Genomic DNA, 115,343 nt, shown 5'->3' with positions numbered 1-115,343 from the left:
GAGAGCAGCGTGTCGGCGCGTTGGTTCTCTACGCACTTGCCGTGTTGCATTACCGCCACCGAATCCGCCAGTTTTTTTACAATGCTGAGGTTATGGGTGATAAACAGCAATCCCATATTGAGCTCGCGCTGGAGTTCCCGCAGTAGAGATAAAATCTGCGCCTGTACGGAGACGTCGAGGGCGGTGGTCGGCTCATCGGCGATCAGTAATTCCGGCCGTGTTAACAGCGCCATGGCTATCATGACGCGCTGGCGTTCGCCGCCGGAAAGCTGATGCGGATAATCGCGCAGACGCTGGCTCGCCTGGCGGATACCGACCCGATCCAGACAACCGATCATCTCCGCCCTTGCCGCCTCCCGACGCATTCCCCGATGGAGCGACAGCACTTCATAGAGCTGTTTTTCCAGCGTATGCAGCGGGTTAAGTGAAACCATCGGTTCCTGAAAAATCATGGCGATTTTATTGCCGCGCACGCCGCGTAGCGTCTGCTCGCTGGCATGAAGCAATGATTCGCCGTGAAAGCGAATATCGCCGGAGAGGTAGACGGCGGGAGGGGTAGGCAAAAGACGCAGAATGGAAAGCGCCGTCACGCTTTTTCCTGACCCGGACTCGCCGACCAGCGCCAGCGTTTCCCCGGCGTTCACCTGTAACGAAATGGCGTTAACGACAGGACGTACGTGCTGTTGCTGACGGAAACCTACCGATAAATTTTCAATCGCAAGCAATGGAGATGTCATCTTATACCGCCTTAGCAGGATCAAAGGCGTCGCGTACCGCTTCGCCGATAAAAATCAGCAGCGATAGCAGAATGGCGACAGACAGAAAGGCGGTGATCCCCAGCCAGGGAGCCTGTAAGTTGTTTTTCCCCTGTAAAAGAAGTTCGCCGAGAGAAGGGGAGCCAAGCGGCAGACCAAATCCCAGAAAATCCAGCGACGTCAGGGTGGTGATGGAGCTACATAAAATAAACGGTAAAAATGTCAGGGTAGCGACCATCGCATTAGGCAACATATGGCGCAGGATAATGTCACGATCACTGACGCCAAGCGCCTGCGCGGCGCGGATATAGTCAAAATTGCGGGTCCGTAAAAACTCGGCGCGCACCACGCCCACCAGACTCATCCAGCCAAACAGTACGGTTATGGCCAGCAACCACCAGAAGTTAGGCTGCACTACGCTGGAAAGTAAAATAATCAGAAACAGGGTCGGCATTCCCGACCAGACTTCAATGAGGCGTTGCCCCCATAAATCGACTTTGCCGCCATAATAGCCCTGTAGCGCGCCCGCCAGTACGCCCATGACGCTGGAGCAAATCGTTAACATCAGACCGAATAAAATAGAAATGCGGGTGCCGTACAGGATGCGGGCGAAAACGTCGCCGCCATTCGCATCGGTGCCCAGCCAGTTTTTCGCCGAAGGCGGGGAGGGGAAAGGCTGCGTGGTGGCAAAATTAATGGTATTGGCGCCAAAGCGTACGGGGGCCCACAACACCCAGCCCCGATTCTCAAGCTGCCGTTGTAGCCAGGGGTCCTGATAATCTGCCGTTGTCGCCAGCGGGCCGCCGAAATCGCGCTCGCTGTAATTTTTTACCAGCGGAAAATACCACTGGCCTTCATAGCGCACCAGCAATGGCTTATCGTTAGCAATCAGTTCCGCGCATAAGCTCAGGCTGAACACGATCAGGAAAATCCATAGTGACCAGTAGCCCCGGCGATTATGGCGGAAACGCGCCCAGCGGGCCTGATTGACCGGGCTTAATCGCGGCATTATCGTCCCTCAAAATCAATGCGTGGATCGACCAGCGTATAGCTGATATCGCTCAGGATATTCAGTAATAAGCCAATCAGGGTAAAGATATAAAGCGTGCCGAACATCACCGGATAGTCGCGCGAAACGGTTGCTTCATAACCCAGCAGCCCCAGGCCGTTGAGCGAGAACATGACTTCAATTAGCAGCGAGCCGGTGAAAAACATACTGATAAAAGTGGCGGGAAACCCGGCGATCACCAGCAGCATGGCGTTACGAAAAACATGTTTCCAGAGAATGTTTTTTTCACTCACGCCTTTAGCGCGAGCGGTAACGACATACTGTTTACGCACCTCGTCGAGAAACGAATTTTTCGTCAGCATCGTCAGGGCGGCAAAACCGCCGATGACGGTCGCCAACACCGGCAGCGTAATATGCCACAAATAATCGGTGATTTTTTGGTACCACGGTAATGTGTCAAAGTTGGGGGAGACCAGGCCACGTAGCGGAAAGATATCGTAGTAGCTGCCGCCGGCAAAAAAGACGATTAATAAAATAGCGAACAGAAAGGCGGGGATCGCATAACCAATAATGATAAACGCGCTGCTCCACACATCAAAGCGACTGCCGTTATGGACGGCTTTGCGAATCCCCAGCGGGATAGACACCAGATAAATAATCAGCGTGCTCCATAATCCCAGGGTAATGGAGACGGGAAGACTATCTTTGATCAGCGTCAGTACGGATGCGCTGCGAAACAGACTGTCACCGAAGTCAAAAGAGAGATAGTCCCGTAGCATCTTGAAATAACGCTCATGCAGCGGTTTGTCGAAGCCATAGCGATGGGTGATCTCCGCGATCACCTCCGGATCGAGTCCGCGGCCGCCGCGATAATGGCTGTCGCTGATATTGCCGACGCCGGTTTGCGCATGACTGGCGCGAACGCCTTCGCCGCTGGCACCGGGCAACGCGCCGCCCTGACCAAATTCAATCGCGGCAATCGCTTGATCGACAGGGCCGCCGGGAGCGATCTGCACGATAAAAAAGTTAATGGTAATAATGGCCCATAGCGTGGGGATCACCAGTAACAGACGGCGGATAAGATAGGCGCCCATTGATTCTTACTACCTCCTGGCTGCCGGTAGTTTGGCGGCTTTGTTGACATCATACCACCAGGTATCTAACCCGATGGTATATACCGGGCGAATCGCCGGATGGGAGAATTTATCCCACCAGGCGAGCCTGTCTTGCGCCATATACCACATCGGCAGCATGTAATAGTTCCAGGTCAGCACGCGATCCAGCGCCCGTCCCAGCGGCACCAGTTTCGCTTTATCACCCTGCGCTGCGATAATTTGCGCGATCAGTTTATCCACCACCGGGCTTTGTACGCCGGGAGCGTTATAACTGGAGTTAATGTATTCCGACGCCCATGAGATTTGTAGATCGGAGCTGGGCCAGGGCATCGCCCGCCATAGCCTCGGCATCATGTCATAGTCGCGGCTACGCATCCGGTTGGTGAGTTGAGAATTATCAACCTGGCGGATAGTCATCGTAATGCCCAGACGCTGAAGATTATGCTGGAAGGGCAGAACCCACTGGCTATTACTGCTGGCAGGAAGGAGAAGTTCAAACGTCAGAGGCTTACCGGTGACGCTATTGACCCGTTGCTGTCCGTTGATCACCCATCCGGCCTGCGTCAACAAGGCGTCAGCTTTAAGAAGATTTTCGCGATCGTAGCCGTCGCCGTTAGAGACCGGCGGCTGATAGATCTGAGTGAAGACTTCAGGAGGAAGATCTTTTTTCATCGGCGCGAGTAATACCAGCTCATCGGCGTCAGGATAATTTCTGGCGGCGTACTCGGTATTCTGGAAGTAACTGTTGGTTCGGCTCCAGGCATTATAGAACAGCGCTTTATTCATCCACTCAAAATCGAAGGCCAGGGTGACGGCTTCACGTACCCGTCGGTCTTTAAATACCGGGCGCTGAATATTAAAGGCCAGCCAGCGTGTGTCCTGCGCCGACTCGTTTTTCTGTTCTTCTTTAATGATGTGATGATTATCGAAATTTTTACCGATGTAGCGCGTTGCCCAGTTTTTAGCGTCGTTTTCCAGCCGTAGATCAAATGCGCCCGCTTTAAACGCCTCGAAAGCGACATTGTCATCAAGGTAGTAATCGTAGCGGATAGTGTCGAGGTTAAAACGTCCACGATTGACCGGCAGATTAGCCGCCCAGTAGTTTTTGACGCGTGAATAGACAATGTACTGGCCCATTTTCCACTGAGTAATCCGGTATGGCCCGCTGGCTAAGGGCGGCGTTGAAAGCGGATCGCTGAGTTTGTGATTTTTCCAGAATTTTTCGGGCATGATCGGTAATGAAAACAGACTAAGCATGTCTTCTTTACCAGGCTTCGCCAGCTCAATTCGCACGGTTAAAGGCGCAATCGCCTTCACGGTAGTACCTTTATAGACCAGACGGAACTGCGGTACGCCTTCGGTCATAAACTTATGAAAGGTAAAGGCCACATCGCGGGCGGTAATGGGCGTGCCATCGTGAAAACGAGCGCGGGGATTAATCGAGATTTCCACCCAGGAATAGTCGGCGGCATAGCGGGCATGGTCGGCAATCAGCGGATAATAGCTTCCGGGTTCATCATCCGAGGTGGTAAAAAGCGTATCGTAAAGGGCTTCGGTACGTACGCCGGGATTGCCGCGCAGCGAATAGCGATTGAAATTATCGAACGTACCAATGGCGGAAAGCGACATCTGACCGCCTTTCGGCGCAGCAGGATTCACATAATCAAAGTGATCAAAGTTAAAAGCATACTTAGGTTCGCCGAGTACGGCGAAAGCGTAGCTTTCTTTGATTTCCTGGGCCTGGGCGCCAGCGCTAACCAGTGCGACAAGCAGAAGCATTACGCGCGCAATCATCTGAAGGCGGTTTCCTTATCGTATTGCCCGCTGCAAACCGGCAGGCGTTTCGCTGAATAATAAGTGACGTTGCGTCTGATGTGAATCTGTTAAAACCGTAAGGGGACTACCATTCAGGCACGGAAGGCGCCGACATCCACAGCACGAAATCTTTAAGGGGTAAAGGACGGCTAATCCAGTACCCCTGCAAGTAATTAACACCGTGATCGCGTAGCCAACGGGCCTGCTCCGGCGTTTCAACGCCCTCGGCCACCGTCAGCATATTCAAGCGTCTGGAGAGCGTCAGCACGGTATCCAGAACCGGCGACGTGACGGTTTCCGTGCCGATCGCCTGGATAAAGCCGCGATCGATTTTCAGATAATCTAAAGTAAATCGCTCCAGATAAATCAGGGCGCTATGGCCTGTACCGAAATCATCTATAGCGATTTCAAACCCGGCGGAATGCAGCCATTCGAACAGTTTGGCCGCTTCATACTGCTGAAGCATATCGCGTTCAGTGATTTCCAGCACGATATGAAAATGGTGCGCGGGCAGGGCGTCCCTGAGCCGGTGCATATCCTCTTTAAAACTGTCGCTGTGCAGATGTTCCGGCGCGATGTTAATGCCAAATTTGGCACCGACGGGCATCACCTTCTGTAGCGTGGGCGCGTCGCGGGCGATCAGCTCGAACAGATGCTGCGTTAACGGTACGATAAGTTGCTGCGCTTCGGCATAGTGGATAAAGGCATCCGGCGGAATCTCGCCTGCCGTAGGGTGACGCCAGCGCAGTAAGACTTCAAGCCCGGTGACGCTCAGCGTACGAGTATCGACGACGGGCTGATAAACCACATAAAACTGCTCGTGTTTGATCGCCGTTAAAATCTCTTTGCCCGGTCGCGTCCTGAGGGCATAGATAAAGTAACAGATAAACCCCGCTACGATGCCGCTAATGCAGCCCAGCATCAACGCATACCATAAATCATTGTAGGTCCAGCTATCGGCATAAAGCTGTATTTTAAGCGGCAGGCCGTTGATAGTTGTCTGTCGTGATGGCGTACCCGGCAGCTCCGCGACGGTCAGCAGACGCGAAGAAAAAGTCGACAGCGCGGTATTGCCGACAATCAGCGCGATGCCGTTAAAATCGTCCTGGCGCGTGGTATAGAGTAAGTAGGGCGTCAGGTTAATATTCAGCGATGTGAATACGCCGCTGTCATTTAATAATGGGTTCCGATACCAAATCACCATTGTCGGTTTGTTGGGCATCATTGGCGTGCCGGGCAGAATCGCCATAGCAACGTCTTTGCGGATATCTATATCCGGTACCAGTTGCTGAAGCGGCATATTCATGGCGCCAGTGGCGGAAGAGCAGAACACTTTTTTATCTTTAATCAATAAGAAGGCGCGGACATTAAGGCTAAAAGCGGCTCTTGAGGTAAGTTCTGCGCCAACCTGCTGACAGGTGTTGATCGTCAACGGCTGAAGAATATCGGTGGTGGCTTTCAAGTCGGCGAAATAGCTGGCCAGGTAATGTTGTACATCAGAAAGGAGCGTATTGTATTTAACATCCCGTTTATGCCACGACAGGAAAAATTGCAGGCTACCAATAAGTAATGCTGCTGCCATCCCCGTAATGATACAGGTAAGCAGGATTTTCCGACCGGAAGAGGAGTCGCGTGTAAGCATAATTCCTGGTGTGACCTGAAAAGGCGGATGCCGGTTAATCTGGTTGATTTATAAGACTATAGCCTGGATTACCCCGGATAGTCATGCTTTTCTGTGATGCGCAGGAAAGCGTATTGTCGCAGTAGCCGTTGGGGGAAACGACCTGAATGCCTGATGGCACTATGTTTATCAGGCCTACGTTCGTGTGTGGTAGGCTGGATAAGAGGCGACACGTCGCCATTCGGCAAAATGGGTTCAGAAGGGATAATAAGCAAAAGCACTGCCGAAGCAGTGCTTTTTATGTCGTCTCATCAGGTAAGCCAAGGGAGGTGCTGCCTGATGAAGATTAACTGCGGCTCAGAACTCGACGCGCTTCATTGTAGCGTTTTTTCCAGTACGGTTCGTTCATACTGGAGATAATGACGCCGCTACTGGTAGACGCATGGACAAACTGGTTATTGCCGATATAAATACCGACATGACGACCAGTGGAACCGGCGCGGAACAGAACCAGATCGCCCGTACGCAGGTTATTGCGTGAAACTGCTTTGCCCATTTCCTGCTGTTCATAGGTTGAACGCGGAAGCTCTAAACCAAACTGTTCACGGAAGGTGCGCTGTACAAAGCTGGAACAGTCGACGCCTTTCTTAGTGCTGCCGCCCAGGCGGTAACGCACGCCTTTCCAGTCAGCATACTGATCCATAATCCGCGACTTAACGTCGAGGTTACGCACCATATTTTCAAATTCATCCTGAGAGGCTTGCAGTGAAGAGCTATCGCTATTGCCCACAGCATGCGTCTCAGAATGCATATTCTTTGCGGTATTGGTGGTTGTGCTACAAGCAGAAAGCAGAACCGCAACTGCAATCGCAGGAATCCCGCGCAAAATATATCTCAAAATCGGTTGAGATTTGACCATGTTGTTTGTTTTCCCTTGAAGTCCTTAACGATAAATATCGTTATAAAAATGCCAAACGTGATGAGACTAATTACCTGCACAGCTTGAGACAATTCTTTGTGCACAAATCTGTGGCGGAACGCACAAATTTATTCGCAATGAGAATAATTATCTGGCGAGGCAAAACGAGTTTGAGATTACCCGATTGTTGCTGTCATTGCGAGCGATTTCGCGTGATTTTTTATAAGAATTTATGATACGAAAAGTGAACTATCAGCACGGGTCAAATTAAGCGCAGATCGTTTAAAAATCGTGCAACCTGTTCATTTTGCAGAGGAATAATATGACAGAAAAATGATGGGCTGGGGGAATATCATCATAAATTACCTTCAACGATGTAAAACTATCGCTGAAGGTAATGTTAATTACATGGGTTATTTGTTTAAAATTTGTTTATTTCCGCCCGGGAGATAATTCTCAAAAAGCGCTATCGCCCGGTCGCTGAGCGGGGTCATCAGCCACCAGGGGAGGCCAATCAAAATAACCGTGAGCGACCCGACCACAATATCGGTGAACCAGTGAGCGCCAATCATAACGCGCGGAAACGCGAAAACCACAAATATAATAAGGGCGATAATCCCCGCCGTTTTGCCGAAATAACGCAGCATAAAGGCGGAAAATATCAGCAGCATCATACCGTGATCGCCTGGGAAACTGTCTTTTGACGCGTCTTTTGTCGGGATGTGCAGCAACTCGCTGACGCGATAAATATGCTCAAAAGAGAGCGTTGGGCTGGCGCGCTTGACGGGGATCAGCGCCTGACCGAGTTGGTTAAGCACCACCGCTGTTAGCAGCATGACCAATCCGATTATCACAATGCGCCGCCGACCCGACGCGTCTTCTTTTAGCCAGAAACTGAGCATCAGTCCGCCCATCGCCAGCAGCGAACATCCATCAAACGCCCGATTATTGGTAATAGCGACCCACCAGAGGAACGCGTGGCTTTCCACCAGTTTCTGGTTAAAGAAGTGGAATATGCCGGAATCAATGGTGAACCAGAAACCGTGATTGACGGGGAGATACCATGACAAAAACAGCGCCAGACCGGCGGCATTAAGCAGAATTATCAAGGAATAGCGGGTTTTCATCGTCATTTCGCCATAGTTTTTAAACGGTGGCAACCTTACGCGTGCGTCGCTAAACGAAGCTTCAACAAGGCCGTCTGTAACGTATTCCAGTCGGTTTCTGTGCTTGAGATAAGTTCAACCCGGCTATCCGGCGGCGCGACACTCTGTGTTTCGATGTGCAGGTCATCGCCCTGGCGATTGATGCGTACCAGCCCCTCTTGTATGCGCATAACGCCTTTCACCCGGCCCACCGGCGCCAGACGAGCCCATTCGAGGAGGCCAATGGTGTCAAACACGGTATCGGCATCGAAAATCCAGCCGCAGGCCTGATGACCTTGTCCGCTATTGAGGCTGCGTCGCCAGCGCTGCTGGGCGGGCAGATTTAGCGCGGCGAGTCCTTTTTTACCGGCATGAGTGTGAGAGTGCGCGGCGCTGGCTGGCAGTTCCGCCAGATTTTGTCGCGGTAAATCCAGAAGCTTACCGTCTATCTGTCCATGTTCGGCATGAATCAGTTGGCGATCGCCGCCGTACTGTCGCCACCACTGTTGCAGGGCGGCATCGCTCTGCGCCGTGGCGCGATCGGTTTTATTGGCGATGATAATATCGGCTGAGGCGAGCTGATCGCGGAAATTTTCATTGGCGACGCTCTGTTGGTCCAGTAGCAGGCGAGGGTCAAGGATGCAGAGCGTAGCGCGTAAATCAATCCACGGCTCATAAACCGGCGCAGTTAATAAATCCAGAATCTGTTTTGGGTGCCCCAGTCCGGTTGGTTCAATCAGCAACCGGTCAGGTTTGCCCTGGCGTAGCAGCGTGTTGAGCCCCACCTGCATAGGCAATCCATTGACGCAGCACATGCAGCCGCCGGGGATCTCTTTTAGCAGTGCGCCGCTGTCGGCAAGCAGCGCGCCGTCAATACCCACTTCGCCAAATTCATTGACCAAGACGGCCCACTTTTCAGCCGGATCTTTATGGGCTAATAAATGAAGGATAGAGGTGGTTTTTCCGCTACCGAGAAATCCAGTAATAAGATTGGTTTTGGTCACGTCAGCTCCAGAATATTGATACAACATAACAACTTTAATAATCCTGGCGAATAAACGTGAAAAAGAGAAGCGCTGAGTTGACGAAGTCGTGCTTCTGCCATCTTAAGAGCAGAAAATGTTAAATTTTTAACGTTTCTCTTTCCTGGCGCAGAACAGTCAATAAAGAAAAGGGTCAGGCTGCGCCCCAGGGCGCAGCCGAAAAATGCGAAACTTAATCCGCGCGCCCCATATAACGGCGCTCTTCGATATGAATGCGGATTTTCTCACCTGCGCTCAGGTATTCGGGAACCTGAATCACCAGACCGGTGCTTAATGTCGCGGGTTTGTTACGTGCGCTGGCGGACGCTCCTTTAATACCCGGCGCGGTTTCGACGATTTCCAGATCCACGGTCTGCGGAAGCTCTAGCGCCAGCAGTTGGCCGTCCCAGGTCAGAACCTGCATATCCGGCATTCCGCCTTCAGGCATAAACAGCAACTCTTCTTCAATCTGATCTTTGGTGAAGGTATACGGCGTATAGTCTTCTTTATCCATGAACACATATTCGTTGCCATCGACATAAGAAAAGTCAACGCCGCGACGGCTCAGGGTGACGGTATCAACGATATCGTCGCCTTTGAAACGTTCTTCCACTTTCAGACCGGTGCGGACATCAGAAAAACGCATTTTATACAGTGTGGCGGCGCCACGGGCGGTAGGCGACTGAATGTCGATATCTTTCACAATCAGCAATTTGCCGTTGTAGTTCAGTACCATACCTTTTTTGATTTCGTTCGCTCTTGGCATCGAGGAGATCCTGTTGTAGAGATTATCTAAAATATCGCGTAAAACTACTCGCGCCGGGCCGTCCAGGCAAGTGGAATTGTCACTTTTGCTGGTGCAAAAAAGGTGATACTGTTCGCCCGCTTTCCGCCCCGCGTTCAACGAGAATAGGCGATGGCATGTCGCCTGGAGGGGGAAGTGTGCTGTGTTGTCCCTTCTGTTTCCAGCCTTGTCTTCGGAATGTCTGAGGGCAGGCCTGATCATGATGACGTCCACATTTTAAATCTGGATTTTTCTTTGGACAAATTCTGTTATCTTTCATTTGGTTATAAATAGAGGGGCTGAGCATGGACTGTCGTAGCGGTTGTGGCGCTTGCTGTATTGCGCCTTCAATTTCGTCGCCGATACCCGGAATGCCGAATGGCAAGCCGATGAATACCAGATGCGCGCAGCTTTCGGAAGATAACTTGTGCCTTATCTTTGGCTCGCCTTTACGCCCAAAAGTGTGCTCTGGTTTGCAACCGACAGGGGACATGTGTTTAACGACCCGGGAAGAGGCCATTATTTATTTGCTGGAACTCGAACAGAAAACTTTACCATGAGCTAAGCCGCTTTTGATAAATGCGTAGGGGCTTATGTTATATCCCGAAATAGTCTGAAAAAGCTGCGCATCAAATTACCTCCTTTTACCATTAAATAGCGTAATACATGCTTCCCTTATTTCGTGGCTTCTGAAGCGGTAGATGTCGCCGCTCAACCCCGTTGGTGACTGAGCGTGTACCGAATAAACCGTCACACAAAACAAAAACGATCAATTTTATTTATATGATAGTTTCTCTCTATTAAAAAGAGGGGTTTTGATCGATTTTAATTATTTATAACGATCGATATCGTGAATTTGATAGTTTATATCTATCATTGATGTATTTACCGATCGATATAACCAGTGTGAATGTGTTGTTATTTTCCTTTAAAATACTCGAATTCTTATGTGTGGGTTTTATCTTATGAAGAAATATACGTTCGCAGCCAGGGCGTTTATTTTTACGCTGGTGTTGCTTTTTGTTATTTCAATATTCGGGTTGACTATTAGCGTTTTAAAAGGGATGTGAAATGCGGGGAGAAAATAGTGAAATTGATTTAGTCGACGTTTCCTTATTCCTTATAAGAAAATGGCTAAGTATCATGATCGCTACCTTTATTTTTGTTGCCATTGGCTATGTTTTTGTGAGCGTGCAGCATGATACAAAGGTTGTGAGTATGACAATCAAACCTAATCTGGATACGCCTGCTACCTATGCGTTATGTGGCTATACTAATGATATTCAATGTAAAACAACGGTTATCCTTAACCAGTTTAGCCGTTTCTTGCCTGCGGAATATAAAAATAAAATAAGTTTTGACGCGAAAAATCAGCTTGTCTTTTTTAAGGCGCAGGGGAGGGAAGAAAGCGTCAATAATATTATTTCCACCCTGAAAAATAGTGTCGATAAAATGGCAGCATGGTATATCGATGATGGTGACATTAAACGTTATGGCGTGCATAAAAATATGTTAAAAACGGAAACATATGCAAAGCTATCATTGTTGTCGGAGGCGGTTAAAAATAATGCTAACATTGAAGTGATAGATGTTGCTGTTACACCAAAATATAAGATGCGGCTGGTGTTAGTCCTTTGCGGACTGATGGGCGTAATTTTCTCAATAACCGGTCTTTTATGTAGGAGGGCGCTTACAGAATATCGTATTGAGAAAAAGACAATGAATGACCGCGCATGAACATTGCGCAGAGATAAACTCTGCGCTGAAATGTGTCGAAGAGTAAAAGTATCAGGCTTGCAAGTTAAACATCTTTAATACGCGCCAGGCAGAACATGGTGGCGACAATCATGACTAACGCAAACCAGAAGACCGCATGATAATTCCAGATTTCTGCGGCGATTCCCGCCAACGAACCGGCAATGATCCAGCCGACGCGAATGGTATTGGTATACAGCGTGGTGGCTGAACCCGCCTGGCCTGGCATCAGATCCTGAAAATAGAGCATGCCAATCCCGCCAAGAATGCCGATGTAAATCGCGTTCAGCAACTGCAAGCCGAGCAACGTCGCCGGTGCGTGCGCCAGCAACATACCCGCATAAAAGCACAGTCCGGCGACAACGGCGATGCACATTAACAGGCGTTTTCCCAACCGTTTGGCGAAGTAACCTGCAATCAGCATTGTGGGAATCTCCAGCCCGGCGGCGGTGCCCATCATCACGCCTGCAAGTTTTTCCGGAAGATGCAGCTCATTGATGATAAACAGCGGCATATTAATGATATACAGGCTGTTAGTTCCCCACATTAACGTACAGATGACAAACAACAACAGCGTATCGCGGCGATTACGACGCGGTGCTTCCAGCGTACCGGTTGCCAGCGGCGCATCTTTGCGCATTGACGGTAAAAAGAACCACACCATGACGCCGCAGACGATAAAAGCTACCGCCGCGCTCAAATACATCACCGTAAAGCTAAAACCCATCGCCAGAGCATAGGCCAGCGGCGGCCCAATGACCCAGGCCAATGAGACCTGGGCGCGGAGGATTGAGCTGAACATCACCGCTTCACGACCTGTACGATCGGCATGTTCACGGGCCAGCGCAAACATCTGCGGGTTGGCGGTAGAGCCGAAGCTACTGAGAAAGACGCCGATGAACAGCAAAATAAAGTAGTTGCGGTTCCAGGCAAACAACACGCAGGCCAACATGCCCAGCACACAACAGAAAACGATCAGTTTTTTGCGATCGCCTTTTTTATCTGAGCGACCGGCCAGAAACTGGCTCACGATAATGCCGATAACCGCGCTGCCGGTAAAAAAGAATCCCACCATGCCGGGACGGGCGTGAACCTCATCCGTCAGAAAAATACTGAGCGTCGGCGTCTGTAACGCACCGGCAATACCGGTGAGAAAAGCGACGATCAAAAAGGCGGTAGACGTCAGGTCAAATGATTTAGGCGCAGCGGCGGCGGGACTGTTGTGCATGTTTCTATATCAGTGGTGTGAAGAGAGGCGGAGTTTACGCTGCCCGTCAGAAAATAAACAGGCGTCTGAATCAAAATCGACACGAAAAATCAAAATAGCATTCCAATTTGTTACCAGGGTGTGCTGACGCAAGCTGAAAGAAAAAAGCTGAAGCCTTTTATGCGTCAGCTATTGAGGGGCTGTTGGAGAAAAAATGTGCTTCACCTCAAAAAATTGCTACAAAACCGGTAACTTTTCTTGCGTGCTGAAGCAGAAAGATCCAGACTTCTTGAAACGTTTCAGCGCGATCTGGTTTTTTTTGATAACTCAGATTGGCGCTTTTTTTCTCATAGTGGCTGAATCGTTTCAATTCAGCAGGAGAGGAGACACATGTTCCAGTTATCGGTTCAGGACATTCATCCGGGCGAGCAGGCCGGAAATAAAGAAGAGGCCATTCGGCAAATCGCCGCCGCGTTAGCGCAGGCGGGGAATGTGGCGGGCGGCTATGTTGACGGTATGCTGGCGCGCGAACAGCAAACCTCGACCTTTCTTGGCAATGGTATTGCGATTCCCCATGGCACAACAGACACGCGCGATCAGGTGCTGAAAACCGGCGTCCAGGTCTTTCAATTCCCGCAGGGCGTTACCTGGGGAGAAGGCCAGGTCGCCTATGTGGCGATTGGTATTGCCGCCAGTTCGGACGAACACCTCGGCCTGCTGCGTCAGCTGACGCATGTGCTGAGCGATGACTCCGTGGCTGAACAGCTGAAATCCGCGACAACGGCAGAAGAGCTGCGCGCATTGCTGATGGGCGAGAAGCAAAGTGAACAATTAAAACTTGATAACGAGACGATGACGCTGGATGTCATCGCCAGCTCGCTGATCACATTGCAGGCGCTAAATGCGGCGCGTCTGAAAGAGGCGGGAGCGGTTGATGCGGCGTTCGTCGCAAAAACGATTAACGACAGTCCGATGAATTTGGGACAAGGTATCTGGCTGAACGACAGCGCGGAAGGCAATTTGCGCAGCGCTGTTGCGGTAAGCCGTGCGACCCAGGCGTTTGACGTAGAGGGTGAAAAAGCAGCCTTATTAGTCACTGTCGCGATGAACGATGAGCAGCCGATTGCCGTGCTAAAACGCCTCGGCGACCTGTTGCTGAACAATAAAGCCGATCGTCTGCTGAGCGCTGACGCCGCGACGCTGCTGGCGTTGCTGACCAGTGATGATGCGCTGACGGATGACGTACTGAGCGCGGAATTTGTAGTGCGTAATGAGCATGGTCTCCATGCCCGTCCGGGCACCATGCTGGTGAATACGATTAAACAATTTAACAGTGAAATTACCGTGACAAACCTTGATGGAACCGGCAAACCGGCAAACGGACGTAGTCTGATGAAAGTGGTGGCATTAGGCGTGAAGAAAGGCCATCGTCTGCGCTTTACCGCGCAGGGTGAAGATGCTGAACAGGCGCTGAAAGCGATTGGCGATGCGATCGCCGCCGGTCTCGGGGAGGGCGCATAATGAGCAGGCGTGTTGCCACCATTACCCTTAATCCGGCTTACGATCTGGTTGGGTTTTGCCCTGAAATCGAACGCGGCGAAGTGAACCTGGTGAAAACCACGGGTCTGCACGCGGCGGGCAAAGGCATTAACGTTGCCAAGGTGCTGAAAGACTTAGGCATCGACGTCACCGTCGGCGGTTTTCTCGGTAAAGATAACCAGGACGGTTTTCAGCAATTGTTCAGCGAACTGGGCATCGCTAACCGCTTTCAGGTGGTTCAGGGCCGGACCCGCATCAACGTGAAGCTGACGGAAAAAGATGGCGAAGTGACCGACTTCAACTTTTCCGGCTTTGACGTGACCCCCGCAGACTGGGAACGCTTTGTTAACGACTCCCTGAGCTGGCTGGGTCAGTTCGATATGGTCTGCGTCAGCGGTAGCTTACCGGCTGGCGTGAGCCCGGAAGCGTTCACCGACTGGATGACGCGTCTGCGCAGCCAGTGTCCATGCATTATCTTTGATAGTAGCCGTGAAGCGTTAGTCGCCGGTCTTAAAGCTGCGCCGTGGCTGGTGAAACCGAATCGCCGCGAACTGGAAATTTGGGCGGGTCGTAAGCTCCCGGAAATGAAAGATGTGATTGATGCGGCGCACGCGTTACGCGAACAGGGTATCGCCCATGTGGTGATTTCGCTGGGGGCGGAAGGCGCGCTGTGGGTTAACGCCTCAGGAGAATGGATCGCTAAACCACCGGCAGTTGACGTGGTAAGTACCGTCGGCGCAGGCGATTCCATGGTTGGCGGATTGATTTACGGCCTGCTGATGCGCGAGTCCAGCGAACATACGCTGCGTCTGGCGACGGCGGTTGCCGCGCTGGCGGTCAGCCAGAGCAATGTGGGTATTACCGATCGTCCTCAGTTGGCCGCAATGATGGCGCGTGTCGACTTACAACCGTTTAACTGACAGCAGGAGAGGCATAATGAAAACGCTGCTGATAATTGACGCTAATCTCGGCCAGGCTCGCGCTTACATGGCGAAAACCCTGCTTGGAGCGGCGGCGCATAAAGCAAATCTGGAAATTATCGACAATCCGAATGATGCTGAGCTGGCGATCGTGCTGGGCGAATCTCTGCCGAACGACAATGCTCTGAACGGCAAAAAGGTTTGGCTGGGGGATATTGGTCGCGCCGTCGCGCATCCGGAACTGTTTCTGAGTGAAGCCAAAAGCCATGCGACCCCTTACAGCGCTCCTGCTGCGGTTGCTCCTGCGGCGAGCGGCGGTCCGAAACGCGTGGTCGCGGTAACGGCCTGCCCGACCGGCGTCGCTCATACTTTTATGGCGGCTGAAGCCATTGAAACCGAAGCGAAAAAACGCGGCTGGTGGGTAAAAGTCGAAACGCGCGGCTCCGTGGGGGCCGGCAATGCCATCACCCCGGAAGAGGTGGCGGAAGCGGATTTAGTGATTGTGGCGGCGGATATCGAAGTGGATCTGGCGAAGTTTGCCGGTCTCCCGATGTACCGCACGTCGACCGGCCTGGCGCTGAAAAAGACGGCGCAGGAGCTGGATAAAGCCGTAGCGGAAGCAACGCCGTATCAACCGGCGGGTAAGGCATCGCAAGCGGCGACCGAAGGGAAGAAAGAGAGCGCTGGCGCATACCGGCATCTGTTGACGGGCGTTTCTTACATGCTGCCTATGGTGGTTGCCGGGGGACTGTGTATTGCGCTTTCCTTCGCTTTTGGTATTGAAGCCTTTAAGGTGCCGGACACGCTGGCGGCGGCGCTGATGCAGATTGGCGGCGGTTCGGCGTTTGCGCTGATGGTGCCGGTACTGGCGGGTTATATCGCTTTCTCCATCGCGGATCGCCCAGGCCTTACGCCAGGTCTGATTGGCGGTATGCTGGCGGTTAGCACCGGTTCCGGTTTTATCGGCGGGATCATTGCCGGCTTCCTTGCCGGGTATATGGCGAAGCTTATCAGTACCAAACTGAAACTTCCGCAAAGTATGGAAGCGCTGAAGCCAATCCTGATCATCCCGTTAATTTCCAGTCTGGTGGTGGGGCTGGCGATGATTTACCTGATCGGTAAACCGGTTGCCGGGATTCTGGAAGGGCTCACCCACTGGCTGCAAACCATGGGGACGGCAAACGCGGTGCTGTTGGGCGCGATTCTCGGCGGGATGATGTGTACCGACATGGGCGGCCCGGTGAACAAAGCGGCGTATGCGTTTGGCGTTGGTCTGCTGAGTACGCAAACTTACGCGCCGATGGCGGCGATCATGGCCGCAGGTATGGTACCGCCGTTAGCGCTGGGTCTGGCGACGATGGTGGCGCGTCGTAAGTTCGACAAAGCGCAGCAGGAAGGCGGTAAAGCGGCGTTGGTGCTGGGGCTGTGCTTTATCACTGAAGGTGCTATTCCGTTTGCGGCGCGCGACCCGATGCGTGTACTGCCGTGCTGTATCGTTGGCGGCGCGTTGACCGGGGCTATTTCTATGGCGGTAGGCGCAAAATTGATGGCGCCGCATGGCGGTCTGTTTGTTCTGCTTATCCCAGGCGCAATTACGCCGGTATTGGGATACCTGCTGGCAATTGTGGCCGGTACGCTGGTGGCAGGGCTGGCTTATGCCGTCCTGAAACGTCCGGAGACGGAAGTCGCGGCAAAAGCGGCGTAAGAGAAACACGCTAAAAAAGGCAGAGCGCGCTCTGCCTTTTTTATTGCCTGAAGAACATTGAGCGTCAGGCCACCGCTTCGGCAATTTGCTGGGCTTTTAACCACGCAATCTCTTCCGCCCAGATATCAGGATTGATGGTCTCCAGTATCAGCGGAATACCGTCAAAACGCGCATCCTGCATAATCCAACGAAACGCATCGTGGCCGATATTGCCTTCACCCAGACTGTGATGGCGGTCAACGCGGCTACCGAAGGCGCTTTTGGCGTCGTTCAGGTGCATTCCGCGCAAATACTGAAATCCGACAATTTTCCCGAATTCGGCGAACGTTTTTTCGCACGCCTCTGGCGTACGCAGATCGTATCCGGCGGCAAAGGCATGGCAGGTATCGATACAGACGCCAACGCGCGACTTATCTTCCACGCCGTCGATGATGGCGGCTAACTGTTCAAACTCAAACCCCAGATTACTGCCCTGACCGGCTGTATTTTCGATAACCGCCGTAACGCCCTCGGTCTGCGCGAGGGCAATATTGATGGATTCCGCGATCCGCGCCAGGCAATCCTCCTGTGCAATCTGCATCAGATGGCTACCGGGATGAAAATTAAGCAAGGTTAAGCCGAGTTGTTCACAGCGTTGCATTTCATCGAGAAAGGCATCACGTGATTTTTCCAGTGCTTCACTGACCGGATGGCCCAGATTAATCAGGTAACTATCGTGGGGAAGAATTTGCGCCGCCGAGAAATGATACTTTTCACAGGCGATTTTAAAGTCATCAATGACCTGGGGAGTAAGGGGGGCGGCACGCCACTGACGCTGGTTTTTTGTGAAAAGCGCAAAGGCCGTTGCGCCAATTTCAGCCGCGCGGGCAGGGGCGTTAGCCAGACCGCCAGCAGCGCTGACGTGCGCTCCGATGTATTTCATAAAAGACTCCTGTTAAACCCGCTAACGGTTCATTACGAACGCTATGATAACGGGTTAACAGGCGTGAAACGTAATAATTTATGCGATAAGGCTATGGATTAGGACGTTAATGGCGCCACCGCCAATAATCAGCCAGGCGAATAATGCCAGCGCCATCAGCAGCGGTTTCGCCCCCGCTTTTTTCAATGCGCTAACGTGAGTGGTCAGACCCAACGCCGCCATCGCCATCGCCAGCAGTACCGTGTCCAGCGTCACCAGCATATCCACCACGGCTTTCGGCAGCAGGTGGAAAGAGTTGAAGATCGCCACTACGATGAAGAAAATAGCAAACCACGGAATGGTAATTTTGCTTTTTTCCGCGCCGGTCGCCGGGGAAAGCTGTTTAACGCGTGCTGCCAGAATGATCAGGAACGGCGCCAGCATCATGACACGCAGCATCTTAGCGATAACTGCCGCATTTTCCGCATCCGGGCTAACGGCGTGACCCGCTGCGACCACTTGCGCGACTTCATGCATGGTTGAGCCGATATAGATGCCGTAAGTTTCCGGGCTGAACCAGTGCGCCAGCAGCGGATACATTGCCGGGTAAAGGAAAATAGCGATGGTGCCGAAAATAACGACAGTCGCGACGGCTACAGTAACCTTACTGGCTTCCGCTTTTACCACCGGTTCTGTCGCCAGTACCGCCGCCGCGCCGCAGATACTGCTACCGGCGCCAATCAGCCAACTGGTGTGCCTGTCCAGACCAAAGACTTTTTGGCCTAAGAAGCAGGCCAGCATGAACGTGCTGGAAAGCGTTAATACGTCAATCACAATACCGCTAATGCCCACATCGGCGATTTGTGAAAAGGTAAGGCGGAAGCCGTAAAGGATAATCCCTAAACGCAGCAGATGTTGTTTTGCAAACAGCACGCCGCCGTCGCATTGTTTCCATATTTGTGGATAGACGGTATTCCCGATAACCATACCCAGCAGGATAGCCAGGGTCAGGGCGCTGAACCCCGCGCCTGCAACGGCAGGGATAGCGCCGCCCCACAGGGCGACTCCTGTAATGACGGCGCTCAGAGCGAGCCCCGGTATAAAATGCCACATTGTACGACGATGATTCTGCAAGGTGAGTTCTGTCATAACCTTCTCCTGTATATGGACAATAAGGTTACGGTGATCTGGTTTAAAAATAAAATTGATTATATATTTATAATTAATCTTTATAAGTGGTAAGTGAAACGCTATCGGTGGGATACGACTATGCATATTACGCTACGACAACTTGAAGTGTTTGCTGAAGTACTGAAAAGCGGTTCAACAACCCAGGCGTCGGTCATGCTGTCATTATCGCAGTCCGCCGTTAGCGCCGCGCTCACCGATCTGGAAGGTCAGCTCGGCGTACAGTTGTTTGATCGGGTGGGGAAACGGCTGGTGGTCAACGAACATGGGCGCTTGTTATATCCGCGCGCGCTGGCATTGCTGGAGCAAGCGGTAGAAATTGAGCAGCTATTTCGTGAAGATAACGGCGCGATACGGGTTTATGCCAGTAGCACCATCGGCAATTACATTTTACCCGCCATGATTGCCCGCTATCGCCAGCATTATCCGGCCTTGCCGCTGGAACTCAGCGTGGGAAACAGCCAGGACGTGATTAACGCGGTGCTGGATTTTCGGGTTGATATCGGCCTGATTGAAGGACCATGTCACAGTACAGAGATTATCTCTGAGCCGTGGCTGGAAGATGAGCTGGTGGTCTTTGCCGCGCCGTCCTCGCCGCTGACGCAGGGGCCGGTGACGCTGGAACAGCTTGCGGCATCCCCATGGATTTTACGCGAGCGCGGTTCCGGTACGCGGGAAATTGTCGATTATTTGCTGTTGTCGCACTTGCCGCGCTTTCATATGGCGATGGAGTTGGGGAATTCAGAAGCGATCAAACATGCGGTGCGTCACGGACTGGGGATAAGCTGTTTATCGCGCCGGGTGATTGCTGAACAACTCCAGGCGGGAACCCTGGGCGAAGTCGCGGTGCCGTTACCGCGCCTGGTGCGCACGTTGTGGCGTGTTCATCATCGGCAGAAACATCTTTCTAACGCGTTGCAGCGTTTTTTGAGTTACTGTGAATAAAGGTGAAGAGGAGGGCTGCCCGGGCGGCATCGCCATTTTTAGTATCCGCTTACGTATACGTTATTCTCTGCTTTACTTATAATCCGTGGCCGGTCATGAAGGTCTCTTATAACCGCGCATTTGTGTCGGAAGGATAGTATTTCGTCTGTTACAATCGCGCCTCATTTTTTGGATGGATAGCATTTTCACATGGGTTCCAAAACTAAAACCACAGAAGCGCCTGCGCTACGTCGCGAATTAAAGGCGCGTCACCTGACGATGATTGCCATTGGCGGCTCCATCGGGACAGGTCTTTTCGTTGCATCTGGTGCGACAATTTCTCAGGCGGGGCCAGGCGGCGCGCTGTTTTCTTATATTCTGATTGGTTTGATGGTCTACTTCCTGATGACCAGTCTTGGCGAGCTGGCGGCCTATATGCCGGTATCTGGCTCGTTTGCGACATATGGTCAGAACTATGTGGAAGAAGGCTTTGGTTTCGCGCTGGGCTGGAACTACTGGTACAACTGGGCGGTGACTATCGCTGTTGACCTGGTTGCCGCACAATTGGTGATGGGCTGGTGGTTCCCGGATACGCCGGGCTGGATCTGGAGCGCGCTATTCCTCTGCGTCATTTTCTTGCTGAACTACATTTCCGTACGCGGTTTTGGCGAGGCGGAGTACTGGTTCTCGTTAATTAAAGTCGCGACCGTTATTATCTTCATCATCGTTGGCGTAGCGATGATTATCGGCATCTTTAAAGGTGTCGAGCCGGTCGGCTGGAGCAACTGGACGACGGGCGATGCGCCTTTTGCTGGCGGTTTTGCGGCAATGATTGGCGTCGCGATGATCGTGGGCTTCTCTTTCCAGGGAACTGAGCTGATTGGTATTGCCGCCGGGGAATCTGAAAACCCGGAGAAGAATATTCCGCGCGCGGTGCGTCAGGTGTTCTGGCGTATTCTGCTGTTTTATGTTTTCGCGATTTTGATTATCAGCCTGATCATTCCTTATACCGATCCAAACCTGCTGCGTAACGACGTCAAAGACATTAGCGTCAGTCCGTTTACCTTAGTGTTCCAGCATGCGGGCTTGTTGTCTGCGGCGGCGATAATGAATGCGGTTATCCTGACGGCGGTACTGTCTGCGGGCAACTCCGGAATGTATGCCTCGACCCGTATGCTCTACACCCTGGCCTGTGACGGTAAGGCCCCGCGTATTTTTGCGAAATTGTCCCGCGGCGGCGTACCGCGCAATGCGCTTTATGCCACCACCGTGATTGCCGGTCTTTGCTTTTTGACCTCAATGTTCGGCAACCAGACGGTCTATCTGTGGCTGTTGAACACCTCCGGTATGACGGGCTTCATCGCCTGGCTGGGGATTGCCATTAGCCATTATCGCTTCCGTCGCGGTTACGTGATACAAGGGTATGATGTGAATGATTTGCCGTACCGTTCCGGGTTCTTCCCGCTGGGGCCGATTTTCGCCTTTGTACTGTGCCTGATTATTACGTTGGGGCAGAACTATGAAGCGTTCCTGAAAGATACCATCGACTGGGGCGGCGTCGCGGCGACCTATATCGGTATTCCGCTGTTCCTGCTTATCTGGTTCGGCTACAAGCTGATAAAAGGCACGCATTTCGTGCGCTATAGCGAAATGCACTTCCCGGAACGCGTTAAAAAGTAACGCGGTATTCTCGTCATGGCCGGATAAGGCTTTATACCGCTATCCGGCACTGACTGCCTGAACCTGACCCTTCTAACCCTCTCATTCGAGAGGGTTTTTTGTTTTTTCTTCATGATTGGTTCAAATGACATAATTATTAACAATTAAATTGATAATTATTATCGTTTGCTTTATCGTTACGCTCGAAATCAGAAAGGATGAAGATTCGGGCGCGACCGTCACTCATGAGCCCGACTCGCCTGCATAAAAAGAGTTCGCCGTGATAACTGTTATCGCAGGCGAAACGTAATGCGTTGTGAGCGATAACCGATTTTTTTGTCGTATTTACCTCATGGAGAAATGGAATGTTTAGGTTTAACCCTTTCGTTCGGGTAGGGCTTTGTATGTCCGCAGTTACGTTGGCCTGGCCGGTTGCCGCGGCAACGGATGATGGTGAAACCATGGTCGTTACCGCGTCCGCTATTGAACAAAATCTGAAAGATGCGCCAGCAAGTATCAGCGTCATTACCCAGCAAGATTTACAGCGCAGGCCCGTGCAAAACCTGAAAGATGTCCTGAAAGAGGTGCCGGGCGTACAGCTCACTAACGAAGGGGATAACCGTAAAGGCGTGAGTATTCGTGGTCTGGACAGCAGTTATACACTGATCCTGATCGACGGTAAGCGCGTTAACTCCCGTAACGCGGTCTTCCGCCATAATGATTTTGATCTGAACTGGATACCGGTTGACGCTATCGAACGCATTGAAGTGGTGCGTGGCCCCATGTCCTCGCTGTATGGCTCCGATGCGCTGGGCGGCGTGGTCAACATTATCACCAAAAAAATTGGTCAGAAATGGCACGGCAGCGTCACGGTTGATTCCACTATTCAGGAACATCGCGACCGTGGCGATACCTATAACGGCCAGTTCTTTACCAGCGGTCCGCTGATCGACGGCGTGCTGGGAATGAAAGCCTACGGTAGCCTGGCGAAACGCGAAAAAGACGAGCAGCAGAGTTCCGCCACCACCGCTACGGGTGAAACTCCGCGCATTGAAGGATTTACCAGCCGGGATGGAAACGTCGAGTTTGCCTGGACACCAAACGAAAATCATGACGTTACCGCAGGCTACGGTTTTGATCGCCAGGACCGGGACTCCGACTCGCTGGATAAAAACCGTCTGGAACGGCAAAACTACGCGTTGAGCCATAACGGACGTTGGGATCTCGGTAACAGCGAGCTCAAGTTCTACGGCGAAAAAGTGGAAAACAAAAACCCCGGCAACAGTAGCCCTATCACGTCAGAAAGCAATTCGATTGACGGGAAATACGTTCTGCCGTTAGCGTCTGTCAACCAGTTCCTCACCTTCGGCGGCGAATGGCGTCACGATAAACTGAGCGATGCGGTCAACCTGACCGGCGGTTCCAGTACTAAAACCTCCGCCAGCCAGTATGCTCTGTTCCTTGAAGATGAGTGGCGCATCTTCGAACCGCTGGCGCTGACCACCGGTATTCGTATGGATGACCATGAAACCTATGGCGATCACTGGAGCCCGCGTGCTTATCTGGTCTATAACGCAACGGATACCCTGACGGTGAAAGGTGGGTGGGCCACGGCCTTTAAAGCGCCGTCGCTATTGCAATTAAGTCCGGACTGGGCGACCAACTCCTGCCGTGGAGGATGCCGCATTATCGGTAGCCCGGATCTGAAACCTGAAACCAGTGAAAGCTGGGAGCTCGGCCTTTATTACCGTGGCGAAGAAGGCATACTGGAGGGCGTGGAAGCGAGCGTTACCACGTTCCGTAACGATGTGGACAATCGCATCAGCATTAGCCGTACCGCTGACGTTAACGCCGCGCCCGGCTATTCCAACTTTGTCGGTTTCGAAACCAACAGTCGGGGACAGCGCGTTCCGGTCTTCCGTTATTACAACGTGAATAAAGCGCGTATTCAGGGTGTGGAAACCGAGTTGAAAGTTCCGTTTAACGAGGCGTGGAAACTGTCGTTGAATTACACCTATAACGACGGACGCGACGTCAGTAATGGCGGGAACAAGCCGCTTTCCGATCTGCCGTTCCACACCGCGAACGGTACGCTGGACTGGAAACCGGTGCAGCTCGAAGACTGGTCATTCTACGTATCAGGGAATTATACCGGGCGTAAGCGGGCCGACAGCGCAACGGCGAAAACGCCGGGCGGATACGTGGTCTGGGATACCGGCGCGGCATGGCAGGCGACGAAAAACGTTAAACTGCGTGCGGGCGTTCTGAACGTGGGCGATAAAGATCTCAAACGCGACGACTACGGTTATACCGAAGACGGACGTCGTTACTTTATGGCGGTGGATTACCGTTTCTGACAGAGACTGGCGACAGCCGCGTTTTGCCGCTGTCGCCAGAATTTATAACCGATGCAGCCTGGAGAGCAACGCCAGCGACAGAGTCGTTAACAGAATGGCGATTAACGCATAGATATAAACGCCCGACCACGCCCAGCTATTTTTCACCATAATTACCGGCACACCGGCCATTGCCGCGCCGACATAGCTGAACAATCCCCGAAAGCCGGTAATCGATCCCGCCGCATCCTTATGGGTCACATCCAGACAGCCGACGGCAAAAAGCATATGCGGTCCGTATAAGGCGAAGCCCATGATGGTGAACAGAATCGCGGTGAGGGTGTAAGAGGTATCCTGAACCAGCGGCACCAGCACGATGCATATGCACAGCGCTAACGCGAAGATTAATCCGGTCATCCAGCGGTTACTTTTGAACATAAAGTCAGACAAGTAGCCTGCCAGCAACCCACCTGCCAGTCCGCCCGCCTCAAACCAGGAAATAATCGAGTTCGCTTTTATCAGACTCCAGCCGTGAACCTGCGAATAGTAAATCTGCGGCCAGTCGTTAAGAATAGTGCGCGCAATATAAACTGACATATCACCGATAATAATGATCCATACCAGTGGATTGGTCAGGATATATTTCACAAAAATCTGCCAGAAGCTCAGGTTGACCGGGCTGGCCTTGACCTGGGCCAGTTCCGTCGGGTCGTTACGCCACTGCCCTACGTTGGGCAAACCTAACGTACCGGGACGATCTTTAATGGTAAATAGCGCCACTATCCCCATCAGCAGCGAAATGGCGCCGGGAACATAAAACCCCATTTTCCAGCTACCGCTAAAGGCGATAGCAAAACTGGTCAGCAGCGGCGCGAGGCTGCCGCCGATATTGTGCGCCGCTTCAACGATAGCCCACCAGCGTCCCCGTTCGTTTTTCGAAAACCACGAGGCCATAATTTTCGCCATCGGCGGAAAGCTGGTGCCCTGTAATATCGCGTTGAGGCTGTACAGTACGTAGAATGCCGCCACGCTATCGGAAAAGCCGAACAGAATATTTACAATCCCCACGCCAATCAGCACCGGGCCGGTCATGGCTTTCGGGTTAATTTTATCGACCAGCATCCCGCCGACAAACTTCATCGCGCCATAAAGAATGTAAAAAATAGAAGACATAATGGCGAAGTCTTCTGCGGTCAGCGACGTTTGCGTCAGCATGGCCGGCATCGCGGCGGAGAAGTTTTTACGGGTAAGATAAAAGACGGCATAAGAGATAAAGACCGAGGCGATAATCTCAAAACGAAATTTTTTATAGGTCTGGTCTATCTTTTTTTTCTCTTTTACAATCGGCTTATCGGGCTGGCTGAAAATAAATGTTTTTATACTCATTTTAAAATTCCCTTCCGGCGAGGTGAGTCGCGTTATAATTCATCTTCAATAAGAAAAAGAAGCAATTCGAAACCGTGATAATTAATCTGATGGTGGATTTTTTCCCGTACAACCGGCTTCGCTCTCCAGGCAATACCGGTGCCAGCATGTTTTAACATCGGCAGATCGTTGGCGCCATCGCCGCAGGCAATAATGTTCTCTGTGGCAATATTTAACCGGGCAGCCAGGTCAACCAGAGTCTGTTTTTTGTTTGCGGCATTCATAATCGGTAAGGTAATGTTATCCGTCAGAACGTTATCGCGTATTTCAACCGTATTCGAAAAGGCATAATCCAGTTGATACCGTTCTTTTAGACGCTGGGTGAATATATCCAGTCCCCCGGAGATAATCGCGGTTTTAAATCCTTTGGCCTTGATGACTGGCAGAATAGTTAACAGGCCTGGCGAAAGGGTCATGCGATCGCATACGGCGTTCAGCACTGCTTTCGGTGTGCCTTTCAACATTCCGATACGTCGGGTAAAACTGGCGTTAAAATCAAGCTTGCCCTCCATCGCCTGTTGGGTAATGGCGGTGATTTGCGTCGACATGCCAAGCGCGCGGGCAATTTCATCCACGCCTTCTTCCGCAATAAATGTCGAGTCCATATCAAACGCGATAATACCGTTAGCAGGCAGTGGCTGCGGCTTAATAAAAAAATCAAACTGCCATTGTAATGAGAGTTCGCGTAAATAGCGATAAAATTCAGGCGTCAGACATTCCGTTGGCAGCGTAAGCTTTAAATAAGCGGTATTGATAAGCGCGGCATAACGTTTATCAAATAATAGCGGAAATGGCATGGTGACGGCATCAAATAACGTTTCCTGTAATTTTTTCTGAAACGTATCGATATCCTGTGTAGTAATAAAATAAATAATGCTCATATGATAACTCCCTTAATTTACGGGTATTATAATGACTCTTTTGCGGCGTGGAATCTTGTGCTATCACAGATATCACAGCCAGAAAAGGGCTAAAAAAGCGTTGTTTTTGATACCAGGTAAAGTTCAGACACAAAAGGTATCACTTTTGATATGTCAACTGTGCGAGGATGTTATTTATTACTGAACGCGAATGACACTGAAAGGATTGATATAACGATGGAGAGTTGCCTTGATATATTCAAAATAGTAATAGGTCCATCCAGCTCACGTACCGTAGGGCCGATGCGCGCCGCCTGTCACTTTATTTCATTGCTCAGAGAACAAGAGACGTTGCCGCTAATTCGGGAAATAGAAATCGAGCTGTATGGCGCGTTATCGTTAAGCCGCAAGTGCCACAATGTGGATACCGCCCTTTATCTTGGGCTGCTGGGCTACCAGCCGGAGAATGTCGATCTCCGCTCGCATATGGCGGTGATTAAGCGTGCGGAAAATGAAAACAAAATCGAGCTCCCGCTCTCCGACGCGGGCGGAATCACGATAAAAGTCAAGATTATCGCCAATCACCAGGCGCATCCAGGTCATCCTTATGCCATGACGTTTCGCGCCAGAGATGATTATTTCACTGTGTATGAAGAGACCTGGTTTTCGACCGGCGCCGGACAGGTTCGCAAACATGGCGAGCCGCTGACGTCATCGCTTCCTTTGCGTACAATGTCGCCCTTTGAATTTAGTCATGCCGCGCAGTTGCTGGCGCTGTGTCGGCGTAACGGCCTGTCTGTGGCGGCGCTGATGATGAAAAATGAGCTGTGCCGCCACTCGCCACAGACGTTGCAGAATTATCTGGCGCAAATATGGGACGTGATGCAGCAGGCGGTTTATCGCGGCCTGCATACTGAGGGGGTATTACCCGGTCCCTATCAGGTACCGCGGCGCGCCTGTGCGTTACATAAGACGTTACAGGCTAACCGTTCCGCCAGCGATTTTTTAACCGCGCTGAACTGGGTCAATGCCTTCGCGATTGCGGTAAGCGAAGAAAATGCCAGCGGCGGACAGATTGTTACCGCGCCAACTAATGGCGCGTGCGGCATCATTCCGGCAGCGCTCTGCTGGTATGATAAATTTGTCACGCCGCTGGAGCCCGGTGCTCTGACCCGTTTCTTCCTGACCGCCGCCGCTATCGCGATGTTGTTTAAACAAAACGCCTCTATTCTGGGATCTGAAGTTGGCTGTCAGGGGGAAATCGGCGTGGCATGCTCAATGGCGGCGGCGGGCCTGGCTGAACTGATGGGCGCATCCGTGGAGCAAACGCTGAGCGCCGCTGAAATTGCCATGGAACATCATCTGGGATTGACCTGCGATCCGCTGGGCGGACAGGTACAAATTCCCTGCATAGAGAGAAATGCCATCTCTGCCGTGAAAGCGATAAACGCGGCGACGATGGCGATGAGTCGCGTAAGCGAACCCTGTATTTCGCTCGATGAGATCATTGCTGCGATGTACGAGACCGGTAAAGATATGAGCGCTAAATACCGTGAAACGTATCATGGTTCGCTGGGGAAAATTCAGCCGCGCAAGAGAGGGTAACAGCGTGAAATACAATACGATGAATAACGACGAGATTATCCTGTCGTTGTGCGCTCGCTTAAAGGAGACGCGTCTGTCTCTTTCGATGACCCAGCAGCAGCTTGCCGATCGCGCGCACGTTGGCATCGCCACCATCAAGCGTATCGAGAAGGGGGGAGGGCTCAATCTTGATACGTTAATTTCTCTCCTGCGGGCGCTGGATAAGTTGCATAATCTTGATGCGGTGCTGTTTGAATCCGAGCTGCGTAATTTTCACGAAAGTTATGAAGGCGGAGAGGGGAGCGGCCGCCTTCAGGTACGCCAGCAGGCCGCGGATTTAAATAATAAATCTTCCGCGCCGCAGTCGGAGGAGGTGAATTACAGCGCGGCGCTGGAAAATTCATTATGTTGGTGACGTCTCACGCTCGCCCCGTAAATACCGGGCATGAAAGCGCAGATGGTCCTCGATGAAGGACGCAATAAAATAATAGCTATGATCGTAACCGGGCTGGATTCGTAGCGTCATCGGCCAGGCGGTTTGCCGCGCGGCTTCCGCCAGTACGGCTGGCTGAAGTTGATCGGCGAGGAATTGATCGCTGTCGCCCTGATCGATGAGCACAGGAATGGCGTCCTGCGGCTGGCTGGCCAGCATTAATTCGCAGCTATCCCACTCACTCCAGGCTGATTCATCTTCGCCGAGATAAGCGGTAAGCGCTTTGATTCCCCACGGCACGCGGCTGGGGTTGACGATAGGCGCAAAAGCAGAGACGCTGGTGTATTTACCCGGATTTTTCAGCGCCATGATTAACGCGCCGTGGCCGCCCATCGAGTGCCCGCTGATGGCGCAACGGTCGCTGACGTTAAACTGTGTCTGGATGAGCGCCGGAAGCTCATCGCGCAGGTAATCGTACATGCGATAATGGCTGGCCCAGGGCGGCTGTGTGGCATTGAGATAAAACCCGGCGCCGTGGCCTAAATCGTATCCGCTATCGTTGGCGACCTGTTCACCGCGTGGACTGGTATCCGGCATCACCAATACAATGCCCAGTTCTGCTGCGATACGCTGCGCGCCTGCTTTGGTGGTAAAGTTCTCATCATTGCAGGTCAACCCGGACAACCAGTACAGTACCGGAGGCGGTTCATTATCCTGAGTCGGCGGAAGAAAAATGCTGAATGTCATGGCGCAGTTTAGCGTGGCGGCATGATGACGCCAGCGCTGCTGCCAGCCGCCAAAACATCGGTGCTCTTCGAGCATTTCCATGCGGGGGCTCCTTTTATAGTGAACCTGATAAGGTATGCAGATTCTTCATAATACAGATTATTCACCGCGTTGTGAGTAACTTTCACTTCCGTAATACATAAACATGCTTCATCATTTAAATAACGTTGCGTTAATAAATATGACCTTTGTCCTGCCAGCATTCTCGCACCGGAAAAGATGTCATGAAAGGCAGCGACAATTTCAACAATTATGGGCGTGAATACTGGATTATGTGCGCTACCTCACGCACAATAATCACACTGTCACAATATTGACAAACTTTGCCCCATGCAGGGCAGAGGCGCCACACCTGCAGGAGAACACGATTAATGCCATCACTCAGTAAAGAAGCGGCCCTGGTTCATGACGCGCTGGTTGCCCGGGGGCTGGAAACGCCGCTGCGCCCGCCTATGGATGAACTGGATAATGAAACGCGAAAAAGCCTTATCGCAGGGCATATGACTGAGATTATGCAGTTGCTGAATCTAGATTTGAGCGATGACAGTCTGATGGAAACGCCGCATCGTATCGCTAAGATGTACGTTGACGAGATTTTCGCCGGCCTCGACTACGCCAATTTCCCGAAAATTACCCTCATTGAAAATAAAATGAAGGTGGATGAAATGGTCACCGTCCGCGATATCACGCTGACCAGCACCTGTGAACATCACTTCGTGACCATTGATGGCAAAGCGACCGTCGCGTATATCCCCAAAGATTCCGTGATCGGCCTGTCGAAAATTAACCGTATCGTGCAATTCTTCGCCCAGCGTCCGCAGGTTCAGGAACGTTTGACCCAACAAATTCTGACGGCGCTGCAAACCTTGCTCGGCACCAATAATGTAGCGGTATCGATTGATGCGGTGCATTACTGCGTGAAAGCGCGCGGTATTCGTGACGCAACCAGCGCCACGACGACGACATCGCTGGGCGGATTGTTTAAGTCCAGCCAGAATACGCGCCAGGAGTTTCTGCGTGCCGTTCGCCATCATCCATGATTAAGGCGGAGACGATGGAGCGTAATGTCACGCTGGATTTTGTACGTGGCGTCGCCATCCTCGGTATCCTGCTTCTTAACATTAGCGCCTTTGGATTGCCGAAGGCGGCTTATCTCAATCCCGCCTGGTACGGCGCGATCGTTCCCGAAGACGCCTGGTCCTGGGCGATTCTCGATATTGTGGCGCAGGCTAAATTTCTTACGCTGTTTGCGTTGTTGTTTGGCGCGGGGCTACAAATGCTGCTTCCGCGTGGTAAACAGTGGATTCAGTCGCGCTTAACGCTATTGGTACTGTTAGGTTTTATCCATGCGTTATTCTTTTGGGACGGCGACATTCTGCTGGCCTACGGTCTGGTCGGGTTAATTTGCTGGCGACTGGTACGCGACGCGCCTTCGGTAAAAAGCCTGTTTAATACCGGCATACTCCTTTATCTGGTCGGGATTGGCGTGCTACTGCTGCTGGGTGTGGTATCGAGTAGCGAAACCAGCCGCGCCTGGACGCCGGATGCGTCGGCAATATTGTATGAAAAATACTGGAAGCTGAACGGCGGCATGGAGGCTATCAGCAACCGGGCAGAGATGCTGTCGAATAGTTTACTGGCGCTCGGCGCGCAGTATGGCTGGCAACTGGCGGGTATGATGCTGCTGGGCGCCGCGCTAATGCGTAGCGGCTGGCTGAAAGGTCAGTACAGTCTGCGGCACTATCGCCGTACCGGGATTCTGCTGGTGGCGTTAGGGCTAATGATCAACCTGCCTGCGGTCATCTTACAATGGCGGCTGGACTGGGCGTACCGCTGGTGCGCCTTCTTATTGCAGGCGCCGCGCGAACTGAGCGCGCCGTTGCAAACGCTGGGCTATGCCGCGCTGATGTTTGGCTTCTGGCCGCAGCTTAGCCGATGCAGACTGACGCTTGCCATTGCCTGCGTAGGGCGAATGGCGCTGACCAATTATCTGCTGCAGACGATCATCTGTACCACGCTGTTTTATCAGTTTGGCTTATTTATGGAATTCAATCGACTGGAACTCTTGTTCTTTGTCGTTCCGGTATGGGCAATAAACCTTCTCTTTTCCGTCATCTGGCTACGTTTCTGGCGACAGGGACCGGTCGAGTGGTTATGGCGTCAACTCACGTTGCGCGCGTCAGGATCGTTCAGATAACGATCTGGATCACATTCATTAACAAAATGGCTGTAACCGTTTCCATCCCTGTGATGTTTCTCACGCAGCCCTGGGCAGGGTGCTGACAAAATAGCCGCCTGCTAACGGGGCATTTGTGAGCATTTTTGAACTCAAACAGGGCAGTGAATATGATCACCATTCGTGATGTAGCGCGCCAGGCTGGCGTGTCTGTAGCGACCGTTTCCCGCGTACTGAATAACAGCGCGTTGGTCAGTCCCGACACCCGTGACGCCGTTATGCAGGCCGTCACTCTGCTGGGATATCGGCCAAATGCGAATGCGCAAGCGCTGGCCACCCAGGTGAGCGATACTATCGGCGTCGTGGTCATGGATGTTTCCGATGCCTTTTTCGGCGCTCTGGTGAAAGCCGTAGATCTGGTCGCGCAGCAGCACCAGAAATATGTTCTCATTGGCAACAGTTATCATGAGGCGGAAAAAGAACGTCATGCGATTGAAGTCTTGATCCGTCAGCGTTGTAACTCATTGATTGTTCACTCAAAAGCCTTAACCGATCGCGAGCTGAGCGACTTTATGGATCAGATCCCTGGTATGGTGCTGATTAACCGTATCGTGCCGGGTTATGCGCACCGTTGTGTCTGTCTCGACAATGTGAGCGGCGCCAGAATGGCGACCCGAATGTTGCTGAATAATGGACATCAACGCATCGGCTACCTGGCCTCCAGCCACCGTATTGAAGATGACGCGATGCGCAGAGAAGGGTGGTTACACGCGCTGCAAGAGCAGGGGGTTGCTGCGTCGGAGAGCTGGATTGGCACCGGCACGCCGGATATGCAGGGCGGCGAGTCGGCAATGGTTGAGTTGCTGGGACGCAATCTGCAACTGACGGCGGTATTTGCCTATAACGATAATATGGCGGCGGGCGCGCTGACGGCGTTAAAAGATAACGGCATCGCCATTCCCTTGCATCTGTCTGTCATCGGTTTCGATGATATCCCTATTGCTCGTTATACCGATCCTCAGTTGACTACCGTGCGCTATCCTATTGCTTCTATGGCGAAAATCGCGACCGAGCTGGCGTTACAGGGGGCCGCAGGCACCCTGGATATCACGGCGACGCACTGCTTCATGCCGACGTTGGTACGGCGCCATTCGGTGGCGTGGCGACAGAATGCGGTACTGATCACTAACTGATTACGCACCGCATGTAACCGTTTTCAATCTGTGAGTAAATTCACAGTTTATTAACATTGTGATAGCTATGATGACAACGTTTGTCGCACTGTAACTAATGTGTAACAGTTAGTTGTCAGTTTTGCTGGGGTATTTCGCTTATAAAAACCGTTATCACAATATCCCGCGACTACCGGACAAAAATAAAGAGTTGAATAAGAGCCTATCCCATTAGGGCTATTTTACTTGCCATTTTGGACCTGGGCAGTGCTCGCCAAAACGCGTTAGCGTTTTGAACGCCGCTAGCGGCGGCCCGAAGGGCGAGCGTAGCGAGTCAAACCTCACGTACTACGTGTACGCTCCGGTTTTTGCGCGCTGTCCGTGTCCAAACTGGCTGCGCCAATAACGCCTGGTGGGATAGGCTCTAAATACGCTTCGGCGTTCAGTAACACGCGTTAACGTGCTGAACAGCCGGGCATTTTTTTACGCTATACCCTACATAATAAAACCGGAGCTACCATGAATAAGAAGGTACTGACCCTTTCTGCCGTGATGGCAAGTCTGTTATTCGGCGCGCACGCGCACGCGGCTGATACTCGTATTGGCGTGACGATTTATAAATATGACGATAACTTTATGTCCGTGGTGCGTAAGGCTATTGAAAAAGATGGCAAATCCGCGCCGGATGTTCAGCTACTGATGAATGACTCGCAAAACGATCAGTCCAAACAGAATGATCAAATTGACGTTTTATTGGCGAAAGGGGTTAAAGCTCTGGCGATTAACCTGGTCGACCCGGCAGCCGCCGGTACGGTGATTGAGAAAGCGCGCGGGCAAAATGTGCCGGTGGTGTTCTTTAACAAAGAGCCTTCCCGCAAAGCGCTGGACAGCTATGACAAGGCGTATTATGTCGGGACTGACTCTAAAGAATCCGGTGTGATTCAGGGCGACTTGATTGCCAAACACTGGCAGGCGAATCAGGGTTGGGATCTGAATAAAGACGGTAAAATTCAGTATGTTCTGCTGAAAGGCGAGCCGGGGCACCCGGATGCGGAAGCCCGTACGACGTATGTGGTGAAAGAGTTAAATGCTAAAGGTATTCAGACCGAGCAACTGGCGTTAGACACCGCCATGTGGGATACCGCGCAGGCAAAAGATAAGATGGATGCCTGGCTGTCTGGCCCGAACGCTAACAAGATTGAAGTGGTTATCGCGAATAACGATGCGATGGCGATGGGCGCGGTAGAGGCGCTGAAAGCGCATAATAAATCGTCGATTCCGGTCTTTGGCGTCGATGCGTTACCGGAAGCTCTGGCGCTGGTGAAATCGGGCGCGATGGCCGGTACGGTACTGAATGACGCCAACAATCAGGCGAAAGCGACATTCGATCTGGCGAAAAACCTCGCCGAAGGCAAGGGCGCGGCTGACGGCACCAGCTGGAAGATTGAGAACAAAATCGTGCGCGTGCCTTATGTCGGCGTGGACAAAGACAATCTGAGCGAATTTACCCAAAAATAACTTTTCCGTCTGTGGGCGCAATTTTGTTGCGCCCTGAAACCGTGGAAGGGTGACGTGCCGCAGACCGGATAACGTATTTCTTTTGCCATCCGGCGCGGATAGTCATAATTAAAAAGGCCGACAGGGTATCATTATGGGCAGCACGATCTCTCCGTCGTCGGGTGAATATTTGTTGGAAATGCGTGGCATTAACAAATCATTTCCCGGCGTGAAAGCGCTTGATAATGTCAACTTAAACGTTCGTCCGTACTCTATTCATGCATTAATGGGCGAAAACGGCGCAGGCAAATCAACATTATTAAAATGTCTTTTCGGTATTTACCAAAAAGATTCCGGCAGCATTGTATTTCAGGGAAAAGAAGTGGACTTCCATTCGGCGAAAGAAGCGCTGGAGAATGGGATTTCGATGGTACATCAGGAGTTAAATCTGGTATTGCAACGTTCGGTCATGGATAACATGTGGTTGGGACGTTATCCCACCAAAGGTATGTTTGTCGACCAGGATAAAATGTACCAGGATACCAAAGCGATATTTGATGAACTGGATATCGATATTGACCCACGCGCGCGCGTAGGAACGTTATCCGTTTCGCAAATGCAGATGATCGAAATTGCGAAGGCGTTTTCCTATAACGCTAAGATCGTTATTATGGATGAACCGACCTCATCGTTAACTGAGAAAGAGGTTAATCATCTGTTCACCATTATTCGCAAGCTGAAAGAACGCGGCTGCGGAATTGTTTATATCTCGCATAAAATGGAAGAAATTTTTCAATTGTGCGATGAAATTACTATTTTGCGCGACGGTCAGTGGATTGCCACCCAGCCGCTGGAAGGGCTGGATATGGATAAGATCATTGCGATGATGGTCGGGCGTTCCTTGAACCAGCGCTTTCCGGATAAAGAAAATAAGCCGGGCGACGTGATTCTGGAGGTACGTAACCTGACCTCGCTGCGCCAGCCTTCCATTCGCGATGTCTCCTTTGATTTGCACAAGGGCGAAATTCTGGGCATTGCCGGTCTGGTTGGGGCAAAGCGTACCGATATCGTCGAAACGCTGTTTGGCATTCGTGAGAAGTCGTCCGGGACAATCACTTTACATGGCAAGAAAATTAATAATCACACTGCGAACGAAGCGATTAACCACGGTTTTGCGCTGGTGACGGAAGAGCGTCGTTCCACCGGAATTTATGCCTATCTGGATATCGGATTTAACTCATTAATTTCGAATATCCGTAATTATAAAAATAAAGTGGGGTTATTGGATAATTCCCGGATGAAAAGCGACACCCAATGGGTCATTGACTCCATGCGGGTAAAAACGCCGGGGCATCGCACGCAAATTGGTTCGCTTTCCGGCGGCAATCAGCAAAAGGTGATCATTGGTCGTTGGCTATTAACGCAGCCGGAAATATTAATGCTGGATGAACCGACCCGTGGCATTGATGTCGGCGCAAAGTTTGAAATTTATCAGCTTATTGCGGAACTGGCGAAAAAAGGCAAGGGGATCATCATTATCTCTTCTGAAATGCCGGAGCTGTTAGGGATTACCGATCGTATCCTGGTGATGAGTAACGGTCTCGTTTCCGGCATTGTCGATACTAAAACAACAACGCAAAATGAAATTTTGCGTCTTGCTTCTTTGCACCTTTAAGATCAGGGGCTCCTTATGAGTGCGTTAAACAAGAAAAGCTTTTTGACCTGGCTGAAAGAAGGCGGAATTTACGTCGTTCTTTTAGTGTTGCTGGCGATTATTATTTTCCAGGACCCGACTTTTTTAAGTTTGCTGAATTTAAGTAATATTCTGACGCAATCTTCGGTACGTATTATTATCGCGCTGGGCGTGGCGGGACTCATCGTCACCCAGGGGACAGACCTGTCGGCGGGGCGTCAGGTAGGGCTGGCGGCGGTCGTGGCGGCAACATTACTGCAATCAATGGAAAACGCCAATAAAGTGTTTCCGGAAATGGCGACCATGCCGATTGCGCTGGTCATCCTGATTGTCTGCGCGATTGGCGCGGTGATTGGCCTGGTGAACGGCATCATTATTGCTTACCTGAATGTGACGCCGTTTATTACCACGCTTGGCACGATGATTATCGTTTATGGGATCAACTCCCTTTACTATGACTTTGTTGGCGCTTCGCCCATTTCCGGCTTTGACAGCGGCTTTTCCACCTTTGCGCAGGGCTTTGTGGCGATGGGCAGTTTCCGGCTCTCCTACATCACTTTTTACGCCCTGATTGCGGTAGCGTTTGTCTGGGTGCTGTGGAATAAGACCCGTTTTGGTAAAAACATTTTTGCTATTGGCGGCAACCCGGAAGCGGCAAAAGTTTCTGGAGTAAACGTGGCGCTGAACCTGCTGATGATTTATGCGCTCTCCGGCGTGTTTTATGCCTTCGGCGGCTTACTGGAAGCAGGGCGTATTGGTTCTGCCACCAACAACCTCGGCTTTATGTATGAACTGGATGCGATTGCCGCGTGCGTTGTCGGGGGCGTATCGTTTAGCGGCGGAGTGGGTACGGTCTTCGGCGTGGTGACCGGCGTCATTATCTTTACCGTCATCAACTACGGTCTGACCTATATCGGGGTAAACCCGTACTGGCAGTACATTATCAAAGGCGGCATTATCATTTTCGCCGTGGCGCTGGACTCGCTGAAATACGCGCGTAAGAAGTAGTTATCCAGACCTATTGCCTTGCTTATCAGATAACCCGGCGCAGCGAAACTGCGCGCCGGGCTTCATACCGCGAGCTACAGCGTTAACGCGTGCTCTTTTTCGCCTTTTTTAAATTTGACCTCGCCTAAATCAATACAGGCGACCGGGCAGACATGACCGCACAGCAGACAACCGACGCATTTTTCCGTATTGCAATGCGGCGTGCGGCTGTGTTCATCCCACTCCATCGCCTGATGACCGCCGTCATAGCAGGAGATATAGCAACGTCCGCAGCCGACGCATTTCTCCTGATTAATCCGCGGATAGACGATATAGCTGCGATCCAGGTCTTCCGCCGGGATAATATTGCCATTCGCCAGCCCGATCATCTCCTGTAATGAGGCAAATCCCTGATCGGCCAGATAGTGGCTGAGGCCGCTCGCCATATCTTCTACAATGCGGTAACCGTATTGCATAATGCCTGTCGTCACCTGTAGGGTCGCCGCGCCCAGCAGCAGAAATTCGGCAGCGTCTTCCCAGGTTTCAATGCCGCCGATACCGCTAATCGGGAAATCGCGCAGTTCAGGGTGCATTCGCAACTGCTGGATAAAACGCAGCGCAATGGGTTTCACCGCTTTTCCTGAATAACCGGAGATACTGGATTTACCGTTAACCACCGGCATCCCGATTTTGCGGTTCAGGTCGATGTTAGTAATGGATTTCACGGTGTTGATGGTGGCGATACCGTCGGCTCCGCCGCGTTTGGCGGCCAGCGCGACTTCGCACATATCGCCAATATTCGGCGTCATTTTCGCCAGCATTGGCAAAGATGAACCGCGTTTTACGGCGCGGCAGTATTTTTCAACCAGCTCCGGGCTTTGCCCTACATCGCTTCCCATGGCGTGCGAGGTCATCTGCGGGCAAGAGAAGTTACACTCAATCATATCCGCGCCGGCTTCTTCAACCAGACGCGCCAGTTCCTGCCACTGCTGCTCATTTTCCCCCATGATGGAAGCAATCAGCACCTTATCCGGATAATCCTGTTTTAGCCGTCGAATGGCGGCCAGATTCTCTTCCAGCGGATGTTCAGCAATTTGCTCCATGTTTTTGAAACCAATAAAACCGGTATCTTCTTTCGTCAGGTGATCAAAACGTGGAGAGACTTCGTTGGCAATAAAAAAACCAATGGTTTTAAAAACGATCCCGCCCCAGCCGGTATCATAGGCTTTGGCGCACATTTCATAACAGTTGCCTACCGGAGAAGAAGAAAGGCAAAACGGATTGGGAAACTTAACGCCGCAAAAGGTAACAGACAAATCTTTTGTTAACATGAGCAGGCCTCCTCTAAATAATGATGAATAGCCTGAGCGGCTTCTTTTCCGGTTTTTACCGCATAAACGACGGTCTTATCGCCTTTAACAATATCGCCAGCGGCAAAGATCGCCGGGTCGTCGGTTTGATAATTGTGCGTGTCGATAATATTATGCTGCGCTTTTATCTCCGCAAAGGCATCCAGTCGCGCGTGCTGCCCCACGGCCAAAATAATATTTTCCGCTTCCAGCGTCAGTTCTCCTGAATGGCGTACATGGTGGAAGGTCACTTTATTTCCGCTGACGGCGACAGGCGTAAAACCATCAATAATCGATACGCCTAATGCCTGCGTGCTGGTAAATTCTTTTTCGCTGGCGGGGAATTCGGCTAATTCTTCCCGCGCCACGCAGGTGACGGAAGGGCAGCCGAGAATTTTTAACGTACTGGCGACATCCATCGCTACGTCGCCGCCGCCAATAATTAATGCGCTACGCGGAACGCTAATATCGCCGTCGGCCTGACGGGCGCGCTGTAAAAAATCAACGGCAATCTCTACGTGACTGGCTTGCTCAAATAACGGTAAATCAGAACCACAGGACATCCCGACGGTCATCAGCACGGCGCGATATTCGGCTTTGAGTTGCGCAAGCGATAGCGACCCGCCCACCTCACAATTACATTTAATATTGACGCCCATTTCTACAATGCGGGCAATTTCCTGATCGAGTACGCTTTGCGGCAGACGAAATGCCGGGATGCCGTGACGCAGCCATCCGCCGGGCTGCGGCTGTTTTTCGTAAATGGTGACGTCATAGCCTAAATGCGTTAGCGTCACGCTTGCCTGCAAACCTGCCGGACCCGCGCCAATAATCGCGACTTTCCCGCGTGTTTTACTCCCGGGCTGATAAATCTGCATGGCAGTCTGCTGTTCAAAATCGGTAATAAAACGTTGCAGGCGTGCAATATCAATAGGTTTATCTATTCCGGAACGTGTACATCCGCGCTGGCACAATTTTTCCGTCGGACAGACTCTGGCGCAGACGGCGCCAAGCGCGTTATTTTCCCGGATAGTTTCCGCTGCGCCTTTAAAATTGCGAAAGTAAATAGAACGAATAAATTTCCCCGGATCGGTTTGCGCCGGGCAAGCCTGACTACAGGGCGCATCGTGACATAATAAACAACGGGAAGCCTCTTTTATTGCCAGTAATGGCGTAAAACCAGGCGTGAGTTCATCCAGATAATTTTGTTGCGGCATATAATCTTCCTTAATGCTTGAATAAATTAAGGCGAAACGCAAATAACGCGTTTTAATGATCCAAAATCTACCGCCAGCCTAAGCATTGAAAGAAGGGTATTCTGTGAAAGAATTCACAAAAAAATGAAACCAGAATGCAAAACAGCATTTGTTCCTTATATCATAATAATAACTATTCTCAATTTTAAAGGAGTAATAAATAGATTAACGATAAAAAAGAAGATAAATAATCATTCCAGTAAATAAAAAACCGCAACCGGTATAAAGAAAAAGATAAGACCAATATTGTACGGGATCGGCATGGCGATAAACATAAACCGGTTTTCGCGCATTTTTGACAACTTTATCTACCGCGCCGGTTCGCCAGCCTTTCCAGGCCTCACGGAAGCAAAAAAGCGGGAGTAGCAGAAAGGCTAATATGACAAATATCGTCTGTACATCCATGATCATTTCCCTTTTTTCTTTTCCAGTTCAAGCAATTGTTCCGGCGTAACGGCCGGATACCCCTGGGCGTCATTCGGCACCTGATGCTGCGTGGGAATAGGTACCAGCGGGCCTAAAAAACGCGGTTCGCGTTTAAAAATATAGAGATCCGCCAGCGCGCTAAAGCGGGCGCCAAATTCGCGCAGGCGCACTGTCAGCATATTTTTGGGCGAAGGTACCGCGTAACACTGCGCCTGAATGCCCATATGCAACGCAATAAACAAGGCGCGTTCGCAGTGGAAGCGCTGAGTGATGATAATAAAGTCGTTGGTATCAAACACTTTGCGGGTACGCACAATGGAGTCAAGCGTACGGAAGCCAGCGTAATCAAGCACAATGTCCGCAGGATCGACGCCCGCCGCGATAAGGTCTTTGCGCATGGTCATCGGTTCGTTATAGCTTTGCAGGGCATTGTCGCCGCTGAGCAGCAGGTAATTGACTTTACCGCTATTGTAAGCGTTTAACGCGCCCTGGATACGATAACGATAGTACTGATTAATGACACCCTTGCGATAGTATTTGGCTGTCCCTAACACGACGCCAACCTGGCGGTAGGGGAGATCCTGTAGCTCGTCATAGATATAGGGCGCTGTTTTCCAGCTCATCCACCGATCGAGGCCAAGCACCGTCAACAGCAGCAAGCCTACCAGGACCAACAGGCTGTAAAACACGCGCTTTAACATGCAGGAAACTCGATACCAGGATGAAAGTACGATCAGGCTACTGTACCCGAAGACGTAGCGCAAGAAACCGCCGTCTGATTGCGGAGATTTTCAGCATGATTTCCCTTGTATCGGGTCGCGGGAGAGGAGAGTCAGGCCGGATAAGACGCCAGGGCGTCGCTATCCGGCACATTTGCTTAGCCGAGAAGCACGCGGTCAATATTATGGCAACCTAACGCTTTCAGCGTTGCGGCGGTGGCATCCCATTGAATTAATGCCGCATCGCCTTTTTCCGCCAGAATCGCGCGCTGAATATCCGCATAGTCATAGCCATTGAGACTCAGCAGGTTTAGCGCGCCTTGCAGTGGGGGAAGCGTAGGGTTAAAGGCGGCGTTTTCCGCATAGCTGCCGGTGAAAATACGGCCATCTTTACATTCCAGCGCCACGCCGCTCGGTGAGTGGCTATAAGGCATATGGCTCTTATTGGCTGCCGTAATCGCCGCTTGCGTTAGCGTATCGCCCGTTAACGTAAAGCCATGATCCTGCTCGTCCATCAGCAGCGTTTTGATCTCCAGATCTTTTGGCCCGAAAGCGTCAGGCAGATAATCGCGTAACGTATGCGGCGCGCGGCCCGGCAGATGAATGCGCAGATCCAGACCGCTGTTCAGCTCGTTCATAAACTGGCGACAGTGGCCGCAAGGCGTGTAGTTAACGGTGACGGCGGCGAGCCCTTTTTCGCCGCGTAGCCAGGCATGGCTAATCGCGCTTTGTTCAGCATGCACAGTTTGTTGCATGGTGGCGCCCAGGAACTCCATATTCGCGCCGAAATACCAGTTGCCGCTAACGCCGCGCGCAATCGCGCCGACGTTAAAATGGGACAAATCGGTACGGGCGCAGGCCGCCGCCAGAGGTAACAGTGCGAAAGCCAGCGCGTCTTCGTCCAGTCCCGCCGTATTTTTAAGCGTCGAGACCTGCTCTGCGGTTAGCATGGCGGGAAAATGGTGGTCCGCCAGGATAGGGGCCAGCGCTGATTGCAAATTATCCGCAAGCTGGGCAAAAGCAGTTTGAAAACGTGGATGCATGGCGTTGCCTCATAACAATGTAATGGAACCGTAGTTTACGGGCCTGCTATGTCTTAATATGTGATCTAAATCTCATTGCTTATGCAACTTGTGAAACTTAAATGAAAAATGCGCGACGTATCGCAAATTTTAACCCGGTCTTTTGTCCCGTCGTTAGCGCATTACCGCCAGAATGAGCGGAAACAAAAAGGGCGCTACCAGCGAGGTAATAATGCCGCAGATCACCAGCGCCAGGGAGCTAAACGCGCCTTCCTGGTAATCCAGCTCGGCGCAGCGCGCAGTACCGAGCGCATGTGAGGCGGTCCCCATTGCCAGCCCGCGTGCGGCCTTAGTACGGATGTGCATCGCGTTTAACAGCGTGTGGCCAAACACCGCGCCCAGAATACCGACAAAAATTACGCATACCGCGCTGATCGCGGGGATGCCGCCGATGCTGCCGCCCACCGCCATCGCGATAGGCGTAGTCACGGATTTAGGCAGTACCGATGCCGCGATTTCAGGCGTTGCGCCCATCAGCAAGGCAACGGATGTTCCGGTAATCATCGCTACCAGACTGCCGACAAAACAGATGCTAATAATGGATTTCCAACGCGCGCGAATCTGGTGCAACTGTTCATAAAGGGGATAGGCCAGCGCCACCACCGCCGGTTGCAGCAGATCGTTAAGCACTTCGCTGCCTTTGAAGTAATGCTCGTAGGGAATACCGGTCAGCAACAGAAAAGGAATAATGACTACCATTGCCACCAGCAGCGGATTCAACAACGGCATTTTAAAATGCGCCGCCAGTCTGCGGGCGGCGAAAAATACCGCCAGCGTCAGCGGTAACGACCACCAGATATATGTCATCATTTTTTCGTTCCCTTCTGCCCAACCACTTTACGTTCACCGTGTATCAGATGTGAACTCCAGCTTACGACCACAAAAACGACCAGCGTACTGATAGCGCAAGAGACCACCACCGGGCCGAATTGCGCGCGCAGTAAATCAAAATATTGCATGACCCCAACGCCAATCGGCACAAACAGCAACGCCATATAACGAATCAGCACATAACAGCCGGGGTTAACCCACTTTGCCGGCAGAATTTGCAGCGCCAGCAACACAAACAGAATTAACATCCCGATAATGCTGCCGGGAATAGTGATAGGAAGCAGTGATGCAAGAAAAATGCCTGCGTACAAACAGGCATAAATCAATACAAAAGCGCGTATATATTGCCAGATAATATTCAGTGACTTACTCATGTTTAAAGCCCTTGATGAGATGGATTCATCATACAATTAAACGTTAAAACGTGCTACCGATCACATCATGAATTCTTAGCATAGTGGGTATAGACAGCAGGAACATCGGGCAATGCCCCTGGTCGGCGGCGCTAAACCTGGGCTAAAAAATACAAAAAGCGACTCAGGGCCAAAGACGGCGTCTCATTCTTACGCCAGAACATCCCTACGCTGCCTTTTTGCTCAATTTTTGGCAAGTTTAAAATCGCCAGTTGCCCCTGGCTGGCATAGCGTTGCGCCAGCCGTAAAGAAAGAATAGAGATCATATCGCTGCTTTGCAGCAAATTGGTGCTGACGTTCATTGACGCTGACTCAATGGTGTTTTCCGGGAGCATGACGCCGTTATCGACGAGGGCGTTATCAATACTGATGCGAATAGGGGTGCCGGTTGGCCAGACTATCCACCGCCAGTGCGCCAGATCGCTCCAGGAGATCTGCGCTCGCGCGGCCAGCGGATGGTGCGGACGCGCCACAAAGCAGACCGGTTCGGTATAAAGTACCTGATAATTAAGCGGCAGTTGCAGGGCGCGGCCGCCGACACGCCCTACCACCACATCCACCTGACCGGCAAGCAAATCGTGCAGCAGCGGCGTCATTACCTTCTCTTCAATATTCAGATGCAGCGTCGGCATTTCGTTAAGCAGGCTCAGAATCGCCTGTGATACGCAGTCAGTCGCCACGGGCGAACAGCCGATCTTCAGGCTGCCAACCAGGCCGCCCTGCTTGAAACGGGCGATTTCATACTGTGAACGCTCCAGATCGTTAATTAGGCGCTGGGCGTGCTGGAGCAGTAATTTACCGCCTTCTGAGGGGCGTAGCCCTTTACTGTGGCGCTCAAAAAGCGTGATGCCTATCTCATCTTCGAGTTGAGATAACCACTTCGATAGCGCCGGCTGGGAGATATTCATCATCCGGGCGACGTGCGTCAGGTTGCCCTGTTCGCCCAGCGCAACCAGCGTTTGCAGGTGATGTAATTTCAATTTCTGCGCCCAGTTCGCCATTCGCTATAACCTCCAGGTTATGTCTCTGCCTGAAAAGCCATTGTACATTTTATCGCTCACTCTACAAACTCGTAACATAGCAAACATAAAAACAACATCTATCTCCCTGCACTGAGGCATTAGCTATGACTCAACGACGTGATCTACAAGCCCTTATTGATGCCGCGCCCGTCGGCAAAATGCAGTGGCGCGTTATCATCTGCTGTTTTCTGGTGGTTATGCTCGACGGTTTCGACACCGCCGCGATTGGCTTCATCGCCCCGGATATTCGTACTCACTGGCAGCTAAGCGCCAGCGAACTTGCACCGCTGTTTGGCGCAGGGCTGCTGGGGCTTACGGCCGGCGCGCTGCTATGCGGGCCGCTGGCGGATCGCTTTGGCCGCAAGCGGGTCATTGAGCTTTGCGTGGCGCTATTCGGCGCATTGAGCCTGCTTTCCGCTTTCTCGCCGGATATAGAAACCCTGGTGTTGCTGCGCTTCTTAACCGGTCTGGGACTGGGTGGAGCGATGCCGAATACCATCACCATGACGTCGGAATACCTTCCCGCTCGTCGACGCGGAGCGCTGGTCACGCTGATGTTCTGCGGTTTTACCCTGGGGTCGGCGATGGGTGGGATTGTGAGCGCGCAACTGGTGCCGCTGATTGGCTGGCACGGAATTCTGGCGCTAGGCGGCATCTTGCCTTTGATGCTGTTTTTCGGCCTGCTGTTCGCGCTGCCGGAATCTCCCCGCTGGCAGGTACGTCGCCAACTACCGCAAGCCGTTGTCGCCCGGACGGTCAGCGCCATTACAGGCGAGCGCTATCACGATACGCACTTCTTTCTGCATGAGACGGCAGCCGTCGCCAAAGGCAGTATTCGCCAGCTTTTTGCCGGGCGACAGCTTGTCATTACCCTGATGTTATGGGTGGTGTTCTTTATGAGCCTGCTCATTATCTATCTGCTTTCCAGCTGGATGCCGACGTTACTTAACCATCGCGGTATTGATCTGCAACAGGCGTCGTGGGTGACTGCCGCATTCCAGGTTGGCGGCACGCTTGGCGCGCTGTTACTCGGCGTGTTGATGGACCGGCTTAACCCGTTCCGGGTACTGGCGGTGAGCTATGCGCTGGGCGCGGTTTGCATTGTCATGATAGGCCTGAGCGAAAACGGCCTTTGGCTGATGGCGCTGGCGATTTTTGGTACTGGCATCGGTATTAGCGGTTCCCAGGTAGGGCTGAATGCTCTGACGGCGACGCTGTACCCCACCCAAAGCCGGGCGACGGGCGTGAGCTGGTCGAACGCCATTGGACGCTGCGGGGCGATTGTCGGTTCGCTCTCCGGCGGCATGATGATGGCCCTCAATTTCTCTTTCGATACGTTGTTTTTTGTCATTGCTATTCCGGCGGCTATCAGCGCGGTAATGCTTACCCTGCTGACGGTGGTTGTCCGCCTTTCGATTTCTGTACCTGACGACCTGCCGCGTGCCAGCGTCGTAAACGAATAAGGAGAATCTCCATGTCTGAAATAAATCAGAACGTAAAAGATAGCCGTCAGCAGTATTACCAGCATATTTCCGGGCAGAATCTGACGCCGCTGTGGGAATCGTTACATCACCTGGTACCGCAGACGCCAAACGCCAACTGCGCGCCGGCCTACTGGAATTATCAGGAAATTCGTCCGCTACTGATGGAAAGCGGCAATGTCATTGGCGCGAAAGAGGCGATCCGCCGGGTGCTGGTGCTGGAAAATCCGGCATTGCGCGGTCAGTCGTCGATCACGGCGACCTTATATGCTGGTTTACAGCTGATCCTGCCCGGCGAAGTCGCGCCGAGTCATCGCCATAACCAGTCGGCGCTGCGTTTTATCGTCGAAGGTAAAGGCGCATTTACCGCGGTGGACGGCGAGCGCACGCCAATGCATACCGGCGATTTTATCCTGACGCCGCAGTGGCGCTGGCACGATCATGGTAATCCGGGGTCAGAGCCGGTGGTATGGCTGGATGGTCTGGATCTGCCGTTAGTCAACCTCCTGGGCTGTGGGTTTGCGGAAGACTATCCCGAAGATCAGCAGCCGGTAACGCGAAAAGAGGGCGATTATCTGCCGCGCTATGCAGCGAATATGCTGCCGCTGCGCCACCAGCGCGGGAATTCGTCGCCGATTTTCAACTACCGTTACGACCGCAGTCGCGAGGCGCTGCACGATCTGACCCGTATGGGCGATCCGGATGAGTGGGAAGGTTACAAGCTGCGTTACGTTAATCCCGTCACCGGCGGTTATCCGATGCCGTCGATGGGCGCGTTCCTGCAACTGCTGCCAAAAGGCTTTGCCTCGCGTGTGGCGCGGAGCACCGACAGCACTATCTACCACGTCGTTGAAGGGGCAGGGCAGGTCACTATCGGCAACGAAACTTTTCATTTTTCCGCAAAAGACATTTTTGTGGCGCCGACCTGGCATGAGGTGTCGTTTCGCAGCAGCGAAGACACGGTGTTATTCAGCTTTTCGGACAAGCCGGTTCAGGAAGCCCTGGGGCTGTTCCGCGAAGCACGTTATTAATTAGGGAGAGAGAACATGACCAAATATGTATTCCAGCCGCAGGCCCCGGTGACAGTACCAGTGGCGGGCAGTGATGAGCAGTTTCCGGTACGTCGCGTTTACTGCGTGGGTCGCAACTATGCCGCCCATGCCCGTGAAATGGGCTTTGATCCCGATCGCGAACCGCCGTTCTTCTTTTGTAAACCAGCGGACGCTGTCGTCCCGGTAGTGGCGGGGGATACCCTGGAACTGCCGTATCCGGCGCAGACCGATAACTACCATTATGAAATTGAGCTGGTGGTGGCGATTGGTAAAAAGGGGAGCGATATCCCGCTGGAAAAAGCCCATGAATATGTCTGGGGATACGCCACCGGTCTGGACATGACGCGTCGCGATCGTCAGATGGAAATGCGTCAGATGGGACGCCCGTGGGAAATTGGCAAAGCGTTCGATCTCTCCGCGCCCATTGCGCCATTACACAAAGCCGCTGAAACGCATAATGTGGATAACGCCCCTATTTGGCTACAGGTTAACGGCGAAGACCATCAGCGCAGCGATATTCGTCATCTGATTTGGTCGGTGAATGAAACCATCAGCTATTTGTCCGGCTTCTTTGAATTGCAGCCAGGCGATTTGATTTTCACCGGTACGCCAGAGGGGGTGGGCGCAGTGGTGAAAGGGGATGTCATCACCGGGAACGTAGAAGGTCTGACGCCGATTGCTGTGAAAATTGTCTGAGGTGAACGATGAAGCTGTACAGTTTCTTTAATAGTTCGGCGTCTTATCGTGTACGTATTGCGCTGGCGTTAAAGGGGATTGATTATCAGACGGTGGGCGTCAATATTCGTATCGGCCAGCAGAATGCGCTGGCCTACCGACGGATGAATCCGGTAGGCCTGGTGCCGACGCTGGTCACTGATGACGGCGAATCGTTGGGGCAATCACTGGCCATCGTCGACTGGCTGGACCGACATTTTCCGCAAACGCCGCTGCTGCCGACGAGCGACCCGGCGCGCAGCCAGGCGCTGGAAATTGTCTACGCTATCGCCTGCGATATACACCCAATCAATAACATGCGCGTGTTGCGCTACCTGACCGATGAGCTGAAGGTTAGCGAAGAGGATAAAAAACGCTGGTACGCCCACTGGATACAGCAAGGGTTAAGCGCGGTAGAGCAGCTATTGCGTAAAAGTCAGTCCGGACGATTCTGCGTGGGCGACGCGCCAGGCCTTGCGGACTGCTGCCTGATTCCGCAGTGGGCGAATGCGCTCAGGATGGGCTGCGATTTATCAGGCTATCCGCGCTGTAAAGCCGTTTATGACGCCTGCGTACAGCTACCGGCGTTTATTGCCGCCGCGCCGGAAAATCAACAAGATAAAATCCCGGCCTGAAAAGGAGAATGACCATGACTCACGTGACAAGCGCAATTATTGTAGGTGGCGGAATCGGCGGCGCGGCGACCGCGCTGTCGCTGGCGCGCCAGGGAATAAAAGTCATGCTGTTGGAAAAAGCGCACGAAATTGGCGAGATTGGCGCGGGTATTCAGCTTGGGCCGAACGCTTTTTCGGCGCTGGATAGTCTCGGTGTGGGCGATGTTGCCCGCCAGCGTGCGGTGTTTACCGATCACATTACCATGATGGATGCCGTGAATGCCGAAGAAGTGGTATGCATTGAAACCGGACAGGCGTTCCGCGACCATTTTGGCGGGCCGTATGCGGTAATTCACCGGGTAGATATTCATGCAACGGTATGGGAAGCGGTGCTGACGCACCCTGGCGTGGAGTATCGTACCTCGACCCATATTGTCGATATCCGCCAGACGCCGGATGACGTTACGGTGTTTGATGAGCAGGGAAATAGCTGGACGGCGGATATTCTCGTGGGCTGCGACGGCGTTAAATCGGTCGTGCGGCAAAGTTTACTCGGCGATGCGCCGCGCGTAACGGGGCATGTAGTTTATCGGGCGGTGATTGATTGCGACGATATGCCGGACGATTTACGTATTAACGCACCGGTGCTGTGGGCAGGCCCGCATTGTCACCTGGTCCATTATCCGCTGCGCGGAGGCCAACAGTACAATCTGGTGGTGACATTCCACAGCCGCCAGCAAGAAGAGTGGGGCGTGAAAGACGGCAGTAAAGAAGAGGTGCTCTCTTATTTTGCCGGTATTCATCCCCGCCCGCGCCAGATGCTGGATAAGCCGACCTCCTGGCGCCGCTGGTCGACCGCCGATCGCGAGCCGGTCGCGAAATGGGGAACCGAGCGTATCACTCTGGTGGGCGACGCCGCGCATCCGGTGGCGCAATATATGGCCCAGGGGGCCTGTATGGCGCTGGAAGACGCCGTCACGCTGGGCAAAGCGCTGGAACGCTGCGACGGCGACGCGCAGCAGGCATTTGCGCTGTATGAGTCGGTGCGTATTCCCCGCACGGCGCGTATCGTCTGGTCTACCCGCGAGATGGGGCGTCTCTATCACGCCGCCGGGGTGGAGCGTCAGGTACGTAATCTGTTGTGGAAAGGAAAATCGCAGGAGGCGTTTTATCGCGGTATCGAATGGCTGTACGGCTGGAAAGAAGATAACTGTCTTGAGCCGCGTTGAGCGCTTTACGTGACGTAGCGTGGCGTTTGCGCCGCCACCCGGCAAAAAGTTTTGCTCATCGCAGAGAGGCGTTATGATAGCGCCTCTTTTTTTGCTGTGGATACCGATATGCGTGTTTTACTGGCGCCGATGGAAGGCGTGCTCGACGCGTTAGTGCGCGAGCTGCTGACCGAAGTGAATGATTACGATCTCTGCATCACCGAATTTGTGCGCGTGGTGGATCAGCTGCTGCCGGTAAAAGTGTTTCATCGCATCTGCCCGGAGTTGCATCATGCCAGCCGCACGCCGTCCGGCACGCCGGTGCGTATTCAGCTTCTGGGCCAGCATCCGCAGTGGCTGGCGGAAAACGCCGCGCGGGCGACGGCGTTGGGATCGTATGGCGTGGACCTGAACTGCGGCTGTCCGTCAAAAGTGGTGAACGGCAGCGGCGGCGGCGCGACATTGCTCAAAGATCCCGAACTCATCTATCAGGGCGCGAAAGCGATGCGGGCCGCGGTACCGTCGCATCTTCCGGTGACGGTAAAAGTGCGTCTCGGCTGGGATAGCGGCGATAGAAAATTTGAAATCGCCGATGCGGTGCAGCAGGCCGGCGCCAGTGAACTGGTGGTGCATGGCCGTACCAAAGCGCAGGGCTACCGCGCCGAGCATATCGACTGGCAGGCGATCGGTGAAATACGCCAGCGTCTGACTATTCCGGTTATCGCGAATGGCGAAATCTGGGACTGGCAGAGCGCGCAGGCATGTATGGCGGCCAGCGGCTGCGATGCGGTGATGATTGGCCGTGGGGCGTTAAATATTCCTAACCTGAGCCGGGTGGTGAAGTATAACGAGCCGCGTATGCCGTGGCCGGAAGTGGTTGCATTATTACAAAAATATACCCGACTGGAAAAGCAGGGCGATACCGGTTTATACCATGTCGCGCGTATTAAACAGTGGTTGGGATATTTACGTAAGGAATATATTGAGGCGACGGAACTCTTTCAGTCGATTCGGGCGTTAAACCGTTCGTCCGAGATTGCGCGGGCGATTCAGGCTATTAAAATCTAATCTCTACAGCGTCCAGAACGTGTGCCGGACAGATACTATCGCTGCCCGGCGCAGGAATCAGAAAATCATCTTAAACACGCCCGTTACCACCAACAGCCCAATCAGAAAAATAATTAAGATTGCCCATAGAAGAATTTTCATTGTTTGTCCCTTTATTGGTAAATACAAACAAAGTATAGGAAAGTATTAAGCCATCTGCTGCTTTGTTGGGCACGGCGACGTTTAACTCATGAAGGCTGCTGGCGCGTATTGCAGCAAAATCGTTCATTTATTAACGGGTTAATGGGACTTTACATTGAATCATTACATCAAAAAATGTATCAGATGAAATTATTTGCTAATCATATAAATTTCAAAATATGTCTTTTGTTGTCTGATGATGTATTGCCACGCGTAACTAAAAAATAGATCGTCGTAAGACGTACTCTCTGCGCACCTTTTTTTATCAGAACACCTCCATGAATCGTAATTCTTTCCTTGCCGCGACAGCGAGCTTACCGCTTTTTATTTTGCTGGCGGGCTGCGCCCCTATGCACGATACCCGCCAGTCGCTGACCCAGCAGACGCCCTCTTCTCATGTTGATTCCAGCCTGCCGGCGGCATTGAAAAACGGTTGGCCGGATAGCCAGTGGTGGAAGGCGTATCACGATGCGCAGCTTGACGCGCTGATTGATAATGCCATACAGCATTCGCCGGATATGCAGGTGGCTGAACAGCGTATTCAACTGGCGGAAGCGCAGGCGAAAGCGGTTGAGGCGCAGGACGGCCCGCAGCTCGACTTTTCTGCCGACATTGAGCGCCAGCGAATGTCCGCGGAAGGGCTGATGGGGCCATTCGCGATTACCGACCCCGCGGCGGGAACGACCGGGCCGTGGTATACCAACGGTACATTCGGCCTGACGGCGGGCTGGGATCTGGATTTATGGGGGAAAAACCGCGCTGAAGTTACCGCGCGGATCGGGGCGGTCAAAGCGCGCGAAGCGGAGCAGGAGCAGACCCGACAATTGCTGGCAAGCGGCGTGGCGCGACTCTACTGGGAGTGGCAGACGCAGGCGGCGCTGAAAAATGTGCTGATGCAAATCGAGCATGAGCAGCAAAACGTGGTGACGGTAAACCGGGAGCTGTATCAACACGGCATTACTTCTTCTGTTGAAGGGGTCGAGACCGATATCGACGCCAGCAAAACCCAGCAGCAGCTGAATGACGTTAACGGTAAAATGAAGGTTATTGAAGCGCGGCTCAGCGCGTTAACCAATACGCAATCGGCGGCGCTCAAGCTGCGTCAGGTGAGTCTCCCCGCCGTTGAAAGCCAGTTACCGTCGCAACTGGGGTATTCGTTGCTGGCGCGCCGGGCGGATCTACAGGCCGCGCACTGGTACATTGAATCCTCGTTGAGCAGCATTGACGCCGCGAAGGCCGCGTTTTATCCCGATATCAATCTGATGGCTTTTTTACAGCAGGATGCGTTACATCTTAGCGATCTGTTCCGCCATTCCGCACAGCAATATGGCATTACCGGCGGGCTGACGCTGCCGATTTTCGACAGCGGCAGGCTGAATGCCAACCTCGATATCGCCAAAGCGCAAAGCAACCTTTCTATCGCCAATTACAACAAAGCGGTGGTAGATGCGGTTAATGATGTGGCGCGCGCCGCCAGTCAGGTAGAGACGCTGGCGCAGAAAAATCAGCATCAGCAGCAGATTGAGCATGACGCGCAGCGTGTGGTCGGTCTGGCGCAAGCGCGCTTTAATGCCGGCATTATTGCGGGTTCCCGCGTGAGCGAGGCCAAAATCCCGGCACTGCGCGAGCAGTGTAACGGCTTGCTGTTGCAGGGCCAGTGGCTGGATGCCTCCATTCAGCTTACCAGCGCGCTGGGCGGCGGTTATCATTCCTGATTTTTCCGGATGATTCAGACAGGGTTCCTATACTTAGGCTGTGTATGAATCATCCGGAGAGGAATATGACCAAAGTTGCAATTGTAACGGCATCAGATTCGGGAATTGGCAAAGCGTGTGCGTTGTTATTAGCACAAAACGGTTTTGATATTGGTATCACCTGGCATTCCGATGAACGCGGCGCGCAGGAGACGGCGAAAAAAGCGGCGCAGTTTGGTGTGCGGGCAGAGACCATTCATCTTGACCTGAGCCAGTTACCCGAGGGCGCGCAGGCCATTGAACATCTTATTCAGCGCCTGGGGCGCGTTGACGTGCTGGTCAATAATGCCGGGGCGATGACCAAATCCGCGTTTATTGATATGCCGTTTACGCAGTGGCGGCAAATTTTTACTGTGGATGTCGACGGCGCGTTTCTCTGCGCGCAGATCGCCGCCCGGCATATGATTAAACAAGGAGAGGGAGGGCGCATTATCAACATCACCTCCGTCCATGAGCATACGCCGCTTCCGCAAGCCAGCGCCTATACCGCGGCGAAACATGCGCTGGGCGGATTGACTAAATCCATGGCGCTGGAACTGATTGAGCATCATATTTTGGTCAACGCCGTCGCGCCAGGCGCTATCGCCACGCCGATGAATGATATGGATGACAGCGATATTGAGCCGGGATCGGAACCCTCGATCCCTATCGCCCGACCGGGTTCTACGCATGAAATAGCCAGCCTCGTCGCCTGGCTGTGTTCGGAAGGAGCAAGCTATACCACCGGTCAGTCGCTGATTGTCGACGGCGGGTTTATGCTGGCGAATCCGCAATTCAACGCAAAATAAACGCCGGGGCCGGATGGCGGCGTTATGCCATCCGGATACCATCGGGTTTAACGGGCCTCCGCTTTGCCGCGTCTTTTCAGCCACCAGCGCACGCCCACCACCAGGACGATGGCCAGAATCAGCCAGACCCCGTGCCTGAGATGCTGATCGAGGTCGTGCAGCCATGGCGCGATCACCTCGCCGCCAAGATATCCCAGCGTGGTAAACAGCAGCGCCCAGATCAGCGCGCCTACAATATTCAGCGGCAGAAAAATTTTAGGCGGCAGGCGGCTGGCACCAATCAGCAGCGGGCCAACCACCCGGAAGCCGTACATAAAACGCGTGCCGATCACAAACAGATACGGATGGCGTTGGATCATTTTCTGCGCGCGACGAATCTTCGTATGATAACGCGGGAAACGACGCAGGATCTTCCCGCCATAGCATCGTCCTAACAGGTAAAGTAGCTGATCGCCCATCATCCCTCCCAGCGCGACGGCCGCCGCCACCAGCGGAAACTTGAGCAATCCCTGATGCGCCGCGACGCCCCCCAACAGGGTAACGGTTTCACCTTCGGCCATACTGCCGATAACCAGCGCCGCATAGCCATAATGCGTAATAAGCGTGTTGATATCCATGCGTAAACCACCTCCGGCATTAAGCATACACCCTGGCAAGAGGCGTGCGTGGCAAAGCCGACGTTTTGCCGGAGACTATTTTGCTATTGCTCATAAAATAACCACAAACTGAATTATACTTGAACATACTGGCATCTAAGGCAGCAGAAGGGGGCAGTATGAACCATGTATGGGGGCTTTTTTCCCATCCCGATCGGGAAATGCAGGTGATCAAAAGCGAAAACGAAACCGTTTCGCATCACTATACGCACCATGTTTTGCTGATGGCGGCGATTCCCGTCGTCTGCGCCTTTATCGGCACGACGCAAATCGGCTGGAATTTTGGCGACGGCAACGTGTTACAACTCTCGCTGTTTACCGCTTTTGCGCTGGCGGTCTTGTTCTACGGCGTGATGCTGGCGGGCGTCGCGGTGATGGGACGCGTCATCTGGTGGATGGCGCGAAACTATCCGCAACGGCCATCGCTTGCGCGCTGTATGGTTTTTGCCGGCTATGTCGCGACGCCGCTGTTTTTAAGTGGTCTGGTGGCGCTCTATCCCCTGGTATGGCTATGCGCTTTGGTCGGCGCTGTCGCGCTCTTTTACACCGGCTATTTGCTGTATTTGGGTATTCCGACTTTCCTTAACATTAATAGAGAGGAAGGATTAAGCTTCTCCAGTTCGACGCTCGCTATCGGCGTGCTGGTCCTGGAGGTGCTACTGGCGATCACCGTGATCCTGTGGGGATACGGCTACCGCCTGTTCTGATGCGAAAAAGGGCTGGCGCAAAAGCCAGCAATGCAGCATTTGCTGACGATTCTTCTGTAGCGGCAACGCTGGCGTGCCGCTATGATGCCACTGCTAGCTTGAGTATAATCTTAGCTCAGGCGGTGTGCGTTACGACGCGCGTGAATCATTATCAGAAATCTCATCATGCTGAAATTCCGAGCTTCATTCCTGAGCCTTGCTCTGATGTTGGCCGTACCTTTTGCCCCGCAGGCCGTGGCGAAAACGGCAGCGACAACCGCGGCGTCTCAACCTGAGATTGCCTCCGGTAGCGCAATGATTGTTGATCTCAACACCAATAAAGTGATCTATTCGAACCACCCGGATCTGGTGCGTCCGATTGCCTCGATAACCAAATTAATGACGGCGATGGTCGTGCTCGACGCGCGATTGCCGCTGGATGAAATACTGAAGGTCGATATCAGCCAGACGCCGGAAATGAAAGGGGTTTACTCCCGCGTGCGCCTGAACAGCGAAATTAGCCGCAAAAATATGTTGCTGCTGGCGTTGATGTCATCCGAAAACCGTGCGGCGGCAAGCCTGGCGCACTATTATCCCGGCGGTTATAACGCGTTTATTAAAGCGATGAATGCGAAGGCGAAAGCGCTGGGCATGACGCATACCCGCTTCGTTGAGCCGACGGGGCTGTCGATTCATAACGTCTCGACCGCGCGGGATTTAACAAAACTGCTGATTGCCACGAAGCAATACCCGCTGATTGGCCAGCTAAGCACCACGCGCGAAGATATGGCGACATTCTCGCATCCGGCGTATACGCTGCCGTTTCGCAATACCAACCATTTGGTCTACCGTGATAACTGGAATATCCAGTTAACGAAAACCGGTTTTACCAATGCGGCGGGGCATTGTCTGGTGATGCGTACCGTGATCAATAACAAACCGGTCGCGCTGGTGGTCATGGACGCGTTCGGCAAATATACCCACTTTGCGGACGCCAGTCGCCTGCGTACATGGATTGAAACCGGTAAAGTCATGCCCGTTCCGGCTGCCGCGCTGAGCTATAAAAAGCAAAAAGCCGCGCAAATGGCGGCAGCCAGCGCCAGCGCCGGGGCGCAAACCGCACAGAACGATTAAATCGCCGTAGGCCCGGCAGGCATCGCGCCGCCGGGCATTCACGGTAAACCGCACCGTGTTAATGCGTTTCGTCGGGCGTATTTTCCTGCCAGAATTTCCGCTTACTCGTTTTGCCGATACCGGGGTTCATACTGTTGGTCGGGTCATTTTGCCGATAAAAACGCGTCAGCGTTTCCGGCGCTTTATACAGATGTCCAACGTTGTGCTCCGCCGGGTATTGCGCCCCGCGCGCCTGCAACAGCTCCAGCATTTGCGCTTTCAGCGCATGGACGTCGACGCCTTTCTTCACGATATAGTCCTGATGAAAAACGTGGCACATAAAGTGACCGTAATAGAGTTTATGTACCAGTTGGCTGTCGATTTCCGGCGGCAGATGCTCGAACCAGTCGGTATCGTTGCGGCGCAGAGCGATATCCAGCGCCAGGATATCTTCCACTTCATCAGCGTGTACGGCCTGATAACGAATCGCCGCGCCAGCAGCGGCGAAGCGGTGCAGGAAGGCTTTGCTGCCTTCTTCCGGCGTACAGGTGAAGAAACCGCCCTCAGCGGATTTAAAAAATTCATTCAGCCAGCGTTGCGCTTCTGCGACGCCGTCTCCCGCCATTTTTAACAGCAGATGATGCTCATATTTATCGCGCCAGTTTTTCATTCGCGGCGGCAGATGGCTGGGAAACAGGTGGCCGAATTTCTGCATCGCGCGGTCGGTGAAATGCGGTCGGAAAAATTTTACTTTTTCCAGCATCGCATCGGTTCGGCCTTTTAGCGTGAAAAAGAATGGCATCTTGTCGGTGCCGAGTTTATCGATCATCAGAAAGGTATCTTTACCGTACTGCTCCGCAATATCGTAGATATCGCGATGCATATATTCTCCCGCCACTGGCAGATTGTCGAAGTTCGCCAGAATATGCCGACGGATTTCAGTCAGTACCGCGGGCTGATTGGTGCCGATATAAAAAACCTGCTGATTTTTTTCCGCTGCAAAGGTATCAAGGCGAACGGCAAAAACCGCCAGTTTTCCGGCGCAGCCGGAAGATTCAAACAAACGGTCCGGGTCGGCGTTATAGCGGGCGGGCGTATCGGCGTTGATATCTCGTACCCGCGTCACGTAGTCGTGATCGTGCGCATGACGACCATCGTGACGCACATCCTCATCTTTAATCCGTTCGTCATCCAGCTTGCTCAGGATCTGCTCCGGCGTATGCCCAAGATCGATACCCAGATGATTGACCAGTTGCAGTTTGCCTTGCTCGTCAATACGGGCAAAGAGCGACATCTCGGTATAGGCCGGGCCGCGCTGCACCAGCGAGCCGCCGGAGTTATTACAGATGCCGCCGATGACCGACGCGCCGATACACGACGAACCAATCACCGAGTGCGGTTCACGGCCCAGCGGTTTAAGCGCTTTTTCCAGCGCATAGAGCGTCGTACCGGGCCAAGCCAGAACCTGTTGGCCGTTATCCAGTAAGTGCAGCTTATCCAGCCGCTGGGTGCTGATAATCACAATATCGCGATCGTAGTCGTTGCCGTTCGGCGTGGAGCCTTCCGTCAGACCGGTGTTGGCGGCCTGCATCAGAATAATTTTGTCAGCGTTAACGCAGGCGTTGAGCACACGCCACAGTTCCAGTAATGAACCCGGGAAAACAACGGCCAGCGCGTCGCCCTGACCGGAACGGAAACCCTTGCGATAGCGGGCGGTTTTGGCGGGGTCTGTCAGCAGGTGAGAATGGCCTACCAGGCGGGCCAGCTCATTCAGGAACGTTTTATTATCAGTCATTGTTATGGAAGACATTCTCCACTCCTTGTGGTGGGACAAAATATCAGCGTTAAGCATAGCGCTTTGTATGACAATACGCTTTCTCATTCAAATTGTCTCTGTGTTGGTAGTATTCATTTGCCGCCTTGATACCATTTGCTGGCGGTTGCGTATTCGACTGTGCGGAAAATTAGGAGAATAACCTTCGCTTTCTTCTCCTCTCGCGTTTAGGCTTATGGCAAACTGCGGTTTTTATTCTGTTTTTACCGCCTCGTCGGGATAAAGATAAAGAGAGACTCAACATGAAATGGTTATGTTCAGTAGGTGTTGCTGTGAGTCTGGCGATGCAGCCAGCATTGGCGGAAAACCTGTTTGGCAATCACCCGCTGACGCCCGAAGCGCGCGACGCGTTCGTCACGGATTTACTCAAGAAAATGACTGTCGATGAAAAAATTGGTCAGTTACGTCTGATTAGCGTCGGCCCTGATAACCCGAAAGAAGCGATCCGCGAGATGATCAAAGACGGGCAGGTAGGGGCGATTTTCAATACCGTCACCCGCCAGGATATCCGTCAAATGCAGGATCAGGTGATGGCATTGAGCCGCCTGAAAATTCCTCTCTTTTTTGCCTATGACGTGGTACACGGCCAGCGAACCGTCTTCCCAATAAGCCTCGGTCTGGCTTCTTCTTTTAATCTGGATGCGGTAAGAACCGTAGGACGCGTATCGGCGTATGAAGCGGCGGACGACGGTCTGAATATGACCTGGGCACCGATGGTGGATGTCTCCCGCGATCCGCGTTGGGGACGCGCCTCCGAAGGCTTTGGCGAAGATACATATTTAACCTCCATCATGGGCGAAACCATGGTGAAAGCGATGCAGGGCAAAAGTCCGGCGGATCGCTATTCGGTGATGACCAGCGTGAAACATTTTGCCGCCTATGGCGCCGTTGAAGGCGGTAAAGAATACAACACCGTGGATATGAGTTCCCAGCGTCTGTTTAATGACTACATGCCGCCGTACAAAGCGGGGCTGGATGCGGGGAGCGGTGCGGTGATGGTGGCGCTGAACTCGCTGAACGGTACGCCTGCGACGTCAGATTCCTGGCTATTGAAAGATGTCCTGCGCGATGAGTGGGGCTTTAAGGGAATTACCGTTTCCGACCACGGCGCTATTAAAGAACTGATTAAACACGGTACCGCGGCCGACCCGGAAGATGCGGTGCGCGTGGCGCTAAAGGCAGGGGTGGATATGAGCATGGCGGATGAGTATTACAGCAAATATCTGCCGGGCCTGATTAAGTCGGGCAAAGTGACGATGGCGGAACTGGACGACGCGACGCGCCATGTGCTCAACGTAAAATATGACATGGGATTGTTTAACGACCCCTATAGCCATCTGGGGCCGAAAGAGAGCGACCCGGTGGACACCAATGCCGAAAGCCGCCTGCATCGTAAAGAGGCGCGGGAAGTGGCGCGGGAAAGTGTGGTACTGCTGAAAAACCGGCTGGAAACGCTGCCGTTGAAAAAATCGGGCACCATTGCTGTTGTTGGGCCGCTGGCCGACAGTCAACGTGATGTAATGGGGAGTTGGTCTGCTGCTGGGGTCGCGAATCAGTCGGTGACGGTGCTGGCGGGTATTCAAAATGCCGTCGGCGACGGGGCGAAGATCCTCTATGCCAAAGGGGCGAATATCACTAACGATAAAGACATCGTCGATTTCTTAAACCTGTATGAAGAGGCGGTGAAAATCGATCCGCGTTCACCGCAGGCGATGATTGATGAGGCGGTGCAGGCGGCGAAACAGGCCGATGTGGTGGTCGCGGTGGTAGGCGAGTCGCAGGGGATGGCGCATGAAGCCTCCAGCCGTACCAATATCACCATTCCGCAGAGTCAGCGCGACTTAATCACCGCTCTGAAAGCCACCGGTAAGCCGCTCGTACTGGTATTAATGAACGGCAGACCGCTGGCGCTGGTAAAAGAAGATCAACAGGCCGATGCGATTCTGGAGACCTGGTTTGCCGGGACGGAAGGCGGTAACGCCATTGCCGATGTGCTGTTTGGCGATTACAACCCGTCAGGGAAACTGCCGATATCTTTCCCGCGTTCGGTGGGACAAATTCCGGTCTATTACAGCCATCTCAATACGGGACGCCCGTATAATCCTGAAAAGCCAAACAAATATACCTCACGCTATTTTGACGAAGCGAATGGCCCGCTCTATCCGTTTGGTTACGGTCTGAGCTACACCACATTTACGGTGTCTGACGTCACGCTCTCCTCACCGACAATGCAACGCGACGGCAAAGTCACGGCCAGCGTAGAGGTCACGAACACAGGTAAACGCGAAGGGGCAACGGTCATCCAGATGTACTTACAGGATGTCACGGCGTCAATGAGCCGCCCGGTGAAGCAATTAAAAGGCTTTGAAAAAATCACCCTCAAACCCGGCGAACGTAAAACCGTGAGTTTCCCGATTGATATCGAGGCGTTGAAGTTCTGGAATCAGCAGATGAAATATGACGCGGAACCCGGCAAGTTCAACGTCTTTATCGGCGTGGATTCCGCTCGCGTTAAACAAGGATCGTTCGAACTACTGTAAGCCTGCCGTCAACAGGGCGCGATAGCTGCGCCCTGTCTGGCAATGACTTTTCCTGTCCCCCCTTTTATTACCAGTCACGTCACTTACACTGGCGGAAAATCCCAGGTTAAACGCAGACTTTTCAACTATGCTTTTTTCTCAAGTCTCTGAAAAAGGCCGTAAAAGGATGAGGAAAGCATCATGACGATCTCAAAGCTATGGGTAAGTTCGCTGGCGTTGCTGGCGACGGTGAGTTTACCTCTACAGGCGGCATCGCCCGTGACGGTCGGGTCAAAGATTGATACCGAAGGCGCGCTGCTCGGCAACATGATTTTGCAGGTACTGGAAAGCCACGGCGTTAAAACGGTCAATAAAATTCAGCTCGGGACCACGCCAGTCGTTCGTGGCGCGATTACCGCCGGAGAGCTGGATATCTATCCGGAATACACCGGTAACGGGGCGTTCTTTTTTAAAGATGAAAACGATCCGGCATGGAAGAATGCAAAGCAAGGCTTTGAGAAAGTCAAAAAACTGGATGCGGAGCAGAATAAGCTGGTCTGGTTGACGCCTGCGCCGGCAAATAACACCTGGACCATCGCGGTACGCCAGGACATCGCGGAAAAAAATAAACTCTCCTCGCTTGCCGATCTCAGCCGTTATCTGAAAGAGGGCGGCACTTTTAAACTGGCGGCGTCTGCGGAATTTATCGAACGGGCGGATGCGCTGCCGGCATTTGAAAAAGCCTATGATTTTACCTTGAATCAGAACCAGCTCTTGTCGCTGGCGGGCGGCGATACGGCGGTCACGATCAAAGCCGCCGCGCAACAAACATCCGGCGTTAACGCCGCGATGGCGTATGGCACCGACGGCCCGGTCGCCGCGCTGGGTCTGCAAACCCTGAGCGACCCGAAAGGCGTCCAGCCTATCTATGCCCCCGCGCCGGTAGTACGTGAATCGGTGTTACAGGCCTATCCGCAGATAGCTGACTGGCTACAGCCCGTTTTCGCCAGCCTTGATGAGAAAACGCTGCAACAGTTGAACGCCAGAATCGCCGTAGAAGGGCTGGATGCGAAAAAAGTCGCCGCAGATTACCTCCGACAAAAAGGGTGGGTGAAGTAATCTGTGAGTGACGCTGCCAAAAAAATCACGGTTAATCGTGTGCTGTTGCTGTTGGTTGTTCTGACTCTGCTTGCTGTCGCGCTGCCTTTCATTAATTACGCCCCGAATCGTCTGGTGAGCGGCGAGGGGCGACAGTTATGGGAGATCTGGCCGGCGACCATCTGGATGCTGACTGGCGCGGGATGCGCGCTGTTTACGCTGTGCTTTATACCCGGTAAACGCGGTAGCGTACTGACGCTGATGATGGCGCAGACGCTTTTTATTGTCATGCTGTGGGGAGTCGGCAGGGCGGCGACCCAGTTGGCGCAGGAGGGCAGTCCGCTGGCGCGTACCAGTCTGGGAAGTGGATTGTGGCTGGGCCTCGGTCTGATGCTGCTGGCCTGTAGCGATGCGATCCGCCGTATTACCACTGGGCCGCTGTGGCGCTGGTTGCTGCACGCGCAAATTGTCATTGTCCCGCTGGCGCTGCTGTTTTCAGGCACGTTCGACAACCTCTCGCTTCTAAAAGAGTATACCAATCGGCAGGAAGTTTTCGATGCCGCGCTGGTGCAACATTTGATGTTACTGGCGGGCACGGTGCTGCCGGCGCTGGCGATCGGACTACCGTTGGGCGTCTGGTGTTATTTTTCCGCCTCACGCCAGGGGCCGGTGTTTACCGTACTGAATGTGATCCAGACTATCCCTTCCGTCGCGCTGTTTGGCCTGCTGATTGCGCCGTTGGCCGGGCTGGTGAAACAGTTTCCGTGGCTTGCCGCATTCGGCGTCGCGGGAACCGGCATGACGCCTGCGCTGATAGCGCTGGTGCTCTATGCGTTATTGCCGCTGGTGCGCGGCGTGGTCGCCGGGCTCAATCAGGTGCCGCGCGATGTGCTGGAGAGCGCAAGAGCAATGGGAATGAGTAGCGGCCAGCGCTTCAGGCATGTGCAACTGCCGCTGGCGCTGCCGGTCTTTTTACGTAGCCTGCGGGTAGTAATGGTCCAGACAGTGGGAATGGCCGTTGTCGCCGCGCTGATTGGCGCGGGAGGTTTCGGCGCGCTGGTGTTTCAGGGGCTATTGAGCAGCGCCATTGATTTAGTCCTGTTGGGCGTCATTCCGGTGATTGCGCTGGCGGTAGTGATCGACGCGCTGTTTGATTTATGGATCGCGTTTTTGAAGGGAGCAAACGATGATTGAATTTAACCATGTCAGTAAAACCTTCGGCGATCAACAGGCTGTTAGCGACCTCAATTTGCACTTTAGCGAAGGCAGCTTTTCGGTGTTAATTGGCACCTCCGGTTCGGGAAAATCGACCACGCTGAAGATGATTAACCGGCTGGTAGAGCATGATAGCGGAACGATCCGTTTTGCCGGGGAAGAGATCCGCAGCCTGCCGGTGCTTGAACTGCGCCGTCGCATGGGCTATGCCATTCAGTCTATCGGTCTTTTTCCCCACTGGACGGTGGCGCAAAATATCGCCACCGTACCGCAACTACAAAAGTGGTCGCGTGCGCGGATTAACGATCGTATTGACGAACTGATGGCATTATTGGGTCTGGAAAGCGCGCTGCGCGATCGCTATCCGCATCAGCTTTCCGGCGGGCAACAGCAGCGGGTCGGCGTTGCGCGGGCGCTGGCTGCCGATCCGCAGGTATTGCTGATGGACGAGCCTTTCGGCGCGCTTGATCCGGTAACGCGCGGCGCATTGCAGCAGGAGATGACCCGCATTCATCAGCTACTGGGACGCACCATCGTACTGGTGACGCACGACATCGACGAGGCGCTACGCCTCGCCGACCATCTGGTGCTGATGGACGGGGGCCACGTTATCCAACAGGGATCGCCGCTTTCTATGCTGACCTCGCCGGAAAATGATTTCGTGCAGGCGTTTTTTGGCCGCAGCGAGCTGGGCGTAAGGCTGCTTTCGTTACGTAGCGTAGGCGATTATGTACGCCGGCATGAACAGCTCAGCGGCGACGCGCTGGTGGAAGAGATGACGTTACGCGATGCGCTATCGATGTTTGTCGCCCGCCGGTGCGACGTCCTGCCGGTGGCGAATCAGCAGGGCGAGCCCTGCGGTACGCTCCATTTCCGCGATCTGCTTTCGGAGACGTCCCCCCGTGAAACGACTGTGTGATCCGCTTCTCTGGCTTATTGTTCTGTTCTTGCTTCTGCTGTTTGGATTGCCTTATAGCCAGCCGTTCTTCGCCGCGCTGTTTCCCGATTTACCGCGCCCGGTCTACCAACAGGAGAGTTTTGCCGCCCTCGCGCTCGCCCATTTCTGGTTGGTGGGCATCTCAAGTTTGTTTGCCGTCGTGGTGGGCGTCGGCGCAGGGATTGCGGTCACGCGAGAAAGTGGGAAGGAGTTTCGTCCCCTGGTGGAGACTATCGCTGCCGTCGGGCAGACCTTTCCGCCGGTCGCGGTACTGGCGATCGCGGTACCCGTCATGGGTTTTGGTCAGCAACCGGCCATTATCGCCTTGATCCTGTATGGGGTGTTGCCCATCCTGCAGGCGACCCTGGCCGGGCTGGGAGCGGTGCCTGCCAGCGTGATGAGCGTTGCCAGCGGTATGGGAATGAGCCGTCGCCAACAGTTGTATCAGGTTGAGCTGCCGCTGGCCGCGCCGGTGATTCTGGCGGGCATCCGAACCTCGGTGATTATCAATATTGGTACGGCGACCATCGCTTCAACGGTGGGGGCCAGTACGTTAGGCACGCCGATCATTATCGGGCTTAGCGGCTTTAATACGGCCTATGTTATCCAGGGGGCGCTGCTGGTGGCGCTGGCGGCGATCATTATCGATCGCCTGTTTGAAAGGCTGACGCGCGCGCTTACCCGGCACGCAAAATAAAACTGTAACCTGCCAGCATCACGCCGCCGATACCGCCAATAGCCATCAGCAGGAAAAGGGCGATCACCCCGATTTTCGCTACGCGCATTATGTACTCCTTATGTTAATAAAAGGAGTATACATTAAAGCGAATTTGTTAGCTGCTGTTTAAACGCCAAGGGGATGAATGTCGCATCCCTGGGCGCGCCAGGCCAAAAGTTGCTGCTGCTGCGCCAGCGTCTGGTTTTCTCCGCACCATACCAGTAACGTCTTGCCGTCAAACAGTTCCGGGCGGAACTGGCTAAGCGAGTGCGCCAGCACGTCGATTCGCCATCCCTGTTGGCTGGCGACCCAACCTTCCAGCCACAGGCGGGTGGTATCATGGATATTCCAGCCGATCACCAACGCATCTTTTCCCTGTTTCTTACGCGCAGACGCCAGGCAGAGCGCAATATAGTTGATCAGGATACCGTCAAGAATGCCGAGCAGCGCCTGAAGGGCGGGTTGTTGGCACTGTAATCGTCGCCGCAGCGGGACGAACAGGTTCGTGGTCAATGTCTGGGCTGGATAATCCTGACCGCGTTCTTTGACCCATAACCGTAAACTGTGCAGATTACTGCTTTGCAGGTAGTGCAGCAGGATCTCCTGCTGTTCGCGCCAGCCGTTAGGTTGTTCGCTACTGTCGCTACTGAGCAGCACTTTGACTTTGCTGACCTGGACGCCGTTATCTATCCAGCGCTTGATTTCGCGGATTCTGTCGATATCGGCATCGTTAAACAGACGATGACCGCCATCCGTTCGCTGTGGTTTTAAAAGTCCATAACGTCTCTGCCACGCGCGCAACGTGACAGGATTGATATCACAAAGCAAAGCCACTTCACCAATTGTGTAAAGCGCCATCGTTTCACCCTTGCTCGCGAGGTCCCGGTTTAACTTTAGACGCTCTTTTAGGAACCAGGAAGTTTTGCCTGTTTTTTATGCATTAAAACGCGAAGTAGCGGGTTGCGGCGCGGCGTTTAAGTGATCGTATTCACGAATTCATATTTTTATGCAACAGTTCAAAGAAAGTTAATCGTACTCAATGTATGTTACGCGCTTTTAATTGAAGTGTGGTTTGCGGGTATGTACGAGTTTAATCTGGTGTTGCTGCTGCTTCAGCAGATGTGCGTGTTTCTGGTCATTGCGTGGCTAATGAGTAAAACGCGCCTGTTCATCCCGCTTATGCAGGTCACGGTTCGTCTGCCGCACAAGCTTCTGTGTTACGTCACGTTTTCTATCTTCTGCATTATGGGCACTTATTTTGGGCTGCATATCGAAGATTCGATTGCCAATACCCGCGCGATTGGCGCGGTGATGGGTGGCCTACTCGGCGGGCCGGTCGTCGGCGGGCTGGTCGGTCTGACCGGTGGGTTACATCGGTATTCTATGGGCGGCATGACGGCGCTGAGCTGTATGATTTCCACCATCGTCGAAGGGCTGCTGGGCGGGTTGGTACACAGCGTTCTCATACGTCGCGGACGCCCGGACAAAGTGTTTAGCCCGCTGACGGCGGGAGCAATTACGTGTGTTGCTGAACTGGTGCAGATGCTGATTATTTTATTGATAGCCAGGCCGTTTGACGATGCCCTGCATCTGGTCAGTAATATTGCCGCGCCGATGATGGTGACGAATACCGTTGGCGCCGCGCTGTTTATGCGTATTTTGCTCGATAAGCGCGCCATGTTTGAAAAATATACCTCGGCATTTTCTGCTACCGCGCTGAAGGTCGCCGCGTCAACGGAGGGGATTCTGCGTCAGGGATTTAACGAAGTGAACAGTATGAAGGTGGCGCAGGTGTTATATCAGGAGCTGGATATCGGCGCCGTCGCCATCACCGATCGCGAAAAACTGCTGGCTTTTACTGGTATTGGCGACGATCACCATCTACCGGGCAAACCCATTTCATCAGGTTATACGCTGAAAGCAATTGAAACCGGAGAGGTGGTTTATGCCGATGGCAACGAAGTGCCGTATCGCTGTTCGCTACACCCGCAGTGTAAACTCGGCTCGACGCTGGTGATCCCGCTGCGTGGCGAAAATCAGCGAGTCATGGGCACCATTAAATTGTACGAAGCGAAAAACCGGCTGTTCAGCTCAATTAACCGTACCCTGGGAGAGGGTATTGCGCAGCTTTTATCCGCGCAGATCCTGGCCGGGCAGTATGAACGGCAGAAGGCGTTGCTGACGCAGTCAGAGATCAAGCTGTTGCACGCGCAGGTGAATCCGCATTTTCTGTTTAACGCGCTCAATACCATTAAAGCGGTGATTCGCCACGACAGCGAACAGGCCAGCCAACTGGTGCAGTACTTGTCGACCTTTTTTCGCAAAAATTTAAAACGCCCGTCGGAAATCGTCACGCTGGCGGATGAAATTGAACACGTGAACGCTTATCTGCAAATTGAAAAAGCGCGCTTTCAGTCGCGTCTGCAGGTACAGCTTGATGTTCCATCGACGCTTTCACGTCAGAAATTGCCTGCGTTTACGTTACAGCCGATTGTTGAGAACGCCATTAAACATGGCACGTCGCAACTGCTTGATACCGGCAACGTCGCTATTCGCGCCCGGCGCGAAGGGCAGCATTTGATGTTAGATATTGAAGATAATGCGGGACTGTATCAGCCTTCCGCCGGCAGTAGCGGGTTGGGGATGAGTCTGGTGGATAAACGTCTGCGCGAACACTTTGGCGATGATTATGGTATTAGCGTGGCCTGCGAGCCGGACTGTTTTACCCGAATTACATTACGACTTCCACTGGAGGAGGACGCATGATTAAAGTGCTGATTGTGGATGATGAGCCGTTAGCGCGGGAAAATCTGCGGATTTTGCTCCAGGGGCAGGATGACATTGAGATTGTGGGAGAGTGCGCGAACGCGGTAGAAGCGATTGGCGCGGTACATAAGCTGCGACCTGATGTGCTGTTTCTGGATATTCAGATGCCGCGTATCAGTGGACTGGAGATGGTAGGAATGCTTGACCCGGAACACCGCCCGTATATCGTTTTTTTAACCGCGTTTGACGAATACGCCATCAAAGCCTTTGAAGAACACGCTTTTGATTATCTGCTCAAGCCGATAGAGGAGAAACGGCTGGAAAAAACGTTACATCGTCTGCGTCAGGAGCGCAGTAAACAGGATGTTTCGTTGCTGCCGGAAAACCAGCAGGCGCTTAAATTCATTCCCTGTACCGGACACAGCCGGATCTATTTGTTGCAAATGGATGATGTCGCCTTTGTCAGTAGCCGTATGAGCGGCGTTTATGTGACCAGCAGTGAAGGTAAAGAGGGGTTTACCGAGCTGACGCTGCGCACGCTGGAAAGCCGGACGCCGCTACTGCGTTGTCATCGTCAGTTTCTGGTGAATATGGCCCATTTGCAGGAAATTCGGCTGGAGGATAATGGGCAGGCAGAGCTGATTTTACGCAACGGCCTGACGGTGCCGGTAAGCCGTCGCTATCTGAAAAGTTTAAAAGAGGCGATTGGCCTGTAAAAGACTGTTAGAATATCGTTTTGCCATAGAAACGACCGAAGGCCTCATGCTGAGTAACGATATTCTGCGTAGCGTGCGCTACATTTTAAAAGCTAATAATACCGATCTGGCGCGTATCCTGGCGCTGGGTAACGTTGATGCTACGCCGGAGCAGATAGCAATCTGGTTGCGCAAAGAAGAGGAAGAGGGGTTTCAGCGTTGCCCGGATATCGTGTTGTCCTCATTTCTCAATGGCCTCATTTATGAAAAACGCGGCAAAGATGAGGCGGCGCCTGCATTGACGGCGGAACGTCGTATCAACAACAATATTGTGCTGAAAAAGCTGCGTATTGCCTTTTCGCTAAAAACAGATGATATCCTGGCGATACTTACCGATCAGTTGTTTCGTGTCTCGATGCCAGAGATCACCGCGATGATGCGCGCGCCGGATCATAAGAACTTCCGCGAATGCGGCGATCAGTTTATGCGTTATTTTCTGCGCGGTCTGGCGGCTCGTGAACACGCGGCGAAGTAATTTTGCGGTATTGTTCCCGGCAGCGTCCTGTCTGACCGGGAAAACGCATTATTATACTAATTGATTCTATGATACCCGCTCTCTTCCAACAGCTTCTGCGAGCGAATCATTGACAGATAGTGCGCGGAACAGTTGTCAATTGATGATCCTGGCAATTTACAGAGGTCGCTCATTTTTGCCTGGGTAAAATCAATATTCACATATTCCGTAGCATAGCTATCATAATAGTCGATTCGCTCAGTCAAACCCGGTATACCCTGATAAGAGTCGCTGACTTGACTTAGCATTTTTTGTGCTTCTTCTTTATTATTGGCTTTCAGGATCTTATAAAGTATTTTATTTTCAGATGCTTGACGTAAAACGATATCCCCTTTGTAGTAATAGGTTAACTTGATTTCAATACCGTTGAGATTACCTACATAGCGTTGTGTTTCCTCTGACTCTTTGTTAGCGGCTATCTTTTTGATAAACGCTGTCATGTTATTTTGCTTTCCCTGGAGAGTATCGTTTTTCTGATCGCAGCCAGTTATGCTAACCGATAGAGAGAGCGCGAATAGTGGCAGCGCCATAAGGCGTAGAATCCGCATAACAATTCCTTGTCGTTAAGTATTGGTGTAGCCAGGAATTCAGGGATTATAGGCTTTGGCGAGGGGACTTACAGCGAGGCTGTCTTTTTTCGGAATTCATAAAGAAAAGACGCTGCCGAAGCAGCGCCCTGAGCGACTTTATCAGTCGATGCAATACATTATGCCTGCCAGTTATTTCGCTTCTTTAAAACCAGCGGCTTCCAGCAGCGTCTGGGTTTGTTTCATGCTGATACCTTTGCTGGTATCGCCGGACACCATTGTCCCAGAGATTCCCTGTAACGCTTTAAAGTCCACTTTTTCCATATCCACAGAGACGTTTTCCTGGGCATAGGTATCTTCATAGGTTAATTTTTCTTCCACTCCGGCGATATTTTTATATTTCGCGCTCAGCGGATCGAGAATTTTGGCGGCATCTTCTTTCGTTTTAGCGCCTACAGTGGCATAGCTGATTTTACTTTCAGACGTCTGCTTAATGATTTTGTCACCTTTATAGGTGTAGGTAATTGAAATTTCTGTCCCCGCCAGGTTTGCGTTAAAGGTCTTTGATTCTTCTTTATCGCCACAGCCAGCAAGAGAGAACACCAGTACGGAAGCCAAAGCCGCGGACAATAACTTGCCAGAAATTTTCATCTAAAACTCCATTTTATATAATGATTGGGTTTTTAAAATAATTTCAATGAATTAATTTAACCCAGTAATAGCAATGTATCAGGGAGGGATAGAATATGACTTTTAGCCGTTATTTAGCAGTCCGGATATGGAGTCTTAGCGCTATTGCTTATTAAGGAAAAAGTTAAAACGCGCGGAGGGGGCGATATGCCAGTCAGGATTAAGCGGTTAAAAAAGCCGGAGCATGCTCCGGCTTGTTGCTTATTTCACCTGCTGGCCAGGCTTCGCGCCCTCATCAGGGCTTAACAGGAAGATATCTTTCCCGCCAGGGCCTGCGGCCATCACCATTCCCTCGGAAACGCCAAAGCGCATTTTGCGCGGCGCGAGGTTGGCGACCATTACCGTCTGGCGGCCAATCAGCGCCTGCGGGTCCGGGTAGGCGGAACGAATGCCGGAGAAGACGTTACGCTTCTCGCCGCCCAGATCCAGCGTCAGACGCAGCAATTTGTCAGAGCCTTCCACAAACTCGGCGTTTTCAATCAATGCTACGCGCAGGTCAATTTTGGCGAAATCGTCAAAGGTGATGGTTTCCTGAATCGGGAAGTCGGCTAACGGGCCGGTAACCGGCGCAGCTGCGGCTTTCACCTCTTCTTTAGACGCTTCAACCAGCGCTTCAACTTGCTTCATGTCGATGCGATTGTAGAGCGCCTTAAAGGTGTTGACCTTGTGACCGAGCAGCGGCTGTTCGATGGCATCCCAGTTCAGTTCGCTGTTCAGGAAGGCTTCAACGCGTTCAGAAAGCGTCGGCAGTACCGGTTTCAGATACGTCATCAGCACGCGGAACAGGTTGATGCCCATCGAGCAAATGGCCTGCAGGTCAGCGTCGCGGCCTTCCTGTTTAGCCACCACCCACGGCGCTTGCTCGTCAACATAACGGTTAGCGACGTCGGCCAGCGCCATAATCTCACGGATAGCTTTGCCGAATTCACGGCTTTCCCATGCTTCGCCAATCACCGCAGCGGCGTCAGTAAAGGTTTTATACAATTGCGGATCGGCCAGTTCAGCCGCCAGCACGCCGTCGAAACGCTTATTGATAAAACCGGCGTTACGCGAGGCCAGATTGACTACTTTATTGACGATATCGGCATTGACGCGCTGGACAAAGTCTTCCAGGTTCAGGTCGATGTCATCAATGCGTGAAGAAAGCTTCGCGGTGTAGTAGTAGCGCAGGCTGTCGGCGTCAAAGTGTTTCAGCCAGGTGCTGGCCTTAATAAAGGTGCCGCGCGACTTAGACATCTTCGCGCCGTTCACCGTCACGTAACCGTGAACGAACAGGTTGGTCGGCTTACGGAAGTGGCTGCCTTCCAGCATGGCAGGCCAGAACAGGCTGTGGAAATAGACGATGTCTTTGCCGATGAAGTGGTACAGCTCGGCGTCGGAGTCTTTTTTCCAGTACTCATCAAAACTGGTCGTGTCACCGCGCTTATCACACAGATTTTTGAAGGAGCCCATATAGCCAATCGGCGCGTCCAGCCAGACGTAGAAATATTTGCCCGGTGCGTTCGGGATTTCGAAACCAAAATACGGCGCGTCGCGGGAAATGTCCCACTGCTGCAGGCCGGATTCAAACCACTCCTGCATTTTATTCGCCACCTGCTCCTGCAGCGCGCCGCTGCGGGTCCACGCCTGCAGCATTTCGCTGAATGACGGTAGGTCAAAGAAAAAGTGCTCGGAGTCACGCATTACCGGCGTCGCGCCGGACACCACGGATTTCGGCTCTATAAGTTCGGTCGGGCTGTAAGTTGCGCCGCAGACTTCACAGTTATCGCCGTACTGGTCCGCGGATTTACATTTCGGGCAGGTGCCTTTCACAAATCGGTCCGGCAGGAACATGCCTTTTTCCGGATCGTAGAGTTGAGAAATAGTGCGGTTCTTAATAAAACCGTTCTCTTTCAGGCGCGTATAAATCAACTCGGACAGCTCGCGATTCTCGTCGCTGTGCGTTGAGTGGTAGTTGTCGTATCTAATATTAAAACCGGCGAAATCGGTCTGGTGCTCCTGGCTCATTTCACCGATCATTTGCTCCGGCGTAATACCAAGCTGCTGCGCTTTCAGCATGATCGGCGTGCCATGAGCGTCATCGGCACAGATGAAGTTAACCTCATGGCCGCGCATTCGCTGGTAACGGACCCAGACATCAGCCTGGATGTGCTCCAGCATATGGCCGAGGTGGATAGAGCCGTTGGCGTACGGCAGCGCGCACGTTACCAGAATTTTCTTCGCGACTTGAGTCATAGTGGGTATTACTTCTTCTGTTGTAAAAAAGGGCTTTGATAGTACCAAAATGGTAATTACTGCGCCAAGCGATAAGGGCATTTATCCGTAAATGAATAATTGTTACCGCTGGAGTAAACTACAAAGTTACAATCGTACTTTTCAGAACTACAAAAGGAGTCGGGATGAACGAACAATCCCAGGCCAAATCACCAGATACCCTGCGAGCGATGGTCGCCGGGACGCTGGCGAATTTTCAGCACCCAACCCTGAAGCATAACCTCACCACGCTTAAGGCGTTGCACCACGTCGCCTGGATGGATGATACGCTGCACGTTGAGGTGGTCATGCCGTTCGTCTGGAACAGCGCGTTTGAGGTCTTAAAAGAGCAATGCAGCGCCGATCTGTTACGTATTACAGGCGCAAAAGCGATCGACTGGAAACTGTCGTACAACATTGCGACGCTGAAACGCGTCAAAAATCAGCCTGGCATTAATGGCGTGAAAAACATCATTGCCGTGAGCTCCGGTAAAGGCGGGGTGGGTAAATCGTCCACGGCGGTAAACCTGGCGCTGGCGTTAGCGGCTGAAGGCGCAAAGGTCGGGGTTCTCGATGCCGATATTTACGGCCCGTCGATCCCAACCATGCTTGGCGCAGAAGATCAGCGCCCGACATCGCCAGACGGTACGCATATGGCGCCGATTATGTCTCACGGCCTGGCGACCAACTCGATCGGTTATCTGGTGACTGACGATAACGCGATGGTATGGCGCGGCCCAATGGCCAGTAAGGCGCTGATGCAGATGTTGCAGGAGACGCTGTGGCCGGATCTGGATTATCTGGTACTGGATATGCCGCCGGGAACCGGGGATATTCAGCTAACGCTGGCGCAGAACATTCCTGTAACCGGCGCGGTGGTGGTGACTACGCCGCAGGATATCGCGCTAATCGACGCCAAAAAAGGTATCGTGATGTTCGAGAAGGTGGAAGTGCCGGTGCTCGGCATTGTGGAAAATATGAGTATGCATATTTGTAGCAATTGCGGCCATCACGAACCGATCTTCGGCACGGGCGGCGCGCAGAAGCTGGCGGAAAAATACCATACTCAGCTTCTGGGTCAGATGCCGCTGCATATTAGTCTGCGCGAAGATCTCGATCGCGGTACGCCGACGGTGGTTAGCCGTCCGGAGAGCGAATTTACCGCGATCTATCGCGAACTGGCCGATCGCGTTGCGGCACAGCTTTACTGGCAGGGTGAAGTGATTCCGGGAGAAATCGCCTTCCGCGCGGTGTAATTTCTGGCGTTAAATATTATTCACCGTATCAATGACATATTGATGCGGTGAATATATTGAATGGAAAAGCTGCGTAATATTGTTTATCCTGCCTGTATAATCCATGTCTTTTTCTGAATAATTCGCCTCAATGCATCATTTGAATTGATCAAACCTATCTCATTAATCTACCATTCCAATTGGTTTTAGCAGGGACGTTAATACATAATTCAACGGAAAAATGGCTTGTACGCTGTTTTCCACTTAAAACAGGAATAATGAACGCAATGAAGAAAAGTTTATTCTTGGGATTTATAACTCTGGCTTATGGAATGAGTTTACAGGCTTTGGCTTCTGATACGGCAACCTTAACCATTACCGGGAGGGTTGTTGAACCAACATGCAGTACTGATGTTGTGAATAATACGGTGCAGCAGCGATGTGGTCAGACTCTTCATCATACAGATATTAACAATGTTACCCCCACTCCTGCACAAGGCATTGTTACTGAAATTGTCGCTGTTCCTGGGGATTCCACACGACAGATAGTGTTAAATCGCTACGACTAAGAAAATATATTGTTTATTAAGCCTCTATCATTTTAATGAATGATAGAGGCTTTTTTATTTGCGATACAAATAATTGTTGTCAATTAATTACGCTAATTTATTAAATTTTAAAATAGTACTCACCTTCACTTATTTGCTACAACTATATTGATATTTGTAACTTGTTTTAAATCAATAAAACAACACGTTTACATTGCAGTAACGTTTTTGGTGTGCGAATTTAAATCCAAGAGTTAACCCTCTTAACAAATAGAAATTATTTTATTAAGGAAGATACTATGAAACGTTCAATTATTTCTGCTGCTGTACTGTCTGCTGTATTTATGAGTGCTGGGGCGTTTGCTGAAGATACCGGAACTTTAAACATTATTGGCACAGTAGTTGGAACATCATGCCAGTTTGTGTCAGGAAATAATTCAGAGGATGTGGTGTTAAGTCAGGTTGAAACTAATGTATTTGATACGATGAGTCCCGGTTCGGTTTATACACCAATCACGGAACAGACCACACATCTCAAAATTTACTGCCCAGGTATTGAAGAAGGAAAAAGTCTGAATATTACTGTCAAGGCACCAACTTTAGATGCTGAAGGTGTAATTGGAAATACGTTACCTGATGGTGCTAAAGGTGTCGGTTTTGCTTTGAAATATAAAAACAAAGCTGTTGATCATAGCTCAAATAATATCATCGTGGGAGCCACAGATTTTGACTCAGATAAGATCTATACGATTCCACTGGATGTTTATTATGCTAAGCAAGGTACTGACGCAGTAACGTCAGGGGATGTGAACGCTACCGTAACACTGCAAGCTGCATATAATTGATTTGTAGGCCGGCATAACCTGCCGGCCTTTTATAAGGTAGTTACCCATGAAAAAACTTCTTTTTTTTTCGCTGTTCTTCGTTTCAACGGCAAATGCCGGTGTGGTTATTTACGGTACTCGCATTATCTATCCAGCAGAGAAAAATGAAGTACTGGTGCAGTTAATGAATCAGGGTGGGCGTTCTTCATTGGTTCAGTCGTGGATTGATGATGGAGATACATCGTTACCACCGGAAAAGATTAAGGTTCCATTTTTGCTAACACCTCCTGTTGCGAAGGTGGCTGGGGATTCAGGTCAGCAGATTAAAATTAAAAAAATGCCAAATATGCTACCAAATAATAAAGAAAGTTTGTTTTATCTCAACGTGCTGGATATTCCACCAAACAATCCAAATAGTACCGGTAAAAATGTATTGAAATTTGCAATGCAGAATCGCATCAAATTATTCTATCGGCCTAAAGGAATTGCCCCAGTTAATAGAGGTACTTTTCAGAAACTGTCCATGAAACGTACTGCTAATAGTTATTCTATTCAGAATGATACAGCTAATTGGGTCACGATAATAGAAGTTAAAGTTAATGGTGTTAAAATAAATAACGAAAGTATTATGCTTGCACCGCTCTCCAGTGCAGAGGTGGCATTAAAAAGTGCTAATGCCAATCAGTATAAAATGACCATTATTGACGATCACGGTAATTATATTAGCGATAACGTCAGCTTAAAATAACAGGAGCTGGTTATGTTAAGGATGACTCCGATTGCTTCGGCGGTATTACTGTTGCTACTCGGCATTGACGCCCATGCCGCAGAAGAAACGTTTGATACAAATTTTATGATGGGTGGAATGAAAGGTGAGAGGGTTTCTGATTTTCGCCTCGATGATAACCAACCCCTGCCAGGCCAATATGATATTGACATCTACGTCAATAAGCAGTGGCGTGGTAAGTATGATATTACTGTTAAGGATAATCCGGATGACACCTGTTTATCCCGCGATGCATTAACGCGTCTGGGGATAAATATACAAGCGTTGGACAAGCAGAATGAATGCCCAACCTTGAAGCAGGCGGTACAAGGGGGCAGTTATGCCTGGAATATTGGCACGTTTCGTCTGGATCTTAGCGTTCCGCAGGCGTTTGTCGATGAACTTGAGCAAGGGTATGTTCCTCCGGAAAACTGGGATCGTGGCATTAATGCCTTCTATACCTCGTACTATGCCAGCCAGTATTACAGCGACTATAAGGATTCTGGCAACAGTAAAAGTACCTACGCGCGTTTCACCAGCGGGTTAAACCTGCTGGGCTGGCAGCTGCATTCCGATGCCAGCTATAACAAAACCGATGACAGCAGCGGGGAGTGGAAAAGCAACACCCTGTATCTGGAGCGCGGCATCCCACAAATTCTGGGCACTCTGCGTGCCGGGGATATGTATACCTCATCAGATATTTTTGATGCGGTGCGTTTTCGTGGCGTACGGCTGTATCGCGATATGCAGATGCTGCCGAACTCAAAACAGAATTTTACGCCGCTGGTGCAGGGGATTGCGCAAAGTAACGCGCTGGTCACCATCGAACAGAACGGTTTTGTGGTTTACCAGAAAGAGGTTCCGCCAGGCCCGTTCTCTATTGCGGATTTACAGTTGGCAGGCGGCGGTGCGGATCTTGATGTTAGCATCAAAGAGGCTGACGGATCGGTAACAACCTATCTGGTGCCCTATGCTGCGGTGCCCAATATGTTGCAGCCGGGTGTTTCAAAATATGATTTTGCGGCAGGGCGTAGCCATATCGAAGGCGCCAGCAACCAGACCGATTTTGCGCAGATGAGCTACCAATACGGGCTGAATAATCTCTTAACGCTGTACGGCGGCACCATGCTGGCGGATAACTACAATGCATTTACGTTGGGTACTGGCTGGAATACGCGTATCGGCGCGATTTCCGTCGATATGACACAATCGCATAGCAAGCAAGACAATGGTGATGTGTTTGACGGGCAAAGTTACCAGATTGCCTATAACAAGTATTTGACGCAAACCGCCACCCGTTTTGGGCTTGCTGCCTATCGTTACTCGTCACGAGATTACCGAACGTTTAACGATCACGTTTGGGCCAATAACAAAGACAGCTATGATCGTGATGAAAATGATGTGTACGACATTGCGGATTATTATCAGAACGATTTTGGTCGTAAGAACAGTTTTTCGGCGAACGTCAGCCAATCTTTGCCGCAGGGCTGGGGCTCTGTATCTTTGAGCACGCTGTGGCGTGATTATTGGGGGCGTAGCGGTAACAGTAAAGATTATCAGCTGAGCTATTCCAATAGCTGGCAACGGATTAGCTATACCTTTTCCGCCAGCCAGACTTACGATGAAGATCATCACGAAGATAAGCGTTTTAACGTCTTTATCTCTATTCCGTTCGATTGGGGAGATGATATTAGCGCTCCGCGCAGGCATTTGTATGTGTCTAACTCAACGACCTTTGATGATGACGGTTTTGCGTCAAATAATACCGGGCTTTCCGGCACCGCAGGCAGTCGCGATCAGTTTAACTATGGGGTGAATCTCAGCCATCAACGGCAGGACAGCGAGACAACGGCTGGCGGAAATCTGACGTGGAATGCGCCAGTTGCGACGCTTAACGGCAGCTATAGTCAGTCGTCTAAATATACACAAACTGGCGGCAGTATTTCCGGGGGGCTGGTGGCCTGGTCTGGGGGCGTGAATTTAGCCAACCGACTGTCGGAAACGTTTGCCGTGATGCATGCGCCGGGTCTGGAAGGGGCGTATGTGAACGGGCAGAAATACCGTACCACCAACCGTAATGGCGTGGTGGTCTACGATGGTTTAACGCCGTATCGTGAAAACCACTTGATGCTGGATGTTTCCAACACTAATAGTGAAACCGATCTGCAAGGGAATCGGCGTAATACAGCCCCATATCGGGGGGCAGTCGTTCTGGCGACGTTTGATACCGACCAACGTAAACCTTGGTATATCCGGGCGCAGCGTCCCGATGGTTCACCGCTGACCTTTGGTTACGAAGTAGATGATATTCATGGACATAATATTGGCGTGGTAGGCCAGGGAAGCCAGCTCTTTATTCGCACCAATGAAGTACCGCCGGAAATAAATGTGGCGATTGATAAACAACAGGGACTTTCATGCTCAATCACTTTCGGCAAAACGATTGATGAAAGTAAAGTTTATATTTGTCGGTGAGGAATGTCATGAGATATTTATTGATGTTGTTTATGATTTTTATATCTTCAAATTTGCAAGCGTATTGTTATATTATAAATCCGGAATCTGCTAGCAATACAAAAATAGAGGATGTAATTGAAATTAAATTAGATAGCAAGAATGTTTTTGAAAAAGAAGTATCAATGGTATTTCCAGATTCTTTCTCTGGATTCCATTGTATGGGAGGGACTGCTGTAGAAAACCGCTTTAAGACAACGTATTCAAGTGGTAATGGGGAGACTGTAAGATATAAAATAAATGATGGTAGCGGACATAGGTTGTATGTTGATGTGACATTGTTTGTTGACGGTAGCCAAACAGGAAAACAAAAAGCCAATGAGACTTCTCAAGCCAGTAAACTAAACAATAACTTAAAATACAAGGTGTTGGCTAAGGTGGTAAAAGTGGAGGCAGATGATAATAGTATTGAAGCCAAATCTGCAGGTGAAGCTTTTTTGTTAGGAAATTATATCAAAGTTAAACCATTGGATTGTCATGGTGCAGTTATTTGTGCTCATGATAACACCAATCATGAATATAGTTTTAAAGTGCCGATAAAAATATTTTTTACTAAGACAACATGTTCTTTGTCTAATAATGAGATTACATTGCCTCCTATTTCATTAAGTGATCTGTTGGCTGGTAATGCTCAGGTCGAATACTTTCCTGATGCACTGAAATTTACATGTGATGGAGGGCTGGGAATGACGACAAGTATTGTAAATTATCATTTTTCTGCCGTTTCAGCAACCAATGGAGATTATTTGGCAAATGAATTAACAAGCGCCGATAGTGCAAAAAATGTTGGGTTTAAAATTTTCCTTAATGATAACCTTATTCATGTAAACTCTGATGAGAAAAGGCAACTGTTAGGGTATAATAAAGAAATGACTGAAGCTTCAGAACTGAAGCTGGGTGTACAATACTATAAATATGGTAACGTCCAACCGGGCAATGTAAAAAGTAGTGTTTATATTATTACAAGTTATCAGTAATCAATGCTAAGCACACTCTCCTTAACGGAGAGTGTGCTTTTTTATCGATGATAAAAAATCTCGCCATCATAGGCTTTGATGATTTTTCCATCGGTATCGTTAATCAGTACATACGCGCCGCCCATATAGGTCCAGTGAGTACCGGCATCTGGCGCGGGCAGATTACGTAATTTCCACTGTTTAATATTATACTCATCGGTGCGGTACATCTGCGGAACGGTATCGCCGGGCTTGAAGTGGGTGAAGTCGGCGATAAAACTTTTTAACTCATATTGATCAATGCCCGTTGTCGCGGGGGCGGCCCATGCAAAACTGGTTGCAAGCAACAGCGCGCAAGGCAGCAACTTACTTTTCATACTTTTACCCTCCACATATGCGGGTCAGTTAACATCGTGTGTATCATTTCTGCTGGTGGCGTATCTGACAAGCGCTATTTTGTTATCTCACGCCCCTTTTCGTAAAAAGTGTAAACGAAAGCGTCGTGCAGCAACATATCCGCCAGCAAGTTTGCCAGAACCGAATAGGTTTTGAGAACTATCTGATAACGCTGAAATTATCGTCCGCCGTTGGCTGTAAATTTACATTGTCTGGCGCAGACAGTATGCTTAATAGCGAAACCCCGCTTAACACGGTGGGGCTTGACGACTCGGGGTGCCCTTCTTTGTGAAGGCTGAGAAATACCCGTACCACCTGATCTGGATAATGCCAGCGTAGGGAAGTCTGACACTGCTCGTGTCCCTTCTTCACGCGGGCAGGAGCTGAACCATGCAGCCTGACCTGCACTGCCGCACGCTTGCGGCGCATACGTTAAAACACTTTCGCGCGCTCTCCCCGCTTACGCACTGTATGACGAATGACGTCGTACAAACGTTTACCGCCAATACGTTGCTGGCGCTGGGCGCTTCACCCGCCATGGTGATTGATCCTGTCGAGGCCAGACCGTTTGCCGCCATCGCCAACGCCTTGCTGGTTAATGTCGGAACATTAACCGCCTCACGCGCTGAAGCGATGCGTGCGGCGGTAGAAAGCGCTTATGATGCCAAAACGCCGTGGACGCTTGATCCTGTCGCAGTAGGCGCGCTGGAATTTCGTCGGCGATTTTGCCTGGATCTCTTGTCCCTGCGCCCGGCGGCAATACGCGGCAACGCCTCGGAAATCCTGGCGTTAGCCGGCATGGCGCTGGGCGGACGCGGCGTAGATACCACCGAAGCGGCGTTGGCCGCACTGCCTGCGGCGCAGGCGCTGGCGCGTCAGATAGACTGCATCGTGGTGGTCACCGGCGAGGTAGATTACGTCACTAATGGTCAGCGCACGCTGAGCATTCCCGGCGGCGATCCGTTAATGACTCGCATTGTAGGCACCGGCTGCGCGTTGTCGGCGGTCGTCGCCGCCAGTTGCGCGTTACCGGGCACCGCGCTGGACAATGTCGCGTCGGCCTGCTGCTGGATGAAACTGGCTGGACAGACCGCGGCAGAGCGTAGCGAAGGACCGGGTAGCTTCATCCCGGCTTTTCTTGATGCGCTCTATCATCTGGATGTGGAGGCGGCCAATGCAACGAATTAACGCGCTGACGATTGCTGGCACCGATCCCAGCGGCGGGGCCGGTATCCAGGCGGATCTTAAGACTTTTTCCGCGCTGGGCGCATATGGCTGTTCGGTCATCACCGCGCTGGTGGCGCAAAATACCTGTGGCGTACAGTCGGTGTACCGGATAGAGCCGGACTTTGTCGCCGCTCAACTTGATTCCGTGCTCAGCGATGTGCGCATTGATACCACGAAAATCGGGATGCTGGCGGAAACCGATATTGTCGAGGCCGTGGCGGAACGACTACAGCGCCATCATGTACGTAATGTGGTGCTGGATACGGTGATGCTGGCGAAAAGCAGCGATCCGTTGCTCTCGCCCTCTGCGATAGAAACATTACGCGTCCGGCTGTTGCCGCAGGTATCGCTGATTACGCCTAATTTGCCGGAAGCCGCAGCGTTGCTGGATGCGCCCCATGCGCGTACGGAACAGGAGATGCTGGCGCAGGGGCGGGCGTTACTGGCGATGGGGTGTGAAGCGGTATTAATGAAAGGCGGGCATTTAGAGGATGCGCAAAGCCCGGACTGGCTCTTTACCCGTGAGGGCGAGCAACGTTTTAGCGCGCCGCGTGTGAACACCAAAAATACGCATGGGACGGGCTGTACGCTGTCGGCGGCGCTGGCGGCGTTACGGCCCCGGCATCGCAGTTGGGGAGAGACGGTAAACGAGGCGAAGGCATGGCTTTCGGCGGCGTTGGCGCAGGCGGACACGCTGGAAGTGGGGAAGGGCATTGGTCCGGTACATCATTTCCACGCGTGGTGGTAGTATACTGCCTACAGACCCGTCGTCAGGAAAGATAAATGGAACAAGCGCATACCCGGCTCATCGCGCAACTGAATGAACGAATTTCAGCGGCGGATAATACGCCGCTATACATGAAATTCGCCCAGACGGTAAAGGATGCCGTGCGCAGCGGTATTCTTGAGCACGGTAATATTTTGCCTGGCGAACGCGATCTCAGCCAGCTTACCGGCGTCTCGCGCATCACGGTACGGAAAGCGATGCAGGCGCTGGAAGAAGAGGGTGTCGTCACGCGCGCCCGTGGCTACGGTACGCAAATCAATAATATCTTTGAATATTCTCTGAAAGAGGCGCGGGGATTTTCTCAGCAGGTTGTCTTGCGCGGCAAAAAACCGGATACGCTATGGGTTAACAAACGCGTGGTAAGTTGTCCGGATGAGATCGCGCAGCACCTGGCGATCCCCGCAGGCAGCGACGTCTTTTTACTCAAACGCATTCGTTATGTTGATGAGGACGCGGTATCGATTGAAGAGTCCTGGGTGCCCGCGCATCTGATTCATGATGTCGACGCGATTGGCATTTCGCTGTATGACTATTTTCGTCGCCAGCACATTTACCCTCAGCGTACCCGATCTCGCGTCAGCGCCCGGATGCCGGATGATGAGTTTCAGTCGCATATTCAAATGGATGGTAAAGTGCCGGTGCTGGTGATTAAGCAGGTGGCGCTCGATCAGCAGCAGCGGCCTATTGAATACAGCATCAGTTATTGTCGTAGCGACCTATACGTTTTTGTGTGCGAGGAGTAGCGCCTCGCGTGTGGGCGCGCAGTCGCCGCCGCGATGCCCGACCACCCAGCTCGCCACCGCATTTCCCAGCAGTACGGCATCCGCGAGCGGCCAGCCTGACGCTAGTCCTGCCAGCACGCCGCCGGCATGGCTGTCGCCCGCGCCGATGGTATCCACCACGGTTGTCGGAAACGCTGGCACAACGCCGGAAGATTGCGCGCTAAAATACCACGCTCCGTCTTTATCGTGGCGCACCACCAGCGGCGCGGAAAAGCGGTTTACCCATGCTTCGCCGAAAGTGCGCGTATCGGTCGCAAGCCCGGCGCGTTCCGCGGCGATGATGCCTTCCTGGCGATTGAGGGAGACGATGGGTCGGCAGGCCATAATGCGCGCCATTGTATCGTCTGTAATATCACCGATTCGTGGGCCAAAATCGATAAAAGGCGTTACATCGTCGACGGTTTCCAGCCACTGGATCAGTGGTTCGCCACAGGACGAGGCCAGTTGATAGCCGGACAGGTAGACAAGACTGCCCCGCGGTGTCCTGAGCTGCGACAGCCAGTCCGCATTCCACTGGTTTTCCACGCCGCTAAAAGACATAAACGTGCGTTCGCCATCCGGTTCGACTAACGCCAGACACCAGCCGTTATCTCCTTCAACCGCGTCAATCACGCTGGATAATCCCTCTTTTGCCAGACGGCGGCGAATCCTCTCCGCCCACACGCCCTGGCCCAGCGGCAGCGCATTGCTGGCGTCAATCCCCAGTCGTTTCAGCGCCACGGCAATATTCAGCGCACAGCCGCCGACATTGACGCTCTGTTGTTGCAGTTCAATATCGCCTCCGCGACGCGGCAACGTCCAGGCGTCGGCAATGATATCGATCACTGCCGCGCCGATAACGGTGAGCGGACGCCGGGTATGCAGGGTCGGTAATAATGTCTGCAACCGTGCGCCGTTCATAGTGCCTCCCGCCGTTGACGATAACTCGCCAGCGCAACGGCATAGCGCGCAAAATCCAGCTGATTAACCTCGTCCAGCGTTTGCTTTAACTGGGGGTTAATGGCGCTTACCCCGTGCAACGCGCCGCAAATGGCGGTAGCCATCGCGCCGATAGTGTCGGTATCGCCGCCGAGGTTAGCGCACAGCACGGCACAGCGGTTAGGATCGGTATTCGCCAGTTCCACCATGGCGATAGCGCAGGGAACCGATTCAATGGTGCTGGTTCCCGCGCCGATGATCTGATAGAGCTGTTCGCTGGCAGATTCGACGCCGTCGGCGTGGCGGACAATGTTTAGCGCCAGTTCCAGACGTGCCGATAGCGAGGCGCTAAACGTGGTAATACGCGCTGTCTGCGCCTGATGGGCGACGGCGGGGAGCGAGTCGGCAATACTTTGCCACGTGTCGCCGTTAACCGCTCGCGAGACGGCCCAGGCGACAACCACGGCGCCAGCCACCGCCAGATCGGATTTATGCGTCGGGCTGGAGGCTAACGCTACTTCTGCTATAAAGGCTGTCAGGTTAGTTGGTGGCAACAGGCAGCCCAACGGCGAAACGCGCATGGCCGCGCCGTTAGTCACGCCGTTGTTTTCCAGCGCCGCGATGGGTTTGCCGTCGCGAATCGCATTCAGCGCAATTTTTGACGTCGGGCCGAGTACATTTTTATTGAACGCATCAAAGCGTTCCGCCCAGGCGAGGATGTTACGTCCAATAATCTCGGGATCAATGTTGCCTTCGCATTCGAGTAGCGCGTCGGCCAGGCAGAGCGCCATTGCGGTATCATCCGTAAACTCCGCGCGGTTAAAATAGCAGGCGGCATTATTCTCTTTTGGCCCGGGCAGAAAGCGGTCAATCCAGCCGAAATGCGCTTTGACGCGCGTTCTCGGCCACAGCTCAGAGGGCATTCCCATCGCATCCCCTAACGCTTGCCCGTAAAGAGCACCGAGAATACGTTCTGCTTTCATTTTACTTCCCCTTGTGTCAACGCAATATCGCGATCGTCAATAGCAGTGATCTCTTTGTTCGATTCGCGAAAGAAAATCATAAACAGTAGCGCGATGACGGCAATCATCACTGCGCCAAACGTCCACATGCCCGCCCAGTTGAATGTCAGACCGTTAACCGGTTGCGGATAAGCAAACATTTTTTCCATCATCACGCCGCCGAGGCGATAGCCCAGCAGGCTGCCGAATCCCTGACAGCAGAGGGTGATAAGCCCTTGCGCAGCGGTACGCATATGAACCGGCGCTTTTTTATCGACATAAATGTAGGCGGTGACGTAGTAGAAATCGTAACTTACGCCGTGCAGCAAAATACCGAGGAACAGCAGGGCGTAAGTGAAGTACGTCTCCGCGCCGCCATAGACAAAAAAGCCGTAGCGGATCGCGGCGGTAATAAGACCAAGCAATAATACCTTTTTAATACCAAAGCGCTTAGTGAAAAAGGGCAGAGCCAGCATAAAGAAGATTTCAGAGAACTGGCCGAGCGTCATCCAGCCGGTGGCGTTTTTCATTCCCACTTCTGTCAGATAGCCGTTAGCGAAGATGTAGTAGAAGGCCAGCGGCATCGCAAACAGGAAGGAACAGAAGAAGAAAACGAGAAAGTTTTTATCGCGCAGCAGGACCAGCGCATCCAGCCCCAGCATCACTTTAATATCCATCTTGCCGGTGCTTTTTGGCGGCGTGTCTGGCAGACAGAACGCAAATACGCCCAGCAACGCTGAACTTGCGGCGGTTATGAGCAGTGGAATGTTGGTGGGGGAAATATCGTTATAGCCTAACATTTGCGGCAGGAATCCACAGGCGAGGCCGGAGGCAATCCACCCAATGGTTCCCATAACGCGAATGCGTGGAAAATCGCGTTCAACATCCGGTACGTTAGCGAAGGCAATGCTGTTTGTCAGCGCGATGGTCGGCATATAGGTCAATGAATAGGCCAGAAGCAGCGGAAAGAATCCGACAAAGGTGGTTTGCTGCGCCGCGAAATACATCAGCACGGCGCCTGCAAACATCAGTACCGCCAGAACTTTTTGCGCTGAGAAAAAACGGTCGGTAACGGAGCCGACCAGAATCGGCGACAGGATCGCCGCAATGGCGGTACAGGCATAAGACCAGCCTATTTCACCGGCGGAAAACCCGCTTTTATTTAGCCATAGCCACAGGGGGACGAACCAGGCGCCCCAGATAAACCACTCCACGAACATCATGAACGACAGTTTAAAGGTCGTTTTCATTTTTGAATCCTTCATGACAGGTAAGGTACGCCATGACAATACCATTTAATAATACCTTTTAAATACCAATGAGCATTAATTTTGACCGATCTAACACTTTTTCGGACGTGAATCGAGTCAGCAGATAGCGCCGAAAAAATGCGCTAAAGTTGGCAAAAATGGTCGGTCAGTACCAGGCTTATTGCGACCCGCAATCTGCGGGACAGGACTATTCACCTTCCGATACCCTATCGGAACTTACGGGAGCATAGCTATGACTGATATTGCGCAGTTGCTTGGCAAAGACGCCGACAGCCTTTTACAGCATCGTTGTATGACCATTCCGTCCGATCAGCTTTATCTACCCGGCAAGGATTACGTTGACCGGGTGATGATTGACAATAATCGTCCACCAGCCGTTCTGCGTAATATGCAGACGCTCTATAATACTGGTCGCCTGGCGGGAACAGGATACCTTTCGATACTGCCCGTCGATCAGGGGGTGGAGCACTCCGCCGGCGCTTCTTTTGCGGCCAACCCGCGCTACTTTGACCCAAAAAACATTGTTGAATTGGCGATTGAGGCCGGCTGTAACTGCGTGGCCTCTACCTACGGCGTACTGGCCTCGGTTTCACGGCGTTATGCGCACCGTATTCCGTTTTTGGTCAAACTGAATCACAACGAAACATTGAGCTATCCGACAGAGTACGATCAGACCCTGTACGCCAGCGTTGAGCAGGCGTTCAATATGGGCGCCGTGGCGGTAGGCGCGACGATCTATTTCGGTTCGGAACAGTCTCGTCGCCAGATTGAAGAGATCTCCGCCGCTTTTGAGCGTGCGCATGAGCTGGGTATGGTGACCGTATTGTGGGCTTACCTGCGTAATTCTTCCTTTAAAAAAGACGGCGTCGATTACCATGTATCCGCTGACCTGACGGGGCAAGCCAACCATCTGGCCGCTACGATTGGCGCGGATATTGTGAAACAGAAAATGGCCGAGAATAATGGCGGTTATAAAGCGGTCAACTTCGGCTATACCGACGATCGCGTGTACAGCAAACTGACCAGCGATAACCCGATTGATTTGGTACGTTACCAGTTGGCGAACTGCTATATGGGACGCGCCGGGCTTATCAACTCCGGCGGCGCGGACGGCGGCGACACTGATCTCGGCGACGCGGTTCGTACCGCGGTGATCAACAAACGAGCTGGTGGAATGGGGCTAATTCTGGGACGTAAAGCCTTTAAGAAATCGATGGCTGATGGCGTGAAGTTGATTAACGCCGTACAGGATGTCTATCTGGATAGCAAAGTCACCATCGCCTGAGTTTAACGAAGAAAAGCCGGATGTGAGCGCATCCGGCCAGCGACAGGTGTTATTAACGTAGCAACGGGCAGTCTGGCGGCAGCCGACAGCGTAATGCGCCAGGTAGCACCTCAATATGAAATTCTTGTCCGCTGAGTGGTTCGCCATCCAGATTAAACGTGATTTCATGCGGCGCATGAATATCAAACCACGCCGAGGCGCCGTCAATAATATTCGGATTGTCATCTGACTGCGTGAGCGTGGAAAACAGCGCCGGCAGCAGCTCTTCGCCAGTAAAAATCCGTAGCTGTAACAGTCCGTCGTTAATCAGCGCGGTGGGACATAATTGCTGCCCGCCGCCGGCCTGACGACCGTTGCCGATGCCGATCACCAGCGCATCTCCCTGCCAGTGAAAGTTTTCGCCACGTATTTCGCAGCGGTCAGGGGTCAGCGTATCCATTCTCATCAGACCGTGAATAAGATAGGAGACGCCGCCCAACGCGGCTTTAAGTTTTTCCGGCGTTTCGGTGGTAATGCGGGTGCCAAAACCGCCCGTCGCCATATTGATAAAACAGGTTTTATCATTGACCCTGGCCATATCAATTTCCATCGCGTTTCCGGCAATCGCCAGTTTCAGCGCTTTGTCCAGCGCTTCAGGAATACCGGCGCTGGTGGCAAAATCGTTGGCAGTGCCGAGCGGCAAAAGGCCCAGTGCAGGGGCTACGCCGTCGCGGATCTGGATGAGCGCGGTCGACACTTCATTAATGGTACCGTCTCCGCCGCCGGCAATCACCGTTTCAACGCCCAGTCTACGGGCTTCATCAACGTAACGCTGCACGTCGCCTTTTTCCCAGGTTACCCGAACGTGAATCTGTATACCTTCGTCGCGAAGTAGAGTAATGGCCTCACGTAGCGGCTGGTTATCAGCGCTTTTGCCATTGAGGATCAGTAAGCTGGCGGGAAAGTTAGCCATCCGTTATGCCTTAATAAGTTGAACAACAATCTCCAGAAAGTGTATAGCAGAAATGAAAAAGCGAGGTCAGAACAGGATGAAAATTGAAATGTTGCGCACTTATTGCTTTACCGTTTTTCTTCCTGCTGTACGCAGCGGTAAGCGAAGCATGGTTTAAGACAAATGGCGACAAGAGAGATGCCGGTATGCGCATTGAGTAGCGCTTGTGAGAGTGCAGGGAAACCACAAGGGGGAGTCAGACGCTTTCCGATATAGCGCCTTTAATAACGAAACGGAGGATTAACAAGACGAACATACGTCAGTTATCAGTATTAATTTCAAACACCATAATATCAGATAAAAACCTGATATTTATTACCAAACATACTTTTTAATAGCATAAAATCGAAATGTTCTTTAGACTGCTTTGGCAGGAACAAGACGCACTATTAGCAGTACACTATTCTTGTTATCAAATAAAACCTATTTAGATGATGACTTAGCGCGGTGTCTTATAGTCGTGCCTGAGGTACCGCTTTTCTCATAAACATAAACAGGCATGTGCATGAAGAGGTTTATATGAATGTCACTTCAGGCGTGAATGCGCAAACGCCATTGCTCCCTCCTTCTGAACGGGGTAATGACGAAAAACCAGTAGCTGAAATCGTTGAGTTTAACGCTTACGGCAATAAACCCAGATGTTTAATGTGTCTGGGAACCTCGGCATTGTTTACAAGTGTTTTCAGTGGGGTATGCTCAGGGGCTGTCGCCAGTGTCAGTAGTGGTGCTGCATATACTACCGCTCTGACGGTTTTAGGCGCATCGCTTGGCATGGGGGGAATTGGTATGATGGGAATATGCGCCGGACTATACCTTAGCGCAAATGGCATCAGAACCCGGCCAGCCTGGCCATAAATGAGCAAACACAGCAAGTCATAGGGAAAAGATGAATTCCGACGATGACACGGGGTGTTAAGCGTCCAGACAAGAGGCTTATGACTTATATAGAAACTCTTTAAATAGAGTATGGGGTGTTATGTATTCAAGAGCCGATCGCTTATTAAGACAGTTTTCACTAAAATTAAATTCCGATTCAATTGCCTTTGACGAAAACAGATTATGCTCATTTATTATAGATAACCGTTACCGTATCTTACTAACAAGCACTAATAGCGAGTATATAATGATATACGGTTTTTGCGGAAGACCTCCGGATAATAATAATCTTGCTTTTGAATTTCTCAATGCTAATTTATGGTTTGCAGAGAATAATGGACCACATTTGTGTTATGATAATAACTCACAATCATTATTACTGGCTCTCAATTTCTCACTCAATGAAAGTTCTGTAGAGAAACTTGAATGTGAAATTGAGGTAGTTATTAGATCAATGGAGAATCTGTATCACATTTTACAGGATAAAGGAATAACTCTGGATACCGATTATACGTGACGGTGGGAAGGGTGTTTGGTGATCTGGTGGTAATAGAGGATAATCAATCCCAGCAAAACTTACATGGCCTGATGAAGGTGGACTGAGCGTAGGTGCGATGGTTTGAGTATTACTTTGACATGAAATCAAACCTCTAATCCGGGAAAACATTATTTTAATCCTTGTAAAACCGGCATTAAAACGTGCCATAACTTTACACGCTTAAATTATCGGTTTTTAACCTTAATTTAATAACCTGGAAACTTTTTGTGTAAGTTCTCACAAAGCAGTTCTTGATTTAATTCACTGATGTTAAACGTAAATGTCAGAATGCTAAGTCCTGAGTCTGACCGGATGCGGGAGGATTGTGACTTGCTGGCTGGCAATGGATAGGGGAGGTCTCTAAACCAAAGCGCCCATTTGCGCTTTGGTTAGTGTGGTCAATTTTTGGATATGGCGGGAAGTACCACTTTTTTATTGATTATATGCAAAAAATAAGCCTGCGTAAGGGAGATTACGCAGGCCAAGGAGGTGGTTCCTGGTACAGCTAGCATTTATGGGTTATGTTTTTCAGCGCGTTGAATAATACCCGCATTGAGCGAAGCGGTATGTGATCAATTTCTAAGAATCTTCCCGCCATGAAAAAATAACCGCAATTAACTACTTAGCATGGGGGTTACGCGTTGATTCGCCTGAGAAATTACGCATCAATAGTGCGTAATCCAGCGTAACGTCCTGCGGGACGGGCATCCAGACGGTATAGCCATCGCCAGGTGCCACCGGCATAGCGTCTCCTTTGGCGTTCTCCATCTGTTCCAGGGTGAAATTGATATTTCCCTGCGGTGTCATCAGCTCCAGACTATCGCCAACGGAGAATTTATTCTTCACCGCCACGGCCGCCAGTTGGCCTTTACGCTCGCCGGTGAACTCGCCGACAAATTGCTGGCGTTCGGAAACGGAGTAACCGTACTCGTAATTCTGGTAATCGTCGTGCGTATGGCGACGCAGGAAACCTTCGGTATAGCCGCGATGAGCCAGACCTTCCAGCGTTTCCAGCAGCGTAGGGTCGAAGGGTTTACCCGCGGCGGCGTCGTCGATGGCCTTACGGTAGACCTGCGCGGTACGGGCGCAGTAATAAAAGGATTTGGTGCGGCCTTCGATTTTCAGCGAGTGGACGCCCATTTTCGTCAGGCGCTCCACGTGGGCGATAGCGCGCAAATCTTTTGAGTTCATGATATAGGTGCCATGCTCGTCTTCGAACGCGGTCATGTATTCGCCCGGTCTTTGGGCCTCTTCTATCATAAACACTTTATCCGTCGGCGCACCGATACCGAGCGTCGGCTCAACGTTCTGTACCGGAATCGGTTCGTGCTTATGCACGATGTTGCCGACAACGTCTTCTTTTCCTTCCTGCACGTTATATTCCCAACGGCAGGCATTGGTGCAGGTGCCCTGGTTCGGATCGCGTTTATTGATGTAGCCGGAAAGCAGGCAGCGGCCGGAATAGGCCATGCATAGCGCGCCGTGGACGAAAATTTCTATTTCCATATCCGGCACCTGCTGGCGAATTTCCTCAATCTCTTCCAGCGACAGCTCGCGGGAGAGAATCACACGGGTCAGCCCCATCTGCTGCCAGAATTTTACCGTCGCCCAGTTTACGGCATTAGCCTGTACCGACAGGTGAATCGGCATTGCCGGGAAGTGCTCGCGTACCAGCATAATCAACCCTGGATCGGACATGATCAGCGCATCCGGGCCCATCTCGACGACGGGTTTCAGGTCACGGATAAAGGTTTTGAGCTTGGCGTTATGCGGGGCGATGTTCACCACCACGTAGAATTTTTTTCCGAGCGCGTGGGCTTCGTTGATGCCAAGCTGCAAATTTTCGTGATTGAATTCGTTATTACGCACGCGTAAAGAGTAGCGCGGTTGGCCCGCATAGACGGCATCGGCACCGTAAGCGAAAGCGTAACGCATATTTTTCAGCGTTCCCGCCGGCGAAAGGAGTTCTGGTTTAAACATCATTTTCTCGTTCTGATGACAGGTCAGATCCGCCTCACCTGATGAGGCGGCTGGAGGAGAGTCCTCACTTTAAGGGCGGGCATTGTAGCGCCGTGGGAGAGGGGAGTAAACCACCTTACACCATTGAGTTGACCTGTCCCGGCAGCTCTGAATTCGGGATGCGGACGGTATACCAGGCGAAACGAAAGCGTTTCCAGAAAGAATCGAAATGCAGGTGGTCCAGGCAGTCCATAACGATTTCATTATCCGGATAAAGCGTGAAGGCAAAATGCGCCCAGCGTGCGCTTAGCTTCATATTAAACAGCGTTCGATCGTGTTTATTACCGTGCAGGCGCGATAGGGTCACCATAGCGTGTAGCGTGCCTTTGTTGGCCTCTTGTTGCACCAGTTCCAGATGCTTATGCGCCAGCGTAATATCCTTCACTTCAAAAATATTCAGCAGGAACAAGCCCCAGGCCTCTTTATGTCCGAACTGATGCGCCAGCCAGAGATTATCGAGTAGTTCTTTTTCATAAGCGGAACGTTTTTCGGTATCAAATTCTTGTTTACTCAGACGCTGGTTGCAGATGCCGATGCTGAAATGAATATTTTGCAGGTCATTTTCATAATCGGTATAGCCTCCGTTATCTATTAATTTGTACGGGGTGCTCTCGCGCAGCGCTAACTGCCGGTGCAAAATCTCCGCCGCGCGCTGAAAATACCCTAACGCGATGGCAGGATCGTAAGGTAGTAGGCCGTTGTTCTCTTTATTATTGTGTTCAAGGCCCAGCAGGTTTAGCGCGGCGGGGATATTTCTTTGCGCGCCCAGCTCTGCCAGCGACACGAAATGTTCCGGGAGCCCGAACCAGTTGAAATTTTTAATCGCCGCCCGCCAGTGATGGTTATATTTAATGTCGGCGACGCTATCGAGCCAGGCGAGGCCTTGCGCCTCATCCTTTTCGAAACCCAATAGCCCGGCGTACTGAACGTAGCCACGACGGATTTTCGGCACTGCGAATTCCGTTTGCTGCGCATTCTGACAGAGAAAATTATACATCCACCAGGTGTCAGGAAAATCGCGCAGGGCGAACTTTATCGTGTCATCAGAGAAATAATTGTTGAGCTTAACTTTTTCTACGATCGAACGCTGAAGGGTTCGCCAGAGCGCGTCATTATCGTCCAGATCGCTATAGCAGACCCGAAGCCACTCCAGCGCGTTGTGGCGAGATTCCTGAATATGCGCTCGCAGGCTAATCTCTTCGGCTTTGGCGATAATACGTTCCTGTTCTGCCGGGGAGTCAACCTCTTTGATGCGCAGATCGCGGTGATCGTCCCACCAGATTAATAGCTCCAGATGTTCACGTTCTGCGGCAGAAAGGTGATCGCATACGCTTGATTCCAGAAATTCGCGGATTTCCTCGTGAGACCCTCTCCAGCGTGGCATACGAAACGGGATATATTCATCCAGCACGTAAAATGCCGTCGGGAAAATAGCCAGGCAGACGGCGAGCCAGTATTTTTGCCCGGCATCGTCATTGCACTCCGGCAGCACGGACGGGCGTGGCAGATTTGGGCAAACCGCGTCGGCAAACGACAGCCCGGAATGGGCCATCAGCGCGTCCACCTCCTGCGGTGAATGGCGATGATATTCAGCCAGATCTTCCATTAATGGCTGCCCGGCAACATCCGCGCCCACGAGGAACTCAACCAGCCAGTCGGGCTGGCCGAAGACTTTTGAGTTGGTGCTGGTCAGGGCCGCCGCCATCCACTGGCGCGGTTCACAGTCGATAGCATTGAGCGCGGCGATGACCATCCGTTCGTTGCAGGCGGCGGCGCAGATCCACATCGCTCGGGTGGTTTCTCTCGCCCAGCCATAGCTGCGGTAAAGCCACGCACGGTGATTCCAGTATTGCGCCTCGGCAAGCCAGGCGTGAGTGGAGCGGGGACGAGCGCGCTGCCACTTTTTGATCAGCGCTAATCCTTGCGGCCCAGCCTCAACCAGCGTGTCCATATCGTAAAAAGGGTTGTCCATTTGATTCCAGGCGAAGAAATAGCGCTTTTCCGCTTCGCGGCTGGTAAAGCTCTCCGTCAGCGCCTGGTTGTAGAGTTCGTCCAGTTCGTCATAGCGTTCTTCGCGCAGCAGGCCGGGAATATCGGCGATATGCCACTCGCGTTGCCCGTCATTGAGGGGATTTTTGTGGTTGCACATCTCAAACATAGCGTTGAGCAGACGATCATCCTGTTCCATAAAGCGTCCTTTAAATCGGCTCGAAAATTTTGAATTCATTCCACGGCAGTTGTCGCCAGCGGCTGACAGGGTCTTGCAGATAATGGGTGGCTTCCTGTAAATCCCGTCCGGCAAGCGCTGTTGGCGTGTCACGTAGCGTGAGCCATACCCGGCGGGCGCGAACGTAGGCGGTGGCGTAATCCTCCCAGGAATCAAAACAGTCCTGAGCGCGCTGGGCGTTAAGTAATAACACCAGCCAGGCCTGATGTACGTCGCACCAGCCGAGCCCGGCGATACAGCGGGTCAGAAAGGCGGTGCGCATACAGTCGAAGGCCAGCGCGTCGCGGACCTGGCCCTGGGCCGCCAGATGATGATAAAACGTGCGCGGCGAGCTGCCGATGCCCGCAGGCCAGCGGCGTAAGATATCCTCAACCTTGTGGCGTAACGCCGCGCCGTCGAGGTTTTCGCTCAAGCCCAGCTCTTTTTTTACCTGCTGCGCCAGATAGCGGCGTTTGTCATCGTCAAGTTTGAAGACCAGCTCAACGCCTTTGGTCGGTAGCCCGTTGCGCCGGGCAAGGATATCAGCCAGCGCCAGCGCCCATTGACGCCGCCGGGTATCGCGACGCAGATCCTTCAGGCGATCTTTTTCTTTCTCCTCGGCGATACGGGACGCAATCAGCGGTTTGTTTTTTTTGTAGTTGCGCCAGCTAAAAAATAGGGCGGCAATAATAAGAACAATCCAGAACATTATTGCACCTCCTTGATGACAGGTAGGTAACGCGTGGTTTGTAGCGTCAGGCTTTCAATTTCGAAAGGTTCGCTACTGGTGTTTTTTCCGGCAAGCGTAGGGTGCCATTCATGCCGTGGAAACAGCATTTCCGCAGCCGTCGCCACGTTAGGATCAACAACCTGAAGGTAGCGCAGCGCCTCTGGGGCGCTGTGCAACAGCAGCCACTGTAAAGCTACCGGGGGAGTGGGGAAGTGCTCCATTAAATGAAAATTGTCATGCAGCACATTGAGCAGAAAATTGAGGTCATGAATATGAGTAATAAATTTCCAACCTGAATATTCCGGCGTTGCTTCATAAACTATTCCCATCTCTTCGCAATCGGCGTGGCGCTCAGGAAGTGGTTGCAGATGGCGTAACAGAGATAAAACATCGTTAGCATATTTCTTAATAGGATGGCGATTTTGCTTACCTTTAATCTGATCAATGCTCAGGCCGTTATTACCAACCACCAGGCTTATTGTGACGTGGGGAATATTATTGCCGTCGCGCAGGCTGAACAGGCGAAGTTTTTGTTGTTCAATTTGTCGGGCGTAGTAATCGCCGTAGCCGCCGGAAAGCGCGCCTTTATTTTCAAAATCTCCGACGCAGTGTTGCATATGCCAGGATTCATACGCCATCTCACTGCGCAGGCCGGGGTTTGTTGCATCAAACTCAACCAGCACGCCGTTATTCACCGTCATCACCGGTTTTAGCGCCTCGCTGTTGGAGGGATACCAACCTTGTTCACGCAGGCGCTGCATTTTTTGATGCTCCGCTTCGCGCATTGCCAGCACGGTAAAGCAGTTGATGCGCTGTAGTTTAGTTTCCAGCCGCGTTCCTTCCTGACGCGAAAGAAATTCCACTAAATCTCTTTCCATTGCCACAAGTTGCGGGTGCTGAACGTTAAGGTAGTAAAAGCGCTCATAGCCACCCAGCTTTGGCGCCAGCCAGGCGGGGATTTCTGTATCAGCGCTAAAATAAACGGCATAATCGGCGACGGAGCGCACAGGATAAACATGAGGAAAGTCACCAATGATCCAACGATAAAAATGGTTGCTTAACCAGCGCTGGATAATTTCGCTGTCGCCGCGTTGTTGGCTCCGGGAAAAAATAGATGATTTTACATTTGGCGCATTTATTATATTGCGTGGTTTATAGCGGTGAGATGACGTTTCTGTCATAAAAATCCATGTATAATTAAGCTGGTATTATGTTTATGTATTTTTAGATTCACTTAATGAATTAATGCGCAATAAGTTTAAAAAACTACTCACAGTATATCGGTAAACTAAAAAGAGCGGCCAAATAATTTATTGTCTCCGATCGCGTTCGTTGTGGTTTTCGGGATACCGCTCGGCCAAAGGAAAGAGGGCAGTGTGTTAATTCCGCCAGAATAGCGTTGGCGGAAAATATCGTCTTACGACCTTGTTATTGTTATGCCAATAATCATTATACCAGGCGACACGCATCCGCTTCCCAGCGATATCCCACCCCGTAGACTGCGCGTATAAATGACTGTTCGGCATCCAGCGATTCCAGTTTACGGCGCAGGTTTTTAATGTGGCTGTCGATAGTACGATCGGTCACCACACGGTAGTCGTCGTAGAGGTGGTTTAACAACTGCTCGCGGGAAAAAACTTTACCCGGTTCAAGCGATAAGGTTTTTAGCAGGCGGAATTCAGCGGGGGTTAAATCCAGCGCTTTACCACACCAGGAGGCCTGAAAGCGGCTTTCATCAATCATTAACGGGCTTTCGGCATCCTGCTGCTGGAGTTCGCGCTGCGGTTTACAGCGGCGCAAAATGGTTTTCACGCGGGCCACGACTTCGCGCGGGCTGTAAGGCTTACAGATATAATCATCGGCACCGATTTCCAGCCCAAGCAGCCGATCGATCTCTTCGATTTTGGCCGTGACCATCACAATGGGGATGTCGGAAAAACGGCGAATCTCCCGGCATAGCGTCAGACCATCGGTACCCGGCAGCATCAGATCCAGCAGGATCAGATCCGGCGGCGTTTGACGCACATACGGCAGTACCTTGTCGCCATGATTGATGAGCGTGGGGGCGTAACTCGCCGCGCGTAAGTAGTCAATAAGCAGCTGTCCCAGCTTGGGTTCATCTTCAACAATCAAAATGCGCGGCGTGTTTTCATCAATGGGTAATTCAGTCATACTTCTCTCTGTAAATCGCGATCCAGCGGTAACTCTACTGTAATGCTAACCCCGCCAAAAGGCGAATGAGCGGCGTGAAGATGACCGTTATGCGCGTGTACAATATTGACGCATATCGCCAGCCCCAGTCCAGAACCGCCGCTGGCGCGGTTACGGGACACTTCCGTGCGGTAAAAACGGTCAAAAAGCTTTTGTAACTGCTCATCGCTGACGCCCGGTGCAGAATCGGCAAAGGTCAGGAATAATGATTTGTCGCGTTGTTCGGCGGAAATATGCAGGCCGCCTCCGCTGTCGGTGTAGCGCAAACTGTTTTCCAGCAGATTATTAAACAGTTGCATCAGGCGATCCGGGTCGCCGAAGACGGTCATGCTATCCGGCAACGCGTAATGTAACGTTAGCCCCCGGCTGGTAAAGCGCTCTCTGAACGCGCCGCCAGCGACTTCCAACAGGGGAACAAGATCGACGGTCGTTTTTTGGTAAGCCAGCGCGCCCTCGTCAGACAACGACAGCTGATGCAGGTCGTCAACCAGTTTGGTAAGCGTACCGACTTCCGCCTGTAGCGAGGTAACCGATTCTGGCGTGAACTGGCGAACGCCATCCTGAATGGCTTCCAGTTCGCCGCGCAATACCGCCAGCGGCGTGCGCAGTTCGTGGGAAATATCCGCCATAAAGTCGCGGCGCATCTGCTGGTTTTTTTCCAGCGTGCTGGCAAGCTGGTTAAAGTCCTGCGCCAGTTTTCCCAGCTCATCGGCGCTGGTTGGGGTCACGCGCGTGGTAAAATCCCCCGCCGCCAGCCTGTGCGTACCCTCGACCAACCGTTTGACCGGGGCGAGCAGGCCACGCGCCAGCAAAAACGTCGCCAGCGCGGCCAGCAACGTTGATAACGCCACGATCATCCAGCTGGCGCGCCGCTGCTGCATATCAAAATTAATATCCGTATTGCGCGTCAGCCGCTCGACAGGCGAGGCGATAATCGCGCCGACTTCGACGCCATTGACCAGAATGGGGCGGCGAGTACCGTCATGCGGCACCGGACCGCGTGGGCCGACCAGCACCCGGCCATTTTGATCGACGACCCAGAATTGGGTGCGCCAACCGTGCGGCGGCATACCGGGGCCGGGTTTATCGCGGTCGTTGTCATGCTCAAATGAACGCAGAATCTGGAAAACGAAGCGATCGTTGTTGCGTAAAAAACGCCAGTTGCCGTGTTGCTGGTACTGGTCGCCCAGCGCATCGCCCAGCATTTGTAGCCGCTGCTCGTTGCCGTGTTTGATATAGTCAATAAATCCGCGTTCAAAACTGACGCGCACGGCCCAATGCATACTGATCAGCAGCACGATGCAGGTGGCGAAAATCGCCAGAAACAGCTTGCCGGTGATTCCGGGCCGCCAGACTTTCATTACAGGCTCCTTTTACGCCGTGAAATGACCATGTTTTGCTGTGTATCGTTCGGCACGCGGGCAAAAATTATCGCCGGTAGCGCGATAATAACCGCCATACATAACCAGGTGTACATAAAGACGTGATGTGTGGCGCTACTGTCTATCCCGATATGCTGTTGGCCAAACATACCCAGCAGCATTCCGGCAATAGTGACGCCAATACTCATCGAGAGCTGCATAATCATCGATAATAAGCTATTGCCGCTGCTGGCCAGCGTATCGGGAAGGTCTTTTAGCGTTAAGGTGTTCATGGAAGAAAAGCGCGCCGAGTTCACCATTCCCTGCAAAAGCAGTACCAGCGGCAGGAGATAATACCAGCCGAGCAGCGCGACCGACATAAACAACAGGCTAACCAATGCCAGTCCGAGCGTAGTCGCCACCAGAACCCGACGATAGCCAAAACGGTTAACTATCTGCACTACAATCCGCTTCATTCCCATGCTGCCCAGCACCATGGGAATCATCATCAAACCGGCATGAAACGGTGAAAAACCAAGACCAATTTGCAAAAAGACCGGCGTCATAAACGGCAGCATACCGCTGCCGATACGCCCGGCAAAACTGCCCAGCAACCCCAGTGAAAACGTGGGCGTGCGGAACAATCGCAGGCTGAATAACGCGCCTGAGTTTTTTTTGGCATGGAGGAGATAGAGCAGAATGGCTGCCGCGCCGCCCGCAGCAAGTCCGGCTAATGTCCAGGGCGAAATCCCCATGCTTTTACTACCGTCCAGCGCCAGCGTGAGTACCGCCATGCCGATAGCTAACAGCAGGAACCCCGGCAGATCAAAGCGCCGGGTCTCTATGGTGTAGTTTGGCATCAGCATAAAGGTCGCCATAGCGCCGACAATTCCTACCGGGATATTGATCAGAAAGATCCAGTGCCATGAAGCATATTCCACCAGCACCCCGCCCAGCGCGGGACCGAGTAACGGCCCGATCTGTCCCGGTAGGGTGACGAAGGTCATCGCCGCCATATATTGCGCGCGCGGCACGATTTTCATGACCGTCAGGCGTCCGACTGGCACCATCATCGCGCCGCCTACGCCTTGTAAAACCCGCGCTAATACCAGTTGATTAAGCGTGCCGGAGAGGGCGCAAAACAGCGAACCCAGCGTGAACAGCACAATGGCGGCAAAGAAAATATTACGCACGCCGATTTTGTCTGCCAGCCAGCCGCTGGCGGGGAGCATCACGGCGACGGTAAGAACATATGACACCACTACCATGTGCATATGCAGCGGGCTTTCCCCCAGGCTTTTCGCCATGGAGGGCAGCGCAGTGTTGACGATGGTGGTATCCAGCGACTGCATAAAAAAGCCGAATGCCACAATCCAGAGTTGCCAGCGGGTGTTGTCAGGAAGTTCTGTCATATCTCTACTACCGGTTTGCTATTTTTACGCGAAAAACGCAGCCGCAGACGATCGAAAAAGAGGTACACCACCGGCGTGGTATAGAGCGTCAGGAGCTGGCTCATGACCAAACCGCCGACAATGGTTATCCCCAGCGGCTGCCGTAATTCCGAACCGTCTCCGCCAGATAACACCAATGGCAGTGCGCCGAACAGCGCCGCCAGCGTGGTCATCATTATTGGACGGAAGCGTAACAAGCAGGCCTGGAAAATGGCTTGTTCCGGCGTCAGGCCGCCGCTTCGTTGCGCTTCAAGCGCAAAATCGACCATCATAATGGCGTTTTTCTTCACAATGCCAATTAATAGCATGATCCCTATCAGGGCGATTAGGCTGAAAGGGGCATTGAAGAGTTCCAGCGCCAGAAGCGCCCCAACGCCCGCCGATGGCAGAGTAGAGAGAATGGTCAGCGGATGGACGTAGCTTTCGTACAGTATCCCCAGCACAATGTAGACGGTAGCGATCGCCGCCACTATCAAAATAAGCTGTGAATTCATGGTCTGCTGGAAGACTTGCGCCGTTCCGGAAAAACTGCCGCGTACCGTCGGGGGGACGCCAAGCTGCGTCATTGTGCGATTAATGGCCTCCGTCGCCTGCGATAACGATGTGCCGGTCGGCAGGTTAAAGGCAATCGTGGACGCCGCGGAAAGTCCCTGATGGTTCACCGACAACGGCGCATTGGCGGGCCGCCATTGGGCGAAATAAGAGAGGGGGATCGCTTTTCCGTCGCGGTTGATAACAAACATTTTCTCCAGCGCGCTGATATCCTGGCTATAGCGCGGATCGACTTCCATCACCACTTTATACTGGTTCATCGGCTGATAAATGGTGGAAATTTGCCGCTGGCCGAAAGCATTATTTAACAGACTGTTTGCGGCCTGAACATCAATGCCCAGTCGTGACATGGTGTCGCGGTCGTAGATAAGGTTCATCTCCGCGCCGTTATCCTGCTGGTCGGAGTTTACGTCCGCCAGTTGCGGCAGGGCCGAGAGCGCTTTGCGTATTTTCGGCTCCCACTCGCGCAGCGCCGCCAGAGAGTCAGACAGCAACGTATATTGGTAACTGGCGTTAGCCTGCCGCCCGCCGACGCGAATATCCTGTACCGCCATCAGAAACAGCCTGGCGCCGGGTTCTTTTGCCAGTTTGACCCGCAGTCGATCAATGATTTGCTGCGCCGTCTCTTTGCGTTCGCCGCGCGGCTTCAGCGTAATAAACATCATGCCGCTATTCACCCGCGAGCCGCCGGTAAAACCAGTGACATTATTCACCGCCGGATCGTCGCGAATAATTTTCATAAAATCCTGCAGCTTGCCGCGCATGGCCTGGAAAGAGATGCTCTGGTCAGCCTGAATACCGCCCATCAACACGCCGGTGTCCTGCTCCGGAAAGAATGTTTTAGGAATGGCGATATAAAGCCAGATGTTCAGCGCAACGGTGCCAAGAAAAACCACACCGACAAGACGCGTATGGTTAAGCACCCATTTTAATGACGTGCCGTAACCCTGTTGCAAGGCGACCAGCAAACGGCCAACGCCCCGTTTACGCGGTTGGGTGCGCGGTTTGCTTGATTTAAGCATCCAGCCGCACATCATCGGCGTCAGTGTGAGCGAGACCACCAGCGAAATGCCAATCGCCACCGAGAGGGTAACGGCGAATTCCCGTAATAATCGCCCTGGCAGGCCGCCCATTAACAGCAGCGGCAGAAATACCGCCACCAGCGACAGACTCATGGAGATGACCGTAAACCCGACTTCCCGCGTACCCTGTAATGCCGCCTGCAAAGGTTTCATTCCCGCCTCCAGATGGCGGGCGATATTTTCCAGCACCACAATGGCATCATCAACGACAAATCCGGTTGCGATAGTCAGCGCCATCAGCGACAGATTGTTGAGGCTGAAGCCGCACAGATACATGGCGGCGAAGGTGCCGATGAGCGAAACGGGAACGGCGACGGCGGGGATTAGCGTGGCGCGCCCGGAACGCAGGAATAAAAACACCACCAGGATCACCAGCGCGACAGAGATAGCCAGCGTCTCTTCTACCTCTTGCAGCGACGCGCGAATCGTCGGCGAACGATCCTGGGCGATTTGTAAATCGATAGCGGCGGGGATCATTGCCCGCAGTTCCGGCAGTTTTGCCCGGATGCCGTCGACCGTCTGAATAATGTTGGCCTCCGGCAGCTTGCGGATCATCAACAAAATAGCGGGTTTAGCGTTCGTCATCCCGGCGTTACGGACATCCTGCACCGAGTCGATGACGCTGGCGATGTCGCCCAGGCGTACCGCCGCGCCGTTGTTATAGTGAATAATCAGCGGCTGGTATTCGGCGGCGGTTTTCAGTTCGTCGTTGGTCTGGATTTGCCAGCGGTGGACGCTATCTTCAATTGCGCCTTGCGGTCGGCGTACGTTGGCGCTGTCGATCGCTTCGCGGACCTCATCCAGCGAGACGCCCTGGTTAAAGAGCGCCTGCGGGTTTAAGCCTACACGTACTGCGGGCAGGGAGCTGCCGCCGACGTCAACATCGCCGACGCCGTCAATTTGCGCGATGGTTTGCGCCAGTTGGGTAGAGGCGAAATCATACAGTTTGCCCTGTGACCAGCTCTCCGAGGTGAGCGTTAAAATCATAATCGGCGCGTCGGATGGATTGGCCTTGCGATAAGTCGGGCGGCTGGGCATTCCGCTTGGCAACAAGCTTTGCGCGGCGTTGATGGCGGCCTGCACGTCGCGCGCCGCGCCGTTAATATCACGATCGAAATTAAATTCGAGAATAATGCGCGTACTGCCGAGCGAGCTGCTGGAAGTCATTTCATTGACGCCTGCAATGCGTCCCAAAGAACGTTCCAACGGCGTCGCCACCGACGAAGCCATGGTTTCCGGCGAGGCGCCCGGCAGCGAGGCGCTAACCATAATCACCGGGAAATCGACCTGCGGCAGCGGGGCGACCGGCAACAGACGAAAGCCCAGAATGCCGCACAACGTAATGGCGGCGGCAATCAAAATGGTGGCGACCGGGCGGTAGATGAAAAGGGCGAAAAAGCGCATCTACGCCTCCTCTTTATGGCGCGGAAAGCGACTTTTCACGTACAGCGACAGGCGGTCAAACAGGAGATAAATCACCGGTGTGGTAAACAGAGTTAATACCTGGCTGACCAGTAGGCCGCCCACCATCGCGATCCCCAACGGGCGACGTAATTCCGCGCCAACGCCGGTACTCAACATTAATGGCAATGCCCCGAGCAACGCCGCCAGCGTGGTCATCAGAATCGGTCGAAAACGCAGCAGACAGGCCTGGAAGATAGCGTCGCGCGGACTCATCCCCTGTTCGCGTTCGGCGGCGAGGGCGAAGTCAATCATCATGATGGCGTTTTTCTTCACGATGCCGATCAGCAAAATAATGCCGATAATGGCGATAATATCGAGCTCGCTACCAGCGATGATCAGCGCCAGCAGCGCGCCGACGCCCGCCGTAGGCAGCGTTGAGAGAATCGTGATCGGATGGATAAAACTCTCATACAGCACGCCGAGCACGATATACATCGCCACCACGGCGGCGACAATAAGCCAGACGGTGCTGCCCAGCGCCGCCTGGAAGGCGAGCGTACTGCCCTGAAACTGCGTTGTAATATCCGCTGGCAGGGCGAGCGTTTTTTCCGTATCGAGAATCGCCTGCACCGCATCGCCGAGCGAATAGCCCTCCGGCACGTTAAACGAAAATGTCGTGACCGGGAACTGATCTAAATGATTGATGGAGAGCGGAGCGAAGCGCTGCTCAATGCGGGCAATCTCGCTAAGCGGTACGGTGCCGCCGTCGCGGCTCGTCAGGCGAATCGTCTCCAGCGCCGCCAGTCCCGGCGTGCTGGCGGTATTATGTTCCAGCACGACGCGGTACTGGTTCGCCTGGGTATAAATCGTTGAAATCAGGCGTTGCCCGAACGCGTTGTAGAGCGCGTTATCCACATCCGCCATGCTGATACCCAGACGGCTGGCGCTGTCGCGGTCGACATTCACCCAGGCCGCTAATCCTCGATCTTGCCAGTCGCTGCTTACCTCAGAGAGCTGTGGTAACGACTGTAGCGCGTTCTGCAGTTTTGGCACCCAGTGGCTGAGCGCATCGAGCGTCGTGGCCTGCAGGGTAAACTGATACTGCGTGCGGCTGACCTGCGTGTCGATGGTTAAATCCTGCGTCGGCTGGAGATACAGCGCTACGCCGGGAATCGTCGCCACGGCGGTTTGCAGCCGGGAGATCACTTGCTGCACGCGGTCATCACGCGCATCCAGCGGCTTGAGGTTAATTTGCAGGCGCGCGCTATTCAGCGTGGGGTTAGCGCCGTCTACGCCAACAAAAGTCGTCAGGCTTTGTACCGCCGGGTCCTGTAATATCCGCTCCGCCACCTGACGCTGACGTTGCGCCATACTGGCATACGATGACGATTGTGGTGCCTGCAGCGTCCCCTGGATAATGCCGTTATCCTGTACCGGAAAGAATCCTTTCGGGATGACTATCCACAGCATAACGCTGAGCAGGAGCGTGGCGAATGCCACGCTCAATGTAAGCCACGGATGGTTGAGTACTTTCGCTAATCCGCGTCCGTAGCTGGCGATCACGCGGTCAAACATCCGCTCGCAGGCGCGGGAAAAGCGGTTTTGTTTACGCAGAGACTGCTGGCTGAGCATACGCGCGCACATCATGGGCGTGAGCGTCAAAGAGACGACGGCGGAGATTAAAATCGCTACCGCCAACGTCACCGCAAATTCGCGGAACAGTCGACCAACAATATCGCCCATAAAGAGCAACGGGATCAGCACCGCAATCAGTGAAAAGGTGAGGGAAATAATGGTAAAGCCGATTTCGCCCGCGCCTTTGAGCGCCGCCGCCAGCGGTTTTTCTCCTTTTTCGATGTAGCGCGAGATGTTCTCAATCACCACAATCGCATCGTCCACCACGAAACCCGTGGCGATAGTGAGCGCCATCAGCGTCAGGTTATTAATGGAAAAATCCAAAAATACCATCACCGCAAAGGTGCCGATAAGCGACAGCGGTACGGCGACGCCGGGAATAATTGTGGCGGGAATATTACGTAAAAACAGATAGATAATCATGACGACCAGCGCGATCGCCAGCATCAGTTCAAACTGGGTATCGCGCACGGAAGCACGAATATTGGTGGTGCGATCGGACAGGACCGTGACCTTCACCGATTTCGGCAGGCTTTCGGTAAGTTGGGGCAGCATCTGGCGAATGCTGTCCGCTGTCGCAATGATATTGGCGCCGGGCTGGCGTTGAACGTTCATCACGATAGCCGGCGCTTGATTCGCCCATGCGCCGAGCCAGCTATTTTCCGCCCCCTGTTCGACGGTGGCGACATCGCCCAACCGTACCGGCGCGCCGTTTTGATACGCGATGATAAGCCTGCGGTATTCGTCGGCAGACTGCATCTGATCGTTAGCAGAAAGCGTCACCGCCCGTTCGGGGCCATCCAGACTGCCTTTCGCCGAGTTGACGTTGGCGCCGGTAATTGCGGTACGGACCGTTTCGCTGGTCAGACCGAGTGCGGCGACAGCCTGAGCATTCAGTTTTACGCGTACCGCAGGGCGCTGCCCGCCGGCAAGCGTCACCAGTCCGACGCCGGAGACCTGCGAGATCTTCTGCGCCACGCGGGTTTCTACCATGTCTTCTACTTGGGTCATCGGCATCGCGTTTGAGGTGACGGCAAGCGTCATAATCGGCGGGTCCGCCGGGTTGACTTTGCTGTAAATCGGCGGATTCGGCAGGTCGGAAGGCAATAAATTGGTGGCTGCGTTAATCGCCGCCTGTACTTCCTGCTCGGCAACGTCCAGCGGCAGCGTCAACTGAAACTGTAGCGTTACCACCGATGCGCCGCCGGAGCTTTGCGACGACATCTGCTTAAGTCCCGACATCTGGCCGAACTGGCGCTCAAGCGGCGCGGTGACGGCGGAGGTCATGACATCCGGGCTGGCGCCAGGGTAGAGCGTAACAACCTGAATAGTGGGGTAGTCGACCTCCGGCAAAGCGGCGACGGGCAGGAAGCGATAGCCGATAATCCCGGCGAGTAAAATCGCCGCCATCAGCAGAGTGGTGGCCACGGGGCGCAGAATAAACAGACGCGAAGGGCCGCCCGTGCTGCCCGGAGGTAATACCTGCATCAGGCGCGCGCTCCTTTTTGACCTTCATGGCGGGAAGGGGATTTTTCATCCGCCACGGTGGTTTGCGGCTCAACGACCTCGACTTTTGCGCCTTCCGTCAGCCGATCAATACCATCGGTAACGACGCGATCGCCTGCCGACAAGCCTGCGCTGATCACCACGTTTCGGTTATCCTGAATACCGATTTTTACCCGCTTCTTGCTGACGTTATTTTCGTCGTTCAGCACCCACACAAAGTGGCCCTCATTGCCCATTTGCACCGCCGCGGCAGGCACCACAACGGCATTTTGTTCGGTATCGACCAGCATCCGGGCGTTCACAAATTGATTGGGGAACAGCGTATCGTCCTGATTGGTAAAGCGCGCTTTAATTTTGATCGTTCCCGTCGTGGGATCAATCTGGTTGTCCAGACTGAGCAACACACCTTCGCTCAATTTGTGCGAGTTAGTCCGATCCCAGGCTTCTACGACCAGCGCTTTCCCCGCTTTCTGTGCCTGAACTACGGTCGCGATATCGCTTTCCGGCAGAGTAAAAATGAGATCAATCGGGTGCGTTTGCGTAATGACGACAATACCGGCGGTATCGCTGCTGGAAATCTGGTTGCCGACATCCACCTGTTTCAGACCCACGCGTCCCGAGACCGGGGCCGTGATACGACTCCAGTCGAGCTGTAACTGCGCGCTGGCGACATTGGCTTCATCCGCTTTAATGGTTCCCTGGGTTTCGTTGACCAGCGCCTGTTGCGCATCCAGTTCCTGACGGGAAACCAGATTGGTTTTTGCCAGTTGCTGATAGCGCGCCAGATCACGACGCGCATTCGCCAGCGTAGCGTTATCTTTCGCCAACTGTCCCTGCGCCTGCGCTAGGGCGACCTTAAACTGGCTGGGATCGATTTGCGCCAGCAGATCGCCTGTGTTGACCTGCTGACCTTCCTGAAAGTGCAGGGCGATGAGTTGACCATCCACGCGGCTACGCACCGTAACGGTATTCGCTGCGGTCACGGTACCCAGCCCGCTCAGATAGCGCGGTACGGCTTGCGTGGTCGCGGTCGCGGCCTGTACCGGCGCCAGAGGGGCGTCGCGCATACTGCGGCGACCTGCGGCGGCGGTATGCGGCGCTTGCGCGGCGACGCCCGGCGCGGCGGTCGGGCTTTCGCTACGGCTATGCCAGAACCAGAATGCGGCGGCGGCCACTACAACCCCAATCGCTATTGCCCAGCGGAAAGTATTACTGCCTTTCATCGGTATAAGTTTCTCATCCTGAAACGTTTTGCGGAATGTTGCTCCCTCTATTGTAGTCAGCAGGGAAGGGAGAAAAATGGAGGAATTATGGAACACGGTCGGGATTATTCTGAATGGCGGCCCGCTTTGCGAGGCGCTACGCAACTCTCATCGGTGAAAATCGTTAGCGTGCCGGAGTGCGGTAAAGTGGCGGCACGGCAATGAAGGTAAGCCACCGATTTCAGCAGGACGCTGAAACGGAAAAGCCCCTCCCGAGGAAGGGGCCAAAATAAGGAAAGGGTTATGATGAAGGTAGTCATCATACTGGTGATACTCTTAGTGATTAGCCTACCAGCTTACTAAGACACCAGGGGGAGGAGGAATCCTCCCTTACCCTCACTCCTGACGTTAAGCCACATCAAGAATAATGTCAATCCATCAGCACTGAGCTTGCGAGGCGCTTAGCGGAAAACAACCTCCGCCCAGCGCGCCAGTCCTGCGGTGACGGAGCCGAAATCATCGCCGCCAGCGACGGGTATGCCCGGTAGCTGTTCGGAAAGCGCTTTTTTAATCAATGGCGAACGGGCGCTGCCGCCGGTCAGATAGATGACATCCGGTTTTTCCTGCGCGCTGTCCAGCGCCAGTTGCACCTGTTCCAGAATACGCGCCAGCGGTTGATCCAGCGCCGCTTCCAGTCCTTGCTGGCTGATAGCGACCGCCAGGTCGTCGCTGATAAATGGCAGCCTCGCCGTAATATCCGCCTGGCCGGAAAGGGCGATTTTGCTCTCTTCCGCGCAGCGTACCAGGCGGTAACTAAGCCGCTGGCGCCAGACCTTGAGCAGCAACGCGACCTTGTCTGCTTCACGCGCGTTGCGAACCAAATCGTTCAACAGACGACCATTCGCGCTACTGTAAAAATCGCTTTGCGCCGGGACGTCGTTAATCGCCACGGCATTCCACCACGGCAGCACCGGCAGGGCGATGCCTTTTTCGGTTTCGCCGCCCATGCCCAGCAAAGGCATCAGATTTTTAAAGGCCAGCGCGATATCCAGATCGTTTCCGCCCACGCGGCAACCGCTGTGCCCCAACAGGCTGTTTTCACGATCGGCTCGCTGACGCCACTGTGGCCCCATTAGTAGCATGGAGCAGTCGGTGGTGCCGCCGCCAATATCCACGACCAGCACACGCTTCTCTTCCCGCAGCATAGCCTCGTAGTCCAGGCCCGCCGCGACCGGTTCGTACTGGAATACCACCTCCTGAAAACCGGCGCGTTTTGCCGCCCGCTCCAGAATACCCTGCGCCTGGCGGTTCGCGTCATCGCCGCCGAGTCCCTGAAAGTTGATCGGGCGACCGATCACCGCCTGGGTAATGGCCTCCGGCAATTGGCTGTGCGCCGTATGACGAATATGTACCATCATGGCGCAGACCAAATCTTCAAACAGCGCGACCTGCTGCGGTTTCAGGCCGCTGGCGCCTAAAAAGGATTTTGGCGATTTGACAAACCAGACTTCCTGGGGATCGTCAATATAGTGCGCCAGCGACGCCAGACCAAACTGTACGCTTTGCGCGCCAACCTCAATATCTTCCTCGCGGTTGTAGCGTATCGCGCGGCGTAGCAGCGCCTGGGTTTCTTCGTCCGTTGCCGGCACATCATGATGGCGATACAGCCACTCGCTCACCGCTTCGCGCGTCGGCGCGCACAGCATAGACGGCAGTAATGCGCTGTTATTCTCCATTGTCAGCAACCGTGGATGCCCGTCGCGCATAATGGCGACCGAGCAGTTTGCCGTACCGTAATCAAATCCTATAAACACCTTAAAATCCCCATGCCAGTGAAGAAGGGGCGTGACTTTAGCGAAATGTCGTCGCGGCGACAACTGGAATATGAAAGCAAGGCGTTACGTGCGATTAGCGTTTATGCTGAAAGGTCAAATAAAGGAGAAAAGTATGTTTACCCTGAGCTGGCAGCCGCCTTACGACTGGTCGTGGATGTTGGGCTTTCTTGCCGCGCGTGCGGTGGACGGCGTGGAAACGGTAGGAGAGGGCTTTTATGCGCGTAGCCTGGTGGTGGGCGAGCATCGCGGACTGGTCAGCGTGAGGCCCCATCTGCCCACCCACACTGTGCAGGTTAGCGTGAGCGCCGGATTACTTCCCGTCGCGCCGGCGTGTCTGGCGAAGGTTTCGCGTCTGTTTGATCTTGACTGCCAGCCCGCGCAGGTTGCCGCCGTGCTGGGGCCACTGGGCGAGGACAGACCGGGGCTGCGTTTACCGGGATCGGTTGATACGTTTGAACAAGGCGTGCGGGCGATACTGGGGCAACTGGTGAGTGTCGCGATGGCGGCAAGGTTGACGGCGAAAGTGGCGCGCCGCTATGGCGAGGCGTTGCCGGATGCGCCCGATTATGTCTGTTTTCCCGGTCCGGAAACGCTGGCGTTGGCCGATCCGCTGGCGCTTAAAGCTCTGGGGATGCCGCTGCGGCGCGCCGAAGCGCTGATTCATCTGGCGCAGGCGACGCTGGCGGGAAAACTGGCGCTCGCCGCGCCGTCGGATATTGAGCAGAGCGTTAAAAATTTACAAACGTTTCCGGGAATTGGCCGCTGGACGGCGAACTATTTCGCCCTGCGCGGTTGGCAGGCAAAAGATATCTTTTTGCCCGACGATTACTTAATTAAGCAGCGCTTCGCCGGGATGACGGCCGCGCAGATCCGTCGCTACGCGGAGCGCTGGAAACCGTGGCGTTCCTACGCGCTACTGCATATCTGGTATACCCACGGCTGGCAACCGTCAATGGATAGCGAAATAGCTGGTATTCAGTAACAAATCCAACGGTTGCGCTTCGGCGATAGTGTCGCCATAAATCAGATCCACGCCAATACGGGAGAGCGTATCCAGCACCTGTGGGTTTTGTACCGGCCCGGCGAGCGTTTTGATGTCCAGATGCTGGGCGTGTCCCTGGATGATCGAGGTCAGCATTTCATCCATTAAACTCTCATGAACGTTGGCGATAAGGTCGCTATCCAGCAGTAAATAATCAGCGATATGCGGGGTCAGTAAATTAAACAGCTGTAAATCGCGCCCGACATGGCTGAGAATCACCTGGCAGCCGCGTTGTCGCAGTTTTCGCAGAGTCGCAGCGGCGGTCTGCGCCTGCTTAACGATAACGTCAGCCGGGATAATCAGATGTAATAACCGTGGCGGCAGTGGGCTATGCTCCAGTTGTTCCAGCAGCTCATCAATAAGGGTCGCGCTGTATAATCCTGCGGCGGACAGCGGCAGCGCAACGCTTAATCCCTTGCTGGCGACGGCGGTCGCCGCATGGTGGAAAAACTCATGGAATACCCGTCGGTCAAGCGCGTGATGCAGCGCGGAGTCGGCTAATCCTGCCCGGAACGCGCGCTCTTCCATCACTTCCCCTTCGCTGGTCCACAGCCTGAGTGAGACCAGCCAAAAGCTGGTGGCCTCCGGCGTACGCGGCGGCGCGACGTTTCTGGCAAGCATTAGCAGGTGGTTATTTTTAATCATATGCCACTGTTCTTCCAGCGGCATCATTCCCTTTGAGGAGGTTAATGCGTGCTGCGGTTCGTACACGGTCAGACGGCCGCGACCGCTATTTTTCGCGGCGTAGCAGGCTATATCGGCCTGAGACACGACCTCTGTGAGCTGGCAGTTATGTTCATTTATCATTGTGATCCCGGCGCTGGCGCCGATCCGATGCAGGCGTCCTTCCCACATAAAGTGATATTCATTAACGGCGTTGATAAGCCGCGTCACGATAAAACGCGCGCTGTCACTATTACAATCCGGCAGCAACAGGCCAAACTCATCGCCACCCAGACGGGCCAGGAGATCGCTGGAGCGAAGCATACTGAGCATCAGTGACGCGAGTTCGCGCAATAAGGCATCGCCGGCGGCATGTCCCGCGCTGTCGTTAACCGCTTTAAAACGGTCCAGATCGATAAACACCAGCGCATGATGTTGAGGCGATTCCTGTATTGTTTGCAGGCGCTGTTGAAGCTGCTTTTCAAAACTGGCGCGGTTGGCAAGATGGGTGAGGGCGTCATGCGTTGCGCTGTAGCTGAGCTGGCGTAACATTTTTCGTGATTCGGTAACGTCCTGGATAACCAGAACCGAACCAATCTTATCGCCGTCAAGTGTACTGAGCGGCGTGATACTGTAATGAATATCGTAGCAGCCGCCGTTATGACAATGGAGCACTATCTCCTGTTCCATGTCCGATCGCGACCTGTCGGCGCGATAAATATCCTCCAGCAGCGGCCCCTTATCACCTGACGTAATGCGCAGAACCGTTAATAATGGCGCGCCTAAAGCATCCTCTTGCCGCCAGCCGCTCATCTTCTCGGCGATCGGGTTCATAAAGGTGATATTCATCGCGACATCAATACACACCACCGCTTCTCCGATAGAGTCAAGCGTGATGTGCAACCGTTCTTTTTCCTGAAACAGCGCGTCGTTCGCCTGTGTAATACGCTCCATCAACCGCTGGTTTTCCTGCTCGCTTTGCTTGAGATCGTTAATATCTTCAATCTGAGCAATAAAATAGAGAGGCTTATTGTCTTTATGCCGAACCAGCGAGACGGCCAGCAGCGCCCAGACGACATCGCCGTTGCGGGTGTAGTAGCGTTTTTCCATGGAATAGCTATTGATGTCGCCGCGCACCAGCATGTTTAGCTGTTCAAGGTCGTTATTCAGGTCTTCCGGCCAGGTCAATTGCTGAAATGTCATCGTGCGTAATTCATCCTGGCTATAGCCAAGAAAATGGCTCAGAGATTTATTGACCTGTAGCCACTGACCCTCCGTACCGACCAGCGCCATACCAATGGCGGAATACTCCATCGCGTTGCGAAAGCGGGATTCGCTCTCGGTGATATGTTTGCGTTCCGTGCGAAACGCGTACATCACCATCGTCATCATATTGGCAGGCAGCAGGATCATTAAAAAAGGCAGCCACGGCATATTGACCATCACGTCGGTTTTCGGCGTGGCGAGCAGCGTGGGGTCATTGGCCAGCATGAGCGAGACCACGATAACGGTAGCTAAAAAAATTAAAAACGCCTCCATTCGCGGCAGGCGCACCGCACTCCACATCAACAGGACGATAACGCACGTAAACGGCCACGGAATATAGCGCATAGCGAGCCAGCTTAGCGCCAGCGTAATGACCAGCGTCAATAGCGTTTCCAGCAACAGATGCGGGTCGCGATGACGCAACAGATAGTGTGGTTTAAACAGTAAACCTAACGGTACCAGCGTCAGCGCGCCGATGGCTTCCGATAATACCCAAATCAGAAACGCTTTCGAGGCGACCGCTTCCGGTGCTATCAGCCAAAATAACAGGCCGCCGAGTAGCGGCGGAATCACGGCGCTGCCGATAGCCAGACGAAACCAGTCATTCAAATTTTGTAAGGGGTTGTAGCTGGGGAGCAGTTTTCGCAGCAGTATCGCGCCAGTGGCCGCCTCGATAATATTTATTGCCGTCCAGCTAAAGTTAAGCGAGGCGGCAGGAAATAAAGTCAGTGAGGCGCCGATGCTGCCGAGCGAGCAGGCGACCGCGATCCCAGGCCACAGACGGCCCGCATGGCGGTAAAACGCGACCATCATAATGGAGGTGGGGAACCACAGCGGCGCGAGTTGGGTGCCGACACGCGATAATTCGAGCGAAAAGAGCGTAAAGACAAACGCGACCAGGCCTAAACTGACCAGACGCAATAGCGGGTGGGGGACGGTAACGAAAACATGTTGGGATGGTTTACTCATTACCACTCTATCCGAATTGCCGGTAACGTCGCGGAATACCGGACGCGTCAGTTTACTCTGTGATTATGCTAGTATAAACGCGTAATGATTTATACGCTGGCTGAATATAAATTGTGGCTCCCGGCGTATTCCTCCTCCAGACGGGTCGATAAATCCGCTGTCCGCGTTAAAACTGAACGCTTTTACGTCGCGACGTCGAATGCGCCGCCAACAAATTCACCGTGGCATAGCGCCGGACTGGTATCGCGCTGCTGAAATCCCTATAATTGCCGCGTTTGGCGTTTCGGCGCCCCCCTTCCTTACATCCAGGTTAATCAGGTCGCTAAATTTATGACTGATCAGTCTCATCAGTGCGTCATTATCGGTATCGCTGGCGCATCGGCTTCCGGCAAGAGTCTTATTGCCAGTACCCTTTACCGCGAATTGCGTGAACAAGTGGGTGACGAACATATTGGCGTTATTCCCGAAGACAGTTATTACAAAGATCAAAGCCATCTGTCGATGGAAGAACGCGTAAAAACCAACTATGACCATCCGAATGCGATGGATCACAGCCTGCTATTTCAGCATCTTCAGGCGCTCAAGCGCGGTTCGGCGATTGAATTACCGGTATACAGTTATGTTGAGCATACCCGTATGCAGGAAACGGTTCGCGTAGAACCGAAGAAAGTGATTATTCTTGAAGGTATTCTGTTACTGACCGACGCGCGTTTGCGTGAAGAGATGAACTTCTCTATTTTTGTCGATACGCCGCTGGATATCTGTTTGATGCGCCGTATCAAACGCGATGTGAACGAGCGTGGTCGCTCAATGGATTCGGTGATGGCGCAATATCAGAAAACGGTGCGTCCGATGTTCCTGCAATTTATTGAGCCTTCCAAACAATATGCGGATATTATCGTGCCGCGCGGCGGTAAAAACCGCATCGCTATTGATATTCTGAAAGCGAAAATCAGCCAGTTCTTTGAATAAATCTGGCGAATTGTGTACCGTTCAGTGATAACCTGGTTAGCCCTTGATGTGCTTGATTTAAGGGCTTGATGCGCGAAAGGAGAAAGTGCCATGCGTTTATGCGACCGAGATATTGAAGCCTGGCTGGATGAAGGCCGTTTGTCTATCACCCCGCGACCTCCCGTAGAGCGCATTAACGGCGCGACGGTCGATGTACGTCTTGGCAATAAATTTCGAACCTTCCGTGGCCATACGGCGGCGTTTATCGATCTGAGCGGGCCGAAAGATGAGGTCAGCGCGGCGCTGGATCGCGTGATGAGCGATGAAATCGTTTTGCCGGACGGCGAGGCATTTTATCTGCATCCGGGCGAATTGGCGCTGGCCGTCACCTTTGAATCCGTTACCCTGCCGCCGGATTTAGTGGGCTGGCTGGATGGCCGTTCCTCGCTGGCGCGTCTGGGACTGATGGTGCATGTGACGGCGCACCGTATCGATCCCGGCTGGTCGGGCTGCATTGTGCTTGAGTTTTACAACTCCGGGAAGCTGCCGCTGGCGTTGCGTCCGGGTATGCTCATCGGCGCGCTGAGCTTTGAGCCGCTGTCAGGCCCGGCGGCGCGGCCTTATAACCGCCGTCAGGATGCCAAATATCGCGATCAGCAGGGCGCTGTCGCCAGCCGGATTGATAAAGACTGAGCCATTCGGCGCAATACTGCCGGTCCATTGAGGGTAGCATGAGACGATTTCTGACGACGCTGATGATTCTCCTGGTCGTGCTGGTGGCCGGATTCTCTGCGTTGGTATTGTTGGTCAATCCGAATGATTTCCGCGCCTATATGGTGCAGCAGGTTGCCGCGCGTAGTGAATATCAGTTGCAACTGGACGGGCCGCTGCGCTGGCACGTATGGCCGCAACTCAGCATCCTTTCCGGGCGAATGACGCTAACGGCGCGAGGCGCCAGCGAACCGCTGGTGCGGGCTGACAATATGCGCCTGGATGTCGCTTTATGGCCGCTGTTGAGTCATCAGCTTCATGTTAAGCAGGTGATGCTGAAAGGCGGGGTGATTCAACTGACGCCGCAAACGGAAGCGGTACGCAGTGATGATGCGCCGGTCGCGCCGAAAGATAATACCTTGCCGGACGTAGCGGAAGATCGCGGCTGGTCGTTTGATATTCGTAGCCTGCGCGTTGCCGACAGCGTGCTGGTTTTCCAGCATGAAAATGATGATCAGGTCACGGTGCGCGATATTCGTCTGAATATGGAACAAGATGCCGAGCATCGCGGCACGTTTGATTTTTCGGGACGCGTGAACCGCGATCAGCGGGATCTTGCTTTATCGTTCAGCGGAACGGTGGATGCTTCCGATTATCCGCATAATTTAACCGCGGGTATTGAGCAACTGCGCTGGCAATTGCAGGGCGCGGATCTACCGGCGCAGGGGATTGAGGGGCAGGGACAACTGCAGGCGCAGTGGCAGGAGGCGCAAAAACGTCTTTCATTTAACCACTTAAATTTAACGGCGAATGACAGTTCTCTGACCGGGCATGTTCAGGTAACGCTGGCGGAGCAGCCGGAATGGCAAATTGACCTCCAGTCCAGCAGGCTTAATCTGGACAACCTGTTGCCGCATCATAGCACCGTGGCACAGACGGGCGGCGCGGTGTCGCAGGGGCAAAATACGCTCCCCCTGACCAGGCCAGTTATCGCGTCGCGTGTTGGTGCGCCGCCTTATCAGGGGCTGCAAAGCTTTACGGCGGAGATTGCTTTACAGGCGGATTCAGTTCGCTGGCGGGGAATGGACTTTACCCAGGTTTCGACGAAGATGTCTAATCAGGCCGGATTGCTGGATATCACCGAGTTGCAGGGGAAACTGGCCGACGGAGAGATGTCGCTGCCCGGCACGCTTGACGCCCGCACCGCCAGTCCGCGCATCGAGTTCCACCCTCGCCTCAACCATGTTGAGATTGGGACTATCCTGAAAGCCTTTAATTATCCGATTAGCCTGACCGGTAAGATGTCGCTGGTTGGCGATTTCTCCGGGGCGGATATTGACGCGGAGGCATTTCGCCACAGCTGGAAAGGAAAAGCGCATGTTGACATGAGCAATACGCGCCTTGAAGGAATGAATTTCCAGCAACTGGTGCAGCAGGCCGTAGAGCGAAGCGGCGGGGACGCGCAGCAGTCGCAGGAAAATATGGACAACGCGACCCGACTGGATCGCTTCACGACCGATCTGACGCTAAATAAGGGCACGCTGACGCTCGACGACATGGTCGGGCAATCTTCTATGCTGGCGTTAACCGGCAGCGGAACGCTGGATCTGGTTAAGCAGAGCTGTGATACGCAATTTAATCTGCGTGTGTTGGGCGGCTGGAACGGCGATAGCAACCTGATCACTTTCCTGAAAGAGACGCCGGTGCCGCTGCGCGTCTATGGCAAGTGGCAGGAGCTGAACTATACCCTGCAAGTGGATCAGTTATTGCGTAAGCATTTACAGGATGAGGCGAAGCGTCGGCTCAATGATTGGGCGGATCGCAATAAAGATACCCGCAACGGTAAAGATGTGAAGAAACTGCTGGATAAGCTGTAGTTTTTGGTCAAAGGGCAGAGCCGGATGGCGAGGCTAACGCGCCTCCGGCCTGCCTGGTAAGCAGGCCGGGGCAGGCGAACAGACGTTACATTTCCTGGTCTGGCTCGCCGTTATGGAGCGGAATTAACTGCACTTTCTGCACTCGATGGCTTTCTACCTGCAATGTTTTCAGCAAATAATCACCCACCTGAACCTCTTCACCGGTTTGCGGTATGCGCTGCAAATATTCCATCAATAATCCGGCAATCGTATGGTATTCCCGTTTTTCATCCAGCGGCAGCGGCACGTACTGCACCAAATCCTCCAGCGGCATATGGCCGTTTGCTGTCCAGGAACCGTCCGGGTTCTTCTGAATATCGTGGCGGGCGTCAATTTCCTCGACTTCATTCGGCAGATTACCGGCGATAGTCTCCATGACATCGCTTAATGTCACAATGCCTTCAACCGAGCCAAACTCATCTACGACAAAGGCAAAATGGGTTCTGGCGTTACGGAACTGCTCCAGCGCAGGCAGCAGCGGCAATGTTTCCGGGAAAACCAGCGGTTGGCGAATCAGCGCCCGCAGGTTGAGCGGTTCGCCGCGCA

General features: G+C 52.8%; 101 protein-coding genes, 1 pseudogene and 1 riboswitch (2 of these 103 cut by a window edge). Of the genes and pseudogenes, 52 read left to right on the top strand and 50 right to left on the bottom strand.

Annotated features, from left to right (window positions below):
* The 9 genes from yejF to yeiP form a co-directional block, all read right to left on the bottom strand.
* On the bottom strand, window positions 1-737 hold the 5' end (the start) of the coding sequence (gene yejF, locus NA389_RS03790; RefSeq protein WP_000203614.1) for a microcin C ABC transporter ATP-binding protein YejF. It extends 853 nt beyond the left edge of the window; only the first 737 of its 1,590 coding nucleotides appear in the window; its start codon is at window positions 735-737; its stop codon lies off the left edge, out of view.
* A gap of 1 nt (window position 738) precedes the next feature.
* On the bottom strand, window positions 739-1,764 hold the full coding sequence (locus tag NA389_RS03785; protein WP_001137749.1) for an ABC transporter permease: 1,026 nt from the start codon (window positions 1,762-1,764) through the stop codon (window positions 739-741).
* Entirely contained in the window at window positions 1,764-2,858 is a 1,095-nt protein-coding gene (locus tag NA389_RS03780) for a microcin C ABC transporter permease YejB (protein WP_000501625.1), read from the bottom strand. Before NA389_RS03780 ends, NA389_RS03785 begins: the two co-directional genes overlap by 1 nt.
* 9 nt (window positions 2,859-2,867) lie before the next feature.
* On the bottom strand, window positions 2,868-4,673 hold the full coding sequence (locus NA389_RS03775) for an extracellular solute-binding protein (protein WP_000561738.1): 1,806 nt from the start codon (window positions 4,671-4,673) through the stop codon (window positions 2,868-2,870).
* Window positions 4,674-4,779: 106 nt separating this feature from the next.
* Entirely contained in the window at window positions 4,780-6,336 is a 1,557-nt protein-coding gene (locus NA389_RS03770) for a cyclic di-GMP phosphodiesterase (protein ID WP_000957765.1), read from the bottom strand.
* Between the two features lie 325 nt (window positions 6,337-6,661).
* The gene (gene mepS / locus NA389_RS03765) at window positions 6,662-7,234 is read right to left on the bottom strand and encodes a bifunctional murein DD-endopeptidase/murein LD-carboxypeptidase (RefSeq protein ID WP_000241015.1); all 573 of its coding nucleotides are present in this window, start codon (window positions 7,232-7,234) and stop codon (window positions 6,662-6,664) included.
* 413 nt (window positions 7,235-7,647) lie between these two features.
* Window positions 7,648-8,367 (bottom strand): phosphatase PAP2 family protein, encoded by a 720-nt coding sequence (locus NA389_RS03760; protein WP_000178091.1) that lies wholly within the window; start codon window positions 8,365-8,367, stop codon window positions 7,648-7,650.
* Between the two features lie 29 nt (window positions 8,368-8,396).
* A complete protein-coding gene (locus NA389_RS03755) occupies window positions 8,397-9,383 on the bottom strand; it encodes a CobW family GTP-binding protein (RefSeq protein ID WP_000169348.1) in 987 nt (328 codons plus the stop codon).
* A gap of 211 nt (window positions 9,384-9,594) precedes the next feature.
* Window positions 9,595-10,167 (bottom strand): elongation factor P-like protein YeiP, encoded by a 573-nt coding sequence (yeiP, locus tag NA389_RS03750; RefSeq protein ID WP_001136822.1) that lies wholly within the window; start codon window positions 10,165-10,167, stop codon window positions 9,595-9,597.
* A gap of 323 nt (window positions 10,168-10,490) precedes the next feature.
* Here yeiP and NA389_RS03745 point away from each other — a divergent pair, with 323 nt between their 5' ends.
* From NA389_RS03745 to NA389_RS03735, 3 genes are all read left to right on the top strand, one after another.
* Window positions 10,491-10,745 (top strand): YkgJ family cysteine cluster protein, encoded by a 255-nt coding sequence (locus NA389_RS03745; protein WP_001528509.1) that lies wholly within the window; start codon window positions 10,491-10,493, stop codon window positions 10,743-10,745.
* Between the two features lie 387 nt (window positions 10,746-11,132).
* Window positions 11,133-11,255, top strand: coding sequence for a membrane protein (locus NA389_RS03740; RefSeq protein ID WP_024134661.1), 123 nt, complete (start codon window positions 11,133-11,135; stop codon window positions 11,253-11,255).
* Between the two features lies 1 nt (window position 11,256).
* Window positions 11,257-11,922: a GNVR domain-containing protein gene (locus tag NA389_RS03735; RefSeq protein WP_001213881.1), complete on the top strand. Its 666-nt coding sequence runs from the start codon at window positions 11,257-11,259 to the stop codon at window positions 11,920-11,922.
* A gap of 64 nt (window positions 11,923-11,986) precedes the next feature.
* Here NA389_RS03735 and setB read toward each other — a convergent pair whose 3' ends face one another.
* Window positions 11,987-13,168, bottom strand: coding sequence for a sugar efflux transporter SetB (gene setB / locus NA389_RS03730; RefSeq protein WP_000551934.1), 1,182 nt, complete (start codon window positions 13,166-13,168; stop codon window positions 11,987-11,989).
* 369 nt (window positions 13,169-13,537) lie between these two features.
* Between setB and fruB the strand changes: the two genes are divergently transcribed.
* From fruB to fruA, 3 genes are read left to right on the top strand one after another with little or no spacing between them, the layout of a single operon-like run.
* Window positions 13,538-14,668: a fused PTS fructose transporter subunit IIA/HPr protein gene (gene fruB, locus NA389_RS03725; protein ID WP_000487284.1), complete on the top strand. Its 1,131-nt coding sequence runs from the start codon at window positions 13,538-13,540 to the stop codon at window positions 14,666-14,668.
* Window positions 14,668-15,606 (top strand): 1-phosphofructokinase, encoded by a 939-nt coding sequence (gene fruK, locus NA389_RS03720; protein WP_000091249.1) that lies wholly within the window; start codon window positions 14,668-14,670, stop codon window positions 15,604-15,606. Before fruB ends, fruK begins: the two co-directional genes overlap by 1 nt.
* Window positions 15,607-15,622: 16 nt before the next feature.
* Window positions 15,623-17,311 (top strand): PTS fructose transporter subunit IIBC, encoded by a 1,689-nt coding sequence (gene fruA / locus NA389_RS03715; RefSeq protein WP_000854417.1) that lies wholly within the window; start codon window positions 15,623-15,625, stop codon window positions 17,309-17,311.
* A 64-nt stretch (window positions 17,312-17,375) separates the two neighbouring features.
* On the opposite strand, the gene nfo is transcribed toward fruA, so the two are convergent.
* Both nfo and NA389_RS03705 read right to left on the bottom strand, forming a co-directional pair.
* On the bottom strand, window positions 17,376-18,233 hold the full coding sequence (gene nfo, locus NA389_RS03710; RefSeq protein ID WP_000873906.1) for a deoxyribonuclease IV: 858 nt from the start codon (window positions 18,231-18,233) through the stop codon (window positions 17,376-17,378).
* A gap of 78 nt (window positions 18,234-18,311) precedes the next feature.
* A complete protein-coding gene (locus tag NA389_RS03705; RefSeq protein ID WP_000137966.1) occupies window positions 18,312-19,361 on the bottom strand; it encodes a YeiH family protein in 1,050 nt (349 codons plus the stop codon).
* Window positions 19,362-19,481: 120 nt separating this feature from the next.
* Between NA389_RS03705 and yieE the strand changes: the two genes are divergently transcribed.
* The 3 genes from yieE (at window position 19,482) to cirA (ending at window position 24,340) form a co-directional block, all read left to right on the top strand.
* Window positions 19,482-20,345, top strand: a complete 864-nt coding sequence (gene yieE / locus NA389_RS03700) for a DNA-binding transcriptional regulator YeiE (protein WP_000548316.1) — start codon at window positions 19,482-19,484, stop codon at window positions 20,343-20,345.
* Window positions 20,346-20,534: 189 nt separating this feature from the next.
* Entirely contained in the window at window positions 20,535-22,004 is a 1,470-nt protein-coding gene (gene lysP / locus NA389_RS03695) for a lysine-specific permease (RefSeq protein WP_000534999.1), read from the top strand.
* A gap of 344 nt (window positions 22,005-22,348) precedes the next feature.
* Window positions 22,349-24,340 carry a catecholate siderophore receptor CirA gene (cirA, locus tag NA389_RS03690; protein WP_000488249.1) on the top strand — a complete coding sequence of 664 codons (1,992 nt, stop codon included), beginning with the start codon at window positions 22,349-22,351 and terminating at the stop codon, window positions 24,338-24,340.
* A gap of 42 nt (window positions 24,341-24,382) precedes the next feature.
* Here cirA and NA389_RS03685 read toward each other — a convergent pair whose 3' ends face one another.
* Window positions 24,383-25,705, bottom strand: a complete 1,323-nt coding sequence (locus NA389_RS03685; RefSeq protein ID WP_061377785.1) for an MFS transporter — start codon at window positions 25,703-25,705, stop codon at window positions 24,383-24,385.
* A gap of 32 nt (window positions 25,706-25,737) precedes the next feature.
* Complete coding sequence (gene serB / locus NA389_RS03680) at window positions 25,738-26,625, bottom strand: phosphoserine phosphatase SerB (protein WP_000022904.1); 888 nt, start codon at window positions 26,623-26,625, stop codon at window positions 25,738-25,740.
* A gap of 216 nt (window positions 26,626-26,841) precedes the next feature.
* Between serB and NA389_RS03675 the strand changes: the two genes are divergently transcribed.
* Together NA389_RS03675 and NA389_RS03670 are read left to right on the top strand one after the other, a co-directional pair.
* Window positions 26,842-28,209, top strand: a complete 1,368-nt coding sequence (locus NA389_RS03675; protein WP_001543035.1) for an L-serine ammonia-lyase — start codon at window positions 26,842-26,844, stop codon at window positions 28,207-28,209.
* 4 nt (window positions 28,210-28,213) lie between these two features.
* Window positions 28,214-28,603 carry a helix-turn-helix domain-containing protein gene (locus tag NA389_RS03670; RefSeq protein ID WP_000876817.1) on the top strand — a complete coding sequence of 130 codons (390 nt, stop codon included), beginning with the start codon at window positions 28,214-28,216 and terminating at the stop codon, window positions 28,601-28,603.
* On the opposite strand, the gene fghA is transcribed toward NA389_RS03670, so the two are convergent.
* Window positions 28,592-29,449: an S-formylglutathione hydrolase gene (gene fghA, locus NA389_RS03665; protein ID WP_000425497.1), complete on the bottom strand. Its 858-nt coding sequence runs from the start codon at window positions 29,447-29,449 to the stop codon at window positions 28,592-28,594. The genes NA389_RS03670 and fghA overlap by 12 nt on opposite strands.
* A gap of 329 nt (window positions 29,450-29,778) precedes the next feature.
* On the opposite strand from fghA, the gene folE reads away from it, so the two are divergent.
* The 6 genes from folE (at window position 29,779) to mglC (ending at window position 36,953) form a co-directional block, all read left to right on the top strand.
* Window positions 29,779-30,447: a GTP cyclohydrolase I FolE gene (folE, locus tag NA389_RS03660; RefSeq protein WP_001139611.1), complete on the top strand. Its 669-nt coding sequence runs from the start codon at window positions 29,779-29,781 to the stop codon at window positions 30,445-30,447.
* A 14-nt stretch (window positions 30,448-30,461) separates the two neighbouring features.
* Complete coding sequence (gene yeiB / locus NA389_RS03655) at window positions 30,462-31,604, top strand: DUF418 domain-containing protein YeiB (protein WP_001530341.1); 1,143 nt, start codon at window positions 30,462-30,464, stop codon at window positions 31,602-31,604.
* Between the two features lie 149 nt (window positions 31,605-31,753).
* Window positions 31,754-32,776: an HTH-type transcriptional regulator GalS gene (galS, locus tag NA389_RS03650; protein ID WP_000628636.1), complete on the top strand. Its 1,023-nt coding sequence runs from the start codon at window positions 31,754-31,756 to the stop codon at window positions 32,774-32,776.
* A gap of 498 nt (window positions 32,777-33,274) precedes the next feature.
* A complete protein-coding gene (gene mglB / locus NA389_RS03645; protein WP_001036938.1) occupies window positions 33,275-34,273 on the top strand; it encodes a galactose/glucose ABC transporter substrate-binding protein MglB in 999 nt (332 codons plus the stop codon).
* A 133-nt stretch (window positions 34,274-34,406) separates the two neighbouring features.
* A complete protein-coding gene (mglA, locus tag NA389_RS03640; RefSeq protein WP_000535919.1) occupies window positions 34,407-35,927 on the top strand; it encodes a galactose/methyl galactoside ABC transporter ATP-binding protein MglA in 1,521 nt (506 codons plus the stop codon).
* A 15-nt stretch (window positions 35,928-35,942) separates the two neighbouring features.
* Window positions 35,943-36,953: a galactose/methyl galactoside ABC transporter permease MglC gene (mglC, locus tag NA389_RS03635; RefSeq protein WP_001275101.1), complete on the top strand. Its 1,011-nt coding sequence runs from the start codon at window positions 35,943-35,945 to the stop codon at window positions 36,951-36,953.
* 74 nt (window positions 36,954-37,027) lie between these two features.
* On the opposite strand, the gene preA is transcribed toward mglC, so the two are convergent.
* The 8 genes from preA to NA389_RS03595 form a co-directional block, all read right to left on the bottom strand.
* Window positions 37,028-38,263 carry an NAD-dependent dihydropyrimidine dehydrogenase subunit PreA gene (gene preA / locus NA389_RS03630; protein WP_000956095.1) on the bottom strand — a complete coding sequence of 412 codons (1,236 nt, stop codon included), beginning with the start codon at window positions 38,261-38,263 and terminating at the stop codon, window positions 37,028-37,030.
* A complete protein-coding gene (locus tag NA389_RS03625; protein ID WP_001136403.1) occupies window positions 38,257-39,498 on the bottom strand; it encodes an NAD(P)-dependent oxidoreductase in 1,242 nt (413 codons plus the stop codon). The genes preA and NA389_RS03625 overlap by 7 nt, the downstream gene beginning before the upstream one ends.
* A gap of 204 nt (window positions 39,499-39,702) precedes the next feature.
* Window positions 39,703-39,948, bottom strand: coding sequence for a DUF2542 family protein (locus tag NA389_RS03620; RefSeq protein ID WP_000605187.1), 246 nt, complete (start codon window positions 39,946-39,948; stop codon window positions 39,703-39,705).
* A complete protein-coding gene (gene sanA / locus NA389_RS03615) occupies window positions 39,945-40,664 on the bottom strand; it encodes an outer membrane permeability protein SanA (protein ID WP_000920081.1) in 720 nt (239 codons plus the stop codon). The genes NA389_RS03620 and sanA overlap by 4 nt, the downstream gene beginning before the upstream one ends.
* A 176-nt stretch (window positions 40,665-40,840) precedes the next feature.
* On the bottom strand, window positions 40,841-41,725 hold the full coding sequence (gene cdd / locus NA389_RS03610) for a cytidine deaminase (RefSeq protein WP_000553526.1): 885 nt from the start codon (window positions 41,723-41,725) through the stop codon (window positions 40,841-40,843).
* A gap of 153 nt (window positions 41,726-41,878) precedes the next feature.
* A complete protein-coding gene (locus NA389_RS03605; RefSeq protein ID WP_000989296.1) occupies window positions 41,879-42,574 on the bottom strand; it encodes a CidB/LrgB family autolysis modulator in 696 nt (231 codons plus the stop codon).
* Window positions 42,571-42,969 carry a CidA/LrgA family protein gene (locus NA389_RS03600; protein WP_000045719.1) on the bottom strand — a complete coding sequence of 133 codons (399 nt, stop codon included), beginning with the start codon at window positions 42,967-42,969 and terminating at the stop codon, window positions 42,571-42,573. The genes NA389_RS03605 and NA389_RS03600 overlap by 4 nt, the downstream gene beginning before the upstream one ends.
* Before the next feature lie 131 nt (window positions 42,970-43,100).
* Window positions 43,101-44,009 (bottom strand): LysR substrate-binding domain-containing protein, encoded by a 909-nt coding sequence (locus NA389_RS03595; RefSeq protein ID WP_000024662.1) that lies wholly within the window; start codon window positions 44,007-44,009, stop codon window positions 43,101-43,103.
* A 125-nt stretch (window positions 44,010-44,134) separates the two neighbouring features.
* Here NA389_RS03595 and mhbT point away from each other — a divergent pair, with 125 nt between their 5' ends.
* The 6 genes from mhbT to dusC all read left to right on the top strand — a co-directional run bounded on the left by mhbT (window position 44,135) and on the right by dusC (window position 50,167).
* Window positions 44,135-45,493 (top strand): 3-hydroxybenzoate transporter MhbT, encoded by a 1,359-nt coding sequence (gene mhbT, locus NA389_RS03590; protein ID WP_000194217.1) that lies wholly within the window; start codon window positions 44,135-44,137, stop codon window positions 45,491-45,493.
* Between the two features lie 11 nt (window positions 45,494-45,504).
* Window positions 45,505-46,542, top strand: a complete 1,038-nt coding sequence (gene gtdA / locus NA389_RS03585; protein WP_001289857.1) for a gentisate 1,2-dioxygenase — start codon at window positions 45,505-45,507, stop codon at window positions 46,540-46,542.
* A 15-nt stretch (window positions 46,543-46,557) separates the two neighbouring features.
* Window positions 46,558-47,259 (top strand): fumarylacetoacetate hydrolase family protein, encoded by a 702-nt coding sequence (locus NA389_RS03580; RefSeq protein WP_000170627.1) that lies wholly within the window; start codon window positions 46,558-46,560, stop codon window positions 47,257-47,259.
* 8 nt (window positions 47,260-47,267) lie between these two features.
* Window positions 47,268-47,912, top strand: a complete 645-nt coding sequence (gene maiA, locus NA389_RS03575; RefSeq protein WP_000781183.1) for a maleylacetoacetate isomerase — start codon at window positions 47,268-47,270, stop codon at window positions 47,910-47,912.
* 14 nt (window positions 47,913-47,926) lie between these two features.
* Entirely contained in the window at window positions 47,927-49,120 is a 1,194-nt protein-coding gene (locus NA389_RS03570; RefSeq protein ID WP_000150103.1) for a 3-hydroxybenzoate 6-monooxygenase, read from the top strand.
* A gap of 108 nt (window positions 49,121-49,228) precedes the next feature.
* Window positions 49,229-50,167, top strand: coding sequence for a tRNA dihydrouridine(16) synthase DusC (gene dusC / locus NA389_RS03565; RefSeq protein WP_001264834.1), 939 nt, complete (start codon window positions 49,229-49,231; stop codon window positions 50,165-50,167).
* A 57-nt stretch (window positions 50,168-50,224) separates the two neighbouring features.
* On the opposite strand, the gene yohP is transcribed toward dusC, so the two are convergent.
* Window positions 50,225-50,308, bottom strand: a complete 84-nt coding sequence (gene yohP, locus NA389_RS03560; protein WP_000698460.1) for a small membrane protein YohP — start codon at window positions 50,306-50,308, stop codon at window positions 50,225-50,227.
* 317 nt (window positions 50,309-50,625) lie between these two features.
* Here yohP and mdtQ point away from each other — a divergent pair, with 317 nt between their 5' ends.
* Window positions 50,626-52,062, top strand: a complete 1,437-nt coding sequence (gene mdtQ, locus NA389_RS03555) for a multidrug resistance outer membrane protein MdtQ (RefSeq protein WP_001081457.1) — start codon at window positions 50,626-50,628, stop codon at window positions 52,060-52,062.
* Between the two features lie 65 nt (window positions 52,063-52,127).
* Entirely contained in the window at window positions 52,128-52,889 is a 762-nt protein-coding gene (locus tag NA389_RS03550) for an SDR family oxidoreductase (protein WP_000169608.1), read from the top strand.
* A 47-nt stretch (window positions 52,890-52,936) separates the two neighbouring features.
* Here the strand turns inward: NA389_RS03550 and NA389_RS03545 are convergent, their stop codons facing one another.
* Window positions 52,937-53,506: a DedA family protein gene (locus NA389_RS03545; RefSeq protein WP_001523476.1), complete on the bottom strand. Its 570-nt coding sequence runs from the start codon at window positions 53,504-53,506 to the stop codon at window positions 52,937-52,939.
* 158 nt (window positions 53,507-53,664) lie between these two features.
* Here NA389_RS03545 and NA389_RS03540 point away from each other — a divergent pair, with 158 nt between their 5' ends.
* On the top strand, window positions 53,665-54,252 hold the full coding sequence (locus NA389_RS03540; RefSeq protein ID WP_001017057.1) for a Yip1 family protein: 588 nt from the start codon (window positions 53,665-53,667) through the stop codon (window positions 54,250-54,252).
* A 165-nt stretch (window positions 54,253-54,417) separates the two neighbouring features.
* Window positions 54,418-55,365, top strand: coding sequence for a D-alanyl-D-alanine endopeptidase (gene pbpG, locus NA389_RS03535; protein ID WP_000911555.1), 948 nt, complete (start codon window positions 54,418-54,420; stop codon window positions 55,363-55,365).
* Window positions 55,366-55,423: 58 nt separating this feature from the next.
* On the opposite strand, the gene dld is transcribed toward pbpG, so the two are convergent.
* Entirely contained in the window at window positions 55,424-57,154 is a 1,731-nt protein-coding gene (gene dld, locus NA389_RS03530; RefSeq protein ID WP_000095234.1) for a D-lactate dehydrogenase, read from the bottom strand.
* A gap of 266 nt (window positions 57,155-57,420) precedes the next feature.
* Between dld and bglX the strand changes: the two genes are divergently transcribed.
* From bglX to NA389_RS03505, 5 genes are all read left to right on the top strand, one after another.
* On the top strand, window positions 57,421-59,718 hold the full coding sequence (bglX, locus tag NA389_RS03525; RefSeq protein ID WP_000871554.1) for a beta-glucosidase BglX: 2,298 nt from the start codon (window positions 57,421-57,423) through the stop codon (window positions 59,716-59,718).
* A 180-nt stretch (window positions 59,719-59,898) separates the two neighbouring features.
* Window positions 59,899-60,816: a glycine betaine ABC transporter substrate-binding protein OsmF gene (gene osmF, locus NA389_RS03520; protein WP_000155876.1), complete on the top strand. Its 918-nt coding sequence runs from the start codon at window positions 59,899-59,901 to the stop codon at window positions 60,814-60,816.
* A 3-nt stretch (window positions 60,817-60,819) separates the two neighbouring features.
* Window positions 60,820-61,989 carry an ABC transporter permease gene (locus NA389_RS03515; RefSeq protein ID WP_001278108.1) on the top strand — a complete coding sequence of 390 codons (1,170 nt, stop codon included), beginning with the start codon at window positions 60,820-60,822 and terminating at the stop codon, window positions 61,987-61,989.
* Window positions 61,982-62,929: an ABC transporter ATP-binding protein gene (locus NA389_RS03510; protein ID WP_000569166.1), complete on the top strand. Its 948-nt coding sequence runs from the start codon at window positions 61,982-61,984 to the stop codon at window positions 62,927-62,929. Before NA389_RS03515 ends, NA389_RS03510 begins: the two co-directional genes overlap by 8 nt.
* The gene (locus NA389_RS03505) at window positions 62,913-63,644 is read left to right on the top strand and encodes an ABC transporter permease (RefSeq protein WP_000824854.1); all 732 of its coding nucleotides are present in this window, start codon (window positions 62,913-62,915) and stop codon (window positions 63,642-63,644) included. The genes NA389_RS03510 and NA389_RS03505 overlap by 17 nt, the downstream gene beginning before the upstream one ends.
* Here NA389_RS03505 and NA389_RS03500 read toward each other — a convergent pair.
* Complete coding sequence (locus NA389_RS03500; RefSeq protein ID WP_001261696.1) at window positions 63,625-63,732, bottom strand: protein YohO; 108 nt, start codon at window positions 63,730-63,732, stop codon at window positions 63,625-63,627. The genes NA389_RS03505 and NA389_RS03500 overlap by 20 nt on opposite strands.
* 59 nt (window positions 63,733-63,791) lie before the next feature.
* Entirely contained in the window at window positions 63,792-64,523 is a 732-nt protein-coding gene (gene mlrA, locus NA389_RS03495; RefSeq protein WP_001240416.1) for an HTH-type transcriptional regulator MlrA, read from the bottom strand.
* Between the two features lie 222 nt (window positions 64,524-64,745).
* Here mlrA and NA389_RS03490 point away from each other — a divergent pair, with 222 nt between their 5' ends.
* From NA389_RS03490 to NA389_RS03480, 3 genes are read left to right on the top strand one after another with little or no spacing between them, the layout of a single operon-like run.
* Complete coding sequence (locus tag NA389_RS03490) at window positions 64,746-66,431, top strand: sensor histidine kinase (protein ID WP_000272847.1); 1,686 nt, start codon at window positions 64,746-64,748, stop codon at window positions 66,429-66,431.
* The gene (gene btsR / locus NA389_RS03485; protein ID WP_000598637.1) at window positions 66,428-67,147 is read left to right on the top strand and encodes a two-component system response regulator BtsR; all 720 of its coding nucleotides are present in this window, start codon (window positions 66,428-66,430) and stop codon (window positions 67,145-67,147) included. Before NA389_RS03490 ends, btsR begins: the two co-directional genes overlap by 4 nt.
* 46 nt (window positions 67,148-67,193) lie before the next feature.
* On the top strand, window positions 67,194-67,661 hold the full coding sequence (locus NA389_RS03480) for a DUF1456 family protein (protein WP_000950412.1): 468 nt from the start codon (window positions 67,194-67,196) through the stop codon (window positions 67,659-67,661).
* Between the two features lie 56 nt (window positions 67,662-67,717).
* Here NA389_RS03480 and NA389_RS03475 read toward each other — a convergent pair whose 3' ends face one another.
* From NA389_RS03475 to metG, 3 genes are all read right to left on the bottom strand, one after another.
* Complete coding sequence (locus tag NA389_RS03475) at window positions 67,718-68,248, bottom strand: YehR family lipoprotein (RefSeq protein ID WP_001221797.1); 531 nt, start codon at window positions 68,246-68,248, stop codon at window positions 67,718-67,720.
* A gap of 171 nt (window positions 68,249-68,419) precedes the next feature.
* Window positions 68,420-68,878, bottom strand: coding sequence for a YehR family lipoprotein (locus tag NA389_RS03470; protein WP_000703136.1), 459 nt, complete (start codon window positions 68,876-68,878; stop codon window positions 68,420-68,422).
* A 240-nt stretch (window positions 68,879-69,118) separates the two neighbouring features.
* Complete coding sequence (metG, locus tag NA389_RS03465; protein WP_438795982.1) at window positions 69,119-71,152, bottom strand: methionine--tRNA ligase; 2,034 nt, start codon at window positions 71,150-71,152, stop codon at window positions 69,119-69,121.
* A 164-nt stretch (window positions 71,153-71,316) separates the two neighbouring features.
* Between metG and apbC the strand changes: the two genes are divergently transcribed.
* The 6 genes from apbC (at window position 71,317) to NA389_RS03435 (ending at window position 78,034) form a co-directional block, all read left to right on the top strand.
* A complete protein-coding gene (gene apbC, locus NA389_RS03460; RefSeq protein WP_001005427.1) occupies window positions 71,317-72,426 on the top strand; it encodes an iron-sulfur cluster carrier protein ApbC in 1,110 nt (369 codons plus the stop codon).
* Between the two features lie 266 nt (window positions 72,427-72,692).
* Window positions 72,693-72,974: a DUF2574 family protein gene (locus NA389_RS03455; protein ID WP_001543027.1), complete on the top strand. Its 282-nt coding sequence runs from the start codon at window positions 72,693-72,695 to the stop codon at window positions 72,972-72,974.
* A 278-nt stretch (window positions 72,975-73,252) separates the two neighbouring features.
* Entirely contained in the window at window positions 73,253-73,798 is a 546-nt protein-coding gene (locus NA389_RS03450) for a fimbrial protein (protein ID WP_000830494.1), read from the top strand.
* 46 nt (window positions 73,799-73,844) lie between these two features.
* Complete coding sequence (locus NA389_RS03445; protein WP_000734581.1) at window positions 73,845-74,525, top strand: fimbria/pilus periplasmic chaperone; 681 nt, start codon at window positions 73,845-73,847, stop codon at window positions 74,523-74,525.
* Between the two features lie 12 nt (window positions 74,526-74,537).
* Window positions 74,538-77,018 carry a fimbrial biogenesis outer membrane usher protein gene (locus tag NA389_RS03440; RefSeq protein WP_000945355.1) on the top strand — a complete coding sequence of 827 codons (2,481 nt, stop codon included), beginning with the start codon at window positions 74,538-74,540 and terminating at the stop codon, window positions 77,016-77,018.
* 8 nt (window positions 77,019-77,026) lie between these two features.
* On the top strand, window positions 77,027-78,034 hold the full coding sequence (locus NA389_RS03435) for a fimbrial protein (RefSeq protein WP_001269810.1): 1,008 nt from the start codon (window positions 77,027-77,029) through the stop codon (window positions 78,032-78,034).
* Window positions 78,035-78,075: 41 nt separating this feature from the next.
* Here the strand turns inward: NA389_RS03435 and rcnB are convergent, their stop codons facing one another.
* On the bottom strand, window positions 78,076-78,390 hold the full coding sequence (gene rcnB, locus NA389_RS03430) for a Ni(II)/Co(II) efflux transporter accessory subunit RcnB (RefSeq protein ID WP_000837534.1): 315 nt from the start codon (window positions 78,388-78,390) through the stop codon (window positions 78,076-78,078).
* Window positions 78,391-78,671: 281 nt separating this feature from the next.
* Window positions 78,672-78,768: riboswitch (TPP riboswitch) on the top strand.
* Between the two features lie 31 nt (window positions 78,769-78,799).
* Between rcnB and thiM the strand changes: the two genes are divergently transcribed.
* From thiM to NA389_RS03415, 3 genes are read left to right on the top strand one after another with little or no spacing between them, the layout of a single operon-like run.
* A complete protein-coding gene (thiM, locus tag NA389_RS03425) occupies window positions 78,800-79,597 on the top strand; it encodes a hydroxyethylthiazole kinase (protein ID WP_001182170.1) in 798 nt (265 codons plus the stop codon).
* On the top strand, window positions 79,584-80,384 hold the full coding sequence (gene thiD / locus NA389_RS03420; protein ID WP_001188961.1) for a bifunctional hydroxymethylpyrimidine kinase/phosphomethylpyrimidine kinase: 801 nt from the start codon (window positions 79,584-79,586) through the stop codon (window positions 80,382-80,384). The genes thiM and thiD overlap by 14 nt, the downstream gene beginning before the upstream one ends.
* Window positions 80,385-80,419: 35 nt before the next feature.
* Entirely contained in the window at window positions 80,420-81,166 is a 747-nt protein-coding gene (locus NA389_RS03415; protein WP_000434059.1) for a GntR family transcriptional regulator, read from the top strand.
* Here NA389_RS03415 and NA389_RS03410 read toward each other — a convergent pair.
* The 3 genes from NA389_RS03410 to NA389_RS03400 are packed head-to-tail and all read right to left on the bottom strand — an operon-like array spanning window position 81,140 to window position 84,374.
* The gene (locus NA389_RS03410; RefSeq protein WP_001012674.1) at window positions 81,140-82,105 is read right to left on the bottom strand and encodes a PfkB family carbohydrate kinase; all 966 of its coding nucleotides are present in this window, start codon (window positions 82,103-82,105) and stop codon (window positions 81,140-81,142) included. The two genes, NA389_RS03415 and NA389_RS03410, sit on opposite strands and share 27 nt — an antisense overlap.
* A complete protein-coding gene (locus NA389_RS03405) occupies window positions 82,102-83,106 on the bottom strand; it encodes an ADP-ribosylglycohydrolase family protein (RefSeq protein WP_000642793.1) in 1,005 nt (334 codons plus the stop codon). Before NA389_RS03405 ends, NA389_RS03410 begins: the two co-directional genes overlap by 4 nt.
* On the bottom strand, window positions 83,103-84,374 hold the full coding sequence (locus NA389_RS03400) for a nucleoside permease (protein WP_000858699.1): 1,272 nt from the start codon (window positions 84,372-84,374) through the stop codon (window positions 83,103-83,105). Before NA389_RS03400 ends, NA389_RS03405 begins: the two co-directional genes overlap by 4 nt.
* Before the next feature lie 253 nt (window positions 84,375-84,627).
* Between NA389_RS03400 and fbaB the strand changes: the two genes are divergently transcribed.
* Window positions 84,628-85,680 carry a class I fructose-bisphosphate aldolase gene (gene fbaB / locus NA389_RS03395; protein WP_000129590.1) on the top strand — a complete coding sequence of 351 codons (1,053 nt, stop codon included), beginning with the start codon at window positions 84,628-84,630 and terminating at the stop codon, window positions 85,678-85,680.
* Window positions 85,681-85,732: 52 nt separating this feature from the next.
* On the opposite strand, the gene yegS is transcribed toward fbaB, so the two are convergent.
* On the bottom strand, window positions 85,733-86,632 hold the full coding sequence (gene yegS / locus NA389_RS03390; protein ID WP_079917086.1) for a lipid kinase YegS: 900 nt from the start codon (window positions 86,630-86,632) through the stop codon (window positions 85,733-85,735).
* A 558-nt stretch (window positions 86,633-87,190) separates the two neighbouring features.
* Here yegS and steD point away from each other — a divergent pair.
* Window positions 87,191-87,526, top strand: coding sequence for a type III secretion system effector SteD (gene steD, locus NA389_RS03385; protein WP_001612048.1), 336 nt, complete (start codon window positions 87,191-87,193; stop codon window positions 87,524-87,526).
* A gap of 121 nt (window positions 87,527-87,647) precedes the next feature.
* Complete coding sequence (locus tag NA389_RS03380; RefSeq protein WP_001543023.1) at window positions 87,648-88,064, top strand: CesT family type III secretion system chaperone; 417 nt, start codon at window positions 87,648-87,650, stop codon at window positions 88,062-88,064.
* Window positions 88,065-88,073: 9 nt separating this feature from the next.
* Here NA389_RS03380 and NA389_RS03375 read toward each other — a convergent pair.
* The 11 genes and pseudogenes from NA389_RS03375 to mdtA all read right to left on the bottom strand — a co-directional run.
* A pseudogene (locus tag NA389_RS03375) lies at window positions 88,074-88,253 on the bottom strand (non-LEE encoded effector protein NleB); the annotation flags it as partial.
* Window positions 88,254-88,703: 450 nt separating this feature from the next.
* Complete coding sequence (trhP, locus tag NA389_RS03370) at window positions 88,704-90,065, bottom strand: prephenate-dependent tRNA uridine(34) hydroxylase TrhP (RefSeq protein WP_001517981.1); 1,362 nt, start codon at window positions 90,063-90,065, stop codon at window positions 88,704-88,706.
* A gap of 115 nt (window positions 90,066-90,180) precedes the next feature.
* A complete protein-coding gene (locus tag NA389_RS03365) occupies window positions 90,181-92,292 on the bottom strand; it encodes a DUF4034 domain-containing protein (RefSeq protein WP_000434221.1) in 2,112 nt (703 codons plus the stop codon).
* A 10-nt stretch (window positions 92,293-92,302) separates the two neighbouring features.
* Window positions 92,303-93,019: a DUF1266 domain-containing protein gene (locus tag NA389_RS03360; RefSeq protein ID WP_000498594.1), complete on the bottom strand. Its 717-nt coding sequence runs from the start codon at window positions 93,017-93,019 to the stop codon at window positions 92,303-92,305.
* Entirely contained in the window at window positions 93,019-94,221 is a 1,203-nt protein-coding gene (locus NA389_RS03355; RefSeq protein ID WP_000141056.1) for a hypothetical protein, read from the bottom strand. The genes NA389_RS03360 and NA389_RS03355 overlap by 1 nt, the downstream gene beginning before the upstream one ends.
* A gap of 268 nt (window positions 94,222-94,489) precedes the next feature.
* Window positions 94,490-95,212, bottom strand: a complete 723-nt coding sequence (gene baeR / locus NA389_RS03350; protein WP_000137854.1) for a two-component system response regulator BaeR — start codon at window positions 95,210-95,212, stop codon at window positions 94,490-94,492.
* Window positions 95,209-96,612 carry a two-component system sensor histidine kinase BaeS gene (baeS, locus tag NA389_RS03345; RefSeq protein WP_000870081.1) on the bottom strand — a complete coding sequence of 468 codons (1,404 nt, stop codon included), beginning with the start codon at window positions 96,610-96,612 and terminating at the stop codon, window positions 95,209-95,211. Before baeS ends, baeR begins: the two co-directional genes overlap by 4 nt.
* Window positions 96,612-98,024 (bottom strand): MFS transporter, encoded by a 1,413-nt coding sequence (locus NA389_RS03340; protein ID WP_000137821.1) that lies wholly within the window; start codon window positions 98,022-98,024, stop codon window positions 96,612-96,614. Before NA389_RS03340 ends, baeS begins: the two co-directional genes overlap by 1 nt.
* Window positions 98,021-101,101: a multidrug efflux RND transporter permease subunit MdtC gene (mdtC, locus tag NA389_RS03335; protein WP_001210106.1), complete on the bottom strand. Its 3,081-nt coding sequence runs from the start codon at window positions 101,099-101,101 to the stop codon at window positions 98,021-98,023. The genes NA389_RS03340 and mdtC overlap by 4 nt, the downstream gene beginning before the upstream one ends.
* Window positions 101,102-104,224, bottom strand: coding sequence for a multidrug efflux RND transporter permease subunit MdtB (gene mdtB / locus NA389_RS03330; RefSeq protein WP_001197800.1), 3,123 nt, complete (start codon window positions 104,222-104,224; stop codon window positions 101,102-101,104). It lies immediately after the preceding gene.
* Window positions 104,224-105,465, bottom strand: a complete 1,242-nt coding sequence (gene mdtA, locus NA389_RS03325; protein WP_000678821.1) for a multidrug efflux RND transporter subunit MdtA — start codon at window positions 105,463-105,465, stop codon at window positions 104,224-104,226. The genes mdtB and mdtA overlap by 1 nt, the downstream gene beginning before the upstream one ends.
* A 282-nt stretch (window positions 105,466-105,747) precedes the next feature.
* On the opposite strand from mdtA, the gene NA389_RS03320 reads away from it, so the two are divergent.
* A complete protein-coding gene (locus NA389_RS03320; RefSeq protein ID WP_105887528.1) occupies window positions 105,748-105,807 on the top strand; it encodes a type I toxin-antitoxin system Ibs family toxin in 60 nt (19 codons plus the stop codon).
* Between the two features lie 98 nt (window positions 105,808-105,905).
* Here the strand turns inward: NA389_RS03320 and yegD are convergent, their stop codons facing one another.
* Window positions 105,906-107,258 (bottom strand): molecular chaperone, encoded by a 1,353-nt coding sequence (gene yegD / locus NA389_RS03315; protein WP_000469638.1) that lies wholly within the window; start codon window positions 107,256-107,258, stop codon window positions 105,906-105,908.
* A 133-nt stretch (window positions 107,259-107,391) separates the two neighbouring features.
* Here yegD and alkA point away from each other — a divergent pair, with 133 nt between their 5' ends.
* On the top strand, window positions 107,392-108,261 hold the full coding sequence (alkA, locus tag NA389_RS03310; protein ID WP_000494715.1) for a DNA-3-methyladenine glycosylase 2: 870 nt from the start codon (window positions 107,392-107,394) through the stop codon (window positions 108,259-108,261).
* On the opposite strand, the gene NA389_RS03305 is transcribed toward alkA, so the two are convergent.
* Complete coding sequence (locus tag NA389_RS03305) at window positions 108,229-111,219, bottom strand: MASE1 domain-containing protein (protein WP_000042928.1); 2,991 nt, start codon at window positions 111,217-111,219, stop codon at window positions 108,229-108,231. The genes alkA and NA389_RS03305 overlap by 33 nt on opposite strands.
* 330 nt (window positions 111,220-111,549) lie before the next feature.
* Here NA389_RS03305 and udk point away from each other — a divergent pair, with 330 nt between their 5' ends.
* The 3 genes from udk (at window position 111,550) to asmA (ending at window position 114,758) form a co-directional block, all read left to right on the top strand.
* Window positions 111,550-112,191 (top strand): uridine kinase, encoded by a 642-nt coding sequence (udk, locus tag NA389_RS03300; RefSeq protein WP_000132082.1) that lies wholly within the window; start codon window positions 111,550-111,552, stop codon window positions 112,189-112,191.
* Between the two features lie 90 nt (window positions 112,192-112,281).
* A complete protein-coding gene (gene dcd, locus NA389_RS03295; RefSeq protein WP_001234783.1) occupies window positions 112,282-112,863 on the top strand; it encodes a dCTP deaminase in 582 nt (193 codons plus the stop codon).
* A 38-nt stretch (window positions 112,864-112,901) separates the two neighbouring features.
* A complete protein-coding gene (gene asmA, locus NA389_RS03290) occupies window positions 112,902-114,758 on the top strand; it encodes an outer membrane assembly protein AsmA (protein WP_061377780.1) in 1,857 nt (618 codons plus the stop codon).
* 85 nt (window positions 114,759-114,843) lie between these two features.
* On the opposite strand, the gene NA389_RS03285 is transcribed toward asmA, so the two are convergent.
* Window positions 114,844-115,343: the 3' portion of a TerC family protein gene (locus NA389_RS03285; protein WP_000454726.1), read on the bottom strand. It continues 1,081 nt past the right edge of the window; the window shows 500 of its 1,581 coding nt (coding positions 1,082-1,581); the start codon falls outside the window, past its right edge — the gene reads right to left on this strand; it ends in the stop codon at window positions 114,844-114,846.

This window comes from Salmonella sp. NW645, assembly GCF_051703725.1.
Taxonomy (GTDB): domain Bacteria; phylum Pseudomonadota; class Gammaproteobacteria; order Enterobacterales; family Enterobacteriaceae; genus Salmonella; species Salmonella enterica.
The sequence above is the reverse complement of the archived record's forward strand: the minus strand, read 5'-3'. Positions and strand labels throughout refer to the sequence as shown.

Coding starts and splice junctions, on each gene's coding strand:
- NA389_RS03785 (WP_001137749.1), bottom strand. CDS start 1,764: ATGCCGCGATTAAGCCCGGTCAATCAGGCCCGCTGGGCGCGTTTCCGC.
- NA389_RS03780 (WP_000501625.1), bottom strand. CDS start 2,858: ATGGGCGCCTATCTTATCCGCCGTCTGTTACTGGTGATCCCCACGCTA.
- NA389_RS03775 (WP_000561738.1), bottom strand. CDS start 4,673: ATGATTGCGCGCGTAATGCTTCTGCTTGTCGCACTGGTTAGCGCTGGC.
- NA389_RS03770 (WP_000957765.1), bottom strand. CDS start 6,336: ATGCTTACACGCGACTCCTCTTCCGGTCGGAAAATCCTGCTTACCTGT.
- mepS (WP_000241015.1), bottom strand. CDS start 7,234: ATGGTCAAATCTCAACCGATTTTGAGATATATTTTGCGCGGGATTCCT.
- NA389_RS03760 (WP_000178091.1), bottom strand. CDS start 8,367: ATGACGATGAAAACCCGCTATTCCTTGATAATTCTGCTTAATGCCGCC.
- yeiP (WP_001136822.1), bottom strand. CDS start 10,167: ATGCCAAGAGCGAACGAAATCAAAAAAGGTATGGTACTGAACTACAAC.
- NA389_RS03745 (WP_001528509.1), top strand. CDS start 10,491: ATGGACTGTCGTAGCGGTTGTGGCGCTTGCTGTATTGCGCCTTCAATT.
- NA389_RS03740 (WP_024134661.1), top strand. CDS start 11,133: ATGTGTGGGTTTTATCTTATGAAGAAATATACGTTCGCAGCCAGGGCG.
- NA389_RS03735 (WP_001213881.1), top strand. CDS start 11,257: ATGCGGGGAGAAAATAGTGAAATTGATTTAGTCGACGTTTCCTTATTC.
- setB (WP_000551934.1), bottom strand. CDS start 13,168: ATGCACAACAGTCCCGCCGCCGCTGCGCCTAAATCATTTGACCTGACG.
- fruB (WP_000487284.1), top strand. CDS start 13,538: ATGTTCCAGTTATCGGTTCAGGACATTCATCCGGGCGAGCAGGCCGGA.
- fruK (WP_000091249.1), top strand. CDS start 14,668: ATGAGCAGGCGTGTTGCCACCATTACCCTTAATCCGGCTTACGATCTG.
- fruA (WP_000854417.1), top strand. CDS start 15,623: ATGAAAACGCTGCTGATAATTGACGCTAATCTCGGCCAGGCTCGCGCT.
- nfo (WP_000873906.1), bottom strand. CDS start 18,233: ATGAAATACATCGGAGCGCACGTCAGCGCTGCTGGCGGTCTGGCTAAC.
- NA389_RS03705 (WP_000137966.1), bottom strand. CDS start 19,361: ATGACAGAACTCACCTTGCAGAATCATCGTCGTACAATGTGGCATTTT.
- yieE (WP_000548316.1), top strand. CDS start 19,482: ATGCATATTACGCTACGACAACTTGAAGTGTTTGCTGAAGTACTGAAA.
- lysP (WP_000534999.1), top strand. CDS start 20,535: ATGGGTTCCAAAACTAAAACCACAGAAGCGCCTGCGCTACGTCGCGAA.
- cirA (WP_000488249.1), top strand. CDS start 22,349: ATGTTTAGGTTTAACCCTTTCGTTCGGGTAGGGCTTTGTATGTCCGCA.
- NA389_RS03685 (WP_061377785.1), bottom strand. CDS start 25,705: ATGAGTATAAAAACATTTATTTTCAGCCAGCCCGATAAGCCGATTGTA.
- serB (WP_000022904.1), bottom strand. CDS start 26,625: ATGAGCATTATTTATTTTATTACTACACAGGATATCGATACGTTTCAG.
- NA389_RS03675 (WP_001543035.1), top strand. CDS start 26,842: ATGGAGAGTTGCCTTGATATATTCAAAATAGTAATAGGTCCATCCAGC.
- fghA (WP_000425497.1), bottom strand. CDS start 29,449: ATGGAAATGCTCGAAGAGCACCGATGTTTTGGCGGCTGGCAGCAGCGC.
- folE (WP_001139611.1), top strand. CDS start 29,779: ATGCCATCACTCAGTAAAGAAGCGGCCCTGGTTCATGACGCGCTGGTT.
- yeiB (WP_001530341.1), top strand. CDS start 30,462: ATGGAGCGTAATGTCACGCTGGATTTTGTACGTGGCGTCGCCATCCTC.
- galS (WP_000628636.1), top strand. CDS start 31,754: ATGATCACCATTCGTGATGTAGCGCGCCAGGCTGGCGTGTCTGTAGCG.
- mglB (WP_001036938.1), top strand. CDS start 33,275: ATGAATAAGAAGGTACTGACCCTTTCTGCCGTGATGGCAAGTCTGTTA.
- mglA (WP_000535919.1), top strand. CDS start 34,407: ATGGGCAGCACGATCTCTCCGTCGTCGGGTGAATATTTGTTGGAAATG.
- mglC (WP_001275101.1), top strand. CDS start 35,943: ATGAGTGCGTTAAACAAGAAAAGCTTTTTGACCTGGCTGAAAGAAGGC.
- preA (WP_000956095.1), bottom strand. CDS start 38,263: ATGTTAACAAAAGATTTGTCTGTTACCTTTTGCGGCGTTAAGTTTCCC.
- NA389_RS03625 (WP_001136403.1), bottom strand. CDS start 39,498: ATGCCGCAACAAAATTATCTGGATGAACTCACGCCTGGTTTTACGCCA.
- NA389_RS03620 (WP_000605187.1), bottom strand. CDS start 39,948: ATGATCATGGATGTACAGACGATATTTGTCATATTAGCCTTTCTGCTA.
- sanA (WP_000920081.1), bottom strand. CDS start 40,664: ATGTTAAAGCGCGTGTTTTACAGCCTGTTGGTCCTGGTAGGCTTGCTG.
- cdd (WP_000553526.1), bottom strand. CDS start 41,725: ATGCATCCACGTTTTCAAACTGCTTTTGCCCAGCTTGCGGATAATTTG.
- NA389_RS03605 (WP_000989296.1), bottom strand. CDS start 42,574: ATGATGACATATATCTGGTGGTCGTTACCGCTGACGCTGGCGGTATTT.
- NA389_RS03600 (WP_000045719.1), bottom strand. CDS start 42,969: ATGAGTAAGTCACTGAATATTATCTGGCAATATATACGCGCTTTTGTA.
- NA389_RS03595 (WP_000024662.1), bottom strand. CDS start 44,009: ATGGCGAACTGGGCGCAGAAATTGAAATTACATCACCTGCAAACGCTG.
- mhbT (WP_000194217.1), top strand. CDS start 44,135: ATGACTCAACGACGTGATCTACAAGCCCTTATTGATGCCGCGCCCGTC.
- gtdA (WP_001289857.1), top strand. CDS start 45,505: ATGTCTGAAATAAATCAGAACGTAAAAGATAGCCGTCAGCAGTATTAC.
- NA389_RS03580 (WP_000170627.1), top strand. CDS start 46,558: ATGACCAAATATGTATTCCAGCCGCAGGCCCCGGTGACAGTACCAGTG.
- maiA (WP_000781183.1), top strand. CDS start 47,268: ATGAAGCTGTACAGTTTCTTTAATAGTTCGGCGTCTTATCGTGTACGT.
- NA389_RS03570 (WP_000150103.1), top strand. CDS start 47,927: ATGACTCACGTGACAAGCGCAATTATTGTAGGTGGCGGAATCGGCGGC.
- dusC (WP_001264834.1), top strand. CDS start 49,229: ATGCGTGTTTTACTGGCGCCGATGGAAGGCGTGCTCGACGCGTTAGTG.
- yohP (WP_000698460.1), bottom strand. CDS start 50,308: ATGAAAATTCTTCTATGGGCAATCTTAATTATTTTTCTGATTGGGCTG.
- mdtQ (WP_001081457.1), top strand. CDS start 50,626: ATGAATCGTAATTCTTTCCTTGCCGCGACAGCGAGCTTACCGCTTTTT.
- NA389_RS03550 (WP_000169608.1), top strand. CDS start 52,128: ATGACCAAAGTTGCAATTGTAACGGCATCAGATTCGGGAATTGGCAAA.
- NA389_RS03545 (WP_001523476.1), bottom strand. CDS start 53,506: ATGGATATCAACACGCTTATTACGCATTATGGCTATGCGGCGCTGGTT.
- NA389_RS03540 (WP_001017057.1), top strand. CDS start 53,665: ATGAACCATGTATGGGGGCTTTTTTCCCATCCCGATCGGGAAATGCAG.
- pbpG (WP_000911555.1), top strand. CDS start 54,418: ATGCTGAAATTCCGAGCTTCATTCCTGAGCCTTGCTCTGATGTTGGCC.
- dld (WP_000095234.1), bottom strand. CDS start 57,154: ATGTCTTCCATAACAATGACTGATAATAAAACGTTCCTGAATGAGCTG.
- bglX (WP_000871554.1), top strand. CDS start 57,421: ATGAAATGGTTATGTTCAGTAGGTGTTGCTGTGAGTCTGGCGATGCAG.
- osmF (WP_000155876.1), top strand. CDS start 59,899: ATGACGATCTCAAAGCTATGGGTAAGTTCGCTGGCGTTGCTGGCGACG.
- NA389_RS03510 (WP_000569166.1), top strand. CDS start 61,982: ATGATTGAATTTAACCATGTCAGTAAAACCTTCGGCGATCAACAGGCT.
- NA389_RS03500 (WP_001261696.1), bottom strand. CDS start 63,732: ATGCGCGTAGCGAAAATCGGGGTGATCGCCCTTTTCCTGCTGATGGCT.
- mlrA (WP_001240416.1), bottom strand. CDS start 64,523: ATGGCGCTTTACACAATTGGTGAAGTGGCTTTGCTTTGTGATATCAAT.
- NA389_RS03490 (WP_000272847.1), top strand. CDS start 64,746: ATGTACGAGTTTAATCTGGTGTTGCTGCTGCTTCAGCAGATGTGCGTG.
- btsR (WP_000598637.1), top strand. CDS start 66,428: ATGATTAAAGTGCTGATTGTGGATGATGAGCCGTTAGCGCGGGAAAAT.
- NA389_RS03480 (WP_000950412.1), top strand. CDS start 67,194: ATGCTGAGTAACGATATTCTGCGTAGCGTGCGCTACATTTTAAAAGCT.
- NA389_RS03475 (WP_001221797.1), bottom strand. CDS start 68,248: ATGCGGATTCTACGCCTTATGGCGCTGCCACTATTCGCGCTCTCTCTA.
- NA389_RS03470 (WP_000703136.1), bottom strand. CDS start 68,878: ATGAAAATTTCTGGCAAGTTATTGTCCGCGGCTTTGGCTTCCGTACTG.
- metG (WP_438795982.1), bottom strand. CDS start 71,152: ATGACTCAAGTCGCGAAGAAAATTCTGGTAACGTGCGCGCTGCCGTAC.
- apbC (WP_001005427.1), top strand. CDS start 71,317: ATGAACGAACAATCCCAGGCCAAATCACCAGATACCCTGCGAGCGATG.
- NA389_RS03455 (WP_001543027.1), top strand. CDS start 72,693: ATGAAGAAAAGTTTATTCTTGGGATTTATAACTCTGGCTTATGGAATG.
- NA389_RS03450 (WP_000830494.1), top strand. CDS start 73,253: ATGAAACGTTCAATTATTTCTGCTGCTGTACTGTCTGCTGTATTTATG.
- NA389_RS03445 (WP_000734581.1), top strand. CDS start 73,845: ATGAAAAAACTTCTTTTTTTTTCGCTGTTCTTCGTTTCAACGGCAAAT.
- NA389_RS03440 (WP_000945355.1), top strand. CDS start 74,538: ATGTTAAGGATGACTCCGATTGCTTCGGCGGTATTACTGTTGCTACTC.
- NA389_RS03435 (WP_001269810.1), top strand. CDS start 77,027: ATGAGATATTTATTGATGTTGTTTATGATTTTTATATCTTCAAATTTG.
- rcnB (WP_000837534.1), bottom strand. CDS start 78,390: ATGAAAAGTAAGTTGCTGCCTTGCGCGCTGTTGCTTGCAACCAGTTTT.
- thiM (WP_001182170.1), top strand. CDS start 78,800: ATGCAGCCTGACCTGCACTGCCGCACGCTTGCGGCGCATACGTTAAAA.
- thiD (WP_001188961.1), top strand. CDS start 79,584: ATGCAACGAATTAACGCGCTGACGATTGCTGGCACCGATCCCAGCGGC.
- NA389_RS03415 (WP_000434059.1), top strand. CDS start 80,420: ATGGAACAAGCGCATACCCGGCTCATCGCGCAACTGAATGAACGAATT.
- NA389_RS03410 (WP_001012674.1), bottom strand. CDS start 82,105: ATGAACGGCGCACGGTTGCAGACATTATTACCGACCCTGCATACCCGG.
- NA389_RS03405 (WP_000642793.1), bottom strand. CDS start 83,106: ATGAAAGCAGAACGTATTCTCGGTGCTCTTTACGGGCAAGCGTTAGGG.
- NA389_RS03400 (WP_000858699.1), bottom strand. CDS start 84,374: ATGAAAACGACCTTTAAACTGTCGTTCATGATGTTCGTGGAGTGGTTT.
- fbaB (WP_000129590.1), top strand. CDS start 84,628: ATGACTGATATTGCGCAGTTGCTTGGCAAAGACGCCGACAGCCTTTTA.
- yegS (WP_079917086.1), bottom strand. CDS start 86,632: ATGGCTAACTTTCCCGCCAGCTTACTGATCCTCAATGGCAAAAGCGCT.
- steD (WP_001612048.1), top strand. CDS start 87,191: ATGAATGTCACTTCAGGCGTGAATGCGCAAACGCCATTGCTCCCTCCT.
- NA389_RS03380 (WP_001543023.1), top strand. CDS start 87,648: ATGTATTCAAGAGCCGATCGCTTATTAAGACAGTTTTCACTAAAATTA.
- trhP (WP_001517981.1), bottom strand. CDS start 90,065: ATGTTTAAACCAGAACTCCTTTCGCCGGCGGGAACGCTGAAAAATATG.
- NA389_RS03365 (WP_000434221.1), bottom strand. CDS start 92,292: ATGGAACAGGATGATCGTCTGCTCAACGCTATGTTTGAGATGTGCAAC.
- NA389_RS03360 (WP_000498594.1), bottom strand. CDS start 93,019: ATGTTCTGGATTGTTCTTATTATTGCCGCCCTATTTTTTAGCTGGCGC.
- NA389_RS03355 (WP_000141056.1), bottom strand. CDS start 94,221: ATGACAGAAACGTCATCTCACCGCTATAAACCACGCAATATAATAAAT.
- baeR (WP_000137854.1), bottom strand. CDS start 95,212: ATGACTGAATTACCCATTGATGAAAACACGCCGCGCATTTTGATTGTT.
- baeS (WP_000870081.1), bottom strand. CDS start 96,612: ATGAAAGTCTGGCGGCCCGGAATCACCGGCAAGCTGTTTCTGGCGATT.
- NA389_RS03340 (WP_000137821.1), bottom strand. CDS start 98,024: ATGACAGAACTTCCTGACAACACCCGCTGGCAACTCTGGATTGTGGCA.
- mdtC (WP_001210106.1), bottom strand. CDS start 101,101: ATGCGCTTTTTCGCCCTTTTCATCTACCGCCCGGTCGCCACCATTTTG.
- mdtB (WP_001197800.1), bottom strand. CDS start 104,224: ATGCAGGTATTACCTCCGGGCAGCACGGGCGGCCCTTCGCGTCTGTTT.
- mdtA (WP_000678821.1), bottom strand. CDS start 105,465: ATGAAAGGCAGTAATACTTTCCGCTGGGCAATAGCGATTGGGGTTGTA.
- alkA (WP_000494715.1), top strand. CDS start 107,392: ATGTTTACCCTGAGCTGGCAGCCGCCTTACGACTGGTCGTGGATGTTG.
- NA389_RS03305 (WP_000042928.1), bottom strand. CDS start 111,219: ATGAGTAAACCATCCCAACATGTTTTCGTTACCGTCCCCCACCCGCTA.
- udk (WP_000132082.1), top strand. CDS start 111,550: ATGACTGATCAGTCTCATCAGTGCGTCATTATCGGTATCGCTGGCGCA.
- dcd (WP_001234783.1), top strand. CDS start 112,282: ATGCGTTTATGCGACCGAGATATTGAAGCCTGGCTGGATGAAGGCCGT.
- asmA (WP_061377780.1), top strand. CDS start 112,902: ATGAGACGATTTCTGACGACGCTGATGATTCTCCTGGTCGTGCTGGTG.